At 40.9% G+C, this 93,042-nt stretch carries 100 protein-coding genes; 52 read left to right on the forward strand and 48 right to left on the reverse strand.

What is annotated here, in order from left to right:
- A partial coding sequence (locus tag ABMQ40_RS07940; RefSeq protein ID WP_370898315.1) for a hypothetical protein occupies positions 1 to 339 on the forward strand: 339 nt, incomplete at its 5' end.
- A gap of 132 nt (positions 340 to 471) precedes the next feature.
- On the opposite strand, the gene ABMQ40_RS07945 is transcribed toward ABMQ40_RS07940, so the two are convergent.
- From ABMQ40_RS07945 to ABMQ40_RS08015, 15 genes are all read right to left on the reverse strand, one after another.
- Positions 472 to 690 (reverse strand): hypothetical protein, encoded by a 219-nt coding sequence (locus ABMQ40_RS07945; protein WP_370898317.1) that lies wholly within the window; start codon positions 688 to 690, stop codon positions 472 to 474.
- A 146-nt stretch (positions 691 to 836) separates the two neighbouring features.
- On the reverse strand, positions 837 to 1,523 hold the full coding sequence (locus ABMQ40_RS07950; protein WP_370898319.1) for a porin family protein: 687 nt from the start codon (positions 1,521 to 1,523) through the stop codon (positions 837 to 839).
- 92 nt (positions 1,524 to 1,615) lie between these two features.
- Positions 1,616 to 2,089, reverse strand: coding sequence for a hypothetical protein (locus ABMQ40_RS07955; protein ID WP_370898321.1), 474 nt, complete (start codon positions 2,087 to 2,089; stop codon positions 1,616 to 1,618).
- Positions 2,086 to 2,631 carry a hypothetical protein gene (locus ABMQ40_RS07960; protein ID WP_370898323.1) on the reverse strand — a complete coding sequence of 182 codons (546 nt, stop codon included), beginning with the start codon at positions 2,629 to 2,631 and terminating at the stop codon, positions 2,086 to 2,088. The genes ABMQ40_RS07955 and ABMQ40_RS07960 overlap by 4 nt, the downstream gene beginning before the upstream one ends.
- 162 nt (positions 2,632 to 2,793) lie before the next feature.
- The gene (locus tag ABMQ40_RS07965; RefSeq protein ID WP_370898325.1) at positions 2,794 to 3,342 is read right to left on the reverse strand and encodes a hypothetical protein; all 549 of its coding nucleotides are present in this window, start codon (positions 3,340 to 3,342) and stop codon (positions 2,794 to 2,796) included.
- Positions 3,343 to 3,353: 11 nt separating this feature from the next.
- Positions 3,354 to 3,980 carry a hypothetical protein gene (locus ABMQ40_RS07970; protein ID WP_370898327.1) on the reverse strand — a complete coding sequence of 209 codons (627 nt, stop codon included), beginning with the start codon at positions 3,978 to 3,980 and terminating at the stop codon, positions 3,354 to 3,356.
- The gene (locus tag ABMQ40_RS07975; RefSeq protein ID WP_370898329.1) at positions 3,977 to 4,411 is read right to left on the reverse strand and encodes a SpvB/TcaC N-terminal domain-containing protein; all 435 of its coding nucleotides are present in this window, start codon (positions 4,409 to 4,411) and stop codon (positions 3,977 to 3,979) included. Before ABMQ40_RS07975 ends, ABMQ40_RS07970 begins: the two co-directional genes overlap by 4 nt.
- A gap of 9 nt (positions 4,412 to 4,420) precedes the next feature.
- Entirely contained in the window at positions 4,421 to 4,882 is a 462-nt protein-coding gene (locus tag ABMQ40_RS07980; protein WP_370898331.1) for a T9SS type A sorting domain-containing protein, read from the reverse strand.
- A gap of 707 nt (positions 4,883 to 5,589) precedes the next feature.
- Positions 5,590 to 6,768, reverse strand: a complete 1,179-nt coding sequence (locus ABMQ40_RS07985; protein WP_370898333.1) for a M28 family peptidase — start codon at positions 6,766 to 6,768, stop codon at positions 5,590 to 5,592.
- Positions 6,769 to 6,869: 101 nt separating this feature from the next.
- Entirely contained in the window at positions 6,870 to 7,214 is a 345-nt protein-coding gene (gene rplT, locus ABMQ40_RS07990) for a 50S ribosomal protein L20 (RefSeq protein ID WP_370898335.1), read from the reverse strand.
- 123 nt (positions 7,215 to 7,337) lie between these two features.
- The gene (gene rpmI, locus ABMQ40_RS07995; protein WP_090000921.1) at positions 7,338 to 7,535 is read right to left on the reverse strand and encodes a 50S ribosomal protein L35; all 198 of its coding nucleotides are present in this window, start codon (positions 7,533 to 7,535) and stop codon (positions 7,338 to 7,340) included.
- A gap of 163 nt (positions 7,536 to 7,698) precedes the next feature.
- Positions 7,699 to 8,520 carry an alpha/beta fold hydrolase gene (locus ABMQ40_RS08000; RefSeq protein ID WP_370898337.1) on the reverse strand — a complete coding sequence of 274 codons (822 nt, stop codon included), beginning with the start codon at positions 8,518 to 8,520 and terminating at the stop codon, positions 7,699 to 7,701.
- Between the two features lie 165 nt (positions 8,521 to 8,685).
- Positions 8,686 to 9,186, reverse strand: coding sequence for a translation initiation factor IF-3 (gene infC, locus ABMQ40_RS08005; RefSeq protein ID WP_370898339.1), 501 nt, complete (start codon positions 9,184 to 9,186; stop codon positions 8,686 to 8,688).
- A gap of 176 nt (positions 9,187 to 9,362) precedes the next feature.
- Positions 9,363 to 11,282 (reverse strand): threonine--tRNA ligase, encoded by a 1,920-nt coding sequence (gene thrS / locus ABMQ40_RS08010; protein ID WP_370898341.1) that lies wholly within the window; start codon positions 11,280 to 11,282, stop codon positions 9,363 to 9,365.
- A 214-nt stretch (positions 11,283 to 11,496) separates the two neighbouring features.
- The gene (locus tag ABMQ40_RS08015; RefSeq protein ID WP_370898343.1) at positions 11,497 to 13,041 is read right to left on the reverse strand and encodes a hypothetical protein; all 1,545 of its coding nucleotides are present in this window, start codon (positions 13,039 to 13,041) and stop codon (positions 11,497 to 11,499) included.
- 147 nt (positions 13,042 to 13,188) lie between these two features.
- Between ABMQ40_RS08015 and ABMQ40_RS08020 the strand changes: the two genes are divergently transcribed.
- The 4 genes from ABMQ40_RS08020 to leuB are packed head-to-tail and all read left to right on the forward strand — an operon-like array spanning position 13,189 to position 17,484.
- On the forward strand, positions 13,189 to 14,370 hold the full coding sequence (locus ABMQ40_RS08020) for a 2-isopropylmalate synthase (protein WP_370898345.1): 1,182 nt from the start codon (positions 13,189 to 13,191) through the stop codon (positions 14,368 to 14,370).
- Between the two features lies 1 nt (position 14,371).
- Entirely contained in the window at positions 14,372 to 15,760 is a 1,389-nt protein-coding gene (leuC, locus tag ABMQ40_RS08025) for a 3-isopropylmalate dehydratase large subunit (protein WP_370898347.1), read from the forward strand.
- A gap of 10 nt (positions 15,761 to 15,770) precedes the next feature.
- Complete coding sequence (gene leuD, locus ABMQ40_RS08030; RefSeq protein WP_370898349.1) at positions 15,771 to 16,370, forward strand: 3-isopropylmalate dehydratase small subunit; 600 nt, start codon at positions 15,771 to 15,773, stop codon at positions 16,368 to 16,370.
- Positions 16,360 to 17,484 (forward strand): 3-isopropylmalate dehydrogenase, encoded by a 1,125-nt coding sequence (gene leuB / locus ABMQ40_RS08035; protein ID WP_370898351.1) that lies wholly within the window; start codon positions 16,360 to 16,362, stop codon positions 17,482 to 17,484. The genes leuD and leuB overlap by 11 nt, the downstream gene beginning before the upstream one ends.
- 100 nt (positions 17,485 to 17,584) lie before the next feature.
- On the opposite strand, the gene ABMQ40_RS08040 is transcribed toward leuB, so the two are convergent.
- The 6 genes from ABMQ40_RS08040 to ABMQ40_RS08065 all read right to left on the reverse strand — a co-directional run bounded on the left by ABMQ40_RS08040 (position 17,585) and on the right by ABMQ40_RS08065 (position 23,895).
- On the reverse strand, positions 17,585 to 17,773 hold the full coding sequence (locus ABMQ40_RS08040) for a hypothetical protein (RefSeq protein WP_370898353.1): 189 nt from the start codon (positions 17,771 to 17,773) through the stop codon (positions 17,585 to 17,587).
- 12 nt (positions 17,774 to 17,785) lie between these two features.
- Complete coding sequence (locus ABMQ40_RS08045; RefSeq protein WP_370898355.1) at positions 17,786 to 18,391, reverse strand: DUF4230 domain-containing protein; 606 nt, start codon at positions 18,389 to 18,391, stop codon at positions 17,786 to 17,788.
- A gap of 2 nt (positions 18,392 to 18,393) precedes the next feature.
- Entirely contained in the window at positions 18,394 to 18,957 is a 564-nt protein-coding gene (locus tag ABMQ40_RS08050) for a TlpA family protein disulfide reductase (protein ID WP_370898357.1), read from the reverse strand.
- A 1-nt stretch (position 18,958) separates the two neighbouring features.
- Positions 18,959 to 19,426: a pyrophosphohydrolase domain-containing protein gene (locus tag ABMQ40_RS08055; protein ID WP_370898359.1), complete on the reverse strand. Its 468-nt coding sequence runs from the start codon at positions 19,424 to 19,426 to the stop codon at positions 18,959 to 18,961.
- A gap of 179 nt (positions 19,427 to 19,605) precedes the next feature.
- On the reverse strand, positions 19,606 to 22,533 hold the full coding sequence (locus ABMQ40_RS08060) for a reprolysin-like metallopeptidase (RefSeq protein ID WP_370898361.1): 2,928 nt from the start codon (positions 22,531 to 22,533) through the stop codon (positions 19,606 to 19,608).
- Between the two features lie 222 nt (positions 22,534 to 22,755).
- On the reverse strand, positions 22,756 to 23,895 hold the full coding sequence (locus tag ABMQ40_RS08065) for an acyl-CoA dehydrogenase family protein (protein WP_370898363.1): 1,140 nt from the start codon (positions 23,893 to 23,895) through the stop codon (positions 22,756 to 22,758).
- A 375-nt stretch (positions 23,896 to 24,270) separates the two neighbouring features.
- Between ABMQ40_RS08065 and ABMQ40_RS08070 the strand changes: the two genes are divergently transcribed.
- The 4 genes from ABMQ40_RS08070 to purF all read left to right on the forward strand — a co-directional run bounded on the left by ABMQ40_RS08070 (position 24,271) and on the right by purF (position 28,061).
- Positions 24,271 to 24,876, forward strand: coding sequence for a SatD family protein (locus ABMQ40_RS08070; RefSeq protein WP_370898365.1), 606 nt, complete (start codon positions 24,271 to 24,273; stop codon positions 24,874 to 24,876).
- A 1-nt stretch (position 24,877) separates the two neighbouring features.
- Positions 24,878 to 25,573: a DUF3307 domain-containing protein gene (locus ABMQ40_RS08075; RefSeq protein WP_370898367.1), complete on the forward strand. Its 696-nt coding sequence runs from the start codon at positions 24,878 to 24,880 to the stop codon at positions 25,571 to 25,573.
- A 25-nt stretch (positions 25,574 to 25,598) separates the two neighbouring features.
- Positions 25,599 to 26,318, forward strand: coding sequence for a phosphoribosylaminoimidazolesuccinocarboxamide synthase (gene purC, locus ABMQ40_RS08080; protein ID WP_370898369.1), 720 nt, complete (start codon positions 25,599 to 25,601; stop codon positions 26,316 to 26,318).
- Between the two features lie 243 nt (positions 26,319 to 26,561).
- The gene (gene purF / locus ABMQ40_RS08085) at positions 26,562 to 28,061 is read left to right on the forward strand and encodes an amidophosphoribosyltransferase (protein WP_370898371.1); all 1,500 of its coding nucleotides are present in this window, start codon (positions 26,562 to 26,564) and stop codon (positions 28,059 to 28,061) included.
- Between the two features lie 83 nt (positions 28,062 to 28,144).
- Here the strand turns inward: purF and ABMQ40_RS08090 are convergent, their stop codons facing one another.
- From ABMQ40_RS08090 to aroB, 4 genes are all read right to left on the reverse strand, one after another.
- On the reverse strand, positions 28,145 to 28,864 hold the full coding sequence (locus tag ABMQ40_RS08090; RefSeq protein ID WP_370898373.1) for a porin family protein: 720 nt from the start codon (positions 28,862 to 28,864) through the stop codon (positions 28,145 to 28,147).
- 255 nt (positions 28,865 to 29,119) lie between these two features.
- Positions 29,120 to 29,704 (reverse strand): porin family protein, encoded by a 585-nt coding sequence (locus ABMQ40_RS08095; RefSeq protein WP_370898375.1) that lies wholly within the window; start codon positions 29,702 to 29,704, stop codon positions 29,120 to 29,122.
- 164 nt (positions 29,705 to 29,868) lie between these two features.
- A complete protein-coding gene (locus ABMQ40_RS08100) occupies positions 29,869 to 30,519 on the reverse strand; it encodes a porin family protein (protein ID WP_370898377.1) in 651 nt (216 codons plus the stop codon).
- A gap of 215 nt (positions 30,520 to 30,734) precedes the next feature.
- Positions 30,735 to 31,781, reverse strand: a complete 1,047-nt coding sequence (aroB, locus tag ABMQ40_RS08105; RefSeq protein WP_370898379.1) for a 3-dehydroquinate synthase — start codon at positions 31,779 to 31,781, stop codon at positions 30,735 to 30,737.
- A gap of 100 nt (positions 31,782 to 31,881) precedes the next feature.
- Here aroB and ABMQ40_RS08110 point away from each other — a divergent pair, with 100 nt between their 5' ends.
- Complete coding sequence (locus ABMQ40_RS08110) at positions 31,882 to 32,928, forward strand: pseudouridine synthase (RefSeq protein WP_370898381.1); 1,047 nt, start codon at positions 31,882 to 31,884, stop codon at positions 32,926 to 32,928.
- A gap of 171 nt (positions 32,929 to 33,099) precedes the next feature.
- Here ABMQ40_RS08110 and pncA read toward each other — a convergent pair whose 3' ends face one another.
- The gene (gene pncA / locus ABMQ40_RS08115; protein ID WP_370898383.1) at positions 33,100 to 33,705 is read right to left on the reverse strand and encodes a bifunctional nicotinamidase/pyrazinamidase; all 606 of its coding nucleotides are present in this window, start codon (positions 33,703 to 33,705) and stop codon (positions 33,100 to 33,102) included.
- A gap of 191 nt (positions 33,706 to 33,896) precedes the next feature.
- On the opposite strand from pncA, the gene ABMQ40_RS08120 reads away from it, so the two are divergent.
- The 20 genes from ABMQ40_RS08120 to ABMQ40_RS08215 all read left to right on the forward strand — a co-directional run bounded on the left by ABMQ40_RS08120 (position 33,897) and on the right by ABMQ40_RS08215 (position 48,537).
- On the forward strand, positions 33,897 to 34,433 hold the full coding sequence (locus ABMQ40_RS08120) for a YfiT family bacillithiol transferase (protein WP_370898385.1): 537 nt from the start codon (positions 33,897 to 33,899) through the stop codon (positions 34,431 to 34,433).
- Entirely contained in the window at positions 34,430 to 34,888 is a 459-nt protein-coding gene (locus ABMQ40_RS08125; RefSeq protein ID WP_370898387.1) for a DUF1569 domain-containing protein, read from the forward strand. The genes ABMQ40_RS08120 and ABMQ40_RS08125 overlap by 4 nt, the downstream gene beginning before the upstream one ends.
- Complete coding sequence (gene ytxJ / locus ABMQ40_RS08130) at positions 34,885 to 35,262, forward strand: bacillithiol system redox-active protein YtxJ (protein WP_370898389.1); 378 nt, start codon at positions 34,885 to 34,887, stop codon at positions 35,260 to 35,262. The genes ABMQ40_RS08125 and ytxJ overlap by 4 nt, the downstream gene beginning before the upstream one ends.
- Positions 35,262 to 35,855 carry a Crp/Fnr family transcriptional regulator gene (locus tag ABMQ40_RS08135; RefSeq protein WP_370898391.1) on the forward strand — a complete coding sequence of 198 codons (594 nt, stop codon included), beginning with the start codon at positions 35,262 to 35,264 and terminating at the stop codon, positions 35,853 to 35,855. The genes ytxJ and ABMQ40_RS08135 overlap by 1 nt, the downstream gene beginning before the upstream one ends.
- Positions 35,856 to 36,056: 201 nt before the next feature.
- Positions 36,057 to 36,266, forward strand: coding sequence for a hypothetical protein (locus ABMQ40_RS08140; RefSeq protein ID WP_370898393.1), 210 nt, complete (start codon positions 36,057 to 36,059; stop codon positions 36,264 to 36,266).
- A gap of 309 nt (positions 36,267 to 36,575) precedes the next feature.
- Positions 36,576 to 37,172: a Crp/Fnr family transcriptional regulator gene (locus tag ABMQ40_RS08145; protein WP_370898395.1), complete on the forward strand. Its 597-nt coding sequence runs from the start codon at positions 36,576 to 36,578 to the stop codon at positions 37,170 to 37,172.
- A 40-nt stretch (positions 37,173 to 37,212) separates the two neighbouring features.
- Positions 37,213 to 37,827, forward strand: a complete 615-nt coding sequence (locus tag ABMQ40_RS08150; RefSeq protein WP_370898397.1) for a Crp/Fnr family transcriptional regulator — start codon at positions 37,213 to 37,215, stop codon at positions 37,825 to 37,827.
- A 203-nt stretch (positions 37,828 to 38,030) separates the two neighbouring features.
- Positions 38,031 to 38,765 (forward strand): KGG domain-containing protein, encoded by a 735-nt coding sequence (locus ABMQ40_RS08155; protein ID WP_370898399.1) that lies wholly within the window; start codon positions 38,031 to 38,033, stop codon positions 38,763 to 38,765.
- 72 nt (positions 38,766 to 38,837) lie between these two features.
- A complete protein-coding gene (locus ABMQ40_RS08160; RefSeq protein WP_370898401.1) occupies positions 38,838 to 39,428 on the forward strand; it encodes a YciE/YciF ferroxidase family protein in 591 nt (196 codons plus the stop codon).
- A 72-nt stretch (positions 39,429 to 39,500) separates the two neighbouring features.
- Entirely contained in the window at positions 39,501 to 39,803 is a 303-nt protein-coding gene (locus ABMQ40_RS08165) for a hypothetical protein (protein ID WP_370898402.1), read from the forward strand.
- Between the two features lie 13 nt (positions 39,804 to 39,816).
- On the forward strand, positions 39,817 to 40,212 hold the full coding sequence (locus ABMQ40_RS08170) for a hypothetical protein (protein ID WP_370898404.1): 396 nt from the start codon (positions 39,817 to 39,819) through the stop codon (positions 40,210 to 40,212).
- A gap of 42 nt (positions 40,213 to 40,254) precedes the next feature.
- Entirely contained in the window at positions 40,255 to 42,393 is a 2,139-nt protein-coding gene (locus tag ABMQ40_RS08175; protein ID WP_370898406.1) for a catalase, read from the forward strand.
- 49 nt (positions 42,394 to 42,442) lie between these two features.
- On the forward strand, positions 42,443 to 43,621 hold the full coding sequence (locus ABMQ40_RS08180; RefSeq protein WP_370898408.1) for a zinc-dependent alcohol dehydrogenase: 1,179 nt from the start codon (positions 42,443 to 42,445) through the stop codon (positions 43,619 to 43,621).
- Between the two features lie 36 nt (positions 43,622 to 43,657).
- A complete protein-coding gene (locus tag ABMQ40_RS08185; protein WP_370898410.1) occupies positions 43,658 to 44,158 on the forward strand; it encodes a CinA family protein in 501 nt (166 codons plus the stop codon).
- A 5-nt stretch (positions 44,159 to 44,163) separates the two neighbouring features.
- Positions 44,164 to 44,961, forward strand: coding sequence for an SDR family NAD(P)-dependent oxidoreductase (locus ABMQ40_RS08190; RefSeq protein ID WP_370898412.1), 798 nt, complete (start codon positions 44,164 to 44,166; stop codon positions 44,959 to 44,961).
- Positions 44,962 to 44,968: 7 nt separating this feature from the next.
- A complete protein-coding gene (locus ABMQ40_RS08195) occupies positions 44,969 to 45,721 on the forward strand; it encodes an SDR family oxidoreductase (RefSeq protein WP_370898414.1) in 753 nt (250 codons plus the stop codon).
- Between the two features lie 33 nt (positions 45,722 to 45,754).
- Complete coding sequence (locus ABMQ40_RS08200; RefSeq protein WP_370898416.1) at positions 45,755 to 45,916, forward strand: hypothetical protein; 162 nt, start codon at positions 45,755 to 45,757, stop codon at positions 45,914 to 45,916.
- A gap of 30 nt (positions 45,917 to 45,946) precedes the next feature.
- Positions 45,947 to 47,464 (forward strand): FAD-dependent oxidoreductase, encoded by a 1,518-nt coding sequence (locus tag ABMQ40_RS08205; RefSeq protein WP_370898418.1) that lies wholly within the window; start codon positions 45,947 to 45,949, stop codon positions 47,462 to 47,464.
- A gap of 24 nt (positions 47,465 to 47,488) precedes the next feature.
- On the forward strand, positions 47,489 to 48,142 hold the full coding sequence (locus ABMQ40_RS08210) for a DUF6766 family protein (protein WP_370898420.1): 654 nt from the start codon (positions 47,489 to 47,491) through the stop codon (positions 48,140 to 48,142).
- Between the two features lie 11 nt (positions 48,143 to 48,153).
- Positions 48,154 to 48,537: a hypothetical protein gene (locus tag ABMQ40_RS08215; protein ID WP_370898422.1), complete on the forward strand. Its 384-nt coding sequence runs from the start codon at positions 48,154 to 48,156 to the stop codon at positions 48,535 to 48,537.
- A 47-nt stretch (positions 48,538 to 48,584) separates the two neighbouring features.
- Here the strand turns inward: ABMQ40_RS08215 and ABMQ40_RS08220 are convergent, their stop codons facing one another.
- On the reverse strand, positions 48,585 to 49,094 hold the full coding sequence (locus ABMQ40_RS08220; RefSeq protein ID WP_370898505.1) for a pyridoxamine 5'-phosphate oxidase family protein: 510 nt from the start codon (positions 49,092 to 49,094) through the stop codon (positions 48,585 to 48,587).
- 122 nt (positions 49,095 to 49,216) lie between these two features.
- The gene (locus tag ABMQ40_RS08225) at positions 49,217 to 50,380 is read right to left on the reverse strand and encodes a helix-turn-helix domain-containing protein (RefSeq protein WP_370898423.1); all 1,164 of its coding nucleotides are present in this window, start codon (positions 50,378 to 50,380) and stop codon (positions 49,217 to 49,219) included.
- A 256-nt stretch (positions 50,381 to 50,636) separates the two neighbouring features.
- Between ABMQ40_RS08225 and ABMQ40_RS08230 the strand changes: the two genes are divergently transcribed.
- The gene (locus ABMQ40_RS08230; RefSeq protein WP_370898425.1) at positions 50,637 to 53,549 is read left to right on the forward strand and encodes a TonB-dependent receptor; all 2,913 of its coding nucleotides are present in this window, start codon (positions 50,637 to 50,639) and stop codon (positions 53,547 to 53,549) included.
- A 9-nt stretch (positions 53,550 to 53,558) separates the two neighbouring features.
- Entirely contained in the window at positions 53,559 to 54,383 is an 825-nt protein-coding gene (locus ABMQ40_RS08235) for a tyrosine-protein phosphatase (protein WP_370898427.1), read from the forward strand.
- 87 nt (positions 54,384 to 54,470) lie between these two features.
- On the opposite strand, the gene ABMQ40_RS08240 is transcribed toward ABMQ40_RS08235, so the two are convergent.
- The 13 genes from ABMQ40_RS08240 to ABMQ40_RS08300 all read right to left on the reverse strand — a co-directional run bounded on the left by ABMQ40_RS08240 (position 54,471) and on the right by ABMQ40_RS08300 (position 64,960).
- Positions 54,471 to 54,845, reverse strand: a complete 375-nt coding sequence (locus ABMQ40_RS08240) for a rhodanese-like domain-containing protein (protein ID WP_370898429.1) — start codon at positions 54,843 to 54,845, stop codon at positions 54,471 to 54,473.
- Positions 54,842 to 55,144: a DUF3817 domain-containing protein gene (locus ABMQ40_RS08245; RefSeq protein ID WP_370898431.1), complete on the reverse strand. Its 303-nt coding sequence runs from the start codon at positions 55,142 to 55,144 to the stop codon at positions 54,842 to 54,844. The genes ABMQ40_RS08240 and ABMQ40_RS08245 overlap by 4 nt, the downstream gene beginning before the upstream one ends.
- A 3-nt stretch (positions 55,145 to 55,147) precedes the next feature.
- Positions 55,148 to 55,606 carry a hypothetical protein gene (locus tag ABMQ40_RS08250; protein ID WP_370898433.1) on the reverse strand — a complete coding sequence of 153 codons (459 nt, stop codon included), beginning with the start codon at positions 55,604 to 55,606 and terminating at the stop codon, positions 55,148 to 55,150.
- Positions 55,607 to 55,677: 71 nt separating this feature from the next.
- On the reverse strand, positions 55,678 to 56,268 hold the full coding sequence (locus ABMQ40_RS08255; protein WP_370898435.1) for a TetR/AcrR family transcriptional regulator: 591 nt from the start codon (positions 56,266 to 56,268) through the stop codon (positions 55,678 to 55,680).
- 48 nt (positions 56,269 to 56,316) lie between these two features.
- Positions 56,317 to 56,961 carry a ligase-associated DNA damage response endonuclease PdeM gene (gene pdeM / locus ABMQ40_RS08260; protein WP_370898437.1) on the reverse strand — a complete coding sequence of 215 codons (645 nt, stop codon included), beginning with the start codon at positions 56,959 to 56,961 and terminating at the stop codon, positions 56,317 to 56,319.
- Positions 56,962 to 57,010: 49 nt separating this feature from the next.
- Positions 57,011 to 59,401 carry a ligase-associated DNA damage response DEXH box helicase gene (locus tag ABMQ40_RS08265; protein ID WP_370898507.1) on the reverse strand — a complete coding sequence of 797 codons (2,391 nt, stop codon included), beginning with the start codon at positions 59,399 to 59,401 and terminating at the stop codon, positions 57,011 to 57,013.
- Between the two features lie 49 nt (positions 59,402 to 59,450).
- Positions 59,451 to 61,031 carry an ATP-dependent DNA ligase gene (locus ABMQ40_RS08270; protein WP_370898439.1) on the reverse strand — a complete coding sequence of 527 codons (1,581 nt, stop codon included), beginning with the start codon at positions 61,029 to 61,031 and terminating at the stop codon, positions 59,451 to 59,453.
- Complete coding sequence (locus ABMQ40_RS08275; RefSeq protein WP_370898441.1) at positions 61,028 to 62,056, reverse strand: ligase-associated DNA damage response exonuclease; 1,029 nt, start codon at positions 62,054 to 62,056, stop codon at positions 61,028 to 61,030. The genes ABMQ40_RS08270 and ABMQ40_RS08275 overlap by 4 nt, the downstream gene beginning before the upstream one ends.
- Before the next feature lie 74 nt (positions 62,057 to 62,130).
- Positions 62,131 to 62,586, reverse strand: a complete 456-nt coding sequence (locus ABMQ40_RS08280) for a PPC domain-containing DNA-binding protein (protein ID WP_370898443.1) — start codon at positions 62,584 to 62,586, stop codon at positions 62,131 to 62,133.
- 32 nt (positions 62,587 to 62,618) lie between these two features.
- Positions 62,619 to 63,011 carry a DoxX family protein gene (locus tag ABMQ40_RS08285; RefSeq protein WP_370898445.1) on the reverse strand — a complete coding sequence of 131 codons (393 nt, stop codon included), beginning with the start codon at positions 63,009 to 63,011 and terminating at the stop codon, positions 62,619 to 62,621.
- Position 63,012: 1 nt separating this feature from the next.
- Positions 63,013 to 63,528: a cupin domain-containing protein gene (locus tag ABMQ40_RS08290; protein ID WP_370898447.1), complete on the reverse strand. Its 516-nt coding sequence runs from the start codon at positions 63,526 to 63,528 to the stop codon at positions 63,013 to 63,015.
- A gap of 48 nt (positions 63,529 to 63,576) precedes the next feature.
- Positions 63,577 to 64,422 (reverse strand): NAD(P)-dependent oxidoreductase, encoded by an 846-nt coding sequence (locus ABMQ40_RS08295; RefSeq protein ID WP_370898449.1) that lies wholly within the window; start codon positions 64,420 to 64,422, stop codon positions 63,577 to 63,579.
- Between the two features lie 106 nt (positions 64,423 to 64,528).
- A complete protein-coding gene (locus ABMQ40_RS08300) occupies positions 64,529 to 64,960 on the reverse strand; it encodes a PCC domain-containing protein (RefSeq protein ID WP_370898451.1) in 432 nt (143 codons plus the stop codon).
- Positions 64,961 to 65,817: 857 nt separating this feature from the next.
- Here ABMQ40_RS08300 and ABMQ40_RS08305 point away from each other — a divergent pair.
- A complete protein-coding gene (locus ABMQ40_RS08305; RefSeq protein WP_370898453.1) occupies positions 65,818 to 66,159 on the forward strand; it encodes a helix-turn-helix transcriptional regulator in 342 nt (113 codons plus the stop codon).
- 13 nt (positions 66,160 to 66,172) lie between these two features.
- On the opposite strand, the gene ABMQ40_RS08310 is transcribed toward ABMQ40_RS08305, so the two are convergent.
- On the reverse strand, positions 66,173 to 66,904 hold the full coding sequence (locus ABMQ40_RS08310; protein WP_370898455.1) for an MBL fold metallo-hydrolase: 732 nt from the start codon (positions 66,902 to 66,904) through the stop codon (positions 66,173 to 66,175).
- Positions 66,905 to 66,996: 92 nt separating this feature from the next.
- Between ABMQ40_RS08310 and ABMQ40_RS08315 the strand changes: the two genes are divergently transcribed.
- The 4 genes from ABMQ40_RS08315 to ABMQ40_RS08330 are packed head-to-tail and all read left to right on the forward strand — an operon-like array spanning position 66,997 to position 70,121.
- Entirely contained in the window at positions 66,997 to 68,265 is a 1,269-nt protein-coding gene (locus tag ABMQ40_RS08315) for an MFS transporter (RefSeq protein ID WP_370898457.1), read from the forward strand.
- A gap of 26 nt (positions 68,266 to 68,291) precedes the next feature.
- Positions 68,292 to 68,990 carry a DsbA family oxidoreductase gene (locus ABMQ40_RS08320; RefSeq protein ID WP_370898459.1) on the forward strand — a complete coding sequence of 233 codons (699 nt, stop codon included), beginning with the start codon at positions 68,292 to 68,294 and terminating at the stop codon, positions 68,988 to 68,990.
- Positions 68,991 to 69,001: 11 nt separating this feature from the next.
- Positions 69,002 to 69,583, forward strand: coding sequence for a 5'-methylthioadenosine/S-adenosylhomocysteine nucleosidase family protein (locus tag ABMQ40_RS08325; RefSeq protein ID WP_370898461.1), 582 nt, complete (start codon positions 69,002 to 69,004; stop codon positions 69,581 to 69,583).
- Positions 69,584 to 69,599: 16 nt separating this feature from the next.
- Entirely contained in the window at positions 69,600 to 70,121 is a 522-nt protein-coding gene (locus tag ABMQ40_RS08330) for a GNAT family N-acetyltransferase (protein WP_370898509.1), read from the forward strand.
- Between the two features lie 88 nt (positions 70,122 to 70,209).
- Here the strand turns inward: ABMQ40_RS08330 and ABMQ40_RS08335 are convergent, their stop codons facing one another.
- The 6 genes from ABMQ40_RS08335 to ABMQ40_RS08360 form a co-directional block, all read right to left on the reverse strand.
- Entirely contained in the window at positions 70,210 to 71,559 is a 1,350-nt protein-coding gene (locus ABMQ40_RS08335) for an MATE family efflux transporter (RefSeq protein ID WP_370898463.1), read from the reverse strand.
- On the reverse strand, positions 71,535 to 72,848 hold the full coding sequence (locus ABMQ40_RS08340) for a lysine N(6)-hydroxylase/L-ornithine N(5)-oxygenase family protein (protein WP_370898465.1): 1,314 nt from the start codon (positions 72,846 to 72,848) through the stop codon (positions 71,535 to 71,537). The genes ABMQ40_RS08335 and ABMQ40_RS08340 overlap by 25 nt, the downstream gene beginning before the upstream one ends.
- Positions 72,849 to 72,874: 26 nt before the next feature.
- A complete protein-coding gene (locus ABMQ40_RS08345; RefSeq protein WP_370898467.1) occupies positions 72,875 to 75,298 on the reverse strand; it encodes a GNAT family N-acetyltransferase in 2,424 nt (807 codons plus the stop codon).
- Positions 75,276 to 76,793, reverse strand: coding sequence for a pyridoxal phosphate-dependent decarboxylase family protein (locus tag ABMQ40_RS08350; protein WP_370898469.1), 1,518 nt, complete (start codon positions 76,791 to 76,793; stop codon positions 75,276 to 75,278). The genes ABMQ40_RS08345 and ABMQ40_RS08350 overlap by 23 nt, the downstream gene beginning before the upstream one ends.
- Before the next feature lie 115 nt (positions 76,794 to 76,908).
- Complete coding sequence (locus ABMQ40_RS08355; protein WP_370898471.1) at positions 76,909 to 79,140, reverse strand: TonB-dependent receptor; 2,232 nt, start codon at positions 79,138 to 79,140, stop codon at positions 76,909 to 76,911.
- Positions 79,141 to 79,418: 278 nt separating this feature from the next.
- On the reverse strand, positions 79,419 to 80,906 hold the full coding sequence (locus ABMQ40_RS08360) for an aminotransferase-like domain-containing protein (protein WP_370898473.1): 1,488 nt from the start codon (positions 80,904 to 80,906) through the stop codon (positions 79,419 to 79,421).
- A gap of 60 nt (positions 80,907 to 80,966) precedes the next feature.
- On the opposite strand from ABMQ40_RS08360, the gene ABMQ40_RS08365 reads away from it, so the two are divergent.
- The 15 genes from ABMQ40_RS08365 (at position 80,967) to ABMQ40_RS08435 (ending at position 92,871) form a co-directional block, all read left to right on the forward strand.
- A complete protein-coding gene (locus tag ABMQ40_RS08365) occupies positions 80,967 to 81,590 on the forward strand; it encodes a hypothetical protein (RefSeq protein ID WP_370898475.1) in 624 nt (207 codons plus the stop codon).
- The gene (locus ABMQ40_RS08370) at positions 81,583 to 82,692 is read left to right on the forward strand and encodes an aminotransferase class I/II-fold pyridoxal phosphate-dependent enzyme (RefSeq protein WP_370898477.1); all 1,110 of its coding nucleotides are present in this window, start codon (positions 81,583 to 81,585) and stop codon (positions 82,690 to 82,692) included. The genes ABMQ40_RS08365 and ABMQ40_RS08370 overlap by 8 nt, the downstream gene beginning before the upstream one ends.
- 22 nt (positions 82,693 to 82,714) lie before the next feature.
- Positions 82,715 to 83,332: a dethiobiotin synthase gene (gene bioD, locus ABMQ40_RS08375; protein WP_370898479.1), complete on the forward strand. Its 618-nt coding sequence runs from the start codon at positions 82,715 to 82,717 to the stop codon at positions 83,330 to 83,332.
- Complete coding sequence (bioB, locus tag ABMQ40_RS08380; protein ID WP_370898481.1) at positions 83,325 to 84,311, forward strand: biotin synthase BioB; 987 nt, start codon at positions 83,325 to 83,327, stop codon at positions 84,309 to 84,311. The genes bioD and bioB overlap by 8 nt, the downstream gene beginning before the upstream one ends.
- A gap of 93 nt (positions 84,312 to 84,404) precedes the next feature.
- On the forward strand, positions 84,405 to 85,712 hold the full coding sequence (gene bioA / locus ABMQ40_RS08385; RefSeq protein WP_370898483.1) for an adenosylmethionine--8-amino-7-oxononanoate transaminase: 1,308 nt from the start codon (positions 84,405 to 84,407) through the stop codon (positions 85,710 to 85,712).
- 48 nt (positions 85,713 to 85,760) lie between these two features.
- Positions 85,761 to 86,468, forward strand: a complete 708-nt coding sequence (locus ABMQ40_RS08390; protein WP_370898485.1) for a DUF421 domain-containing protein — start codon at positions 85,761 to 85,763, stop codon at positions 86,466 to 86,468.
- Positions 86,469 to 86,491: 23 nt separating this feature from the next.
- On the forward strand, positions 86,492 to 87,421 hold the full coding sequence (locus ABMQ40_RS08395; protein ID WP_370898487.1) for a helix-turn-helix domain-containing protein: 930 nt from the start codon (positions 86,492 to 86,494) through the stop codon (positions 87,419 to 87,421).
- 113 nt (positions 87,422 to 87,534) lie between these two features.
- Entirely contained in the window at positions 87,535 to 88,275 is a 741-nt protein-coding gene (locus ABMQ40_RS08400) for an SDR family oxidoreductase (protein ID WP_370898489.1), read from the forward strand.
- A 35-nt stretch (positions 88,276 to 88,310) separates the two neighbouring features.
- Positions 88,311 to 89,066 (forward strand): SDR family oxidoreductase, encoded by a 756-nt coding sequence (locus tag ABMQ40_RS08405; protein WP_370898491.1) that lies wholly within the window; start codon positions 88,311 to 88,313, stop codon positions 89,064 to 89,066.
- A gap of 24 nt (positions 89,067 to 89,090) precedes the next feature.
- Positions 89,091 to 89,813 (forward strand): SDR family oxidoreductase, encoded by a 723-nt coding sequence (locus ABMQ40_RS08410; protein ID WP_370898493.1) that lies wholly within the window; start codon positions 89,091 to 89,093, stop codon positions 89,811 to 89,813.
- A 97-nt stretch (positions 89,814 to 89,910) separates the two neighbouring features.
- Positions 89,911 to 90,750, forward strand: coding sequence for an SDR family oxidoreductase (locus ABMQ40_RS08415; RefSeq protein ID WP_370898495.1), 840 nt, complete (start codon positions 89,911 to 89,913; stop codon positions 90,748 to 90,750).
- An 89-nt stretch (positions 90,751 to 90,839) separates the two neighbouring features.
- Entirely contained in the window at positions 90,840 to 91,781 is a 942-nt protein-coding gene (locus ABMQ40_RS08420) for a serine hydrolase domain-containing protein (protein WP_370898497.1), read from the forward strand.
- 5 nt (positions 91,782 to 91,786) lie between these two features.
- Positions 91,787 to 91,954, forward strand: coding sequence for a hypothetical protein (locus ABMQ40_RS08425; RefSeq protein ID WP_370898499.1), 168 nt, complete (start codon positions 91,787 to 91,789; stop codon positions 91,952 to 91,954).
- Positions 91,951 to 92,319, forward strand: coding sequence for a hypothetical protein (locus ABMQ40_RS08430; RefSeq protein WP_370898501.1), 369 nt, complete (start codon positions 91,951 to 91,953; stop codon positions 92,317 to 92,319). The genes ABMQ40_RS08425 and ABMQ40_RS08430 overlap by 4 nt, the downstream gene beginning before the upstream one ends.
- 33 nt (positions 92,320 to 92,352) lie before the next feature.
- Entirely contained in the window at positions 92,353 to 92,871 is a 519-nt protein-coding gene (locus tag ABMQ40_RS08435) for a helix-turn-helix domain-containing protein (protein ID WP_370898503.1), read from the forward strand.
- Positions 92,872 to 93,042: the final 171 nt, after the last annotated feature.

Raw genomic sequence — 93,042 nt, forward strand, 5'->3', positions numbered from 1 at the left:
GAAAGGTATTTCTCAGGACAGAACCATGACTTTCTCTCGGCAGCGGTAGCCACCCAGGAAGGAGGACTCCTGCTGGCAGGAACTTCCTTTTCAGGAAAGGGACTGGATAAAAAGGTAGATGAAATTTCAGGAATTGCCGGATTAGGCTGGTCATTATCCATTCCTAACAGCATTTCAGTGGAAATGCATGGCAAAAATGACCTTACGGCTATAAAAGCAAAAAAAGCAAGTATAAAGGCCATTGCGGAGGCTATTCTTCCTAAATATATGGCACATAAAACCCAGAGTATAATTCCTGGAATTGAAAATATTACGGAACCTAAAAATCCTGTCACATAATCTTTTTCTTTTGAAATTTTTACTTTTTCAATTTCGTAAAATTTATTAGTTTTTTCATGGAAGCAATTGTCACAAAGTAATATTCCATTATCATTTGAATTATAATAGTTTATTCTTTGATCGTTCCCACAATTATGACATTTGTTTTGCTGCGGTATATTGAGTTTCTTGAAAAGGCCAACCAAAAGAATAAACAGTCTTAAGCCTGGTGTAAATAAAGGTTTCTGCAAACCGGAAGAAAATACTTGTATCTCCAATTTCAAAACTTTTAAATTTTAACCTCCTTTTATTGGTAGCCAGTTCTGCTTTGATCTGCAGCTTTTGTTCTTCTATAAGGTTGTCTGTGGTCACAGATACAAATTTGTACTGTGGGCTGCTTACTAAACTTGAGTCGGAAACATTAAAAAAATAGCCTTTGTAAAGTCCAAATACACCATTTCCTGTTTTATACCATCCAAGATCTTTTGCTATTTTTTTGCTTTTGGGAAAATCATCTTTTATTTGAATTTGTAGGCTACACCTATCTGCACTGCATTATTCCTAAACGAATCTCCTGAATTGTTTTTTAAAATATCGGTAATCCCAGCAGTAAACCTGCCTGTTACCCCAAAATTATGAGTAAAATAATACCCTGCTCCAACACCAATTCCAAAGTTAAATTTATTATAAAGATCCATTACAAGCTTGTTGGAGTATTCTTGAGTGCTAGTTGTTGTATTATTTCCGGAAGTTTGTGTATAGGTTCCATTACCTTTTGATTTGCCACCTAGTAATAATCCGAATTCAGGACCTGCTTCTACATAAAATTGGGGAAGAATATTATATTGTAACATTACAGGAAGAACGATATAATTTAATGTCATTTTATAATCATATTCCTGTTTAAAATTATAATTGTCTGAATAATATTTATATATATCTTTTGTTTTAGAGCCTCCCTGGCTGAAAAGAACTTCAGGCTGAACACTGAATTTTTCAGCTATTGGAATATTAACAAAACCTCCTGCATTAATCCCTATTTTGAACTTTTGATCATTTTCATATTCAACATTATTCTCTGTTAAAGTGGAAGCATTAAATCCAGCTTTAACTCCAAATGTAATGTGGGAAGGTGATTTAGCTTTTTCTTGTGCATTGCTTAAAAGACTTGCTGCAAATGCAAATCCTAAAATTAGTTTTTTCATAATTTCATTTATTAATTTGATAATTAAATTTCGTCTAGCCGTTTAGAAGGTTCGTTGCTGGACCACTAAAAGAGCTAGTAAGGATAACTAGATCATGATGCCAAAGAATTTTTAAAACTCTTCTCCACGAACCAAAAACCAAATATTTTTCGAATAAAATAACATTTTTTAACGTTAGAATAACCGGAGAGTAAGCTTTCTTCTTTGTTTTTACTTGGAGAACAAGAATTTTCAGTCAAAATTACAGCTCTATTTTTATTACTATTCAAATAAAACATTGCTAGTTTCATACTACAATTTGGATAATCTTTATCATCTCGCTTTTGATGGGTTATTTCTGATGTATTAATAAAATATCCAACTACATTATACTTTTCAATTTCATTATAGTATTCTAAATTTTTGAACTCTTCTTTCTTTAACGGAGCAACTGTTACATTAATAAGTGTATCCTTTTCCTGTTTCAGTATTTTGTCTACAATTTTTTCATTTACAGGAATAAATCTTTCATCTTTATGACAAGATATAGTAAATAGTAGCAATAATATTATAATAAAGCGCATCATTTTATACTAATTTTAAAAGCTGTATTTTGTAATAATTTCCATATTCTTTCATTTGCCATTTGATAGTTTATGGCACTAAAAACATCTGATGGAACTGAAGCAGAAATTCCAGACCATCCATTTATTTCTAAAAAACGGCTTCCAGATTCTTGTATATGATAATGTCCAACATTATCTAGCAACTCTGAATACTTTTTAGCAGCAGAGCTTTTTAATTGTAATGCTTTACCAGCAATATCACTCAATCCTGCATTATAAATTCTCACATGTCCCAATTCATGTTGCATTACAAATGCTAACTGCTCTCTGCTTGTAAAAGCTTTATTTGACAAATATATAGTGTGTTTTCTCTCTATGGAATAATTCCAAAAATTCCCTTTCTTAATGGTTTCTGATTCTGTAATACCGAGCGCTTTACCTCCTTGGGCATCTAATATACTACCATCCGGAAGCATTAAATCCAGCTTTAACTCCAAATGTGATGCGGGAAGGTGATTGATGTTTTTCCTGTGCATTGATAAAAAGGCTTGCTGTAAATGCAAACCCTAAAATTAGTTTTTTCATAGTTTAAGATATTAATTTTTACATCTTATGTCTGATATTATTAGAATTAAAATTTGATGATCAAACTATCATTAACCTCAAAATCATCTAACTATAATTTGTAATCATGATCAATTCCAAATATTGATTAACATATTATTTTAATTATGATTTATTTCAATAAACCCATTGTCAGGATATATAATTTTCTTGTATTTATTGCTGTCAAATCTATTGCTATCAAAAAAATAGATAGCATATTCTTCAGAATCAGATTCTTGACAATTTAATACGTATTCTATTACAAATTTTCCTTTAGGAGCCATATTGAATTCATATTGTTTCATATCCCGAGTTTTTGAAGAATCAACACTTATAACTTTTTTCTTATTATCTCCTGTAATATAATAAGCAGTAACTCTATCCGTAACAATATTTGGTATAAATTGCTTAATAACAATATCAGATTTTACAATATTTTGTTTTTCTTCTTTTTTTGCAAAAATTATATGTGGGATAGCAAAATGTAATGTATCACTCCTTAAATTAGAAATAGAAACCGTCAAAATGTTTTTGTTAAATTTCAAGTCAGTGACAATCCCTTCAGAAATGACTGTATTTTTAGGTATTTTAAAATCAATTATACAATCTTTTTGGCTTACTTTTTTCTCACAGGAAATTAAGTAAATAGCCATTAAAATATATCTCATAATTATCATATTTAAAAAGAAGGTGTAAAACCAATTTTTCTATTAAATACAGGAAGTAAAAACTTCTTAAGAAGATCAAATCCAACTGTATTATTACCAGAAATATTATTGTTGACAGCATTCATAATAGCATCACTATCAAACCCAATACCAGAGAAATTAAAATTATTTAATGATTTTAAATGATTTTCCAAATCCCATATAGCGGCATGTCCTAAATCATTTATTGGTGTCGAATAACCCCTATTGAACAATTTAATATTATCATATTTTTTAATAAAGAAGTTGCCAGCATTCATTATAAATGCGTGTCCTGTTTCATGCACCATTGTTGTAAAAAGTAATCCTTTTGAAGCAAATGCCGCCTTAGCATAATGAATATCAGAAACTCCTGAAAAGAATGCTGGTCTTGTTGTATATGCATATGCTTTTGACTTTCCAATTTGGAAAAACCCATCTGATGTTTGAGAATAATCCCCCGATCCTATTACGTCTCTACCAACTTTAAACCTTCGTATTTCTTCAGAGGTAAAGTTTTGGTTTCTCATTTGTTTAAGACTTTGATTGGAATACTCTACTTGTTCACCGCTTCCTGCTATATTTTCATTACCATCATAAAACTTTGCTTCAGGTTTCATGCCACTATATTTGACTTAATTCTTACATTAGAGTACTTTTCCGTTACATACTCAGCCCCATCTTTCCCGTATTCTCCAGAACTTAAGATGAGCCTCTGCCCATTAAATCTGTATTCATCAGAATAATCCAATTGGATCCCCTTAGCTTCTCCATATTTTTCAACTGTTTTTCCAACCCTTGAAATAGAGGTGATCCCGAAAATGCTCCAACCATATCCTGCTAATCCGTTACCTGTACCACTTATATATACTAAACTGAACTGTGGTGCTACAGATCTCACTCCTGGAGTTTGTGCAATAGGTAAGGTAAACTGGAGTTGACCAGCCCCATTAACTTCAATATTTCCTTTGGTATCATGGAAGTTTGGGGAAGTTTGTGAAAAAGCAAATACTGAATAGAAAAACAGGAGCAGTGATAGATTATTTTTCATATTTATGTTTTATCGTTTGGTTATGTTTTTACTGAATACTCTTCCATCATATAAAGTAAATTGCAGAACATATACTCCCCAGTCATAACCCGTCATATTGATTTTGAGTTGTTTATTCAAGCCTGGGATGTTCTGTGCCTGGAATTTCCAATGTATGGTACTATGCTGGTACAGTGATACAGATTTGATGAGCTTATCTGTTTTATCTGTCCAGTCAATTGTTAAAATATCACTTACCGGAACGGGGTATAGCCTTACCTGTTTCCAAAAAGCCGCTTCATCCACAACCAGTATGTTGGACTCATCTAAATGGGTAGATTTAGATTCTGAAGAATTCTTTATTTTTGAAAAGGAATCAGGACCTCGGTATATCTGGTTTCCTGCCGGATCATAATTAAAGTACACTTCAGTTTGGGAGAATCCCAAAAAACCTATCAATAAGGAGAATAAAGAAAGTAATTTTGTTTTCATCTTTATTTGTGTTACATATAATATTATATGATTTGCAAAAATAACATTTTTATTTCACTAATTGGAGATAATTGTTGTTTTTGCATCGAATTTTTTTGATCATTATTTAGTATTAAAGAAAAGATACTAATATGATCCTCTTTTTTGATGGTAACGAAAATGATGTTTTTGTAGTCGGAGGTATTGAAGGAGCGATGAATGAAACGCTAAGTATCAGTTAGAATTAGATAACGGAGTGAATATAGCGGGGCCGAACAGAGTGTATATATTCCAAGAGGCCCAAAATAATGAAATATGAAGAAAGCTAAAAGATATTATTATTACTTTATTACAAAATTTACCGTTTTATAGAATATACTTCTGAACAAATGGGAGGTAAGTTTTTGACTGATTTGAAAGCTGGTATTACTTTTGGCGCATTAGAGATATGGCTTATTGCATTCATATTTATGTATTATAAAAATATTTATTAACAGGTATATTCAATTAAGAAATGACAATTATGATGTACATGCTTTAGCTGGTTTTCTCACTTTAATAAAATATTTAATGTTTGTAAGAACTACAAGGAAGTCCGATTACTGGAGTGAATGTTCAATTAAATTATCAATATACCCCTATTGTAAAGCCTGTTTTCAAATACCAAAAGCCACTCAATGAGTGGCTTTGTTATGTTATAGCTACAAATCCTAAATTTCCGGATGTCTCTACTTTGCTATTAAAATTTTTCTCACCACTGTCTGGTCACCGGATTTTAAAATTCCGATATAAGCTCCCTTTTCCAGCGCTGAAACATTAATCTTGGTTTCATTACTTTTTTTCAGAAGAGAATGCCCCAGAATATCAGTGATCTCAAAACTGAAGTTCTTTATGTCATGTGGAAGATCAAGATTTACAATATCCTTTACCGGATTAGGATAGATCTTTACAGTTGACTCCAGGCTTTTCTGTGAGTTCATATCATTAACCCCCAGGGTAGTAGTGGTTGCCACAGCAAAATGTTGAAGCGCCCCAACAGCCGCTTTGCCAACATTATATACGTAAGCAGGATCTACATTCGCAAAAGTATCATGTATTGTATGCTCATTGTGGCTTCTTATAAATTCATAAAAACCGGTAATGACCTCGCCTTTTTCTTCAAACGGCATATAATCGGAAGCATACGCCGGGTCAACATCGGTCTGCAGGGGAGAGTATAATCCTGTGCAGGTAGCCAGCTCCTGCGTTACCACCTGAGAAGCAGCATTATTACTTAATGGAGATCCCTGGTCTTCGTCACAATAAATTGTCGTATTGTTATTGCCTAATTTTCCACCAACCTGGTCAATATTAAATACCAATTTTATATCCAGTTGTCGGACACCGTTTTGGTAAGCAACAGAATTCACATAGTGATAACTTCCGTACAGTCCCTGCTCCTCTCCGGAAAAGTGGATGAATTTGATGGAATATTCGGTAGGCACATCCTTTAAAATCCTGGCGGCTTCCAGAATAATGGAAGTACCACTTCCGTTATCACTCACACCAGGACCTACAATGCTATCGAAATGTCCACAGATGATGACATATTTATTGGGATAAACAGTTCCTGTTTTGGTAATGATCAGGTTTTTGGAGTTTGTGCTCCCAAAAGTAAAAGGATCTTCTTCAATCTGGCTGGCCGAATAACCGTAAGAGAGATATTTATTCTTAATCCAGTTTAACGTAGCCGTATTATTGGCCGAACCTGTGGTTTTTATACCCAGATTTTGAAACTCCAGTAAATAGTTGGTAATATTGGTTTGCGTAACCTGGTTAGCCCGATCCTGGTAGGCTTGGATGAAGGTCTGGGCATTCAGCGTACAGGCCGCAAAAGAAGAAAATAAAAAACAAATTATTCTTTTCATTTTTTGATATTTTTTTATTATTAAGTTTTGCAAATGTAATAATAAATAAATCCCAAGCAAAAAAACTTGGGATCATTATATTGATAACAAAAAATTCTACATTATTTTACTTGATCTACAACAGCTTTGAAAGCTTCAGGATGATTCATTGCTAAATCAGCTAAAACTTTTCTGTTAAGTTCTACGTTGTTCTTTTTAAGAGCCCCCATAAACTGAGAGTAAGACATTCCATGCTCTCTGGTTCCTGCATTGATACGGGAAATCCAAAGCGATCTGAAATTTCTCTTTTTCTCTTTTCTACCACGGTAAGCATATTGCATTGCTTTTTCTACCGCGTTTTTAGCTACAGTCCAAACGTTCTTTCTTCTTCCGAAATAACCTTTAGCCTGCTTAAAAATTTTCTTTCTGCGAGCTCTTGAAGCTACGGCATTTACTGATCTTGGCATAATTTAAATTGTTTTTTTGAAAAGGGCGGCAAACTGTTTCATTGCACTTGGCTGCACCGTTTCAGGGTTAAAAATTCTGAATTTGTTTTAATTCTTATAAACCGAAATATAGATTTATAAAAACTACTTAATGGCTAATTGACGTTTAACACTTTTCTCGTCCACAGAAGCAACATAAGAAGTTTGCGTAAGATTTCTCTTTTGCTTGGTTTCTTTCTTAGTCAAGATGTGGCTTTTGAAAGCATTTTTTCTTTTGATCTTACCTGAACCGGTAAGAGCAAAACGTTTCTTAGCACCTGATTTAGTTTTTAATTTTGGCATTGTCTTGCTTTTTTATTGTTTTTGTTATCAATATCTATATTTACATTCCTGAATCCCAGGAATAATAGTTTGCAAAATTAAGAAAAAAATTTGAAACGAAAAAGATTTATTAGAGGTATATAAAGCTCAGGCATCTATCCGTAGTTTTCTTTAAAATTTAATATTACGATCTGAAAAACTCAAGGAGGTCCTTATTGATGGTTTCAGCTTCCGTAGTAGGCATGCCGTGTGGAAAGCCGGGGTAAGAAATCAGCTTACCATTCTTGAGAAGGGTAGCGGCCACCTTTCCGGTAGTCTCAAAAGGAACGATCTGGTCATCCTCGCCATGCATGACCAATACGGGAACGGCCACACTTTTTAAATCTTCAGTAAAATCTGTTTCGGAAAAAGCTTTAATACAATCATAATGAGCTTTAATGGAGCCCATCATTCCCTGTCGCCACCAGTTTCTTTGAATTCCTTCAGAAATCTTTGCTCCCTCTCTGTTATAGCCATAAAAAGGAAAGGTAATATCAATGAAGAACTGTTGCCTGTGTCTGGCAGTATTGTTGCGGATGTCATCAAAAACTGATATCGGGACACCATGGGGATTATTTTCATTCTGTACCATGATTGGGGTTACAGCACTTATCAGGACAGCTTTCGCTACCCGGCCGTTACTATACCTTGCGACATATCGGATCACTTCTCCACCGCCAGTAGAATGTCCCACATGGATTACATCTTTCAGATCCAGTGCTTCAACAATTTCGGCTACATCAGAAGCATACCTGTCCATATCATGGCCTTCCGCTGTTTGTTCGGATCTTCCGTGCCCTCTTCTGTCATGGGCTATCACCCTGTATCCCTGCTCTAAAAAGAATATCATTTGCGCATCCCAGTCGTCGCTTGACAGTGGCCATCCGTGATGGAAGAAAACAGGTTGCCCTTTTCCCCAGTCCTTATAGTAAATTTCTGTCCCATCTTTTAATTTAAGTGTACTCATTGTTTTTAATTTTAGTTGTTAATTATTCTTATTGTCGAGACAAAGTTAGCCGGATGGATTTTCCTGTATCTTATCATAAGATATTTTCGCAACATTGGATAAAAAAAACCTCAAAATTACTTTGAGGTTTGTATGGGTAAATTAAATAAACTATTATCTATTTAATTATTTTGCTGCTTTTTTAGGGCTCATCATCATGATCATTCTTTTTCCTTCCAGTTTAGGCAATTGATCTACTTTTCCCACGTGCTCCAGATCCTGAGCAAGCTTTAGGAGAAGGATTTCGCCCTGATCTTTAAAAATAATTGAACGTCCTTTGAAAAATACGTAGGTTTTCAATTTTGAACCTTCTTCCAGGAATTTTTCGGCATGTTTTTTCTTAAACTCGTAATCATGTTCATCAGTCTGGGGTCCGAACCGGATCTCCTTTACTACCACTTTTACTTGTTTAGCCTTAAGTTCCTTTTGCTTTTTCTTTTGCTCGTACAGGAATTTTTTATAATCCAGTACCCTTGCAATATAAGGTTCAGCCTTATCGGAAATCACTACCAGATCCAATTCCTGATCTTCAGCAATCTGTCTTGCCTTGTCTATTGGATAAACTCCCGGCTCTACGTTATCGCCCACTAAACGAACTTCTTTTACACGAATCTTTTCGTTGATCAAATGAGCGTCTTCCTGACGTCTCTGTGGGCCCCTGTTGTTAATTCTTTGTGCTATTGTATTATAATTTTATTGGTTAACTACTAATTTATTAATTTTTCAAAATATAATCGGGATCAGAAATTCAGAAATATCATACATTTTTCAATATTTCTATCCAATACCCTGATTAATTCTGATTATATCTCAGCTTCTTTCCTGAAGTAAGAAACAAAGTCTTCCATATTCATTACTCCAAGATCTCCTTCGCCACGTCGTCGTACAGAAATCGTACCATCTTTTTCTTCATTTTCTCCTACCACGATCATGAATGGAATCTTCTTCAATTCGGCATCACGGATCTTTTTCCCGGTCTTCTCATTTCTGTCATCAATCTGACCGCTAATATCGTTATTTTCCAAAAATTGTGAAACTTTTTTTGCATAATCTACATACTTTTCACTGATCGGTAGAATAATATACTGGTCAGGGCTCAGCCATAACGGAAAATCTCCCGCTGTGTTTTCCAGTAAGATCGCTATGAAACGCTCCATGGACCCGAAAGGTGCCCTGTGGATCATTACCGGTCTGTGCTTTTCATTATCACTTCCGATATAATGAAGATCAAATCTTTCCGGTAAATTGTAATCTACCTGAATGGTTCCGAGCTGCCATTTTCTACCCAAAGCATCTTTCACCATGAAATCAAGTTTTGGACCATAAAAGGCTGCTTCTCCATATTCCACAATAGTTTTCAGACCCTTGTTTTTTGCCGCAGTAATGATGGCATTTTCAGCCTTTTCCCAGTTTTCGTCGGATCCGATATATTTATCCCTGTTTTCAGGATCTCTTAAAGAAACCTGAGTTACAAAATCTTCAAAGCCTAAAGACTTAAATACGTACAATACAAGATCGATAACGTTTTCAAACTCTTCCAAAAGCTGATCCGGAGTACAGAAAAGGTGGGCATCATCCTGAGTGAACCCACGCACCCTTGTCAGACCGTGAAGCTCTCCGCTTTGTTCGTACCGGTATACCGTTCCGAATTCCGCATATCTTTTCGGAAGGTCTCTGTAGCTCCATTGTGAGGTTTTATAAATTTCACAGTGGTGAGGGCAGTTCATGGGTTTCAGCATAAACTCTTCCCCTTCATTTGGCGTTTTGATAGGCTGAAAGCTGTCTGCGCCGTACTTATCCCAGTGCCCTGAGGTTACATATAATTCTTTGGCCCCGATATGAGGTGACATTACAAATTCATAGCCGCCTTTTTTCTGGGCTGCAGTGAGGAAGTTTTCCAGTTTCTTTCTCAGAGCGGTTCCCTTTGGCAGCCATAGCGGAAGCCCGGCGCCCACTTTCTCAGAAAAAGCAAAAATGCCTAATTCCTTACCTAATTTTCGGTGGTCTCTTCTTTTCGCCTCTTCAAGCTTTTCAAGATATTCCGTTAAATCTTTCTGCTTGGGAAAAGAAATACCATATACCCTGGTTAGTTGCGGGTTTTTCTCATTCCCTCTCCAGTAGGCACCAGCCGCGTTCAGAATCTTCACGGCCTTCACAATTCCGGTATTGGGAATATGACCTCCCCGGCACAGGTCGGTAAAATTATCATGGGTTACAAAAGTAATTTCACCATCGTTGAGATTAGAGATCAGCTCAACTTTATAGGGATTGTCTGCATATACCTTTAAAGCCTCATCTTTGGAAACAGGGTATAAGGAGAATGTGGAACCTTTCTTTGCATTCTCCAGAATTTTCTTCTCTATTTTCTCAAAGTCCTTTTCAGATAAGGTTTCGCCTCCGAAATCCACATCATAGTAAAACCCGTTTTCTATGGCAGGTCCTATGGTCAGCTTAGCGTTAGGATAAAATTCAAGGATCGCCTGCGCCAGAAGGTGGGCAGAAGAATGCCAGAAAGCTTTCTTTCCAAGATCATCATTCCAGGTCAATAGTTGTACCGTAGAATCCGTGGTTATAGGTGTGGTTGTCTCTACTTGTTTGCCGTTAACAACTGCGGAAATGGTATTTCTTGCCAATCCCTCGCTTATAGATTTAGCCACGTCCAGAGGAGTTACCCCTGAATCGAATTCTCTGACACTATTGTCTGGAAGTGTAATTTTTATCATTGTTTACTAAGAAATTTTTAAGATGCAAAAATACGGAATTTTTAGATAATATACTATAACAGCATATATTTAGACAAAGAATTAATATCAGCTTATAAAAAAGAATTTGCAAAGGCAGACTTATACAAAGCAGAATAAAAAAACTCCTATATACAGGGGCTCGTACTGTGATCTGCTCCATATTATTTTTGCAGTGGCTCCAAAATTATAAAGCTCAGCTTTTTCTTTTATACTTCACTTTCTCCTTGATGATTTCAATTACATCCACATTCCTTATCTTGGATTTTACCCAGCCATGGATATCGATGTATAGCAATGATCTTCTGTAATATACATTCGTTGAAAAGATTTCAAGCTTCCTGTCAAATTCTTCAAAAGCTTTTTTCTGTTTTTCTGAAACAAGATTATTTAAACTACCGAAAAACCGTATGCTCTCAAAATGAAACTCTTCCGGCTTTTTCATTTTGCGGGTAAACTTCAGGGTAGTCTTAATGAAATCATCATAATCTTCATCATTACCGGACTCATATTTGGCCATTAGAATCAGAATCCTGGTATGGAACAGAAGATCTTCCTGCACATTCCCTTTAGATTCAATTACTTTCAGGGCATAGTGGATAGATTCCATGTATTTTTTACTTCCGAAAAACATGGCTGCTATCTTCAGATAAAGAATCATAAAATGGTGTTCATCAATCTTATCACGGAACTTCTCCATTTTCAGCTCAATTCCGGGGATCAGCTTTGTCCCTGTAAAAAACTCACCTTTGATGAAATGGATATTCATCAAAGTATTATAGTGGGTAAGAAAAATCAGGGACTGTATGTTTTCATTCTGGCTGAAATTCGGGGAACTTACGGTGGCATGGAAGATATTGAAATGTTCTTCCAGGATGTCAATATTTCCGTAAAGAAATAGAATTTTAAGCAAATAAGTGTTTCCTTTGATATACCAGACCGGATGGCTGGTGATCATATCCGGGTTTTTATGAAACAAGCTTACCCACTGATATGCGTATTTCAGGGTATATTTATAGTCCTGAAGCAGTTGATTTTTCCAGACATGAGCTTTAAAGTACCAGAGTTTTTCCGTAAAGTTCAGCTTTTCAAGCTTTATATTTTTTATTTGAGCATTGAAGATATCCAGGATTCTTGCCCGGTCTTCATCATTTTTTACATAGCCGTGTGTCAGCATTTCACTATATAGTTTCAGTGACAGATTGGAAAGCTTCGTGGCATAATGATTTTGCTTGTTGATATCCCTGGATTGCCTGATCAGTTCGTCTGCACGGCCTTCAATACTACGGGTGATGAATTGGGATTCAATTACCTTTTCCAGATTTATGATCTCAGAAGCAATGCTTTTTTCATCAAGATCCAGGGCTGTCTGCTTTGCTTTGTGAAGGATTTTCAGGGCCTGCTTATGGAGCCCCTTCTGATACAGGATATTGGCAAAATCGAGTTGCTCGCGAAGCTGTATCCTGTAGTTCTGGTGGATTGGGTTCAGCCTGAGGCTTACCAAGATCTGCTTGTAAAGATGGGCTTTCAGATTGGAAAGCTGCTGTTTGGTGGATATTTTTTTACTGATAATAATACTTTCATCATACTCCTTCATTTTATCCATTGCAGAAAAAAGAAGAAGAAATTTGGCATCCGCATTGATTCCGAGACGATTTACATAAAGCTTGAATTGCCGTTTTTCGGAGGTTGTCAGTGACTTAATGAGTACAAATAAAAAATCTTTTTGCAATTCTGCCATTGTAAATTTTAAAGTTTTAAAATGTTGATTATCAATTAAATAATATTAATTCACTATCTTTTGAATATTGTATTCTTCAGAAGAAAGAAAATTTAAAAAACATTCCATCTATTAGCTTTGAATCAAAATTAAGTAAAAAACTTCATTATGAATTCCGAAAAAATTGAAATTTTTGATACCACGCTACGGGATGGAGAGCAGGTTCCGGGATGCAAGCTGAATACTGAGCAGAAACTGATCATTGCGGAAAAACTGGATGAGCTGGGAGTAGATGTTATTGAAGCTGGGTTTCCGGTATCAAGTCCCGGAGATTTTCATTCCGTATCAGAAATTTCCAGGCTCGTAAAAAACGCCAGGGTGTGCGGGCTTACAAGAGCCAATCAGAAAGATATTGAGGTAGCTGCCGAGGCGCTCAGATTTGCTAAAAGACCAAGGATTCATACGGGAATCGGAACTTCGGATTCACATATCAGATATAAGTTCAATTCCACCAGAGAAGAAATTATTGAGCGGGCTGTAAAAGCTGTGAAATACGCCAAAACTTTTGTGGAAGATGTGGAGTTCTACGCAGAAGATGCGGGAAGAACCGATAATGAATACCTTGCGAAAGTTTGTGAAGCAGCCATCAAAGCAGGTGCTACCGTCCTGAATATCCCTGACACCACAGGATATTGCCTTCCGGAGGAATATGGAGATAAGATAAGATTCTTAAAGGAGCATGTAAAAGGTATTGATAAGGTAGTTATATCATGTCATTGCCACAATGATCTGGGAATGGCTACGGCCAATTCTGTTGCAGGAGTCCTCAATGGGGCCCGCCAGATAGAATGTACTATTAACGGACTGGGAGAAAGAGCAGGGAATACGGCATTGGAAGAGGTTGTAATGATTTTCAGACAGCATACACACTTAAAATTATATACTGACATTAAATCCAGAATGCTCAACAGCATGAGCGTTCTGGTTTCAGATCTGATGGGAATGCCCGTTCAGCCAAACAAAGCAATTGTAGGAGCCAATGCTTTTGCCCACAGCTCAGGAATACATCAGGATGGAGTCATCAAAAACAGGGAAACATACGAAATCATCGATCCTGAGGATGTTGGCATCAATGCCTCTTCCATTGTGCTTACGGCAAGAAGCGGACGTTCTGCTTTGGCTTACAGGTTCAGGCATATCGGTTTTGATATCACAAAAGATGAGCTTGATCTCCTGTATCAGGAATTCTTAAAGGTTGCAGACAGCAAAAAAGAAGTGAATAATGACGATCTGAACGTAATCTTAGAGACTTTCAGCAGAAGATTGTATAAATTTTCAAATGGAGAATGAAATGAGTAAGAGTAAAAAAACGCTTTTTGATAAAGTATGGGATGCCCATGTTGTGGAAACCATCCCGAACGGACCACAAATCATATACATAGATAAGCACCTTATTCACGAGGTAACCAGCCCGCAGGCATTTGCGGAGCTGGAATCAAGGGGATTGCCGGTTTTCCGGCCGGAACAGACCGTAGCAACGGCAGACCATAATGTACCGACCCTGAACCAGGAACTTCCGATCCGTGATGAATTGTCAAGAACTCAGGTAGAACAGCTAACCGAAAATTGTAAAAAAAACAATATTGAACTTTTCGGATTGGGACATCCGTATCAGGGAATCGTTCACATCATTGCCCCTGAACTGGGGATTACACAACCCGGAATGAGCATAGTCTGCGGCGACAGCCACACATCCACCCATGGTGCTTTTGGTGCCATAGCCTTTGGTATCGGTACAAGCCAGGTGGCACAGGTTTTTGCCAGCCAATGCCTGCTGCTGGACAAGCCTAAATCCATGCGGATTACTGTAAACGGGAAATTAAATAAAGATGTTCAGCCTAAGGATATAATCCTTTATATCATCTCTAAAATAGGAACAGACGGTGGAACCGGATATTTCTGCGAATATGCCGGACAGGTTTTCGAAGAAATGTCCATGGAAGGAAGAATGACCGTTTGCAACATGAGCATAGAAATGGGAGCAAGGGGAGGCATGATCGCCCCGGATGATACTACTTTCAGATATGTAAAAGGGAGAACTTATGCTCCCGCTGAAGAAGAATGGAAAGAAAAGCTGGAATACTGGAAAACTTTAAAAACTGACGAAGGAGCTTCTTTTGACAAAGAATTTACCTTCGACGCTTCAGAAATTCATCCGATGGTCACCTATGGGACCCATCCGGGAATGGGAATATTTGTAAACCAGACTATTCCGTCTCCGCAAAATGAGTCGGAGGAAAAAGCACTGCGGTATATGGGACTTGTTCCGGGACAGTCGCTTTCCGATATCAGGATCAACTATGTGTTTATAGGAAGCTGCACCAATGCCAGGATTGAAGATTTCCGGTCTGCAGCACAATATATCAAAGGCAAAAACAAATCTGAACATGTTCAGGCTCTGATTGTTCCCGGCTCTCAACAGGTTGTGAAGCAGATCTATGAAGAAGGACTGGATAAAATTTTCAATGAAGCCGGATTTGAGATCAGACAGCCGGGATGCTCCGCATGTCTTGCAATGAATGATGATAAAATCCCTGAAGGTGAATATTGTGTATCTACTTCAAACAGAAATTTTGAAGGCAGACAGGGGCAGGGGGCTAGGACCATCCTTGCCAGTCCGTTGACGGCGGCAAAAGTAGCCATAGAAGGAAGGATTTCAGTTTTCGGAAATTTAAATTAAAGATTTAGACATGCAAAAATTAGTGATAATAGAGTCCCGTGCAGTTCCTTTGCCGGCAGAAAATATAGATACAGATCAGATTATACCTGCAAGATTTTTAAAAAAGATCGATAAAAAAGGATTTGGAGACCATCTTTTCCGCGATTGGAGATTTGATGCACATACCGGTAAGCCTAATGCTGATTTTGTTCTGAATAATCCCCAATACACCGGAGAAATTCTGGTTGCAGGTAACAATTTCGGCTGTGGAAGCAGCCGTGAGCATGCTGCCTGGGCCTTGGCTGATTATGGCTTTAAAGTGATCATTTCAAGCTATTTTGCAGATATTTTCAGAGGAAATGCTTTAAACAACGGACTTCTTCCGGTAAAAGTTTCTGAAAGCTTTCTAAAAGATATCATTTCTGGCATCACAAAAGATCCGGAGATCAAAATCCGGGTCGATGTAGAAAAGCAGACAGTAACCTGTAAAGATAAAACAGAAACCTTTGAACTGGATTCCTACAAAAAAATATGCCTTTTAAACGGCTATGACGATATTGATTTTCTAATCAGCAAGAAACAGTTGATAAAAGAATTTGAACTAAAAGCACAAAAAGTACATGAACAGTAAAATTTATTCGATCGCAGTCTTGCCTGGTGACGGGATAGGCCCTGAAGTGACGGGTGAAAGCCTTAAAGCTCTGGATGCCATTTCTGAAACATTCCAATACAAGTTTCAGTTTAAATTTGGATTGATAGGAGCCGGAGCCATTCATAAAACAGGGAGCCCGTTACCGGATGAAACTCTGGAAATATGCAGGCAATCCGATGCCGTACTTTTCGGAGCCATCGGTGATCCGTCTTTTGATAACAATCCGGATGCCAAAGTAAGACCTGAACAGGGGCTTTTAAAACTGCGTAAAGAGCTTGGGCTATTTGCCAATATCAGGCCCTTAAAAACATATCCTTCCCTGATTGAAAAAAGCCCTTTAAAAAAAGACATCATTGAAGGAACCGATATCCAGATTTTCCGGGAGCTGGTAAGCGGGATCTATTTTGGCGAAAAATTTACAGAAGAAAACGGAAGCTATGCTTATGATGTCTGCAAATATAGCAGGCAGGATATTGTGCCCATTGCGCACCTGGCTTTTCAGGAAGCCCAGAAACGCAGGAAAAAACTGACGCTCATAGACAAAGCCAACGTATTGGATACCTCGAGACTTTGGCGGAAAATATGCGGGGAAATTGCAGAGGAGTATCCTGACGTACAATTGGACTATATGTTTGTAGACAATGCCGCCATGCAGCTGATCCTGAACCCTAAGCAATTCGATGTCATCCTTACGGAAAATATGTTCGGGGATATTATTTCCGATGAAGCCAGTGTAATAGGCGGTTCTATCGGATTGTTGCCTTCAGCATCCATCGGCACGGATAACGCTTTGTTTGAGCCCATCCATGGCTCTTATCCCCAGGCCAGGGGTAAAGGAATCGCCAATCCCGTTGCCTCACTTCTGAGTACGGCGATGATGCTTGATTACTTAAATCTCGGAGGGGCAGCCGATAAACTGAAGCAGTCTGTGGCACATGCTATTGAAAACAATTACGTCACTGTTGATCTGAACTCCCGGCAATATTATTCCACCAGCGAGGTAGGAAGCTTTATTGCCGATTATATCAGATTTTCTGAAAAATCTTACTACAATTTTGAAAACGTCAGGATTGGAAAGTCCACAATTCTTTAAAGGAACGGGTTTCCGTTTCCGCCTGAAATGAAAGTTTGATCCTTTTTGTATATTTTAAAGCCCGGTTATCAATCAGATGCCGGGCTTTTATCTTTGAGTCCTATTCCCTCGTATTGTCTGTTTTTCCTGACTTGTTGTTTTTGGAAGATTTCTGTACATCCTCCTTATCAATTGCAGGTGGGTTGGTCTTTTGAGATGAAGCAGGAATATTCTGGAAATCCTGATTCTGTTTCTTCGTTTCTGCGGTATTGGCAGATTCTGTCTTCTTGTTTTTCTCTTTTGAGTTCATAAGCTTTGAATTTTAAAGTCCTAAAATGCCCAGTTGACCCGTACGGTCCTCTATGGTATAATTCAAAGCCTTTGCCAAAACAAAAATATTATTGAGGTTTTCCATCAGCTGTTTCCGTCCTTCATTTCTCAGCTGGTTCTGATCCACGGATTTAATAGCTGTTTCCTTAGCTTTCTGAGTGACCTTTTTAATATCTTTCTCAGAGATCCTGTTAAAGAAAGAATCGTCCAGGGACTGAATTTCCACACTTGGGGTGATCCTTATATCCGCATTAGGTAACTCAGTGATGATCAGCTTTTTGTTTGCCGAGTCTACCTCTATTTTCATTTTATTGAGATCATATGAGACCTGCGCATTGGTTTTGGTATAGGTAATGATATTATTGCTTGTAACCTCATTCCCAAAAAGCTCATAGCTCATTTTGGTTTTCTGCATGCTGGAAATATCCTGTTCCAATACCACCATTTTATTCATTTTGGAGATCTGATTGGTCAGAATATAATAATCCGATTTTTCAGTTCTTCCACCCGGATTAAGGCAGGACTTTAAGCCCAGAAACAGGAGCAGCATCACGAGCGCTCCGGCAATGAATGATATAATGACCCTGTAATTCTTCAATGCTATTTAAATATTTCTTTGATTATAGACTGATTGTCTTTTTTAAGAATCTCAACCAGATCCCTTTCAATATAGCCGCTGGTAGGCATTTCTATGATTCTTCCTAACTCTTTCCCGTATTTTTCAACAATAATGGTGGGTACTTTCTGAACATTGTACCGTACTTCATCCCCGGTAGGAGATTCTTTTTTACGGTTTACGGCAATGATGGTTAATTTATTGTCAGGATATTTTACCTCCTCCAGAATTTTCATCAGTCTCGGAAAATCCCTGTGGCTGTCTTCACACCATGTTCCCATAAAGACCGTGATATTGTAGGAATTTATCTTTTCCTTTTTAAGCTCGCTGACAGCGTTCTGGTCAAGAGCATATTCATCATGTTCCTTTACATACCAATCCGCATAAGGTGCCTTCAGAAACTGCTCTTTCAGCTGGTTTCCCAAAAGCATTTTTCCGTCTTGCCGGGTTTCAACCTCGCGGTTCACCACTACTTTCTGAGCGCTGAACTGTTGTACAGCCAGAATCATAGCGGAAAAAACAGTAATATTTGCGATAAATCTCTTCATTTTAATTTTCAATAATTGTTTTCAGATCGGCAGGAGAATAATATTTATTCTTCAGGACCTTATGATCTGCCTGCCTGTAAACATTATATTTTTCTCCGGATTTTTCATAAAAAGACTCCACATTCTTTTCCTTGTAAAACTCAACGGTTTCTTTCGCCTGTTCTTCATTATCGCAGGCTTTTGACATATTGGACCGCTGAACTTCGTTGAATAGTTCTACAAATTTATTGCCAAGTCCGAATTCCAGCACAGCACCACTTAAAACGTATTGCAGGTCACAAAGCGCGTCTGCAATTTCCACAATATCCTTATCTTCAATCGCTTTTTTCAGTTCATTTAATTCCTCCTGCAGCAATTCTATCCTGAGATTGCATCTTTCCTGTGAAGGGATTTGCGGAGTATCCAAAATAGGAGCTTTAAAAGTAGTATGGAATTCTGCTACTTGGTTCAGACTATCAATTTTATCCATGAATATTTAATTTCAGCAAATATAATAATTGAGAAACAAATTTGGTATAAATGTACTGATGATTTAAGAACCGGATACGGAAATCAAAAGTTAAGCCGTGAAATATCCGCTAGCTGTGGGCATTAAACAAAAAGACCGCCCGTTTCCGGGCAGTCTTTCACGGCTTAATTTAAGGTTAATTAATTCTTGATGAATCTTTTCGTGATTTCTCCTATCTGGATCATATAGGCACCTTTGATAAGGCTGCTTACATTTACGGAACCTCTTTCAAGCTTTCCGGATCTGATCAGTTTTCCACCCATATCGAAAATTTTGTATTCTTCCGATGCTGTATTGGAAATATTTAAAATATCCTTCACAGGGTTTGGATAAAGCCTGATATCAGTGAATATATTACCGGCATCTGTCGCTCCTTTTCCGGAAGATACCACGTTAAGTGTATAATCTTCTACCTGACCATAAGTATAAGATCCACAGGATGAAGTAGGGACGGAGCTGTATTTCATCATCACTCTCATTCTTGTTGTTCCCAGGGATGCGGTGGACGGAATCGTAATGGTTCCCGTAGCAGGAGATGTTGTAGAACCTGCCTTAGACCAGGCCAGCTCTCCGCTGTCTGTGAAATCCCCGTCTTGATTATAGTCAATGTAAACCGCATACGCCTCACTGTAAACGGTGGAAGTCCAGGTTGGTGTTACAGAAATAGTATAAGCATTGCCTCTGGTAACATTGGTGGAGATGGACGTGAAGTTTTCATAGCCCGCGGTTCCGGTCGATGAATTATTGATCGTACCGAATTTTACGTTGCCGATTCTTTCATCAGCGGTGTTGGTTGCGGATGCAGAACAATAGGAAACAGTACTGCCGGCAAGAGTGGTAACGCTTACCGTGTTGCTTGAAACGGAAGCATTTCCGGCTGCATCTTTTGCTCTAACGGTGAAACTGTAAGTGGTGGAAGGGGTCAGTCCCGTTACAGTATAGGAAGTGGAAGCCGTTGACCCGATCAATGATCCGCCCTGATATACGTCATATCCTGTCACAGCTACATTGTCAGTTGCTCCGGACCACGACAGGTTGGTAGTGGTGGAGGTTGTTCCTGAAGCCGTAAGGGCAGGAGCGGTAGGTGCTACAGTATCGGTAGTTCCCGAGCCTGCATTTACGGTAATATTGGCATTGTTTACATCAAAGAAAATGTGATTTGATCCTTTTACCATGATTCTTCCCGTGGTAGTTGAGGAATTAGGAATGGTTATGGCCTGTGATCCATCGTTCGGAGTTCCTGCCAGCAGAGTCGTCCAGGTGTTTCCGTTATCTGTGGACCAGAGAATATCCACATTAGCGGCATTCACACCGTTGGCCGTAGTTCCGGCCACGTTCCAGGTCACTGTCTGGGAGCTTCCTCCCGCATATGTGGTGGCGGAATTCTGTGAAGTAATATTGAAAGGGCCTGCCGTGCCATTTACCGTTACTACCATATCATCTGAGTTATTACCTGAACCTCCGGCCCTGTTATCACGTACAGTGAACCTGAAATTCAGGGTTCTTGCCACCGAAGGTAAAGCTTCCACTGTAATCTCTGATCCTGCAGTGGTAGTTGCCCCTGCCAGGACCGAAGCCATTCTCGGGAAATACCTTACCGGTGAGGTTGTTGGTACCCAGGATCTGAAAGTAGGGCCGGACGTCTTCGTTGCACTGGCTGCCGAGCTTGCTCCTGTCTGGGAAGAAGAGGCGTTGTCCATCTGCTCCCAGATATAGGTCAATGAATCACCGTTGGCATCAGTTCCTGTACCCGTAAGCATGAATGGGGTTCCTTTAGGAATTGTATAATCAGAGCCGGCATTGGCTGTTGGGATAGAATTTCCCGTATTGGTATTTACTGAGCATGTTTTCGCCTTGATATTATTGGTGATCTGCTGTATGCTGATCGCATGGAAGAAAGCGTCTGAATGCGGCTGGATATCCTGGCTGGTGATTCCGGCGTAACCCATAATGGTAGATCCGGAGCCTGGCTCCATATTCGCTCCTGTTCCTTCGTTGCTCATGGAAAAGGTATGATTTCCTCCAAACTGATGCCCCATTTCATGGGCAACATAATCGATATCAAAATTATCGCCCGAAGGAATCGCATCGGCCGGTGAAGTATAGCCGCTTCCTTTTGAACCGTTGACGCAGATACAGCCGATACATCCAGCATTGCCACCCCCCCCTGAAGCTCCGAACAAATGGCCGATATCATAATTTGCCTCACCAATCACAGATGTTAAAGTGCTCTGCAGCTGGGAATTCCAGTTATTCATCGCTGATGCCGGAGAATAAGGATCAGAAGAGGCGCTCGTATAGATTACAGCGTCATTATTAGCGATCAGGACCATTCTTGCAGCAAAATCTTTTTCAAAAACCCCGTTGACGCGGGTCATGGTATTATTCATGGCAGCCAGCGCATTGGCTTTGGTTCCCCCGAAATAGGCAGTATATTCCCCCGTACAGGAAAGAGCAAGCCTGAATGTTCTTAACCTGGCATCATCGGCATTAGGCCGGGCAGTGATATCGGTATTGGAAAGACCTTTCTGAGCTTCGTCTACAACCGTACATTCAAACTTATTGAGATTATCCCTTTTATCGGATTTTTTATAAACTACATAAGTAGACAGGTCTTTGGTGTAGGGTTCGATGAAAAGCGCGGATTTATCCCCGTAAATTTCCATGGAAGAAAGTCCGAGCGGAGAAATACTGAAATAAACGGTAGAATTAGGATCATTGAGACCTTCGCCAACATATGATTTAATGTCCGGATATCTGGCAGCCAGTTCCGGCGCGAAGTTGGAACTTTCACTTACCTTAAAGCTTTCCATTTTTCCATCAGCATTGGGGAAAGAAATAATGACCTCTGATTTTTCTCCCGCAAGCAGCCTTTTAGGTGCCTTGGCAAGGATGCTCTTTAAGCCGTTGATGTCCAGACTGTAAATGTTAGGATTTCGGATGGCTGTCTTGTTTTCGAAGATCCCCGAATAGGATTTTCCTGTCCCTTTAGACCAAAGGTGGTCGGTTTGTGCGAAGGAGATGCCTGAAAGGAGAAGCACCCCGATCATAGATAATTGTTTTTTCATAAAATATTTATTTGATTATGGAATATCAAATCTAATAAAAAAAATATCATGAAAAACAAAAATTTTTAAGAAATTTTTTAACTATTCATCTAAAATATTATGCGATACATTAAATATTCTTTAAAATGCATTATCTCAGAAAAAGAAAATAGCACACGAAATTGACGTGTGCTATAGTAGTATATTTTAACTTCCGATTTAGATCAGAGATTATATTTATGCTTACTTGGTAATATCTCTCCCGATCACCAGTCTCTGGATTTCTGAAGTTCCTTCTCCGATTGTACAAAGCTTGGAATCCCTGTAATATTTTTCGGCAGGGAAATCTTTGGTATATCCGTATCCCCCGAAAATTTGAACAGCATTGTTAGCGATCCTTACGCAGGCTTCGGAAGCATAAAGCTTTGCCATGGCACCTTCCCTGGTCATTTTCTGCTTGGCATTCTTCAAAGTTGCGGCTCTGTGGATAAGAAGCTCTGCGGCATCTATTTCAGTAGCCATATCAGCAAGCATGAAGTTCACTGCCTGAAAATCGGCAATAGGTTTTCCGAACTGATGTCTTTCCTTAGCGTATTTTAAGGCTGCTTTATAAGCACCTCGTGCTATTCCCAAACTTAAAGCGGCGATGGAAATCCTGCCTCCGTCCAGAATTTTCATGGCTTGTTTAAAACCTTCTCCAACCTCTCCCAAACGATGCGAATCCGGTACCCGAACGTTATCAAAGATCAGCTCTGCGGTTTCGGAAGCCCTCATTCCCAGTTTATTCTCCTTTTTACCTGAACTGAATCCCGGCATTCCTTTTTCCAAAACAAAAGCTGTAGAGTTGTTTTTAGCTCCTTTTTCCCCGGTTCTCGTCATTACAACGGCGATATCTCCGGAAATAGCATGCGTGATAAAGTTTTTGGCTCCGTTGATCACCCATTCATCACCGTCTTTTACTGCCGTGGTAGACATTCCTCCGGAATCTGAACCCGTGTTGTGCTCCGTAAGTCCCCAGGCTCCGATCACTTTTCCTGTAGCCAGTTGTGGAAGCCATTTGTTTTTCTGCTCCTCATTTCCGAACTCATAAATATGATTAGTACAAAGTGAATTGTGTGCTGCTACAGAAAGCCCGATAGAAGGATCTACCTGAGAAATCTCATCCAAAATAGCAACATATTCGTGATAGCCAAGACCAGAACCACCATATTGTTCAGGAACTACAATTCCCATAAAGCCCATTTCCCCAAGCTGATGAAACAAATCCTTTGGAAAAGTCTGGCTTTCATCCCACTCCATAATATGAGGTCTGATATTTTTCTCGGCAAAATCCCTTGCCGTTTCCGCTATCATTTTAATGTTGTTAATAGTCTCTGTATTCATATAAGTTATAGTTAAGGCTCAAAGATACTTAAATTGATTAAAAGCTAAAAAAAATTATCACCACTATGGCGCTATATTTATAATTTATTATTTTTCAGCATATTAAATTTCGATATTTAGTATTTCTCTAGTAAAAAATTTATGTTCCGGGGAGATGCCGACTAACTATTTTAACCGTTTGTTTGATAAAAATTTAATTTCACATTTTTTATTCCTGTCATCTCCATTTCCGGTTGTTAAATCTGATCCTTGCCAGGGCTGTGAAATTGCGTGCTAAGAGCTTCATTGATATAAGCATATTCACTAATAATCAATATCTATAAGTGTTTCCGCTTATATTTTTTATTTATAAGTATTTATGCTTATATTTGCAGAATGATAGCGGTCATTACCGGAGATATTATAAATTCACAACATGCAGATACAGAAGTTTGGATCACCAAACTAAAGAATCTCCTGGAAAATTGGGGAAGTTCACCGCTTGCATGGGAAATCTACAGAGGGGATGAATTTCAGTTTAAATGCAATATTGATGACGTTTTCTGGCGTTTTCTAGCTATAAAATCACTTATAAAAAGTCAGGAAAATTTAGATGTGAGAATTGCCATCGGCATTGGTGAAGAAAATTTCTCATCTGAAAAGATCACAGAGTCCAACGGAACCGCCTATGTAAATTCCGGAAGATTGTTGAATGATTTGAAGAATGACGGGCATACTGTTGCGATCAAAACATCCAGTGATATCGTAGACAGAGATCTTAATATCCTTCTGAAATGGTCATCCAAGGATTTTGATAACTGGACGGTGGCTACCGCGGAAATTATTCATGAAATGATCATGAATAAGGATATCACCCAGGAGGACCTGGCTAAAAGGTTTGCCATTTCACAATCGTCGGTAAGCCAGAGACTGAAACGGGCAAACTATGACCTTATTGTAGAAACCAACCAGTATTTCAGGAGGAAAATTGCAGAGCTGTAACATGATTTTCATAAAACTCATATTGGCCCACTTACTCGGAGACTTTGTTCTTCAGCCAAATTCATGGGTTGCAGATAAGGAGAATCGCATATTTAGGAGTAAATATCTGTATCTGCATATTCTGATCCACACGGCTTTGAGCCTGATCTTCCTTTGGGATCTGAAACTCTGGTGGGTAGCCGTTTCAGTAGGTATTTCCCACTTTATCATTGATGCGGCAAAGCTTAGCTTTCAAAATGTAAAGACCAAAAGAAACTGGTTTTTTATTGACCAGTTGCTTCACATCCTGGTCATTGCGGGTATCTCGCTTTATTTTCAGGAGTTTGATTTCGGTTTCCTGTATGATCAGGAATTTCTGAAAATTGTGACGGCTGCGTTATTTCTTACAGCCCCTGCTTCCATCTTCATTAAGATATTGCTGTCTTCATGGACCCCGGTTCCTGAGACACAAAACAATATACAAACCGAATCCCTGACAAGTGCAGGAAAGTATATAGGAATTTTGGAACGCCTGCTGGTATTTACATTTATCTGGGTAGACCATTGGGAAGGAGTGGGCTTTATGGTGGCCGCAAAATCTGTTTTCAGGTTCAGCGACCTTGCGCAGGCCAAACAGAGAAAACTTACGGAATATGTGCTTATAGGAACCCTCCTGAGTTTCGGAATGGCTGTTTTAACAGGTATTTTAATTAAATAATATAAATCTAATAAGAATTTAGAAAATGGAAAAAAAAGAAATGTTGTATGAAGGTAAGGCAAAACAGGTATTTGCTACCGATAATCCCGATGAAGTAATCGTACGTTTCAAAGACGACGCTACAGCATTTAACGCTCAAAAAAGAGGCCAGGTGGACCTGAAAGGGGAAATGAACAATGCCATCACCACTCTTATTTTTGAGTACCTGAATGAAAAAGGGATTAAGACTCATTTCATTAAGCAACTGAACGAAAGGGAACAATTGGTGAAAAAAGTTTCCATCATTCCTCTGGAAATGGTAGTAAGAAACTATTCTGCAGGAAGCATGGCCCAAAGGCTTGGAGTGGAAGAGGGAATCAAATCACCGGTGACCATATTTGATATCTGCTACAAGAAAGATGAATTGGGAGACCCGCTTATCAATGATCATCATGCTGTTTTCTTAGGTCTGGCCACTTACGAAGAACTTGATCAGATGTATGAGCTTACCTCAGACATCAATGATATCCTGATAGATCTGTTTGATAAAATCAACATCATTCTGGTAGACTTCAAAATCGAGTTAGGCAAAACCTCTACCGGGGAAATTATCCTGGCAGATGAAATTTCTCCGGATACCTGCAGGCTTTGGGATAAAGATACAATGAAAAAATTAGACAAGGACCGTTTCCGAAGAGACCTTGGAGAAGTAACGGAAGCCTATGTTGAAATTTATAACAGATTGAAAAATTTACTTGGTAAATAAGACATTAGAAGTTAGGTATCAGTAGCCAGCATGAATCCGGAACGAGAGTTTAAAAGAATCTGCAAGACCTCCGGTACAAAGACAGCTCAACGTCCTTAATCAGGAATCGGTTATTCTATATCTTCTAATATCGGTTTGCTGAAAAGCAGGAAGAACAATAATAAGGATAAATTGAAGTTAACTTATATTAAATTTCAGCATCTAATATCTAGTATCTAACTTCTAAATTTAGAAAAAATAGAAATGAAAAGTTTAGACCTTCATAAAAGTGAATATTTAAAACAGTTTAAAAACCAGCCTTACGGAAGAAACCTTTTCAGGACCCAGGAAGAGGAAAGACTGGATGCGCCGAATGAAGAATGTGGTATTTTCGGGCTGTATTCGGATAATGATCTGGATACGTTTTCTCTTTCACAATTCGGGCTTTTTGCATTACAGCACAGAGGCCAGGAAGCCTGTGGTATTTCCGTTTTGAAGAACGGCAGGATCAGTAACCTGAAAGACGAAGGATTGGTTTTAGATGTTTATAAAGATATCCAGGATCCGGAAACTTTTATGGGAAATTCTGCGATCGGGCATACCCGGTACACTACGGCAGGAGATAAAAAGAAATATAATTTCCAGCCTTTTTTCGCTAAAAACGAATATGATCAGATTATACTTTCCATTGCGCATAACGGGAATCTTACCAATGCCAGAGAATTGAAAGCTGAACTGGAAGCTGAAGGCGTGGTTTTCAGAGCCACTTCCGATTCTGAGGTTATTTTAAGACTGATCCAGAAGAATCTTGACCTGGGCCTTCGGGGAGCCATCAAAGTTACCATGGAAAAAATTCAGGGAGCTTATTCCGTAATAGGGATGACGAGAAATAAATTCTTTGCATTCAGGGATTTCAATGGTATCCGTCCTTTGGTTTTAGGTGTCATTGATGAAAAAACCTATGTGGTTGCTTCTGAATCTGTGGCCTTAGATGCCGTAGGAGCACAATATGTACGGGATATTTTGCCCGGTGAGATTATCTATACCAATGAAAATGAGCCGGGGAAACTTCATTCCTACATGGTGAACGAGGAGAAGGGAAGACAGAGGATCTGTTCTTTTGAGTATATCTATTTCGCAAGACCCGACTCTTATCTTGAAAACATCAACGTATACGAAATAAGGGAGAAATCAGGAGAAAAGATCTGGGAGCAGGCTCCTGTGGAAGCTGACCTGGTCATCGGAGTTCCGGATTCGGGAGTTCCGGCTGCCATAGGTTTCTCAAAAGCCTCAGGAATACCATTCCGCCCGGTACTGATCAAGAACCGATATATCGGAAGAAGCTTTATCGTACCAACCCAGGAAATGAGAGAAAGGGTAGTAAACCTTAAGCTGAATCCTATCATTTCTGAAATTAAAGATAAAAGGGTGGTAATCATTGATGATTCCATCGTCCGTGGAACCACCTCAAAAAGGCTGGTGAAAATCCTGAAAGATGCGGGAGTAAAAGAGATCCATTTCAGAAGTGTTTCGCCGCCCATTATCGCACCCTGCTATCTGGGGATCGATACACCATCCAAGGATGACCTGATCTCTGCCAATATGACCACGGAAGAGCTCAGAAATTATTTAGGTGTTGACTCTCTGGAATTTTTGAGCACCGAGAATTTAAAAGAAATCCTGGGATCTTCCAACCATTGTTTCGGATGCTTCACAGAACAATATCCGGTAGAAAAAGGAGAAGAAGTAGAGCTGTTTAATTAACAGCTACAAAATAAAGATCATCAAAAAAAGGCCAGCTTATCAATAATAAGTCTGGCCTCTTTATAAAGTTAAAATTGGTTATATTAGAATTTATAATTCAAACCTAGCTGGAAGACCCTGTTATTTAACGGGTTTGTTCCTTCAGGCTTATGATTACGCATATCCGTTAAGCCGTTAACGTATCTTGCACTGATCCCGAAATGAGAAGTGAAATCATAGCCAAGTCCTAAGGCTAAGCCCAGATTGAATTTGTTGATATCATCCTTATCCATATCTTCAGAATAAGAATTTGTTTGGGTTGTGGTACTATTTCCTTCTGTAGTGGTAACAGTACTTTCACCTTTGACTTTACCATTCAGGAAATAGCTGAACTCAGGACCTGCTTCAATATAAAAGTTTTGTACAGGTCTCATCTGAACCATCAGCGGTACCGAGATGTAATTTAAGGTATTCTTAAACTCTTCCCTCGTTTCTATACTTCCGTTCTCGGTGGTTACTTCCGAAGATGAAATAACGTTTCTTGCCCCCATCTGGTTATACAAGACTTCCGGCTGAATGCTGAATTTCTGAGACAGCGGAATATTTACAAAAGCCCCTGCATGAAATCCTAACTTCTGATTATTAAGACTAAGCTCCTGCTCACTGAAGGAAGCGGAGTTCCCACCTGCCTTTATACCAAATCTTACCGGTTCTTTTTCCTTTTTTAACAGAGTTGTGGTCTCTATTATTGTTTCCGTTTTTGTTTCTTGGGCAAATGCTAAAGTGCCGGCGGCAAGTGTTAGTCCTAGAAATAACTTCTTCATAATTTTTATTTTTTTTATTGTATTGTTATTATTCCTGATATTTCAATCAGACTTGAATTATTTTGCAAATTCCTTGCCAAAACGTTTAAGCTATGGGTTTTAGAGGATAAAAATATTATAGCCAGAATTTAGAATGATCTGCAAATGAATACCTTTATAAAGGATCCTACAGTGGTTAATATTCTAATGGCCGGACAAAACAGAAATAAAAAAGACCACCCTTTCAGGCGGCCTTTTATCAAATTCAAAAATTATTTATTTAAACTTATATGCTAAACCGATCTGGAAAACATTGTTTTTTCCTTCCGGCTGAATGCCATTTGTTTCTTTGGCAATATCCACCACACCTGCAACGTATCTTGCAGTAAGACCAATATTAGGTGTGAAATAGTAACCTGCACCTAGACCGATACCAAAATCAAACCCTTTGATATAATCATCGGCATCAACTGATACAGACTGGTATTTGAATTTGGATCCCACTAAGAAACTGAACTGTGGTCCTGCCTCCAGGTATAGGTTAGGAAGGGCATTGTATTGGAACATTACAGGAACCGAAATATAGCTTAAATTCACTTTAAGATCTTCCATTCCATCCGCTTTTGCTCCTAAACCGTTATATAAGATCTCCGGCTGAACACTGAACTCGGAAGCAACCGGGATATTGGCGAAGGCCCCGCCGTAAAATGAAGCTTTGGCCTTAAACCCATCATCGGAAATAGAAGCGATATTGAGACCTGCTTTTACTCCGAAATTTACAGGAGATGAAGATTGTCTTTTTTCCTGAGCAAATGCCAAAGAACTTACAGCGATTGCTGTTCCCAAGAGTAATTTTTTCATAGTTATTGATTTTTTATTAACATCTTTATTTTCTGTTAACCTTTATGCAAATCTCTTGCCAAAAAATATTAATTTAGAAAATTATTAATAAAAAAAGGTTGGGTTTATTGTATAAAACCCAACCTTTCTATTGAAATTAAAATTTGTTACTGAATGTTTGCTGATTAAAATTTGAAAGCCAAACCTACCTGGAAAACATTGTTTTTTACGGAATCGCCACTGTTTTCCTTATAGATGTCAGTCAAGCCGGCTGTATACCTTGCTGTGATTCCTAAATTAGGCAAGAAATAATATCCCGCACCAATACCGATACCGAAATTAAACGTATTGAAATCATCCTTGTCCAGCTCTGTAATTTCAGATCCGTTAGCATTTCCGTTGGTAGAGCTCTTGAATTTATCCTTAGCGCTTACCAGGAAGCCAAATTCCGGACCTGCTTCCAGATATAAATTAGGAAGGGCGTTGTACTGGAACATTACAGGTACGGCAATGTAACCCAGATTTCTCGAATATTCGGCTTTATAAGTATTACCTAATACTGTAGTTTCCCTTGTTACTTTGGAACCAAGATCATTATAAATAACTTCTGGTTGAACGCTGAATGAGCTGGCTACCGGAATATTGGCAAACACACCGGCGTTAAAACCTATTCTGGATTTTGAATCATCTAAATCTGCACCATCCGTAAGAGAGGAAACGTTCATACCCGCCTTAACCCCAAATGTTACCGGCTTTACCGGCGTACTTGTTGACGTAGTCTGGGAAAATGCCAATGATCCTGCAGTGACTGCTAATCCTAAAATTAACTTTTTCATAATTTAATTTTTAATATTCTACTATTTCTAATTTTAAATTTTACTACTGTCAATCGAATTGACCCAGAGTATCTTTCAAATTGCTTGCCAAAAATATTTTTCATGATAAAAGTCAATAAAAAAAACCATCTGGAAAATAGACGGTTTTTATTTTAATTTACTGATTATCAAATGAATTGCAACTACACCTATTAATATTTAGCTGTCTGCCATAACTATATATTGTCCAGTTTTTTATAGAACCGTAGAGATTCTGCAATATTTTTTTTACTGCATTGATGATCAAATGTACATGAGCCAATGCCTGAAAGCAGGGAGAAATTGATCTTATGATCAGTATTCTTTTTGTCATTCAGGAGCAGGGCGAAAATATCATCATCCTTAAATTCGCTGATATCGAGGTACGGGTAATATTTCCGGATATTGTCTATGATCATAGTGGAATCATCTTCGGATAATAAACCTTCCTGATAGGATAGGTAAGCCTCACAGATCATTCCGGCGGCTACGGCTTCTCCATGAAGAATGGGATTCCCTTGTTCCAGGCATAAACTTTCGATGGCATGACCGATGGTATGGCCGAAATTCAGGGTTTTCCTGATATTTTTTTCATGAAAATCTTTTTCTACCACCTCCTGCTTGATATCCATGGAAGTCTGGATATGGGGGATTACCGCTTCCATATCAAGCTTCTGGATTCTGGTAAGGTTTTCCCAATGGATCTTGTCTGCTATCAGGCCATGTTTCAGCATCTCTGCAAAACCACTTCGCAATTCTTTAAAAGGCAGCGTTTCCAGGAATTTGGGATATACAAAAATCTGTTCCGGAAAGGTGAAGGTCCCTACCATATTTTTGTAATGCATCAGGTCAATTCCTGTTTTACCTCCTATAGAGGCATCACACATCGCTAAAAGGGTGGTAGGGATATTGATAAACCGGATCCCTCTTTTATAGGTGGAAGCCACAAAACCGCCCATATCTGTGATAACGCCACCTCCGAGATTGATGACAAGCGCTTTCCTGTCTGCCTGCATTTCCGTCAGGATTTCCCAAAGCTGGTTGGCGGTCTGGATATTTTTCATTTCTTCACCGGCTTCAATTTCCAGGATTTCAAATTTCAAATCGGTCTCCATATTTCCTAACAGTGCGGGAAGGCAATATTCATGCGTGTTCTCGTCTGTCAGAATGAATATCTTGCTGAAAGATTTCATGTGAAGAAAGTCATTGAGCTGAGAAAAAGTATCGTCTAATAGTGTTATCATGTTCAGGATTCTATAAATTAACAGTGATCTATTGTTGCAAAGTTATGATTCTAAATTTTTAACTCGTAACTAAATTACTATCTTTGCAGAAATATTTAGAATGAGCAGAGATAATAATAATTCAGAAAAACCTAAAAGACCAAGAATTTCAGCAAGAAAAAATTCTGATAATTCTCATGCTTCTAAATCTGGAAATTCTTCAGGATCAAAGTTTTCAAAGAAATCTTTCCCAAAAGCCGGTGAGAGAAGCCTTGAACGTAAAGGAACAGGTGGCAAACCGAAAAGAGGAGAAAAAGATTTTGATACAAGGGATAAGTATGAAAGAGGTAACCTGAAATATGGTAAAAAACCTTTTGGAAAAAATGACAGGGATGAAGACAGGGCAAAATCTTTTGTTCAGAAAAGAAAACTTAATAAAATAGACAAGGATCTCCATAAGGACACTATCCGTCTTAATAAGTATATTGCCAATTCGGGGATTTGCAGCAGGAGAGAAGCGGATGAACTGATCAGCCAGGGGCTGGTGGAAGTGAACGGAAAGGTGATCACTGAAATGGGCTATCAGGTTCAGAAAACCGACAGGGTAGTTTTCGACGGCCAGAGCATTACTCCTGAAAAGCCTGTTTATGTACTTTTGAACAAACCAAAAGGATACATATCTACCACAAAGGATGAAAAGGCAAGGAAAACAGTTATGGATCTGGTAGCTAATGCTTCTCCTTACAGACTGTTCCCTGTGGGAAGATTAGACCGCTCCACCACCGGAGTTATCCTGCTGACCAATGACGGGCATCTCACCAAAAAGCTTACCCATCCTTCTTTTGATATTAAGAAAATCTATCATGTGACCCTGGACAGAAAACTCTCCGGAGAGGATATGCAGGCCATTGCTGACGGGATACGGCTGGAGGAAGGCGTGGCTGTTGTAGACCAGATATCATATATCGAAGGAAAGCCCAAAAATGAAGTGGGAATAGAGATACATATCGGATGGAACCGTGTGATCAGAAGGATCTTCCAAAGATTGGGCTATGAGGTTGAAGCCCTGGACAGGGTAATGTTTGCCGGACTTACTAAGAAAAATATCAAGCGGGGACACTGGAGAATTTTAACAGAACTGGAAGTGAATAACTTAAAGATGCTTTAATCCGGTTTAACATTTAAATTATGAGTTATAGGTTTCAGTTTAATTTTAATCCCATGTAATTCTCTATCATACTTATAGCTCATAATTTTTGTGACAATCATACCAAAAAGACGTAGATGAACTCTACGTCCTTTTTATTTCAGGATCTTTATATATTATGGTCTGCCCGGATCAGCCTAAAACCGTCACTCCTTTCTGAAGCATCTCATAGATCGCATCTCTTCCGTTGTCCGGCTTTACATTTACGGCTTTTGTCCCATTGAAATGCAGACAGGTGATATATCCGTTCGCAACAGCATCCAGACAGGTAAACTTCACACAATAGTCAAGCGCTAATCCGACAATTTCCAATAACTGGATATCATGGTACTTCAAGAAATCATCCAATCCGGTTTTCATAAAGTGATTGTTATCCTGAAAGCCGCTATAGCTGTCTATTTCAGGATTTTTACCTTTCTGGACAATATGGGTCACTTTATCCCTGTTCAGGTCCTGATGAAATTCTGCACCGAAAGTTCCCTGTACGCAATGATCCGGCCACATGAACTGTGGAACCCCGTTAAGAATAATGCTTTCACCTACCTTTTTTCCATTATTGCTGGCAAAGCTCTTATGATTGGCAGGATGCCAGTCCTGGGTAAGGACGATCTGGTCATATTCATTCTCTTCCATCAGCAAGTTGATATAGGGAATAATTTCATTGGCTCCCGGAACCGCCAAAGCACCTCCTTCACAAAAATCATTCTGCACATCTACGATTATTAACGCTTTTTTCATGTTTTGATTTCTCGAATTTTTGATAAATTTACAAAAACAATATTCAAAAATTTATCCAAAACAGGATTATCGGACAAATCGGCATGCTATGAAGGTCAGGATGGTTTTTCATCAGGTGACACAGCACAGGTGATATGCTATGAAGGGATACAGGGCCTGCAATACCGAATATATTAATTAATACAACAGCAATGAGTAATATGGAAGAAAAGAAATTTCCCATCGGACAGTTTAAAAAGCCGGAACATATTTCAGATGTGGATTTGGAACAGTATATAAGAGTAATAAAGAATTTTCCGGGAAGGCTGAAAAATCTGATTGAAAACTTTACTGATGAGCAATTGGATACCCAGTACAGGGAAGGGGGCTGGACTGTAAGGCAGCTTATCAATCATATCGCAGACAGCCATATCAACAGTTTTATCCGCTTTAAGCTGGCCTTAACGGAGGAAAATCCCACTATAAAGCCTTATGACGAAGCAAGATGGGCCGAGCTGCAGGACAGCATCAACATTTCCGTAAAGCCTGCCATGAGGATGATCAAAGGAACTCACCAGAGATGGTATACATTGCTTAAAACCCTTACCAATAAGCAGTTTGAACGGACATTCCACCATCCCGAACAAAATGAGAATTACGATCTGAGAAATTACCTGGCCTTTTATGTATGGCATTGTGATCATCATTTCGCCCATATTGAAAATCTGAAGCAGGAAAAAGGTTGGTGAGAAAAAGTCTTCATAGCCGGATCTGTTTTGAAGAGATGACAGAACGGATTTCCATATTGACAGAAAATTCCCCGGCGAAGTGGGGAAAAATGAATGTTTGCCAGATGTTGAGGCATTGTGATCTCGTTCTCCAGATCGCGTTGAAAAAAGTAGTTCTTCCGGAAACTAATATGATTTTTAGTATCATAGGAATACTCACAAAAAAAGAAATGTGGGTTTTTAATAACGGAATTCCACGAAACATGCCTACTTTTCAAAAACTAATCGTTAATTTTGAATGTGATTTTGATGAATCCAAAAAAAATCTTCTGAAAACAATGGGGGATTACCTCGCTGCTTTTGAAACGGGAAACCTGCCTGAAAAACACGTTCTTTTCGGGCATATGAGGCCGGAAGACTGGGGATTTTTAGAGTATAAACATCTTAATCATCACCTTAAACAATTTAATGTATGAGTTTTTTTGATAAAATATTTGGTGGTAAAGAAGAAATTGCAGAACAGAAATCTTTCTGGAAAAAAATAGAGTCGGAAGAAGATCTGGCAAAAGCCATTGAAAGCTCTTACCATAATAAAATTGCAATATTTAAACACTCAACCAGCTGCTTTATCAGTAAAACAGTATTGAAGAATTTTGAAAAAGAAATAGAAGCTACAGACCTGAAAGCTGATCTTTATTACTTAGATCTGCTTGCATACAGATCTGTCTCAAATAAAATAGCAGAAGATTTCGGAATAAGGCACGAAAGTCCTCAGCTGATAGTCATAGAAAATGGCAAAGCCATAAACCACGCATCGCATCAAAATATATCTACAAGCCAGATAATATAATGAAGAATATCAATAATTATTTAGCACAGGTTTTAAATGTTCCTCTTGAAAAAGTGAACATGTGCAGCTTACACTATGAAGTAAAGAAAATACCTAAAAACCAGTTTCTTTTGCAATATGGTGAAATATGCAGATACATATTCTTTGTTGAAAAAGGACTCTTGAAGATGTATTCCATTGATAAAAACGGTAAAGAACATATCATCCAGTTCGCTCCCGAAAGCTGGCTTATTTCTGACAGAAGCAGCCTTTATTTCAATGAAAAGTCCATTTATTATATAGAAGCTGTTGAAGACTCCGAAGTTTTATTTCTGCATCCTGATTTTTTCAATAAATTAATGGAACAGTTCCCCAACAGCATTGAAAGAAGTGATATTCTACTGCAAAAACATATCAGAAGCCTCCAGAACAGGATCAATTCTTTGTTGGGAGAGACCGCTGAAGAAAGATATATGAAGTTTATCAAAATGTATCCGGACCTGCTATTAAGGGTTCCTCAATGGATGATTGCTTCTTATCTGGGGATAACCCCTGAAAGCTTGAGCAGAGTGAGAAAGGAGCTGGCCAGAAAAAACTTTGTTCCGGACAGATAATATACTCTCTGGCAAATTGACCCGTTCAGGTGGTATAATCCCTTCGTGTTTCATCCGTTATATCACACTCTGCTATGATATTGACAAGTCCCGAATAATGCTATAATAAAGGGCTGTTATAAATCAAAGTATTATGATTTAAGTCATAAATATTTAACATAATATTAGTTTAGTTTTGTATTACACCACAAAATTAGTATTATGAAAGAGATTGTATTAACCCTAGTTTTAGGATTAACCGCCTTTGGCTGTAAGAAAGAACCCCAGGTACAGATAAATTCAACGGCAGATACTACAGCTGCTATAGATAATATACGTGCCGGGACAATTCCCGTAACACCTGATACTGCAGATACAGCATCTAAAACCAACAGTATTTCCAAAAAAGATTCAGTTAAGATTACTGAATAAATCGTTTCAATCTACTGGCCGATCGTGGCCTTATGAGAAAATCTCATTTGACGCAACACATGTTATTGCCTGTTTTTAACTGGCCTTTATTCTATTATTAAAAAATAATTACTTTTTCACATTAAAAAAGAAATAAAATAGAGTATATCGTTAATAATTGATAAATATTTTAACTTTATTTAACGTTTTTAAATATTTATAAACATTGATAAGGTTTAATATTTGCATTCTATCTACGGTACTCCCCAATGAATTTTTACTAATAGATGATTGATTAGAAAGATTAACAACACATTAAAAACAACAATTATGGTTATTAAGGAAGAAATTTTGCGTTCAATGGGAGCTAGTATAAAACATTACGGTTCTTCGGAATTTATTTTCAGCGAAGGAGACCAGCCTAACTATTATTATCAGATTATAAAAGGGGAGGTTAAGCTGAACAACTATTATGAAGACGGAAAAGAATTCATTCAGAATATTCTGTCAGACGGGCAAAGCTGTGGAGAATCCATTCTTTTTATAGACAAGCCTTATCCTATGAATGCAGAAACACTTACGGAATGCAGTGTTTTAAGACTCCACAAATCCGCATTCTTCGAATTATTAGAAAAATCACCCCGGCTGTGCATGGAAATCAGCAGTTTCCTTTCTCAGCGGCTGTACTACAAATTTATTATGATGCAGAATATCTCTTCTCAGAATCCTACCACAAGGCTTAAGGCGTTGATGGATTATCTTAAGAGTTTTCAGAGTGACAGCAAGCCTTATTCTTTTATGGTTCCGTTCACAAGGCAGCAGATGGCCAGCCTTACAGGTCTCTGTGTAGAGACTGCGATAAGAACGATCAAGGTAATGGAAAAAGATAAAATCGTAAAGATCCGGGACCGAAAAATCCTATATTAAGCAATACCGAATTTGCGGTTTTATTCCAAAAACACCTATGATGAGAACAATCAGTTGCATGAACATCAGCGAAGAGCTTTTATACTCTTCCGGAGCAGAGACTAAGGTATATAAAACCGGAGAATTGATTTTCAAGGAAGGAGATCAGGCCCTTTATTTTCACCAGATCGTAAGCGGTAAAGTAAAGCTCAATATTTATAATGAGGAAGGGAAGGAGTTTATTCATAACATTCTGGGAGAGAAACAAAGTTTTGGAGATTCTTTAATGTTCCTGGACAAAATGTATCTGATGAATGCCGTAGCTCTGGTACCTACCGAAGTTATAAGGCTGAGTAAAAAAAGCTTTCTGGACTTGTTGAAAAGAATCCCCGATCTTTCGATAGAAATGAATACATGCCTTTCCCAACGGCTTTATTATAAAGCTGTTATGATACAAAATATGGCATCCAATAATCCGGTTTTAAGATTAACCGGATTATTGGATTATCTTAAAAGCTTTCATGACTGTGATAGTGCGCATTCTTTTTCCGTAGAATTAACCAGGCAGCAGATTGCCAACCTGGTAGGTCTCCGGGTGGAAACCGTTATCAGAGCTTTAAAAAAAATGGAACGAAACGGAAAAATCAAACTCGAAAACAGAAAAATTCTTTATTAATTCAGGCAGATATGACTCAGGTCATAAAAAAGTGAATTAATCAATGGTAACTTTGAGATATAATAATTCATGTTCCTTTCGCCTCTAAATGAGGAAGTAAAACAGGCTTAATTAAGCTTATCATTCAAATCCAAATCATTGCCGTCTAATACTAGTCACGGAGGGCAATACATCACTTAATATTAATCACAAAAAATTTAGTTATGAGCACCAGAAATTCAAGAAATCGTAGTTCAAGAGGAAACAGTTCATCCGGAAACCTTGAAGAAGTATACCAATTAGGTTATGACCATGGTTATAACGATGCATCGAGAGATGAAGATTATGATGATGATTTCTCAGAATATGAAGATTATTTTGATGACGACTATGAAAATAGTTATGATGACGATGATTACGAGGATTATGATGATTATGAAGACGACGATGATGACTACGAGGACGATGAAGATTATGATGAAGACTATGACGATGAAGAGGACGACAGAGGCCGTGGAGGAAGAGGAAGAGGAAACCAGGCAAGAGACAGCCAGGGAAGATTTACCTCAAACAGGGGTAGAGGCGGTTCCCGTGGTGGCTCAGGTTCCGGATCCGGTTCCAGGTCAGGCGGCAGAGGCAGGTCATCATCAGGAAATGGGACATCAAGAAGAGGTTTTGCTTCAATGAGTAAAGCAGAACGTACAAGAATTGCCCGTATGGGAGGCCAGGCTTCTCATGGTGGCGGCAGAAGATCTTCAGGTTCAGGAAGAGGATCAAATTCAGGAGGCAGCAGCGGTTCAGGTCGAGGCTCTAATTCAGGAAACGGAACATCAAGAAGAGGTTTTGCTTCAATGAGTAAAGCAGAACGTACAAGAATCGCCCGTATGGGAGGCCAGGCTTCCCATGGTGGCGGCAGATCTTCCGGCAGATCCGGTTTTGGAGGCAGACGTAATTCATAATTCTTTTTCCATGATTACCTCTTTATTAAACGTAAAGGGGTAATCTTTCATAACCAAAACACCAATCATATTATGGCAACTAAAACAACAGAAAATACTACTGCAACAGCGGCTACAGAAAAAAAAACCACTGTAGGAAATGCTAAAGTAAAGGACAATGAAATGAAAAATGCTCCGCTACATAAATTTTTCGTGAGCTCTCTTAAAGATATTTATTATGCTGAAAATGCAATCATTGAAGCTTTGGAAAAAATGCAGGCGGCAGCAACCACCGAAGAGCTTCAGGATGCTTTCGAGGATCATCAGCTTCAGACCAAAAAGCATGTAAGCAGGCTGGAAAAGGTCTTTAGTCTTATCGATGAAAAACCCGAACAAAAAGAATGTGAAGCAATAAAAGGGATCATAAAAGAGGGAGAAGAAATTATTAAATCCACTGAAGAGGGCACCATGACAAGAGATGCCGCTTTGATCATTGCTGCACAAAAAGTGGAACATTACGAAATAGCCACCTATGGAGGCCTTGCCCAGCTCGCCATTACCATGGGACATGATAAAGTGGCGGATCTGCTGGAAAAAACACTTCAGGAAGAGGAAGATACAGATTATAACCTCACTGAAATTGCAGAAACATTCATCAATTTTGATGCAGAGCAAGAAGATTAGTTTTTTTATATAAGCCATGTAGGATCAGCTTATTGTTCTATGTGGCTTATTTTAACCACGAATACTCAATATATGAATTGTCAGAAAATAGTAAAAACACTGAAATCTGATCACTTTACCAAAGTCGTCAACAAAGGTGACTGGTTTGAAGAAGGAGCTACCATTTACGCAAAAGAAATAAAGGACAATATCTTTTTGCTTTTCGTTATTCTAAAGGGCATTGATATAGAAAACATACAGGCGCTGATTGCCCATTTCGATTGCTTCAACAGCATCGGACTAAAAGAGCCGGAACAGATCATGTTCTATCTGTCCATAAAAGACAAAGAGGATCTCCATTATTTTGAAAAATATTTAAAAGTGACTGATAACTAATAACCTTTAACATATGATATTTGAAAATGATACTTTAAGATACTCCGGTTTATATGACAAAAACAATGTAATTGAAAATGAATCCTTATTTCCTGGTGTTATTAATTCTTACGGTGTTACAGCATTTCTCATCAAATCTTTGGAAAAGATTAAAAACAATGCGAAATGTGAGGTCCTGAAAAAAGTAATAGACACCTGCATTCAGGAATATATACTGCATATCAGTGAGTATCATTATGAAAGTTCCGGTCACATGAATGCTGAAATAAAGATTAACAATTCATCTTTTACCCTGTATGCTAAAACCGCTTACTATAAAGTCTTAAAAGAAGAAGAGTATCTTAATAAGTTACTAAGCAGACTGGAAGCCGATACCCATGAATCAGTCACCCTGGATATTGCCGAATAGCTTCAATTTATTTTATACCACCTAACCACAAAATGAACAGATATGAAAGACAGAAAACAGAGTAAAAAGGTAGACCAGCTGGAATCATTCAGCACTTCCAACGAAAATGAGAAACTGACTACCAATCAGGGATTAAAGATCAACAATAACCAGGATTCCCTGAAGGCCGGAGACAGAGGCCCTACTTTATTGGAAGATTTCATTTTCAGGGAAAAAATTACGCATTTTGACCATGAAAGGATTCCCGAAAGAGTTGTTCATGCCCGTGGCTCAGGTGCACATGGTGTTTTTAAGCTTACAAAAAGTCTGGAAAAATATACCAAAGCCCGGTTTTTGACTGAAGTGGGAAAGGAAACCCCGATCTTCATACGGTTTTCAACAGTAGCGGGAAACAGGGGCAGCACAGATCTCGCAAGAGATGTAAGGGGCTTTGCCGTAAAATTCTATACCGATGAGGGTAATTATGACCTGGTAGCCAACAATATGCCGGTATTCTTTATTCAGGATGCCATTAAATTTCCGGATCTCGTTCATGCGTTAAAGCCTGAACCTCACAATGAGATCCCGCAGGCAGCTTCCGCTCATGACACATTCTGGGATTTCATTTCACTGATGCCGGAAAGTATGCACATGATCATGTGGCTGATGAGCGACAGAGCCATCCCGAGAAGCTACAGGATGATGGAAGGCTTCGGTGTCCATTCATTCAGATTCATTAATGAGGAGGGAAAGGCACACTTCGTAAAATTCCACTTTAAACCCAGACTGGGAGTACATTCCGTAGCATGGGATGAGGCCCAGAAGATTTCGGGTGTTGATCCGGATTTTCATAAAAGAGACCTGTGGGAAGCCATTGAAACCGGAAATTTCCCTGAATGGGACTTCGGGGTACAATTAGTTCCGGAAGAAGATGAAGATAAATTTGACTTTGATCTTCTTGATCCCACCAAGATTATCCCTGAAGAAATAGTTCCTGTAGAACTTGTAGGAACCATCACACTGAATAAAAACCCGGAAAATTTCTTCGCAGAAACCGAGCAGATCGCTTTCCATCCGGGACATCTTGTTCCGGGAATCGACTTCAGCAATGATCCCCTGTTGCAGGGAAGATTATTTTCCTACACAGATACCCAGCTGATCCGGCTTGGTTCTCCGAACTTCCACGAAATTCCCATCAACAGATCCGTTAATACGGTTCACAATAACCAGCGTGACGGCTACATGAGACAACAGATCGCAAAAGGGAAAGTGAGCTATGAACCCAATTCTATCGGTGGCGGATGCCCGTTCCAGGCTATGATGTCCGAAGGCGGCTTTACCTCACATCAGGAAAAAGTTTCCGGCACGAAGGTAAGACAACGTAGCAAAAGCTTTGTGGATCATTATTCCCAGGCGAAATTATTTTACAACAGCCAGTCGGCTCCTGAAAAGATCCATCTTCAGAATGCCCTCATCTTTGAATTGTCAAAAGTGACCATTCCCGAGATCCGCGAAAGGCTGGTAAGCCAGCTGGCATTTATTGATAACTTCCTGGCATGGAGAGTAGCCGAAAAGCTGGGAGTAAACGTTAAAGACCTGAATTTTCCTAACCAGAGCATCCCTGCGGATGGCAATGCCCTAGAACTTCAGAGTGAGGAAAGAGATCCTGAAACCATGATCTCAGAAGCCCTGAGTATGAAAAACACGATTAAAAATACTATTAAAAGCCGCAAGATAGGCTTTATCATGGCTAATGGAGCCGATGGCAAGGCGATCAATGATCTAAAGACAAAACTGGAGGCAGAAGGAGCCAAAGTAGAAATTATCGGGCCAAGTGTGGCACCTGTTACTACCAATGACGGAACAACGCTGGTCCCTCTTCATTCGCTTACCAGTACTGCCAGTGTCTGTTTTGACGCTTTATTCATCTGTGCCGGCGCTGATTCTACGAAAGAGCTTCTGATCCCTGAGAACAAGCATCTTGTTTTGCATTTCATCAATGAGGCTTACAAGCATTGTAAGGCTATTTACTTCGGGGCAGAAACGGAGCCTTTTTATATGAACAGTAATGTAGGCACCAAGCAACATGAAGATCCGGCTATTATTACCTGGGAAGATCGCAATCCTGATGATAAATTCATCACCGCGGTCGCCCAGCACAGAGTCTGGGATCTTGAACTGGAAAGAAATTCTCAAACCTAGAGTAAAAACAATCACCACCTTCACACCACACACTTAAAAAATATTACTTATGAAAGCAGCAGTTTTTCACGCTCCGGGAAGTATCACTTGTGATACAGTAGAAGATCCGCAGATTCAAGATCCCAATGATATCATCCTGAAAGTTACCTCTACAGCCATTTGTGGTAGCGATCTGCACATATATTCCGGAGGGATTCCACAACCCCGCCCCATGGTAATGGGACATGAATTTATGGGAATCGTGGAAGAAACCGGCAAAAATATAACGAACCTTAAGGTAGGCGACAGAGTGGTTGTTCCTTTTCCTATCGCCTGCGGCAGCTGTTTCTTCTGCCAGCATGACCTTCCTACAGCCTGTGAACATAGTAATCCTGATCATTATGGCCCGGAAGGCGGCATTTTCACGGAAAAAGGAGGCGCCCTGTTCGGCTATACAGATCTCTACGGTGGATACAATGGCGGGCAGGCGCAATATGTAAGGGTACCTTACGCCCATTTCGGTCCCAGAAAGGTGTCTGAAAATCTTACTGACGAGCAGGTTCTGTTCCTTACAGATATTTTTCCTACAGGCTATACCGGCGTAATGTGGGGAGATCTGAAGGGAGATGAGACCGTTGTCATTTTCGGGGCGGGGCCGGTTGGCTTTATGTCTGCCAAAAGTGCTGTTTTATTCAACCCTAAAAAAATTATAGTGGTGGATACATTACAGTACAGGCTTGACCGTATCAGACAACTCATAGGATGTGAGACCATACTGTGGGAAGATGCGGAAAGCACCGTGGAACAGATAAGAGATATGACGGACGGAAGAGGAGCGGATCTCTGCATAGATGCCGTAGGCTTTGAGCCTGAAAGAAACCTCCTGGACAGAGCCAAGGCTGTTCTGAATTTTGAAAAAGGCTCTGTGAAAGTGCTGGAAGCCTGCATGAGCGCTGTCAGACGCGGCGGGATCGTATCTGTTCTGGGAGTATATCCCGTAAACTATGACAACTTTAAACTGGGACAGATCTTTGATAAAGGTATCACCATAAAGGCAGGACAATGTAATGTACAGGCGCTTATAGATCCGCTGATGGATCATGTAGAATCCGGCAGGGTTATACTTGATGATGTCATTACTCACCGTCTTTCCCTTGAAGATGTGGCCACAGGCTATAAGATTTTTGACAGGAAAGAAGACGGATGTGTAAAGGTAGTCCTTGACCCTTGGAAACTTTCAGAGTTTTAATCATTCTAAACCTATCACTTAAAATATAATAATGCTATGGAATTTCAAAAAAACCTTCTGGAATACATTAGCCAATCATTAATGACAACAGACGAAACCATCTCAGTGGCAGAAAGCGTTACGTCCGGCTGTCTGCAATTGGCTTTTTCACAGATGCCGAATGCGTCTTTGTTTTATAAAGGAGGCATGACAGCGTATACCTTACCTGAAAAAGTAAAGTTGCTGCATGTGGATAAAGCAGAGGCAGAAGAATGCGATTGCGTTTCAGAAAACATTGCGGAAACAATGGCCTTGAATGTTGCAAAGCTGTTTGAATCTGACTGGTCTATTTCCACCACAGGTTATTGCACGCCGATAAGAAATTCCGCATTTAAAATTTTTGCCTATTTCTCTTTCGCGTATAAAGGTGAAATTATCCTTACCAAAAAACTGGAACTGCATCCTAAAACCCAGGCTTTAAATGCCCAGCTGTATTACACGGAGTTTATTCTGGGATGCTTTAAAAGTGAAATCAATAAACTATTAATCTTAAAATAATTATTATGGGACGCAAGAACCAATATGCTTTAGTTACCGGCGCTACCAGCGGAATAGGCTATGAGCTCGCAAAACTGCTGGCCAAGAACGGCTATGACCTTGTAATGGTGGCCCGGAACCATGAGGAATTAAATAGCAAAGCTGAAGAATTTAAAACCTTCGGTGTCAATGTAATCACCATTTCCAAAAACCTGTTCATCCAGGATGAAGTCTATTCGCTTTATTCAGAACTTAAATTGAACGGGATCAGCCCTGAAATACTGGTAAACGATGCAGGGCAGGGTGTCTATGGAAAATTCCAGGATACTGATATCCACAGAGAAGTAGATATTGTTAATTTAAATATTGTTTCTGTCATTATTTTAACCAAACTGTTTCTAAAAGACCGTTTACCACAGGGATCAGGAAAAATATTAAACCTGGCTTCTATAGCCAGCAAGGCTCCGGGTCCCTGGCATTCGGTTTATCATGGAACAAAAGCTTTTATCCTCTCATGGTCTGAAGCTATCCGTGAAGAGCTGAAAGATACCGGAATTACTGTAACCGCCCTTCTACCGGGCCCTACAGATACCGATTTCTTCAATAAAGCGGATATGAATGAAAGCAAAATTGTGGAGGATAAAGACAGTCTGGCCTCACCGGAGGAAGTGGCGTTAGACGGATACAATGCTTTAATGAACGGTGATGACAAGGTAATTTCAGGATTGAAGAACAAAATGACCGTAGCCATGGCTAACATGGCAACAGACAGTATGGCAGCCCACAGAATGGCTGAAATGCAAAAACCGGTAACCGAAAAATAGTTTTAATATGGGGAATTTAAAGTTAGAAAATAAATCAGTTCTTATAACAGGTGCAGACAGCGGAATAGGTAAAGCAGTAGCTTTACTTTTTGCGCGGGAAGGAGCCGATATCGCTATTATTTATTATGAAGACCAAGAAGATGCGAGACAGGTAAAAAAGGAGATCGAAAGCCTGGGCAGGAAATGCTCCATATTTCAGGGAGATATCAATGACTACGAATTCTGTGAGGAAACAGCAAAAAAAGTGGTCTCCGAATTTGGCGGGATTGATATCCTGATCAATAATGCAGGCACACAATTCCCATCAGACGATATCCAAACCCTGGAGGAGCAGAACGTAAGGAAAACTTTTGACTCCAATATTGTAGGAATGATCTTATTGACAAAAGTAGTCTTTCCATATCTGAAAGAAGGAAGCTGCATCGTTAATACCACTTCGGCTGTAGCCTATCAGGGACATCCCGAGCTGCTGGATTATTCCGCCACAAAAGGAGCCATCGTATCATTTACACGCTCTCTGGCATTACAGGCCAAATCCAAGAACATCCGTGTCAATGCCGTAGCGCCGGGTCCGGTAGCAACTCCGCTTACCAAAGAAACTTTCGGAGATGAGGAGGAAGACCCGAACAAGCCGCCTTTTGAAAGGAATGCTACTCCGGAAGAAGTGGCAACCAGTTTTCTGTTTTTAGCGTCAGAAGATGCTGTGCAGATTACAGGCCAGGTTCTTCATCCCAACGGAGGCTTAATTGTCAACGGATAACCTGATTTCAGACACATTTTAAAATTAAATATCATGAAAAGAACAACATTGATTTTAGGGATTTTAGGATTTATGGCTTTTGCCTCATGCGCCGAATGCGAAATAGAGGAAGATGATCAGCCTTCAAAAACGGAAAAATATGCTGATACAGCCTCCGGCAGGCCGGCAAATGATACCTTAAGGGTCGATAAATAATGATTTCAGAATAATTAAAAAATAAAAGTCATGTACAGAGACGGGGTAAGAAAAAGTATATGGCAGGAAGAAATTAAAAAGTTCCCCATGGAAAATAACCTCCAGCAGCTATTCGATGTGGCAATAGTTGGTGGAGGGATTACAGGGGTTTCCACTGCCTTAAAACTACAGGAATCAGGAAAAAAATGTATTATCCTTGAAGCTTCCAATATAGGCTTCGGAACTACCGGCGGAACCACCGCACATTTAAATGATTTTTTTGACACCACTTTTTCACAGGCCATCAGTGATTTCGGTCTCGATCAGGCGAAATTGTTCGCCGGTGTCGGAAAAGAAGCTATAGCCATCATAGAAGATCATATCCGGAGGCACCATATCGATTGTGATTTTGTAAGGAAAACCGCCTATCTTTTTGCATTGGATGAAAAGCAGGAAAAACAGCTGGAAGATATTGTGGAAGGCGCATCAAAAGTGGGACACCCGATGCCTTATACGGAACAGGTCCCGTTTCCGATCCCTTTCAGGCGGGCAGTCATAATCCCGGATCAGGGCCAATTTCATCCCATAAAATACATCAAAGCCTTATGTGAAGCCTTTTTACTGGCAGGAGGATTGATACAGGAAGACTGTTTTTGTGAAAGCCATGAAGAACAGGATGATGTAGTAATCCTGGAAACTTCAAAAGGAAGTATAAAGGCAAGAAATGTAGTCTATGCTACCCATATTCCCCCGGGAATCAACATTCTTCACCTGACCAATGCCCCTTACCGGAGCTATGCCATAGCCTTCAGCCTGAAAAACAATCAATATCCGCCCGAGCTGGGATACGACCTTTCCGAGCCTTACCATTATTACCGCTTCCAGGAGATCAATGGTGAGACCCTGTTGATTGCAGGTGGAGAGGATCATAAGACAGGCCATGAACAGGATACAGGGGAATGCTTTTCGAGACTGGAGAATTATGTACGTGAATATTTTGACGTGGAGACGGCTTATTACAGCTGGTCCAGCCAGTATTATGAATCTGTTGACGGATTCCCGTACATCGGGAAGTTGCCGGGCAGCAACGGCCGGATCTATACTGCCACGGGTTTCAGGGGGAACGGAATGATCTTCGGAACCATCAGTTCGCAGATCCTGCATGACCTGATCGTAACCGGAAGCAGCAAGTATGAGCAGCTATTCAGTCCCTCAAGGATAAAGCCTCTTGCAGGATTTACGGATTTTGTGAAAGAAAATGCAGCAGTGGCTTTTGATTTGGTAAAAGACAAAATCTTTATGAAAAAAATAAACTCTCTGGCTGAAGTAGGAGAGGGAGAGGCCAAAGTGATCAAATATGAAGGAGAATCCTATGCCTTATACAAAGAGTCCGGCGGCAGACTGCACCTGGTGAGAAGTACCTGTCCGCATGCTTCCTGTGAAGTACGCTGGAACAGTGCGGAAATCTCATGGGACTGTCCTTGCCATGGCTCACGGTTCAATGTCAACGGAAAGGTCCTTACAGGCCCTACTGTAAAAGGTTTACAGAGGCTGGAACCGGATGAATAGTATTAACCTTTAAATTTATCCAAGATGAAGCACAGTTTTTTTTATCGTAACGGGCTAAGTATTATCTTGCTTATTTTAATGATCTCCTGCCTTCTGGGACAGTTTTTCACAGGCTGGACAACAGAAAATAAAGAACTGGCCGAGCAGGGAGAAGCCACATTAAGCCTTGGAGAGTACATCTATAGCGGTCATTTTATCCAGGCCACTTTTGAAAACTGGGAAAGTGAATTTCTGCAGATGATGCTCTATGTACTGCTCACCGTATCGTTAAGGCAGAAAGGTTCCAGCGAATCAAAGTCCCTGGAAGGAGAAGAGGAGGTGGATAAAGAGCCTCAGCCCCATCCAAAAGCTCCATGGCCGGTAAAAAAAGGAGGAATATGGCTTACCCTTTACAAGCATTCACTATCCATAGCCTTTGCAATACTTTTTATCCTGAGTTTTGTCCTGCATTTTTACGGAAGCCTTAAAGACTATAATACGGAACAGATTTCAAAAAATAAGCCTACGGCGACTGCTATGGAATACCTCTCAGAATCACGATTCTGGTTTGAGTCTTTCCAGAACTGGCAAAGCGAGTTTCTGGCTGTTGCCTCTATCGTTATCCTGTCAATCTGGCTCAGGGAAAAAGGCTCCCCTGAATCTAAGCCGGTGGATATGGCCCATGATGAAAACCCCTAATGAATGTAAGCATGCAGAGATTTCACCTGATCCCGTTGTTACAAGCCGTTTATTTCCTCATTACAGCAGTGTGGCCCCTTGTCCACATAAAAAGCTTTCTATATGTTACCGGGCCCAAAACGGATATCTGGCTTGTACAGACGGTTGCAGTACTGCTTTTACCCTATAGCCTGCTGTTTTTTTATCTGGCTTTTGCTAAAAAGATACTGAATATTCATGCTTTGGTGGGAGGCATCAGCGCATTGGGGCTGGGGGTGATAGAGCTTTATTATTACCTTCAGGGAACCCTGAAATGGGTTTATTTCGTAGATGCCATTATTGAGATCTGCTTTTTCATCTACTGGTTATGCTATATAATTTATCACCAGCAACAAAAAGGTAAAGCCTATAATTAAAAAAAGCAGTGAAATTTTTCACTGCTTTCTGCTACTGCTAAATTCATTTAAATCGTTGCATTACCTTCCACTCCATCAGAGTTTTTATTCTTAATACCGGTAATAGCCGAAGCTACAAAGCTTATCAGGCTCACCAGTTTACCTGCTTTGGTATCCCAATAGTAGGATTCTTTGGGTTCTACACGGATGATTGTTACGTTTGGATCTTTCTTGCCGTCAAACCATGCTTTAGCCATAGGTGACCATTTTTCCTCAATTGTAGCCCTATCCTTATAAACAGATGCTTCCCCGTATACCGACAGATATTGGGAATCCTCATTGTTCATGAAAAACAGCTGAACCCTTCTGTCTTCCCTTATTTCAAAGTTTTTATTACTAGTTTCACCGCTGATAAACCATAGATTGCCATGATCATCCGTTTCCTGCAGAGTCATTGGCCGGGAATTAACGGGAACTTTTTCCAGTTCTGTACAAAACATGCAGATTTTTGCCTTTTCCGATAATTCCTTGATTTTTTTGACAGCCTCGAGATGCTTAAGATTTTCTGTAGAAATAATATAATATTTTAAGTGATGGTTTTGAAAAGGAAATTAATTCAATATATTAATTTACAGTTAAATATCTTCAAAAATCCGACCAATAAATAATTATGCACAGAAAATTTCAGCAGGCATTCATATCATGCACTTCCCCGGTAAAGATTTTCAAACGGAGACGCTTCATTTCCGTTAACAAGGCTTTTATAATATTCTGAGGGAGTTTTACCGATGATCTCTTTAAAATACCGGTTGAAGGAAGATTTGGATCTGAATCCGGCTTCATAGGCAAAAGAAAGGAAATTGACCGGTTCATTCTTTTCAATTGCTTTCTCTACCAGGTGTTTGAAATATTCTACCCGGTATTCATTGATATAGCGATAAAAAGGCTTATGTCTGTAGCCGTTCAGCATTTCACTGATCTGGTATTTGTTGATCTCTGTTTTAAGGGCCAGCTGATCCAGATTCAGATCACAATCCCTGAAAAGCTGCTGCTTTTTTACGGATTCATCCATTTTTTGCCATAGCTCCCTGAATCTTATTTCGTAATCAATGGTATTTACGGTTTGCTTTTCTTCGATATACTGATGACTGCCGATACTTATTTTAAGATTGTTGCCGGGTATCCCGGGAAGATTCATGGTTTCCGTTTTGAGACTTTTCCTTATGATCAAAAGACAGATGACAAGCAAAAGAAAATATGAGATACACCTTATGACGATATTGATGGTTCCTATGTATTCAGGGCATAAATAAAATAAGACTTTAGAGATGACTACCATCAGCTCCATAAAAAGAATGCAGGCAGAGATCCTTATGATTACGTCATATTCAATTTTATCAGGGACTTTGGACCTGTTAATGATCAGAATGCTTTTCAAGGGATAATATAAATTGATCATGAAGATCAGGCTGAGACTGAAATTATTATAGAGATCCAACAGCCGCTGATCGGTCCGGTTAAGGATCATAAAGACGCATGAAATGGTAAAATAAGCGATCATCAGGACGAAAAGGGGGATGAAGATATACCATTTCCCGGCCACTGAAAAGTTCTTCTTGGTTCTGCTAAGCGTATATAAATAGATCAGCGGGCCATAACAGACCGAAATAAACGTATTCATCTGAAACCTGATACTTTCATCCGGAATAAAACGGAAAATGATGAACTTGATCACCAAATGCACGGCTATGGCGGAAAGCAGAAAAATAAACAGATAATGGGAAGGGGATCTTTTCTCTTTCACCTGTAAAAGCCAAAGCGCTACGAGTGCCTGAAAAGCCCCGATGATAACTATATATTGCATTCTTCCTTAGGTTTATACAAAGTAAATACAAAAACATGATCCGATCTGCCGGTAGATTATTATTTATCTATTAAAAATTTCATTGGCCGATTAATATTGGATTAATAAATAAATAACACACTGTTAATACTTTTTAATCAATTGATTATCAATATTATAAAAGTATCATTCCAACGAGTGGCACGTAGGAGAGTATGATTTTTTTCCGGGGACGAAATGAAAGGATTGTCTGCCCAACTTTGCCAAAAAAAATCCTATGACCAATTCTATCGGTTTTTTAAAACAAAAGTCGGGAATCATACAGATATCTGCTTTTTTCTTAATGGCTTCCTTCGGAACCATTCAGGCACAGACCATTAAAGGGACTGTCATTGGCAAAACCAACGGAGCGCTTCCCGGGGCGAATATTTCAATTGTAGACGCTGAAGCCAGAACAGTTTCATCCTTAGAAGGAGATTTCAACCTGCTTTCCCCAAGGCTGGGAGAAGTAAACCTTAAGGTTGAATACATCGGATATGAAACAAAGATTTTTCCTGTTACCATAAAAGAAGGAACCAATGACATCGGCTATATTACCATAGTGCCGGAAGATAAAACAAAAAAAGATAAGATAAGCAATATTGAAGAGATCGTTGTAACCAGGCCCAATGCTTTAACCCAGGCCAAAGCTTATGAGATCAAGAAAAACAATAACGCTATTATGGAAGTTATAGCTGCCGATGCCATCGGTAAGCTTCCGGACAGGAATGCGGCAGAAGCTGTGCAAAGGGTTCAGGGAGTTGCCGTAGCAAGATACCATGGTGAGGCGGATCAGGCTACCGTAAGGGGAACCCCTTTTGCTTGGACGTCCACATTGTTTAATGGGAACCGTCTCCCGAGTGCCAACGTTTTAGGGAACAGATCCTTTGTTCTGGATGTTGTTCCTTCAGAGCTGATCCAGTTTGTTCAGGTTTCCAAGGCCGTAACTCCGGATATGGACGGAGACGCCATTGGCGGCAGCATCAATTTCATTACCCGGACAGCTCCGGCAAAGAAAACGCTGAGTGTAAGCGGGGCGGGAGGCTATAATACTTTTTCTCAAAATGCTACCTACAATGGCTCCATTGTATATGGAGACCGCTTTTTCGGGAACAGGCTGGGTGTGATTCTTTCCGGAGCCATCTGGGACAGGCAATGGGGCGCCGATTCATTTGATGTTACCTACAATACGGCAGCGGCCAATGATACCCAGAAAAAATCCATCAGCTCGGTCATGTTAAAAAGATATATGGGAACCAGAAGAACCATAGGCCTGAACGGCGGCCTGGAGTATAAGCTGAATGCCAGTAATAAGGTCTATTTCCGCGGCATGTTCAATAAATTTGATGATATCCGTCCGGTTTATGAATCTTATGTGGATTATGCCAGCAACAGGTATCAATATAACTTCAGATATTCTCATTACCAGACAGAATTGTACGGAATGGAGCTCGGCGGAGAACACAGCATTGGTTCAAAACTCAACATAGATTGGATGCTAAGCGATTATCAGGCTAAATATTTTCTGGATACCCCACCCACCAATGATGTCAAAGGGCTTCCTATCGCCACATTCAGACAAAAAATCACAAGCGGGTTCAATAATCTTTCCAGTGACGGAAAGCGGTACTGGAGCTTTGATTCTCCCAACGGAACAGGAGGTGAGTATGAAGATTATGGCTTTGAGGTGAAAGACCCGAATGAAGTAATGAGCGCAGACAAACTGCTCCTTTCACAGTTGGTTATCGCTAAACTGGATAATAATGAAAGGGATAAGATTGCACGGGTAAATCTGAAATACGATTTAAGCCCCCGTATCGTCCTGAAGGCAGGAGCCAAATACCGGGATAAGGACCGTACCAGCACCTACGGATACAATGCGGTCTTCCTTCCCGGTGCTGCCGTAGGTATCCCAAATTCTCCCGCTCTGCTAAGCCTTTCCCAACTGGCAACCACTGATCCGCCCAAAGGGATTGATTTCCTCAACGGGCTGAATGGAAATTACAATTCCTATATCATGAATCCTCCGACGAAAGACCAGCTTTTCCAAATGTATTCCCCTGCATTTTTACAGCAATACGGATTTATGGATTTCTCCAATGCAGCCAGTAATGCAACCAGTGTCTATACCGGGGAAGAATCTGCTTTTGCTGTCTATGCCATGGCGGAGATCAAAGCAACCGATAAGTTTAAGATTGTGGGAGGATTCAGAAATGAAACAACACGACTGACTCTGAACGGGGCGAAAGCCACGACTACGGCAGCCAATACAACCACCATCAGCCCTTCTGTGGTGGAAAGCAATTACAATGCTTTCCTTCCGATGCTTCATTTACGGTATAATTTCTCACCGAAGTCAAACTTAAGACTGGCTTATACCAGGTCTTTCATCAGGCCTAATTTTGGGGATATGTCTCCGGGATCAAGTATTGACAATACCACCAGCCCTTTTACCATTACGAGAGGGAATCCGGATCTGAAACCCACCTTCAGCCATAACCTTGATCTGATGGGAGAATATTATTTCAACAATATCGGTATTCTTTCCGGCGGAGTATTCTATAAGAAAATCTCAGACATTGTATTTTCGGATACTTCCATAATGAATATTGATGGAACAGACTACAGGGTTACCCAGTCTAAAAATCTCCAGGATTCCAACCTGATCGGCTTTGAAGCGGGAATCAATAAGCGCCTTGATTTCCTGCCCGGATTCTGGAGTGGTTTTGGGATCGAGTTTAACTATACCTATATCGATTCCAGGGTAGAAGTTCCAAGAGCCGGAGCAGACGGAACGCAGTATTTTGATAAGACCATGCTTCCGAATCAGTCTAAAAACCTTTTCAATGCCATCCTGTATTATGAAAATGAAAAGGTAATGGTACGTCTGGCAGGGAATTACAGGGGGAAATCGGTTGAAACCATTAATCAGAATCTTGGGCCTGAATATTACATCTGGTCGGATAAAAACTTTACCATTGATTTTTCTGCAAGCTATGATATCAGCAAGAAGGTTAAACTATTCATTGAGCTGAATAATCTGAGCAATGAGAATCTGAGGCTCTATATGGGCGATAATAAAAAGCGTATCACTTCAAATGAATGGTACGGAAGCAGGGGACAATTGGGAATACGTTGGCAATTATTTTAATATAGAAATATGAAAAAACTAGTATTAGCAGCTGTTATAATAGCCTTTGGGGCTACGGCAGATGCACAGATCACAGACAGCCTCCGCAGGGTGGTGAAAATGGAAGGAGCCTACAACTTCAGGGATGCGGGAGGCTATAAAACAGAAGACGGGAAAGAAGTGGTCCTGGGAAAAGTTTACAGGAGCGATGCCATTGATAAACTTTCGGATAAAGACTTAAAAACGTTCAGGGATAAAAGGATCGCTACCGTTATCGATTTCAGAGGAACTGAAGAGGCCCGGAAAGCTCCGGACAGGCTTCCTCAGAACACCGGTTACCTGCTTTGTCCTGCCGGAAGCAATGATCTTCCTACGGCCCAGGATCTGGCCAAAATGCTGAAAAATAAAAACTTTTTATTCGACATGTACGGTGAAGGCGGGCTGCCTTATTTCGGGGAAAGATACAGGGCTTTATTTGTAAAGCTATTGACTCTGCAGCCTGATGAAGCTGTTTTGTACCATTGCACGGGCGGAAGAGACAGGACAGGTATGGCTTCAGCATTATTCCTGAAAATACTGGGGGTGCCGCAGGATATTATTGAAAAAGACTATGTGGCCTCCAATTATTATCTGGCTAAAAATCCTACGATGAAACAGATGTTCGCGGGGCTTTCAGGACTGTCAGGCATGAATGAAGGTGAGATCAGGCAACAGATGGAACTGAGGCCGGAGCTGATCAGGAATTTCTTTAATGCCATCAACAAAAAATATGGCAGCATTGAAAACTTTTTCCAGGTGGAAATGGGGATAGGGCCAAGGGAAATAACGATACTGAAGCAGAAATACACAAAATAACCGATACCGCAGAAAATCTGCAAAGTCTGGAGCTATAAATATTCAGTTAGATTTAGATAGAATAAGCCGTGACAATCATGTCACGGTTTATTTGCTTTCGGCTGACTTCAGATTAAGGCTACTCTGAAGGTCGCTCCAGGCACCCCCGTTATAAACATGCCTGAATCCTTTTTCCTTTAAGATCGCTTCTACCTTCACACTCCGTAGCCCGTGCGAGCAAACCGTGATATAGGTAGCATCCGGGTCAAGCTCTGTATACCTTTCCCTGATGGTTCCCAGAGAAATGTTCTTGGAGCCGGCTATATGCCCTGTTTCGTATTCCTTTTCGGTTCTTACATCCAGAATGACTGCTCCGTTTTTGATCAGCTTGTCCAGGCCGTGATCCAGGGTCTGGTATCGGTATATACGGTAAGCGATATATACGGCGAGCACGATCCCGCAAAAAATCAATAAGTTCTTCATAGCTTGCTTAAGATTTTTCTGTCAATATAAAAAGTTCCGAACGGAATAAAGCAGGCCAGGATCACCTTCCATGTGGTCTCCTTAAATTTCCATTGCTGCTCAACTCCCACGCTCAGGGTATTAAAAAGAAACAACAGGAATAAAGTTCCGTGAACAGGTCCTATCATACTTACAAGACCGGGATTTCCCGCCCAGTATTTTATAGGAACTGCAATAAATACCAATATCAGCAGCGAAATCCCCTCCAGGATGGCAAGAATACGCAGACGGCCAGTTTTAGTTTTCAATAAGTGTGTCATGATTTATCTGAAATAAGGTCTGGTAACAAAAGGAGAGAATGGCCATGGGATAGCCACAAAGATGATGATGAAGGCAATGGCAAACCAGACAAGCATGGTTTTAAACTTTTCCCTGTCTGCAGATCTTCTTTTAGCCATTGCCGAACCCACCGTTAAGATGATTACAGATGTCAGCATCAGGAAGATATGGACCATCCCGAAAAATAAATGATCCAAAGACTCTTTTGCCTCACCGAAATTTTTCCAGAAATACCTGATGAGAGGGCTTTTGATGTACAGGATTATCCCTAGGACCAGCTGGATATGAGCAATAGTAGCGGTCCAATGCCTTACGGAATCGTCATTTCCGGAAAACTTTTTACCTGTAAAATAGCCCCTGCAGGCAGTAAAAAGCGCATATATTAGGCTCAGCAAGACCAGCCACCTGAATGTGGAATGCAAAAAAGTAAGTGTCTGATACATGAATCAACTTTTAAGTGTTGAGGCAAAGATATAACAAAAACATACTAATTAGTATTTTTTTAAATAAAAAATTATTTCAGCGTATCAAAATAAGATCTAAGTCCTTTTAAATAAACCAGATAAACTTCTTTAGAATTTTCCAGCTTACCTAAATTTCTTATGCCCCAATAGCCGGACATCACAAAAACAGCGACCTCCCTGGCGTTTACATTTTCTTTTATCGTTCCATTTTTTTTACCTTCTTCAATGGTTTTTATCATCTTATCTTCCCATTGCAAGGAAAGCTGATTCAGGGATTTTGTAAACTCAATATTCCACGGTGCCATTTCCTGAGTGAAATTGGATGCCGGGCAACCATATTCCACTTTAAGGAACTCATTTTCCATCAGGATACTGTACATCAGGTTGTAGATGTTATCTAACGGATTACCATCGCTTTGCAAAGGATCAATAAACGTCATTTTGAAGTTAGGTCTCATCAGCTCATTGATGATGGCCAGTCCCATTTCATCCTTGGTTTTAAAGTGGTAATAGAACGCTCCTTTAGTAACCTGAGTAGTGGCAATGATCTCATCAACACTTGTCGTCTGGTATCCGTTCATATAGATCAGTTCAAAGGCTTTCTGAAGGATGTTCAGGCGTGTGGCTTCCGATTTTTTCATTGGATCATGCTTTTTGCAAAGGAACAACAAATTTTATTTTATTCAAACCTAAATCTCATGGATCTCAGAATCCGTAAACACGAAATACCTGCCGGGCCGGGGGATATTTTTTGTATCCAGTCCGGTAAATTCACTGAAAGCAGGAAGCAATAGCTGATCATCACTAAGAACAAAGCAGGGAAGCCTGATGCTTTTCACGGGTGAGTTCAATGAGATTCCCGGATGAATATGCCCTGTGATCTGAAACTTGGAACGGGACCTATCAAAATCATGTACAAAAATAAATTCATCCGTCTCTAAAAAGGTAGCCTTGAAATCCAGGCATAATTTACGTTCCAGAGCCTCTGAGATCCTGTCATGATTACCTTCAACAAGATAAAACTTCAAATCCGGGTATCCGTTCCTCCAATGACAGAACACATCCACATCCGAATTGTCACCTGCATGAAGCAAATCTCCAACTACAATGAATTTCTCGGGTTGGAAATACTCGATCAGGACGGATAAGCGTTCAAGATCACTTTTCATAATATGATTGGCGAGGGCAATCCCGTTCTTCCGGAAATGGGCCGTTTTCCCGATATGAAGGTCAGAAAGGATCAGCGCTTTTTCCTTCTCCCAGAATGCTGCCCGCTGGTTGGTAAGGACGATGACCTCGTCTTGAACAGATAAGTTTTTAGTAGCAATATTCACGCTGGTAATATATGAATTATTAGTTATAAATCATCAATTGAGAGCACTCTTAGTGGCCACGCTGTAAAAGGCGCCTGATCCTTGCATCCAGACCTTCGCTGGAGAGGCTTTGCCGTAAGCTGTCAATTTTTATCGGGAAGCTTAGTGGTGTAAAAACATGGGAATGCTTTAAAATAATCCTGGACCTTTCAATCCGTCTGAAAGCCTCCACCAGCCTTTGCTCCTGCAACTGTACATTGAAAACCTCCGTATAAGCCTGTTTCACGAGAAAATGGTTCGGATCATGATCCTCCAGCACCTTAAAGATTAATCCTGCGGAGCTTTGAAGAGATTTATTGGAACGTTGCTGTCCTGCGTAATTCTGGATTACCATTCCCGAAATCACCGCTATATCCCGGAATTTCCTGCGGGCCATTTCTGCTGAGTTGATGCTTGAAATGACATCCACCATCAGGTTTTCCCTGGTTAGAATATGGTGCAGGTTTTCTTCGTTCAGAGGAATTTCCTTATCGCTGAACAGCTCAAAGCCATAATCATTCATCGCCATTGAAAAGGAAATGGGCGCCAGTTTTGAAATCCTGTAGGCTATGAGTGCGGCCATTACCTCATGAACCAGGCGGCCTTCAAAAGGATACATGAACAGGTGATAGCCTTCACGGTTTCTGATCAGCTCCACCAGGAACTCATCATCTTTGGGAATATGAGACCTTTGTTCCTGACTAACCAACAGGGGATGCAGGAATTTCAGCTCCTTTTCAGAAGCTTTCGGATTAAGAGCTCCCGAGAGTTTTTCCCTGAGGAAAATGCTCAAATTGGAGCTCAGAGGCAGCCTTCCTCCAAGATAGCTGGGGACCAAAGCTTTTCCTTTGGCTAAACGCACGTATACCGTCATATCCTTGATCATTGCCACTTCAAGAGTCCTGCCGGCTAAGATAAATTTTTCGTCCTTTTTAAGCCTGGAAATAAAATATTCCTCAATCATCCCGACATAGCCACCCGAAATAAACTTTACCTTCAGCATCGCGTCACTTACAATAACTCCCATGTTCATCCGGTGAAGCATGGCGATCTTACGGGAAGTTACTTTATGCAGGCCATCCTCCATAACCGATATTTTATGGAATTCTTCATAGCTTTTTAATACATTTCCGCCAATGGTAAGAAAGTCCAGGATGCTTTTCCACTCTTCGTCAGTCATCTCACGGAAAGCAAAGACTTTTTTAATACGCTCATAAACTTCATCGGGATAAAATCCGTCACCTACAGCCAGGGTCATCAGAAACTGAACGAGCACATCAAAACACAAGACTTCCGGCTCACGGGGCTCCACAACCTTTTGTTTCACCGCTTCTTTCAATGCGGCAACCTCAATCAGCTCCAGGGAATGGGTGGGTACACAATAGATTTTAGAGGTTTCAAAAGGGGAGTGCCCACTGCGGCCGGCACGCTGAAGAAACCTTGCCACACCTTTTGCCGATCCGATCTGTATTACAGTATCAACAGGCTTGAAATCTATTCCTAAGTCCAGGGAAGATGTAGAGACCACGGCCTTCAGCTTGCCATTGCTTAGATTCTCTTCAATCCATATCCGTAAATGGGCATCTATGGAGCTGTGGTGAATAGCCAGCTGACCAGCAAAATCAGGATGTGCATCCAGCAGCAGCTGGTACCACATTTCACTTTGGCTACGGGTATTGGTAAATACAATTGTTGATCTTGAGTCAAGAATGATCGGAACGATCTTATCTGCCATTTTGGCTCCCAGATGTCCTGCCCAGGGCAAAACTTCAATCTCATCCGGGAATACGGGAAGAATATCTATTTTTTTATGTTCCTTGGCCGTTATTTTCGTTTTTTTCATATCATAGGGGATCAGGACCTCCATAGCCTCATCCAGATTGCCGATGGTAGCTGTAATTCCCCATATCTTAAGTTGTTCCCCGTATTTCCTTAACTGTGAAATTCCCAGCTCTGTCATCACTCCCCGTTTTGATCCTAACAGTTCATGCCATTCATCTACCACAACGCAATGCAAATGATGAAAAAGCCGGGCATGGTTTTTCTGCCCCAGCAGCAAATGCAGGCTTTCAGGGGTAACCACAAGTATTTCAGGCATATTTCTGACCTGCTGCTGTCTTACCTTCGGATCTGTATCTCCGTTTCGTACACCTACTACCCAGTCCAGACCGATCTCATCAATAGCTTCCTGCATGGCTTTGGCAATATCCTTGGAAAGTGAGCGTAGCGGAGTGATCCAGATCATTTTCAACCCTTTTTTATACCGCCCGGGATGATTCATAAAATCTGCAATGAGAGCCAGAAAAACGGAAAATGTTTTCCCGAAGCCTGTAGGGGCAATGACCATCCCGCTGTAGCCATTACCGAATTTTCTCCAGGTTTCCACCTGGAACTTAAAAGGGTAGATGCCTTTATCATCCATCCACTGCCGGATCACCCTGAATCCTTCGGTATCTTCAAAAGCAGCCAAGCTATTGTATCAGTTTTTTGATGTTCTCCAATGTATCTATTTCGTCTGCCGTTTTATCTTTCCTCCATCTCAGTATCCGTGGGAATCTCAGGGCTACACCGCTTTTATGGCGATTGCTGTAACCTATTCCCTCAAAAGCGATCTCAAAGACCAATTCCGGCTTTACCGTACGTACCGGACCGAACTTTTCAATGGCGTTTTTCGTAACAAAACGGCTTACCTCCATGATTTCCTTGTCCGTCAATCCCGAATAAGCCTTGGCAATGGTCACCAGGGCATCTCCGTTTTTCACGGCAAATGTATAATCGGTATAGTAAGCGCTCCGTCTGCCGCTTCCTTTTTGGGCATAGATCAGAACGGCATCAATGGTGAACGGATTGATCTTCCATTTCCACCAGTCGCCCTTTTTACGGCCGGAATGATAGGGGGAATCTTTCTGTTTCAGCATTAATCCTTCACTATTGATCTCCCGGGACCTTTCCCGTATCTCATCCAGATCTTCCCATTTTTCAAATTCAACGATTCTGGAAATCTTAATATTTTCAGGTTCCTGATCAATCAGTAATTCTTCAAGCATAGCCCGTCTTGCAGCAATAGGCTTTTCGCGCAGGTCATTATCTTCCAGCTCGATCAGATCATAGGCAAAAACCTGAATGGGAATATCTGCAATCATTTTTTTTGTCAGGTTTTTACGGTTCAGCCTCTTCTGTAATTCATTAAAGTTCAAAACCTTATTTTCCCTCACTGCAAGTATTTCTCCATCGATTACAAAGTTTCCTTTCATGGCTTTTACCGTCTCTGCAATTTCCGGGAATTGTGTTGTGATAAGCTCTTCACCTCTTGACCAGATGAATACTTCATCATTTCTCCGTATGATCTGCCCCCGGATACCGTCCCACTTATATTCGATCAGCCAGTCATCGGGCCTGCCAAGCTCCGGGAGCTCTTTTTCCAGCGGATAGGCCAGGCAAAACGGATAAGGCTTTGAGTTATCAGGATTGATCTTTTCTGCGAAGATCAACTCCTTAAAAGAGATATCGTCAGGTTGCCATTTTCCCATTAAACTGTGCATCAGCGTACTTGACTCCTGTCCGGAAAATCTGGTAAGCGCATTGATCAGTGTCTTATCTGAGACCCCTATCCTAAAGCTTCCTCCCAACAGTTTATTAAAGATCAGTCTTTCCGTATAATCGAGTCCGTTCCAGGATCTTAAAACAAATTCTTTTTTTTCAGCTTCGCCTTTATCCTTCAGGCTGATAATGTCATTCATCCATTGAGAAAGTGACCGGTCTATTCTCTCGGCAGGGGGCGGCAGGATCAAGGACAGGGTTTCGCCCAGGTCTCCTACGGAAGAATAACATTCCTGAAACAGCCAGAACGGAAGACCGGTAACTTCCAGTACCCAATCTTTAAGGAAGTTGGTATTGACATTCCTTTTCGGTCTTTTCCCGGTAAATAGTGCAATGAACCATACTTTATCCTCATCAGGCGCACGTTCCAGGTAATCCATGATAGCGTCAATTTTAGCATTGGTTTTATTGGTGCTTTCCAGGGCATTGATAAGGTCTGCAAAATGTTTCATGGCTCAGGATTTTCATTTTCAATGATTTCTTTTTCCGCTTCTTCTTCATCCTCACCGAACAGTGTTTCTATGACATCCGCTCTGATGCCTGTCTCATTCAGATATTTTGAGAACACTTCTGTCTGACCATGGGTAACATGCACGATTTCTGCTTCGGTGGCTTTCACCGCCTGTAGCAGTCCGTTCCAGTCGGCATGATCGCTCATCGCAAAACCTGCATCAGCGCTCCGCCATCTTCTGGCTCCCCGCACCTGCATCCAGCCTGAGCAAATGGCTGTTGCCGCATCCGGTATCTTTTTAATGACATTGCTGTCTAATAAGGCCGGAGGTACCACAACAATTTCGTTTTGCAGATGTTTTATATTGTCCCGGAAATCCGGTATTTCATACTCGGGAAGCCCGATTCCTACAGATTCGAATGCTTCGTTCAGCTTTCCGATGGAGTAGTGAACATATATTTTACCCAGCCCTTCCACGGCTTTCATGATCCGTTGGGCTTTACCTAACGAATATCCGATAAAAACTGAAGTTTTATTATTTTCCTTGTTCCTCAGCACCCAGCTTTTAAGCTTTTTATTGAGATCCTCAACACTAAGCCAGTTGTAAACAGGGAGTCCAAACGTGCTTTCAGTGACAAATTCATTACATCTTACCAGCTCGAAAGGAGTGCTAAGGCCATCATCCTGAATTTTATAATCCCCTGAGATCACGCTTACATACCCTTTGTATTCCAACCTTATTTGTGCTGAGCCGATGATATGCCCAGCAGGATGAAGCGAGACCTTTACGCCATTGATATTAACCGTTTCACCATATTCTACCGCCTGACATTCTATATCTGCTCCAATCCTCTGGTGAAGAATAGGTTTTGTGAAATGATGGCAAAGGTATTTCTTCATTCCCCAACGGGCATGATCAGCATGTCCGTGGGTAATGACAGCCAGGTCGACAGGTCTCCACGGATCAATATAGAATTTGCCTTGCGGGCAATAAATGCCTTTCTGTGTAAATGTGATCAGCTTCAATAGTATGACGGGTTTATGATTTTACCATTCAAAAACCTAACCAATAATAATTTACCAGACAAAATCTTTCAATCTTATTTTTCAAAATCATAAAAATTGATGCCGGTTTCCTCATCTTTGGTTTTTACCACTCTGGTATTTAACGGGTAAAAAATAAATTCCCCGGCTCCTCTGATTTTTGCGTCCAGCAGATGGCCCGCCAAAGCCGTATAATCTTCCCTTCCTAAAGTGATGTGCATGTGCAGCATCGGTTTGCCTTCCACTTCAGAGACATTTCCCGAAATATTGGTGATCTCCATCTGTTCTTTAAACGTTTTGTCCGCATAGCTTTTTGATGAAGGAATGAAGAAGCGAAGGGTAGCCTCATTGACGGCACCGATCCCTGTTATTTCACCTGCCCGGATCTGTTGACTCTGAACAAAATCCGTTAGAGTTTCTACAACGCTGCTACGGTCTTTTACACTCACTATGTATGCATTGTCAACTTTTCTGGCGGTCCAGTTATTTCCTTTAAAATTGTGTGTATCCATGACATATATGATTAAAAATAAGCTGAAACGTTCTATAAATTTCCGGTTTTCATCTTATATTTTTCATAAAACCAGAATACTCCGAACAGGTATAAAGAATGCAATAATTGTGCTTCAATGGCCGCCCAGTTTTCTATGGAGCAGCTGCCCAGAATTAAGATGCCCGTCAGCGTTAAAGCAGCATATAAAGTTGCTTTTATTCTGATTCCGGCCAATAATAAGATCCCGATAGCAGCTTCTGCAAATGGCAAAAGATAACTGAACGGGATGATTAAGAATACCGGAATCATCGACTTTTCCATTGTGGATACCATCCATTCACTGAAAGCGGCCAGTTTCGGCAGGCGTACCAATCCGTGACTAGCCAAAGAAATGGCAACAGGAAAGCGTAAAAAGAAAAATGCTGTTTTGAAATCTTTCATCATTTTACTTCCATATTTTAATTAAACCTCCGGTTTTACCCAGTAGCGGGTCGCTTGAAGGGATTTGAACTTCAGCGATATTTGTCAGGGAGAGATCGTGCTTCATTTCATTTTCTTTTATCAGATCCGGCTCGGCTCCGTTAGGATAAGCTCCTACCACTGTAAAATCATCAGAAGCCGAAAGACATTTATGGGCCACTCCGGCAGGGATTACCATAATGTCACCGGCGGCAACTGACAGCTTTTTCCCTTGTGGTCCTCCTAAATGCAGCTCTGCCGAACCCTGAAACACACCCAAAACCTCGTGGGTATTGCTGTGGTAATGATGAAAAGGGTAGATGCCCCAACGCCAGGAGTTATACCAGCTGTTTTCCCTGAATTTACTTTCAAGCCAATCTGCCCCTTTGTCTCCACGTCCGGTAAAGGCATCACGGTATACCAAAAGCGGATATCTGCTGTTCGGGATGATCCCGTCATCGCCAAAAAAATATTCCTCAGGAATAATATCTACATCTGACATATCTTATATTGTTTTAAAAGAAGTTATTTTGTAATGACAGGGCACATCTTATGCCCGGCTTTTGAGATAATTGATAATAGCGATCACATCATCTTTTCCGAAGCCTGCATCATGAGCAGACTGGTAAGTTTTTGCCAGCACCTCTGATAAGGGATAATCCGCTCCGGCTTTTTTAGCCAGGAGAACATCCTTCAACATCAGATCCAAAGCAAATGCCGGTTCATAATTGTGATTGATCAGCAAAGGCGTTTTTATCTTTGTTGCACCGCTCCCGCTTGCACTTTCATTAATGATCTCCAGCATATCTTCCCGACCTATTCCCAGCCGTTCAGAAAACAGGACTGTTTCTGCCAATCCCTGATATATAGCTGAAAGAAAGTAGTTTACAGACAATTTAGCGGCAATACCTTTTCCATTTTCCCCCAAGTGTTTGATCAGCCTGCCCAGTTTTTGCAAATAGGGAGCAGCCCTCTGAACATCCTTCTTTTCACCGCCCAGCATAATAATGAGCGTTCCTTCAGTGGCAGGTTTTGTACTGCCCGCTACGGGAGCATCAATAAAAGCAGCTTCCTTTACTGTTATGGCAGCGGCTGTTTTAGAGGTTGCTTCAGGGGAAATAGTGCTCATGTCTATAAACAGTTTTCCTGTGATATCCGAGGATAAGATTTCTTCATAAACCGCTTCTACAGCTTCATCGTTGGTCAGCATAGTGAAGATAATATCACTGTTTTCTGTAAGTTCGGTTATGCTATTGCAAATTTTCGATTTTTCTCTGAAATCTTCAGCCTTTTCTGCGGTTCTATTGTAAACGGACAAAGGGAATCCTGCTTTCTCTAAATTTTTTGCCATGGGGTGGCCCATATTTCCAAGGCCGATAAACCCTATTTTCTCCATGTTATTGTATATTTTAAAAGTAACTTCAAGTTAACAAATAAAAATAATGCAGCCAAAACCACAGAGGAAAATCATGGCATCAGATAATAATATAGAACTGTCTGAATTAATTGACACTTAAGTCTTCATTGGCAAACCGGATTATTTCGGTGCCGGGAGCATGCAGGAATATCTCCGTTTCTTCAAGGGTTTTGGCATCCAGAATCTGTCCTGCCAGCAAGGTATGCTCGTTTTTGAGAGTAGCGTTTAGGAATAACATGCGGCTACCCTGGGTTTCTGAAATATATCCGGAGATCTCGGAAGCTTCCATTAAGCCTTCAAATCTCCCTTCAATCCTTTTCTTGGTCACCGGATCCACAAAATCCAGGATGACCTCCGTCAGGATACCAATTCCGGAGATGATTGCTGATCTGATGTTTTGGCCAAGCATAAAATCCGTTAATGCATCCACAATACTTGCCTGACTTTTTATTGATAAGATGTATGTGCTTTCGATTTTTCTTGCGGTCCATAGATTTCCGTTTACTTGCCTATTCATGATCGACTTTTTAATAGATTTTAGTTCTGCACTATATGCAGTTCACAGTTTTATATTCGTAGTGCTTACAAAAGCAGACTATTGCCTTGTAATAATATCCATGAACAGGGGGCAATTCCATGGAAATTTTAAAATAAGGCTCAACACGGTTCTTCTATAATAATTAAAAAATTATTAAATAACATATTTAATATATTTTTTCCAAAAAACAATAATAAATATCAAATAATTATTAGGGGTTTCATATCATTAATAAAAAACGGATGACCGGATATCGCTAAAGATCAATCCTTTTAACCTATTGCACTCCATTAAAGGAGGACAATTTCCGGGGAAATTCTTCAATATATACAACATATGTAAAGCATAATAATCCCTAAATATATTTATCGCTATTGATTTTCTTTTAAACAATATAAGAAAAACTTTGAATTATTGATCGTGATCATAAAAAATAATTATCAAATCTGTTACCTTTGTATAGTCAAAGTTCAAGGTACAGACAGAACTCTTAAAAATACGAAAAAATAGAACTGATGCGCTGTTTAAGGTTTCACGTGGTATGTATGTGGTATTTCAATTTAAGAAAGTTCTAATCATTTTTTCTTTCTTTGTTCTACTAAAATTAACATCACTTTTTTTGTGATTTTACTCAATTTTAAGTAAAAAATAAATAAAATAACACCAATTATAAGATAATTTGATTTTGAATAATGATAAAACTTTAAGTTAATAATAAAAAATTCAAAATACCTGATTCCAGAGAATCCGGTATGTATAGTGAGAAAAGCGGATTATCTGTAGTGGATCTGCCAATGATTCAAAGTACAGAATTTAGTAGAGATGAGAAAAAGATTATGAAAAACAAAAAAAACGAAATCAATTTAGAAGATTTAAACGAAAAAATTTTAGTTCAGAATGAGATTCTTGCTTTAGCAAAAACCAATTCTCCTCGCTTGTTGAATAAATTCAGATTGTTTTACCCTGATTTTTTCAACAAATTATCTGCTATACAGCCTAACCTTAAAAATTCAGAGCTTACCTTTTGTGTATATCTGAAGCTGAATCTTACGACCAAGGAGATTGCTACTTATACATTTGTGACTCCAAAAGCCATACAGAACAGGAAAAACAGGCTTAGAAAAAAGCTGAGCATTCCTTCTAACGTAGATATTTATAAATGGTTTAATGATCTATAGGCTGACGGCCAGATCAAAACTCCAGAACATCCTTTTCGAGGTCATGATATAGCAGTACTTTCCAATGGTTTTCTGCAGCTTCCTTTTGCCATTTCTGCCTTAGCTCCATTGCCTTTCTTCCGTCGTAGTCATTTTTGTAGGCCACATGGTATTTAAGGTAAGATTCCTGCGGAAGGTCATCGGCACCGTAAAAAACGGTTTCAGTATTTTCTCTGATCCAGAAAACCTGCATGAAGGGTGTATGGCCACCCGCCACCTCAAATGTAATCTCATCTGTGATCATGCCTTTGTCATCTTTCATCCAGACAATATCCGGCAGCCGGATCAGTTTTTCAAGAATATCGAAATCAAAAGAAGGATTGCCTTTATTCTGCATGGCAAAATCAAGTTCCCGTTCCTGCATATATATTTTAGCATTGGGAAAAGCAGGCTCAATCCCGTTATCGGTAAATACCATACTTCCTGCAATATGATCTTTATGCAGATGGGAAAGCAGGACTTTGGTAATCTGACCGGGATGGATGTTTTCTTTTTTCAGGATTTCAGAAATAATGGTTTTCCCATTCTCATTTTTCCATCCTGCTCCGGCATCCAGAAGAATGTAATCTTTTGCTGTTATAATCAGAAAAGGCTGGACAGATATTTTAATGCCTGTTGTGATATTAAAGTTTTCCTGAGTTAAAAGCGTAAAGTCCTTCGTTTTGCTCACAGAAAAGTCGCCTTCTTTCAATGGAATGATTTTCATGGTACAAATTTCCTTATTATTTCAATATCCGTAAAACATTTTTCTCAATCCTGTCCATCGGGAAAACCAATAACAACAGTATAGAGCTTTAGATGAAAATAAGTATCTTTGAGGCTGAGAACCGGAGCTTCTTCTGTGTCTCGATCCAACATTCTAAAGTTCTAAACTATATGCACGCTAATCCGAATGGAATTTCCCGTACCGTAATCTGGCTGATGGCCATTATTTCGGGACTTGTAGTAGCAAATAATTATTATAATCAGCCCCTGTTGGGCCTTATTTCAGACAGTCTGGGCATCACAGAAAGTGAAGCGGGTAAGATTTCAGTGCTTACCCAGATAGGCTATGCCCTGGGATTATTGCTAATCGTACCGCTGGGGGATAAACTTTATCGTAAAAAGCTGATCCTTACAGACCTGTTCCTTGTTTTTGCCTCTTTAGTATGGATGGCTTTTGCAGATCGGTTATGGATGCTTTACCTTGCGAGTTTACTGATCGGGGCCACCTCTGTAATCCCGCAGCTGTTTGTCCCTATTGCAGCTGAGCTTTCTGCAGACAAAGAAAAATCCGCCAATATCGGTCTGGTGATGTCCGGTCTGTTATTGGGTATTCTTCTTTCCCGTTTTGTGGGCGGGATCGTGGGGGAGCTATGGGGATGGAGGGCTATGTTCGGCATTGCTTCGGGAATCATGGTTCTGGTATGGATCGCCGTATACAGAATGCTTCCCGAGCTGCATCCGAACTTTAAAGGCTCTTACAGAGAATTAATGAGGTCCGTAGTACACCTGGCCAGGACACAACCCATTTTGCAGCTGGCTTCTTTCCGTGGGGCCATGGCTTTCGGATCCATGTGCGCCTTATTTACCACTTTGGTCTTTCATATGGAAAAGCCACCGTTTAATGCGGGCTCTTCCGTTGCAGGAAGTTTCGGATTGGCCGGGGCAGTGGGAGCCCTGGCAGCAGCCAAAGTAGGAAAGCTCCAGAAATACCTGGATTTAAACCGGATCATCCTGTATTCATTGCTGATCCTGATCGGGAGCTGGGGATTTACTTACTTCGGGGGAGAAACCTATTGGGGATTGATTGCAGGAGTTATTCTTGTGGACCTGGGAGTACAGTCTAGCCACATTATGAACCAGACCAATTATTTCCTGATCAGATCCAATGCGGTCAACAGACTGAATACAGTGTATATGGTATCTTATTTTATCGGAGGATCGCTGGGAACATTCCTTGCCTCAATCGCGTGGCAACAGGCACAGTGGAGTGGTGTCTGCCTAGTGGGCTTTATCTTCGGCCTGCTGGCGATCATAGCTCATATATTATTCAGTAAAAGAGTAAATGCCGTCTCTAAAATTTAGGCTAAATTTGAATTAAAATATATAAAATGAAAATAGAAATCTGGTCGGATGTGATGTGTCCGTTTTGTTATATAGGGAAAAATAATTTTGAACGGGCATTGGAAAAGCTGCCTTTTAAGGATGAAGTAGAGGTAGAATGGAAGAGCTTCCAGCTCGATCCTGGACTGGATCCTTCTAAAACCCGGAATACCCTGGAGTACTTCAAGGAAAAAAAAGGATTTCCCGAAGCTCAGGCCGGCCAAATGATAGACAGGGTAGTACAGATGGGAAAAGAGGCAGGAATTGATTTTAATTTCAAAACGGCCCTGATCACCAATACTTTTTCCCCGCATAAACTGATTCACCTGTCAAAAAAATATGGTAAGGCTTCAGAAATGGAAGAGGCTCTGTTCAAGGCGCACTTCATAGAAGGTAAAAACGTGGCAGATACGGATGTATTGGTTTCACTCGCCGGTATATTGGGAATTGATAAAGAGGAAGCAAAACAGGCCCTTGATTCTGATCAGTTCGATGACGAAGTAAAACAGGATATCATTGAGGCAAAGGATAATGGCATTACAGGAGTTCCCTTTTTTGTCCTGAACGGGAAATATGCTGTTTCAGGTGCTCAGCCTGTTGAACTCTTTGAAAATGCCCTTCAGCAAACCTATAACGAAACCGTTTCTCCTTTTAAGAATCTTTCAGACCAGGAAAACACCTGTGATTCGGACGGATGTAGTATTTAATAATCTGAATAATGATAAAGATCAATCACGAACTTCATTTTCCTGCTGAGGAAGCCCTTTTTGTTTTTGCTTTGGACTCTGAGGCCGGAAAAGAATTTAATGACAAGAATAAACTTATTACCGGGATAGGAAAAGTAAATGCCGCTATTGAACTCACCAAAGAGATCCGGAACAGGAGACCCAAACTGATCGTAAACCTGGGATCAGCCGGAAGCAAGAAATTTCACAAAGGCGAGGTGGTCTGCTGTACCAGATTTATCCAGAGAGATATGGACGTGAGGGGACTTGGATTTAAGCTGTATGAAACCCCGCTGTCTGGTATTCCGCCGGTTTTGGAATATGGGCTGAAAATGGCTAGCCTGAATGAAGGGATCTGTGGAAGCGGTGACAGTTTTGAAATGAACCATGCGGAAACGGATTATAACGTTGTAGATATGGAAGCTTACCCGCTGGCATTGATCGCCAAAAAAGAAAAAATCCCATTCCTCTGTTTAAAATATATTTCAGATGACGCGGGCAGTGAGGCTGCTGATGATTGGACGGAGCAGGTACACCTGGCATCGGTGGCATTCAAAAAAATATTATTCGGATAACGTTTGTTTACATATGATGACATCAATACTAATCCACAAAGCATCTTTAGAAGACCTTGAAACAATACAGAAGATCGGCAAGGAAACGTTTCTCGAAACGTTTTCAGAGGCTAATTCTGAAGAGGAGATGCAAAGATATCTTGAAGAAAGCTTTGCTACAGACAGGATAAGATCAGAACTGAACCATCCGGATTCAGCGTTTTTCATTGCTTGGGAAGAAGGAGATCCTATCGGTTACCTGAAAGTAAATACGGGAGGAGCACAGACAGAGCTACAGGATGAAGAAGCCCTGGAAATAGAGAGAATATATGTGAAAAGCAGCCATCACGGTAAAAAAGTCGGACAGCTTCTGTATGATAAGGCAATAGAAATAGCAAAACAGAAAAAGAAGAAATACATCTGGCTGGGAGTGTGGGAACAAAACCACCGGGCACTGGGATTTTACAAGAAGAATGGCTTCGTAGAGTTCGGCAAACACATTTTCAGGCTGGGAAATGATGAACAGACAGATCTGATGATGAAAAAGGTTTTAAGCTAAATACAGGCAGATCGGTTTGTCCTTAGGGATAATCTGCCTGAATCCTTTGAACCTCTAGTCCAGCGGGCTTATTCCATCAGCTTATGAATCATTGATCCAAGGATAATGCGGATGCTTTCATCCTATTGTTCCTCAATAAAAACAAGGTCACCAGACCTACCGTTATTTCAATTAGCGCGCTTCCCCAATAAATGCTTTTTACCCCGAAATATCCCGGTAAAATAAGCATCAGGGGAACGTATAAAATGATCTGCCTCAGAAATACCAGAAAGCTTGCTTTTTTACTGTCATTTACGGCAGGATAATAGGAGAGGGCAAGAACCGTGACCGGCAAGAACGGCAGCACAGAGAAAAACAATCTGAAATCTGAAATCTGTTGGCTGCTTACCGGATGCCCGGGAAGCATTAAGCGGATCAGCTGTCCGGGAAAAAAGAGGGCCATAAGAAAGAAAGGGGACAGCAGGGTAATTCCTGCCAGGATATATGCCTTTAAAAATTCCCATGCTCTTGTATATCTGCCCGCACCAAAATTGATTCCCACCACCGGCTGAAGACCCCTCATCAGTCCGAACAGAGGAGTTAGTAGAAATAAAAAGAAACGGTTGAGAACCGTAAAAAATGAAATATCACTTTCTGTCCCATACCTGGCAATTGCATTAAAGACAATCATACTTTGTATGACGCCCATAACCGACAGAACCATTTCCGGAAAGCCCAGCTTCAATATTCTTTTTACGGTGGATACATCAAATGACACGCATCTCCAATTGGTTTTAAATGAACTTTTTCCTCTGGCATAATAAAGAATCCCGAGCAGGGAATAGACCATCATTCCGCAGTTCGTAGCCCAGGCTGCCCCTGAAACCCCCATTCCGAAACCTGAAATTAAAACCGGCTTTAATATAATATCGATCACCAGCCCTACAGCAATCATGGCGGCAGCTGTTTTCATTTTGCCTTCTGCCCTGATCAGCATATTCAGAGCCAGGCCGTATATCCAGAAGACCGTCCCCAATAAGGTTACCCGGAAATATTCAACGGCAATGGCCTGCAGATCACCCTGTGCACCCATCATAGCCATGAGCTCACGGGCAAAAATATAAGCAGGAAGCATACACAGCAATGAGAAAAAGATACAAAGAAAATTGAAGCTTCCGAACAGATGATAAAGCTTTTCCTGCCTGCCTTCACCGATCCAGATGCTTATGGCGGCTCCTGCCCCTGTTCCGGCAAGCCTGCCGAATCCCAGAACGATCTGTGACAGGGGATAAGCCATTCCCACAGCCGCTAATGCCCGGGTATTGATGAGATAGCCTACAAAAACAGCATCCAGAAAATTATTGACCCCATACAGAACAATTGCCGCTACGGCAGGCCATGAGGTTTCCCACATGACCTTTTTCGGGTCACCGTTCAGGATGAATGCTTTGCGGTCCATACTCCTGAGGTGTTAAACTGCTGAAAAGCAATACGCTTTTCTACCTTATACACTTCTTTTCCGGCAACAGCATTAATGATTATGGCATTCCGGTAAGCTCCCATGCCCAGATCCGGTGTTACAAAACCATGTGTATGCAGCTCTGCATTCTGAACAAAAACAGTTTCAGCATGATCTATGGTGTAATTCCGGCTTACATCAAATAAGCCCTCTTCTGTCCTCCTAATCACATTTTCAATCCCTTTCAGAAAGGCCGGTTCCTTGTATTTGTATCCGGTTGCCAGAATGACATAGTCTGAGACATGGGTAAATGTGACTTTATCCTGGATGTGCGTGAAATGCAGAAGATACGCATTGTCCCGAAGCTCAACAGCATCCAGCTGGCTGCTTGGTCTCAAGGCTACATTCAGTTCTGCATTCCCCACACTCATTTCGTAAAGCGAATCAAAGATATCATTGATCAGGTCAAAATTAATCCCTTTATACAGCGGAGGCTGCCTGGCCAATAATGTTTTGCGCTGTTGGGAAGACAGCTGGTAAAAATGATCCACATATTCCGGAGACGTAAGTTCCAGTGTCAGCTTTGAATACTCCATCGGAAAAAAACGGTCAGGCCTTGTAAACCAGCTCATATGCATGCCGTTTTGGGTCTCAGGGAGCAGGTCCTGAAATATTTCTGCTGCGCTTTGTCCGGAACCTATGATCGAAACTGAATTTGATCGGATAATTTCCTCCTTATGGTTCAGATATTCCGAAGTATGGACCACGTTTGGTAAATTTTTTCCTTCCATGAATGGCGGAAGAGCCGGCCGGGTACCTGTTCCCAACACCAGGTTTTTCGCATAAAAAGTTTTAACATCCTTATTTTTCAGATCCAGGACCTCCACCATATAAAGCCGTTCAGCCGCATTAAAGCTTATATTTTCAACCTTGTTGCCAAAACGGCAGTTTGGCAGCTGATCTGCTACCCACTGGCAGTAAAGGTTATATTCTTTTCTTAAAATAAAGAAATTCTCCCTGATATAGAATTTATAAAGACGATCGGTCTCCTTCAGGAAATTCAGGAAGCTGAATTTGCTCTTCGGATCAGCCATCGTCACCAGATCGGCCATGAAAGGAACCTGTAAAGTGGCGTTATCCAGCATTAAACCCGGATGCCAGTCGAAACCTTCTGCCTGATCAAGGAAAAGGGAAGTCACCTGATCCACCGGCTCCAGAAGAGCAGCTAAACCAAGATTGAAGGGGCCGATCCCGACCCCGATGATATCATATGTCTGTTTATTTTCCAATGTATTTGTTTTATACGGTTATGATTTTAAATATTTTTTGCTTCCAGCCTGCTATCAGGGCATTTCTCCCAATATCCCTCACGTGTACAGAAGGTAAGGTAAGCCGTTTTGTGGGGCATTTCGATTACTCCTTCACGGGTATAGCCAAGCCGGGTAATGATCCTGTCCGTAGGAATAGCATCTACTGAAGCTTCACCAATGCATTTCCCGACTTCCGGGAACGAGAAAATATAATCCAGGGCAACCTGAAATGACTGGAAGGAGAATTTTTTATCTTTTTGGGTTTCGGCAACAAAAAAATGGGTCCCATAGTCTGTAGGCAATGCGTCATAGTAAGCCCCTACAACATCTCTCATAGGCCAGTAAGGCTCAAAGCTGAACTGGGGTACATCATTTACATATCCGATAAAGCTGTGCTGTTCGTCACCAGGGAGAATCGTCCTGAACCAAAGCTCCAAATCCCTTTTAGGGCCATCCATTTTCCAGAAAGGTTTGGCATGCTCCATATTGAACCATTCATGCACCATTTCAAAATCACGATCAATATCAAAAGGCCTGATGCTGATATTAATGTTTTCTTCTTCAAAATATCTTGAATAAACAATATCCCGGGTTTCCGGCTTAATAAGCTTATCCGTAAAAAAATACTTGTTGAGAGGGTTTGGAGTGTCCAGGAAAACAGCAGGATATTCCATAGATTCATCCGCCTCATTGATATTTTGCAGGCTTGTGATCAGATTTCCTTTTGTGTACCAGCTTCTTTTATTGGTTATATAGCTTACCAGACCTGTTTCGTCTTCGTTTTCATGTTCCTTGAATGCTTTGTAAACGAGATTGATCAGCTTTCTTTCACTGGCCAGTTGCTGGCATCCTAAAGCGTTAACAACGCCGAGAATATTATTGGTTACCAGATAATAGGTATATTTGGGCGCTAAAGATTCCTCATCAATAACCGACTGGCTTTCATCCGCAATTCCCGGGATCACCTGTGAGACCAGCTTTTTCCTTCCTTCCCTGAAAAAGAATCCCTGATTATCCCTGAAATAGATCTTGGCCGGAAATCCTTTTTCATCAAGCTCAATCATAACGTTCTGCTGATGAAATTCGCAGGCCAGCCCATAAATATTCAAAATTTTCACAATGGGCCTTACGCAGATGTGAAGGTATTGTTTAAACCAGTCCAGAGCCACATGTTCCAGGGGTAGCCCAAGATTGCCGGCAGCATCGGCAATGATGTTCCGAAGCCTTGAAGGTTGTCCTAAAATACCGTCCTGGCAGAGTGCAGCCAAAAGCGTGACGTTTTTATGTTTATTTTCCCCTCTGAAGGGATTCCTCCTGATGCTGATATTGAACCCGTTAATCATTTTACCGTTATACCTTACAGCTATAAATGCAGGATCTACCATGAAATCTATTTCAGGGAAATCATGACGCAGATTTTTACCCCAGTCGGTTTTCAGCAGCCGGCTGATGTCATAGCCCCGGTGGAGTTCAGGATACAGGTTAATCCTTTCCGAGTTGGTGATTTTCACATGCAGGGAAAACTTATACATCCATTTGCTGGCTTCATGATAAACTGTTCTTACCGAAGAAGTAGGGGTGAAGTACTCTCCGTAATGACCTAAGGGAAAGAGCAGCCCCTGTTCCTGCATAGCCTGTACATTGGTCTGGTTTAAAAGATATTCGGCTTCCCATGGATGCATCGGAACCATCCTGTATTCCGGAAATTCATCCCATAATTTTTTATGCTCAGGATCCAAAAGCGGATAGATGATTCCCCGCAATTCTTCGGAGACAGGTGTCCCGTCAGCATTTTTCTCAATAATATTCTCAGGATGGATCAGAAAGTAAAACAGCTGGAATCTCCCTGAGGTTTCGGGAGAATATTTCACTAGATCCCCGGAGCTGAACCCTTGTTTAGATTTTGGGACCGGATGTAGGATATGCCCTAAAATAAGGGATTGCTCAGCTTCTATGAAAGACATTTCCAGGTGATTAACCTGCCGGTTACTTTCTGCCAGGTCATTCAGATAAAAAATTAGATTTTCAATACTGTTATTCAGCCTTTCCATAACCGTTGAAGCTTCGATGCCCGGATAAAGCGTCTTTGCATATTCTGCGATAAGGGCCATAAATCCGTAGATATCCAGCCCGGAAACTTCATCGGTTTCCAAAGTTCTTCGTAAAACGGGAAAACCAAAAAGATGTCTTCCGGTATCCGAAAAGTAATTGACAGGAATATACACATCACATCCTATAGATGAAAAATCTATTCTGATATGCAGACCTGTCGGGGTCATCCGGAGGTGTTTTGCTATGGCTGCGTCATATTTCGGGATTCCGAGATAACGGCTCCAGTTGGTAAATTCCCGCATATAGCAGTTGATGAGCGCCGTATAATTGATTTCCTCAGCGTATTGCCGGACATCAGTTGACTTCAATGTATTCATTTCCGTATTGTTTTATGGTGTTTAAAATAGACCGGATATCTTCGATCGTGGTTAAAGGGTTGAGGATCGTAAACTTCAGGTAAAACTGTCCGTTCACTTTTGTTCCTGCCACTAAAGCATTTCCGTTTTTATACAGTTGTGACTTGATGTAAATATTGATCCTGTTCAGATCAAAGGTTCTGAAAGGATCCGCAGAATAGCGGAATACCAGTGCGGAAATATCTGAGCGGTTCAAAAGCTCAAAATGAGGATCGTTTTCCAGAAGATCGGCCGCTTCACGGGCCGTATGAATAATTCTTTCAATATAGCTTCCAAGCCCCTTTTTCCCGATCATCCGCAATGTAAACCACAGTTTCAGGGCATCAAACCTTCGGGTGGTCTGGATGGATTTATTTACCTGGTTCGGTATTTCATCTTCCTCATGGTCTTTCGGGTTCAGGTAATCAGCATAATGGGTGATCAGTCTGAAATAAGCTTTATCTTTAACCATAAAACCGCTACTGCTTACGGGCTGAAAGAAAGACTTATGATAATCTACTGTTACCGAATCGGCATATTCGATTCCTTTGATTACATGTCGGTATTTTTCAGTCAGGAGCAGGCCACACCCGTAAGCCGCGTCTACATGCAGCCACAGGCCATACTGCGAGGCAATTCCCGCCAGGCTTGCCAACGGGTCTATATTTCCGAAATCTGTAGTTCCCGCTGTCGCAACAATGGCAATCGGGATATTTCCGCTTTCAATTTCTTTTCTGATGGCATCTTCCAGCAAGACACTGTTCATTCTGAAAGACCGGTCTGTTCTTACCTTTACAATGGCCTGCTCACCCAGTCCTAATATTGAAGCGCTTTTCTGAATGCTGAAATGGGCGGCATCCGATACGAAAATCCTGAACCTGCAGGCATTTCCCGGTAATCCGTCTTTCTTGATATTATGGTGGAAATGTTTCAGTGCATAATGATCCCTTGCCAGCAGCATTCCCATCAGGTTGCTTTGGGAGCCCCCGCTCGTAAAGATCCCGTCTGAAGATCTACCAAATCCTATTTCCCGGCAGGTCCATTCAATAAGCTTCTGTTCCATCAGGGTTCCTCCGGCACTCTGATCCCAGGTATCCAGGGAAGAATTGATAGAGCTTATCAGCATTTCTGCCGCAATTGCAGGTATTACCACCGGACAGTTGAGATGGGCTACATATTTCGGGTGATGAAAGGCAATGGCATGTTTTGTATAAAGTGTTCTTACTTCTCCAAATACTTCGTCATAGCTCCGGGGCGGATCATTAAGATCAATATGTTCAAACTGTTTTCTCAGCTCTTTCGGAGATATCCCGCTGAAAGGCTGGCGGACATCCTCTAGAAAGGCAACAACATTTTTTTCTGCCTGGCGTACTGCATCCTGGTATTCTTGGATATTGATATCGCAGAACAGGTTTTCCAGATCTGGAAAAAGGACCTCTTTTTCAGAAACCGGTTTTCCGGTAATGGCTGTGTTCATAAAATATTGGATTGATGTTTTTTAATTATATGTGTTATCCGGAAGCATTTCGGAACCGTACCGGTCCGTTACCGTTCTTTCCGGAACTTGCTCAAACCATTAATCATGCCGGCGGCTAATAATTAATCGTATATCCTAGAGAAAATGTGGTTCCCCGCCCCTGATAGGCAAACGCTTTCCGGGGGGCTCCGTAGAAAAATTCGGAACGCTGCCCCCATATTGTAGTATACTGCCTGTTAAAAATATTCTGAACCCCGAAGTTGATCACTCCTTTATTCAGTTTTACATTACCGATAAAGTCAAAGAGGGTATAGCCGTCGATTCTCATATCAGCCAGGTCCGTATACTTCATAGAGCTCTCCATTTGCAGCCTCAGTGAAAACCGTTTGGCATTCCATCCGGTAAAAACCAGAAACTTTGACGGATTTGTCGTATAAACAGACTGGTTTTCCCAACCTTTATCTGTTGTTTTAGTTTCAGATCCCATTAATAGAATATTTCCGCCAAATTCCGGGCCCTGCGCCAGCTTATAGCCCAGAGCACCTTCAAAACCATAGTTCCTCAGTTTCTGATCTAACAGGGAAATAGTGAAGGCCACATTGTCGATTTTCAGGGTTTTGTTGGAAAGGGCATAGAAAAATGCTCCCTGTGCATAGAAGCCGGGTGCCGAACCTTTGCCATGTCTGAATCCAATTTCCAGCTGATCTGTTTTGATACCGCTTAACGGTTGCTCTGCAATGTTTATGCTGTTCAATAAATTCCAGTGATTGTTCACCAGTTCATATTTTCCAAAGCCATAGGATTTTGCTGCGTCAGGAACCGCAAACCCTTGTGAAAAGCTTAGCCAGGTCTGCCAGGAAGAAGTTATTTTGTATAGTAAACTTCCGTTGAGCAGAGTTACATCATAATTGTTCTTTCCTCCTTTTACCGGATCAGCAGAGCTTCCATATCCGAAATGCATATATACCTGCTCTTTAAAGCCTACGAAATCATCCAGTTTTACATTGATGGACTGCTGCCTGATTCCCCCTGAAAGAACAAGCTGCTTAGTAATATTCCAGTCTGCCTGAATAAAGCCTGACAGGGTAAAAATCCTGGTATCCGGATATCTTCCTACCAGTGCATCCGTTTTATTCACCAGCCCTCCGGACTCGCTGCTGATCTGTGGATTGAATATGGCCTGGTCTCCCGTAAACTTTTCAATATCCGAATCCATTCCGTAAGTGAAGCTGAAAGAGTTCCATTTTTTGTTCAGAACAACCTTTGCCCCGTAAACATCCGTGTTGCCTCTTGCTGAAGAAAGAAATACCGGAAGGGTAATTCCTGCCGGAGGTTTCGGTACTTCTGCAAATGAGGCTCCGAAGTCCACTTCCTCCCTTCGCCCGAAAGCCTGAACAATGGCATCCTGACCTCCAAAAACATTTCTCAGGTTATATTGAAGGTTAGCCATGAAGCGTTCCGTGCGCGGAACCACATCTGCATCAGCACCATCCGAAACATTGATCAGAGCATCGTTTTGGGTTGTAAAACCTTCAAAGTTCCTTCCGAAAGACAGCCATCGTTTATTCCTTACCCTGGAATTGTAATATTGTAAATCCAGGCTCAGGTCCTGATCTGAACCCAGTCTGGCGTAGATTCCGCCTAAAAGATCGATCGATCTGTTGTACTGGAGATCGGATTGCTTCACATCCGTAATGATCTGGTCTCCATTGGCATCGAAAGCACCTTCATTTTGGGTAAATGCAGCACCCAATCTGAATTTTACAGTTTTGCTTCCGCCTTCAACGGATTGGGCAACTCTTTTATCAAGATCATTTTTATGGAAGCCGGTTTTAAGGCCTGCCGTAGTTTCAAAAGCTAGTTTTTCAGAGACAGGCCTTTTGGTAATGATATTGATGATTCCACCGGTAGAATCTCCTCCATAGATAGAGGATGCCCCTGAAAGCACCTCAATTCTTTCGATATTGAAGGGGTCAATTGAATCCAGCTGCCTGCTGGCAGCTCTTGTGCTGTTCAAGGAAATCCCGTTGATCATGACAAGGACGTTTCTCCCTCTCATATTCTGGGCATAATTTGTTCTTCCCTGGTTTCCGAAATCAAGGCCCGGAATCATATTTCCCAATACTTCCTTTAATCCCGCGCCACCTCTGATCTGCTGCTGAAGCTCCTGTCGCCCGATCACCCATACGGTTCCGGGAATATCACTGATCTGCTTTGGAGAACGGGAAGATACCAGGATCACTTCGCTGATGTCCTTTGTGTTCAGGCTGTCCTGCATCGTTTGACCTGACGCAGATACATACAGGGCTGGCAGCATAATGACGGAAAGTAAGTACTGTTTATTCATTTATTTAGAATAATTAAAAATAGAGAACAAATATAAATTATTCTCATGAAAATTTTCACCCTGATTTTTATCATGTAATTCAAACAAAAGTGAATTTAAATTTAAAATCGCGGCTATTCAAAGTAAATAATTCTAATATAAACAGCTTTTACAAGCCATTTTTAACTATTCAACAACAAAAAACGAAAGAAAATTATTTTAAAATTTTATAAATAAGTAACGGAAAAGTGAATTTTTATGATCCGGATACGCGCTAAATGAAAACATATCTTACTTCATCATTCCTCAAAAATGGACCTTACAGATTGTGAAAGGATTTTAACACAATTTTCCATTTCATCAGCATTCAGGTTTCCGAAACCCAGCCGCATTGCGGTGAGATTCATGTTCTGGTAAAGGAGAGTTTTGGGAATGAACAGATTATTTTGTGCACAAACCCGGCCGAGCTGCATAAGGTTCACCGGGGTTTTCCATTCTATCCAGAGCGCAAGACCTCCGGACGGTCTCTGAAAATGAATATGATCACCGAGGTGTTCTTCCAGCAGATGTGTAAAATAGTCTCTTCTTTCCCGGTATACTTTCAGGGATTTTTTGAGATACCTGTGAATTTCCCCTTCTGCAATCATTTCCCCTAAAACCTGTTCCATCAGGATATCACCCTGCCTGTCTATAATTCCCAGATATTTCCTCATTTCAGCCATTACATTTTCCGGTGCTACAATAAACCCCGTACGGAACCCCGGAGCAAGGGATTTCCCAAATGACCCGATGTAAATTACCATTCCGTTTGTATCTGCACTGGCTAAAGGAAGGATAGGGCTTTTATCATAATGGAAGTCATAGTCATAATCATCTTCAAGAATAATAAATCCGTATTCATTGGCAAGATTCAGCAACTCAAGCCTTCTTTGTGCGCTTAGGGTTACCGTAGTAGGATAATGGTGATGCGGAGTAAGGTACAGCATTCTTACCTTGTGTTTTTTGCAGACTTCCCGCACACCTTTCACACTGATGCCTTCTCCGTCTACAGGAATGGATATGATCTTTACGCCAGCCTGCTGGAAAATCATATTCACAGAAAAATAACTGAGATCTCCTACCAGAACGATATCGCCCTCGGACAAGAGGATCTCGGAAGCAATATAAATGCTCATTTCCGTACTCCGGGTGATGAGAAGATTGTTCTTGGAAATGGGCAATCCTCTTGATAAATTCAGATACTGGGATAGGTGCTTTTTAAAAAATTCACTTCCGTCATAATTGTACTGGCCTATTTTATGAGCCTTGCGCTTCAGTATCGAGCTGTAAATTCTGGAATGCTGGTCGATCTGGGTCAAACGGATATCCGGTACACCATCATTGAAAAGATATTCGCAGTCTGAACGTTCAAAAGGATCATCCAGGATATTTGAAGTTTTAAATGAAAAGCCCGTTTGTTTAGGATAGCGTTCGAGACCGGCTTTTTCAAAATATTTCAGCCGTGTCGGCAGATCTTCCTTCTTCCCGATAATAAAAGTCCCTTTGTTGGGCACACTTTCCACCCAGCCCTGGGCCAGCAATTCATCATAGACAGCAACGGCCGTATTTCTGTGGATATCCAGAAGGCTGCTTAAGGCCCTTGTTCCGGGAAGCTTGGTCCCAACAGAAAGAAAACCTCGCTGAATAGCATTGATCAGCTGATTGGTGATCTGCATATAAACAGAAACATCTGATTTCCTGTCAATTTTTATAAAGCCTGCATAAGGAATATCAACCGGACTATCCATAATATTAAAACTGGCACCATTAAACCATCCGGCAATATACTACTTTTGAAATAAAAAATCATGACGCTTTACCACCTCTTGGAAAAAATTGTCCATAACAATGAAATGCATGCCCGATGGCTGAATACGCTTTCATTCATGGAAAATGCCGGAGCACGGAAGATCTCCGCCTGCGAACATCCGGAAAAAGTAGATATCATACAGCTGAAGCATGCTGCGGAAGAGCACCGCCATGCTTTTTACCTGAAAAAACAAATTGCCAAGCTGGGTCCTGAGCTATGTACAGCTTACAGAAATCATGAGCTACTTGCGCCGGTTGCGACCCGCCAATACCTTCATTCACTGGATATCCGTTCCTGCAGGTATCTGAAAGAGAATTTCAATCTCGATAAAGAAGGCTTAAAATATGCGGCTTACCTGTTTGTAACCTATGCTATTGAAGTAAGGGCGGATGAGCTGTATCCGGTTTATCAGGATATCCTTACCAAGACAGCGTCCCGGATTATGGTAAAATCAATCATTCTGGAAGAAGAAGGTCACCTGGAGGAGATGGTCAGCCAGCTGAAAAGCTTTTCGGAGAACTGGGAATCCCATGCGGAAAATATTGTAAAAATAGAGAAGAGCCTGCATGACGAATGGATGGACTCCATTGATCAGGAAATTTCACGGTTCAGCTATGTTTAAACGTTTACAGGAAAATCTGAATAAGAGGGAAGAAGCCGGCATATTGAGGCTCCTGAAGCTTCGGCCAGACGGAGCTGACTTTTACTCTAATGATTATCTGGGTTTTGCCGGCAATAAGGAGCTTCAGAGTCTGTTGCTGAAACAGGTTTCTGAAAGACCATACCTGTTATCAGGTAGCACCGGCTCAAGGCTGATCAGCGGAAACAGCATTGTAGTCACTGAAACAGAAAAGTTCATCGCCCATGAGCATGGATATCCCTCCGCTTTGCTTTTCTCATCCGGTTACAATGCCAACCTGGCATTGTTTTCCACGCTACCCGGCCGGCACAGTACCGTAATTGTTGATGAGCACATCCACCGTTCCGTGCACGATGCCTGCCAAATGTCCTACGCTAAAAAATTAAAGTTCAGGCATAATGATCCCGAAGACCTGGAGCAGATTTTAAGGAGGCAGACCGGGGAATGCTTTATTGCCATTGAAAGCCTCTACTCAATGGATGGCGATCTTGCCCCAATTGAAGAAATTGCTGCCCTCGCAGAAAAATACGACGCTGTCTTAGTGGTAGATGAGGCTCATGCTTTTGGAGTCTTCGGATACGGATTGGTGGAAAAGTACCACCTGAAGGATAAAATTTCCGTTGTCCTGATCACTTACGGAAAAGCTTTGGGGGCACATGGGGCCGCTATTCTGTGCGATGAATCAACGAGATCTTACCTGATCAATTTCGCGTCTCCACTGATCTATACAACATCCTCACAAGATTTTCAATGGGTGAGCATAAAAACCGGATATGAGTTTTTAAAAGCGAATGAACAGCTGCCGATACAATTGCAGGAGAACATCAGAATTTTCAGACAGCAAGCCATGAAAACCCCTTCATCAGAGCACAGTCCTGTTCAGGCTATCATCATTCCGGAGCATGAGCGGCTGAAAGCTTTGCAGCAAACCTTGTTGCAAGAAGGCTTTCTGACCTATCCTGTCTATAGCCCGGCCGTTAGGCCCGGGACAGAGCGCCTCAGAATATGCCTGCACAGTTTCAATACGGAAAAAGAGATCATGGAACTTGCCGGTATCATAAAAAGCTTCATAAATAAAAGTTGAACTTAAATAGATAACATAAGAAATGAAACTATTCATAACCGGAATCGGTACGGATGTAGGTAAAACCGTCTGTTCTGCAGTTCTGGTAAAGTATTTTAACGCAGATTACTGGAAGCCGGTACAGTCTGGAGACCTTGATTATACGGACAGCATGAAGATCATGGGCTGGGTGGGGAATGACGTGGTTTGTCATCCGGAAGCCTACCGCTTACAGCTCGCCGCTTCACCTCATCAGTCGGCGGCGGCAGAAGGTACACGGATCAATCTGGAAAGTTTCAGGCTGCCTGAAACATCCAATCCCCTCATTGTGGAAGGAGCCGGCGGATTGATGGTTCCTCTTTCCGATCATGAATTGATCATTGATCTTATCGTCAGATTAAATATTCCCGTTGCGCTGGTCGTCAGAAATTATCTGGGCTGCATCAACCACAGCCTGCTGTCTTTACTGGCACTTAGACAAAGAAACCTTAACCTTGAATACCTTATTCTCAATGGGAGCTTTCCCAGAGATACGGAACGGGTAATCATCAACTTCCTGATGCCGGAAACCAAAATCATCAGAATACCGGAGGTGGAGTTCCCCACACCGGAAAATATAAAGATCATTACAAAACAACTTAAAATTTATGACAATGGATAAAAAAACAAAAATGAGGAATGACTGGACAAAAACGGAAATAGAAGAAATCTACCACCTGCCTTTACTGGAACTGATCTATAAGGCTGCAAGCGTTCACCGGGAATGGCATGATCCCAGGGAAGTGCAGATATCCACTTTGCTATCCATAAAAACCGGAGGCTGTCCGGAGGACTGTTCCTATTGCGGGCAGGCTGCACGATATCACACCAATATTAAAGTTCAGGCCTTATTGCCTACGGAAACGGTCATCGAACATGCCAGAAAGGCGAAAGAATCAGGCTCCTCCCGTTTTTGTATGGCCGCAGCGTGGCGTGAAGTACGTAATAACCGAGATTTCGACCGGGTTATTGATATGGTGAAAGGAGTGAGTGAACTTGGTATGGAGGTTTGCTGTACCCTTGGAATGTTGACGGAAGAACAGGCGATTCGGCTTCAGGAGGCCGGGCTATATGCCTATAATCATAACCTGGATACTTCAGAACAGTATTATGATGAGATTATTTCCACCCGGACATTTGACAACAGGATCAATACGATCAATAACGTAAGAAAAGCCGGGATCACCGTTTGCTCTGGCGGTATTATCGGTCTTGGCGAAACACATCAGGACAGGATTTCAATGCTCCTGACGCTGGCTACGATGCCTAAACATCCGGAATCCGTTCCGATCAATGCTTTGGCCAGAGTAGCAGGAACTCCCCTTGAAAACAATCCTAAGGTAGACACCTGGGAAATGGTGCGGATGATTGCTACGGCAAGAATCATCATGCCTTCATCAATGATCCGATTAAGTGCCGGAAGGATTGAAATGACGGAATTTGAGCAGGCCTGGTGCTTTATGGCAGGTGCCAATTCCATCTTCACGGGAGAAAGAGAAACCCTGCTGGTAACCCCTAATCCCGGCGTTTCAGAAGATATGCTCATGCTGAACACTTTAGGACTAAAACCGATGGAAAAGATGGAAAAAGTGCAAAGCTAGGCATTTCAGCTCAGGTCGGGATTTTTCCTGACCTATTGCTCCTATATCTGATTATCACTATTCAAACCGGTTTTATAAAAATTTACTAACAATATGCAAAATTTAAAAGAAAGGGACAGAACCGTCAACTGGCACCCCTATACACAAATGAAAACTGCAGATGAGGCTATTCCCATCATAAAAGGAGAGGGGATTTATCTTTACGATGACGAAGGAAAAAGATACATCGATGCAGTGTCATCATGGTGGGTTACCTTACATGGTCATGCCAATTCTTATATTGCCCAGCGTGTTTTTGAGCAGCTGAATACCCTTGAACAGGTTATTTTTGCAGGCTTCACCCATGAGCCGGCCATACGGCTTTCTGAAAATTTACTGAAACTGCTGCCGGAAAACCAGAAGAAAGTCTTTTATTCCGATAACGGGTCTACGGCTGTGGAAGTGGCTTTGAAAATGAGTATCCAATACGCTTATAATCTGGGAAAGGAGAAAACAAAAATCTTAGCTTTCAAAAACGCCTATCACGGGGATACTTTCGGCGCAATGTCCGTAAGTGGAAGAAGTGCCTGGACCCGGCCTTTCGGGGAGATGCTGTTTGAAGTTATTTTTATAGATACTCCTGACCGGGAAAACCTTGAAGACCTGAAATCGCAGATCAGGGGCATAGCTGAAGAAACGGTTTGCTTCATTTATGAACCTTTGGTTCAGGGGGCTGCGGGTATGCTGATGCATGCTTCGGAAGATCTGTCAGAGCTCATGAAGTTTTGCAGGGAACAGGGCATACTGCTGATCCAGGATGAAGTTTTTACAGGCTTTGGGAGAACAGGAAAACTTTTCGCCGCAGATCACCTTTCCGAAAAGCCTGACATCATGTGTTTTTCAAAAGGATTAACGGGAGGAACCATGCCTATGGGGATCACCACCTGCTCGAATGAGCTGTACCATGCTTTTTATTCTGATGACCCGTACAAGACCTTATTTCACGGTCATTCATTCACGGCCAATCCGCTAGCGTGCACTGCCGCCCTGGCAAGCATGGAACTTTTACTGAATGAGGAAACCCAATTGAATATAAGCATGATAAAGGAACAGCACTATCAGTTCGCTGAAATCCTTAGCCGGCACTCAGGGGTAGAAAATGTCCGCCAGACCGGAACCATTTTGGCCTGGGATCTAAAAACCCGAAAAGGAACTTCCTACTTTAATGAAACCGGGAAAAAAATTTATGGTGAGTTCCTCTCAAGGGGGATCATTATGAGGCCATTGGGAAATGTTATGTATCTGGTTCCTCCTTACTGCATTACCTCCGGGGAGCTGAATTTTATCTACAGAAATATCTTGTCGGTACTGGACCGGCTGGATGCTCATCATGGCAGACCTGAATCTGCCGGACAGCTCTAAGCCTTTTATTGGCTTGTTTTTTGGATTCCTGTAGTTAAAATTTCCCTTATGATATCAGTGTTTTTATTGCAGCTAGACTGGAAAGAATTATTAATGGGGCATGAAGAATGGTCGTTTCTTCTGGAGATCATATTGCGGACCGTCATTATGTTTTTAACGATCATCATCGGGCTGAGGGTACTGGGAAAAAGGGGAGTCAAGCAGCTTTCCATATTTGAACTGGTGGTCATCATCGGGCTTGGCTCAGCTGCCGGGGATCCCATGTTCAATAAAGATGTGGGTATTGTTTCCTCTATCATTGTCTTTCTTGTCATTATCCTCTTATATAGCATGATAACTTATTTTATCGGAAGGAATAAGAATTTTGAAAAGCTGGTAGAGGGAAGGTCTATCTGCTTAATCGAAAACGGTGAGTTTTCCATAGAAAACTTCAAAAAGGAAAACCTGGGAAGTGACGAGTTTTTTGCAGAATTGAGGCTGAAAGGTATTTCCCAGCTTGGTCAGGTGGAAAAGGCCATAGAAGAGATTTCAGGAGAGATCAGTGTATTCTTCTTTGAAAATGAAAAGGTAAGATACGGGCTTCCCATTATGCCTGACTCCCTGGATGATCCGCTACGGCATATTCCTCAGGAAGGGTATTATTCATGCGTATTTTGCGGACATACCGAAATAAAACCGGCCGGGGAGGCAGGAAAGTGCCCAAAATGCAAGAAAGAGGAATGGGTACAGGCCAGCAATAAAAAAAGAGTGACATAAGTAGAAATAATGTATTTTTACTTATGGAAAATTTAAACTTTGAATCCAATTCTCTATTTGAATTATACCAGCATCTCAACCTTCCGGTCAACTTAATCAATACGGCCGAAGGCTTTTCAGTTTTTAACCTTAAAGATGTCGGTTTCCAGCTTCCGTATCAGTCCACCTCATACCGTCCTAACTTTTTTTCCTTCCTGTTTGTAAAGGACGGAGCCGGAAAATATACCATTGATGAGCATACCTTTGAAGTGAAGGAACATTCGGTCTATTTCACCAATCCCAGCAATTACAGAACTTTCAGCTGGGAAAGGATCGGGGAGATCTATCTGATTACCTTCGATGAAACGTTTCTGAAAAAATATGTGAGCAAAGAAATATTTCAGGATTTCCCGTTCCTTTTGACGGAAACCGTAAGGCCTAAGATCGTAACGGATGAATTTTACGAATCCGTGGAAAAGGTTTATCTTCAGATCCATTCCGAATATGTAGGAACTTCAGCTTATAAATACAAGATTATCGGTCATCTGCTCGCTGTTCTTTTTTATAGGATCAAACAATATTTCTGGCAGGATTATAATCCTATTTATGAGGGCAACAGGAGCTCGCAGATCGTCAAGTCCTTTAAACAGCTTTTGGAAAAACATTACCGTGATTTGCTTTCCGGCAAAACGGATACTGCTTACAGGGTGCAGGATTATGCCGATGCGCAAAACCTTCACCCCAATTATTTTAACAATGTCATCAAATCCAAAACAGGAAAATCCGTAACCACATGGATCTCGGAAAAAACCATTTCCGAAGCTAAGGCTTTATTGCAGAATTCTTCGGTTTCCATTAAAGAGATCACGTACAGACTGGGATTTTCCGAAACGGCTCACTTCAGCAATTACTTTAAAAAGCACACCCGTACAACGCCGGCCCAATACAGAAAAGAGATCACCGAAAACCGGTAACCGGATATTCTTTCAGCTACATTTAAAATTTGCAACTAATCCTTTAGTATTTGCAACAAAACCGGCCTGCTCCCGCGCTACCTTTGTCATGTAATCTTAAAACAATTAAAATCATGAACAATTTATCTGAAAAAGTAGTCCTTGTAACAGGCGCATCCAAAGGAATAGGAGCTGAAGTAGCCAAAAAGCTTGCAGAAGCCAATGCCAAAGTAATTGTAAACTATGCAGGCAGTAAAGAAGACGCTGACCAGGTTGTGGCAGCCATTAAGGAAAAAGGCGGAGACGCTGTTGCCATTCAGGCAGATGTAAGCAAGCCTGAAGATGTAAAATCACTTTTCGATCAGGCCATTGCCCGGTATGATAAAATTGATGTTCTGGTAAATAATGCCGGGATCATGATCACCAAAACTATCCAGGAAACCACCGATGATGAATTTGACCGTCACTTCAATATCAATGTAAAAGGCGTTTTCAATACGCTCCGTGAGGCAGCCACCCGGCTTGCGGATAACGGAAGTATCATCAACTTTTCAACTTCGGTAAACAGGCTGATGCTTCCGGGCTATGCAACTTATGTGGCTACAAAATCTGCCGTAGAACAGCTTACCAGGGTTTTCTCCAGAGAGATCGGGCACAGGGGGATCAATGTAAATTCCATTTCGCCCGGCCCTACAGCCACAGCATTATTCTTACAAGGAAAATCCCAGGAAACCATAGACAGGCTTGCCAACCTGAATCCGTTCGGAAGAATTGCAGAGACAGATGATATTGCCAATGTAGTGGTATTCCTTGCCAGCGACGAGGCCAAATGGATCAATGCTCAGAATGTAGGAGTAAACGGGGGAATGGCATAATAGCTCATAATTATAATTCATAACTCAATTACAAAATGAAAACAAGCTTATATGGTAAAACAGCCCTGATCACGGGCTCAGCCAGAGGTTTAGGAAAAGCCATAGCGGAACGTTATGCAGCTTTGGGGGCCAATATCGTCATCAATTATTCCAGAGATAAAGCTTCTGCGGATGAAGTGGTCTCCAACATCAAGGCCATGAATGTGGGTGTCATTGCTGTTCAGGCGGATGTAAGCAAAGTTGCAGAGATAGAAAAGCTGTTCAGTGAGGCTAAAAATGCCTTCGGGAAAATAGACATCGTTGTAGCCAACGCGGGTATCGAAATGGTGGAGACTCCTGTTACGGATTTTACCGAGGAACAGTTTGACCGCCTTTTCAGCATCAATACCAAGGGCGCGTATTTCACAATGCAGCAGGCTGCAAAAAATGTAGAGGACAACGGAAGAATTATTTACATCGCTTCCAGCACAACGGCATTTCCCGTTCCGGGAATGGCCGTGTACGGAGGCAGCAAAACCACGCCAAGGTACATGGTTGATGTGCTGTCAAAAGAGATCGGGCATCGCGGGGTAACGGTAAATGCCATTATTCCTTTTGCCGTGGACCATTCGGGGATCTTTGCGGAGGAAAACAGCTATCCGGAACTAAGGAAATCGCTTATAGACAGTTGCCCCATGGGCAGATTGGCAGAGGTGGAGGATGTAGCCAATATTGCCGAGTTTTTTGCAAGTGATTTGTCTTCATTCGTAAACGGGCAACATTTGTTGGTGAACGGCGGAGCAACACAATAATTCAAATCATTTTTCAATCACAATATGGAAGCACTAAAGAATAAAAGAGTAGTGATACTGGGTGCAAGCTCAGGATTAGGGTTGGCAACAGCAAAGGCTGCTGCCGGAGAAGGAGCAGATCTTATCATGGTCTCAGGCAATCAGCAGCGTATTGATGAAGCCTTGAAAAGTTTTCCGGCAGGCACGGAAGGATATGCCATTGATCTGAGTAAGGAAGAGAATATCAGAGATTTCTTCGGGAGAATCGGTAAATTTGATCACCTGGTATATACTGCCGGAGAGAATTTGAATCTGACCTATCTCTCGGAAACAGATTTGCAGAAAGCAAGGGACTTTTTCATTCTCCGTTATTGGGGAGCTCTGGCAGCCATAAAATATGGAAGTCCAAACATCAATGAAGGCGGTTCCATTGGCCTTACCAGCGGAATTGCAAGCCAGCGGCCGGGCCCGGGCTGGGCATTGGCATCAAGCATCTGCGGCGCGATGGACGGCCTGTGCAGAGCCATGGCAGTAGAGCTGGCCCCGGTAAGAGTAAATGCAGTGGCTCCCGGTGTCATCAGAACCAATTTATGGAACAGCATGACGGAGCAGCAAAGAGACGATTTCTACAAAAATGTTGGAGACTCCTTACTGGTAAAAAGAGTGGGGGAAGCGGAAGATATCGCCCGGACATTTGTTTTTCTAATGAAACAAAGCTTCGCTACAGGACAGATCATTACTGTAGACGGTGGTGCCGTCCTGGTTTAGACTATTCAAAAACCCGTTTTGGCTTAGTTTTCACTCATTTCGGTTTATTCAGGATTTTGTTTGCTGCAGAACTTTGCATTCATCAAATCAAAGAAAAATGAATAAAACTGTTTTAATTACCGGAACTTCATCCGGAATCGGAAAAACTACAGCCATCTATTTTGCCAATAACGGCTGGAACGTCGTTGCAACGATGCGTACTCCGGAAAAAGAAACTGAACTGCATCAATACCCTAATATCTTTGTCACACAGCTGGAGGTAACAGAGCCTTCCTCCATTCAGCAGGCTGTTGAAAAAAGTATTGAAAGGTTCGGAAAGATCGATGTGGTTATTAACAATGCAGGCTATGGCCAACAGGGACTTTTTGAAGCCACTTCTCCTGAGAAGATCAAGGCCCAGTTTGAGGTCAATGTATTCGGAGTCATGAATGTTGTCCGGGGCATTCTGCCTCATTTCCGTAGCAACCGATCGGGAACGATAGTAAATATTTCCTCAGGTGCCGGCAGGGTAACCACGCCAATGCTATCCGTTTACTGCGCTTCAAAATTTGCTGTGGAAGGGTTTACAGAATCCCTGGCCTTTGAACTGGATTCGCAGAATATCAGAGTGAAGATAGTAGAACCGGGGTTCATTAAAACACCATTTTATGAAAGGGCTCATAAGGAATTTGCTTTTGATCCCGGGCTTGAAGACTATAAGGAGTTTTCTGAAGAGATGAATGCGTTCTTTACCTCTTTTGGAAGTGCAGACAATCTTTTCTCTTCAGCCGATGTCGCCCGCATCATTTATACAGCAGCTACGGATGAGACCACCCGGCTGCGCTATGTTGCAGGACCTGACATCGAACCGTTGCTTGGGATCAGAAACAGCAAGCCGGATCAGGAATATGTGGATTTTACCAGAAATCTGTTTATGCCGAACGGATTTAAAAAATAGTCCGAAGAAAACCTGTAATTGCAATTAATTACAGGTTTCTTGACATCAGCAGGCTTTTAATTTAATATTTTTGTGTTTAACATTCTCATATGCGCGTATTATTTTCATTGGCTATATCTTTAGTTTTCAGTTTAAATATCCCGGCCCAGGATTTAGAGGCTGTATTCCGGAGAGTAGTGGATTCGGCTTATCAGGCCAATCCCGGAACTATCGGGTTGCTCGTTCACATAGAAGCTCCCGGTAAAAATATTTCATGGAGCTATGCGGTGGGCAGCAACGGTAAAAACAATTCCCAAAGACTCAATCCCGACCAGCCGCTTTTAATAGCCAGCAATACAAAACCCTATATTTCTGCAACTATCCTGAAGCTCATAGAACAGAACAAACTGAAAATAGATACCCCGGTTAAAACTTTATTGAGCGAAAAAACCGTTACATTGCTTTCCGGAGCGGGATATGATCTGAATAAGATCAATCTAAGTCACTTACTGTCCCATACTTCAGGAATCAACGATTACGTCACGGAAGATTATTTTAAATTTATCGATACCCATAAAAAGTACAGCTGGACAAGGGATGAGCAGATCACTCTGGCTTCAAAGCAAAAAAAACTGGGTGAACCCGGAAGTGTTTTCAGATATGCCGATATCAACTATGTCCTGCTTTCTGAAATCATTGAATTACAAACAAAGAAACCTTTCTACAAAGCAGTACGTTCTCTCCTGAACTATAAGAAACAGGGACTGAAAAACACCTGGTTTATCCAGCTTGAAAAACCTGGCCATCACACCCTTCCTATGGTAAACCAATACTGGGGTCATCGCCATTGGGAGATCAAGGAACTGAACCCATCCTGGGATTTATACGGTGGCGGCGGAATGGCCTCCAACGTTCATGAAATGGCCCGGTTTTTCCAAATGCTTTTTAACGGAAAGATCATTAAAGATCCGGAGATATTGAACTTATGTACACTGATGTTCCCCCGGATCTGGATACCAACTACTGTCTGGGTATCAGAAAGATCAGAATAGGGAACATGACGGTCTATAATCATGGAGGCGGTCTTGGCACCGATGTGATCTACCTGCCCGGGCTTAATGCAAGTATTTCCATAGCGGCCGTGGATGCAGATAAAAGACCTGTTGCCGTAGAGATAAGCCATCTTCTTGCTTTAAAATTACAATCGTTAAAATATTCCGAATGATCGATCCGTCCGTAAAGAAAAATAATCTGAAGTATTTTGATTCCATTTCCGGGCTTACAAATGCTTTCGGAGTTTCAAAGCCTCTGCATCCACTGATCACAGTCTTCAATCACGACGAGATCTCACCGGATTCTGAAGTGAAGAACCTGGTCACCAGTTTCTTCATGATCTCTTACAAAAGCAATTTAAAAGGAAAGCTGAGATATGGGCAAAGCCACTATGATTTTGATGATGGAGGACTTATCTTTGTAGCTCCTAACCAGGGTTTATCGGTTGTTGATGACAGTGGCGAGTGCCTCGGGATGAGTTTGTTTTTCCATCCTGATCTTCTTCTTTCCTATCCTCTGGGAAAAACTATCAGCTAATACGGCTTTTTTTCATACAATATTACCGAAGCTTTGCACATATCTGAAAAGGAGAAGCAAAAGATCATCAGCGTTTTTGAAGACATCCGGCTGGAACTTGATTCTTTAATTGATGACATCAGCCAGGATCTCGTTATTTCCTATATTGAAGTACTGCTGAACTATTGCAACCGCTATTATAAAAGGCAATTCATCACCCGGAAACCCGCCAGCCATACGGTCCTGGAAAAGTTTGAAAACTATTTGTCTGAATATTTTGATAATGAACTTTCCTTAAACCGGGGCCTTCCGGATGTGAAATATTTTTCTGACAAACTTCACCTTTCTTCAAGTTATTTAAGTGACATGCTCAGGAACCTGACCGGCCTGAACACCCAACAGCATATCCATGCAAAACTGATTGATAAGGCCAAGGCAAAACTGGCCTCTACAGACCTTAGTATTGCTGAGATAGCCTATACTCTGGGCTTTGAGCATCCACAGTCTTTCAATAAACTTTTTAAGGCTAAAACCCGGATGTCCCCGTTGCAGTTCCGGCAATCTTTGAGCTGAAACACCGTTATTTTTAAATATAAATTCAGAATTTATTACACTATATAGGGAATTATACAGTGATTATTCCCATTAAAATTTGCATATTTGTCTTGTTAACAATTAAAAAAAACATCTTATGACAAAAAAAGAATTGACCGGCAAGGTAGTACTGATCGCCGGAGGAGGGAA

Source organism: Chryseobacterium gossypii, assembly GCF_041361455.1.
Classification (GTDB): Bacteria; Bacteroidota; Bacteroidia; order Flavobacteriales; family Weeksellaceae; genus Chryseobacterium; species Chryseobacterium gossypii.

Excerpts from the sequence above, each read along its gene's own strand:
- ABMQ40_RS07950 (WP_370898319.1), bottom strand. The coding sequence starts at position 1,523 with ATGAAAAAACTAATTTTAGGATTTGCATTTGCAGCAAGTCTTTTAAGC.
- ABMQ40_RS07955 (WP_370898321.1), bottom strand. The coding sequence starts at position 2,089 with ATGATGCGCTTTATTATAATATTATTGCTACTATTTACTATATCTTGT.
- ABMQ40_RS07965 (WP_370898325.1), bottom strand. The coding sequence starts at position 3,342 with ATGAGATATATTTTAATGGCTATTTACTTAATTTCCTGTGAGAAAAAA.
- ABMQ40_RS07970 (WP_370898327.1), bottom strand. The coding sequence starts at position 3,980 with ATGAAACCTGAAGCAAAGTTTTATGATGGTAATGAAAATATAGCAGGA.
- ABMQ40_RS07975 (WP_370898329.1), bottom strand. The coding sequence starts at position 4,411 with ATGAAAAATAATCTATCACTGCTCCTGTTTTTCTATTCAGTATTTGCT.
- ABMQ40_RS07980 (WP_370898331.1), bottom strand. The coding sequence starts at position 4,882 with ATGAAAACAAAATTACTTTCTTTATTCTCCTTATTGATAGGTTTTTTG.
- ABMQ40_RS07985 (WP_370898333.1), bottom strand. The coding sequence starts at position 6,768 with ATGAAAAGAATAATTTGTTTTTTATTTTCTTCTTTTGCGGCCTGTACG.
- rplT (WP_370898335.1), bottom strand. The coding sequence starts at position 7,214 with ATGCCAAGATCAGTAAATGCCGTAGCTTCAAGAGCTCGCAGAAAGAAA.
- rpmI (WP_090000921.1), bottom strand. The coding sequence starts at position 7,535 with ATGCCAAAATTAAAAACTAAATCAGGTGCTAAGAAACGTTTTGCTCTT.
- ABMQ40_RS08000 (WP_370898337.1), bottom strand. The coding sequence starts at position 8,520 with ATGAGTACACTTAAATTAAAAGATGGGACAGAAATTTACTATAAGGAC.
- thrS (WP_370898341.1), bottom strand. The coding sequence starts at position 11,282 with ATGATAAAAATTACACTTCCAGACAATAGTGTCAGAGAATTCGATTCA.
- ABMQ40_RS08015 (WP_370898343.1), bottom strand. The coding sequence starts at position 13,041 with ATGGCAGAATTGCAAAAAGATTTTTTATTTGTACTCATTAAGTCACTG.
- ABMQ40_RS08020 (WP_370898345.1), top strand. The coding sequence starts at position 13,189 with ATGAATTCCGAAAAAATTGAAATTTTTGATACCACGCTACGGGATGGA.
- leuC (WP_370898347.1), top strand. The coding sequence starts at position 14,372 with ATGAGTAAGAGTAAAAAAACGCTTTTTGATAAAGTATGGGATGCCCAT.
- leuD (WP_370898349.1), top strand. The coding sequence starts at position 15,771 with ATGCAAAAATTAGTGATAATAGAGTCCCGTGCAGTTCCTTTGCCGGCA.
- leuB (WP_370898351.1), top strand. The coding sequence starts at position 16,360 with ATGAACAGTAAAATTTATTCGATCGCAGTCTTGCCTGGTGACGGGATA.
- ABMQ40_RS08040 (WP_370898353.1), bottom strand. The coding sequence starts at position 17,773 with ATGAACTCAAAAGAGAAAAACAAGAAGACAGAATCTGCCAATACCGCA.
- ABMQ40_RS08050 (WP_370898357.1), bottom strand. The coding sequence starts at position 18,957 with ATGAAGAGATTTATCGCAAATATTACTGTTTTTTCCGCTATGATTCTG.
- ABMQ40_RS08055 (WP_370898359.1), bottom strand. The coding sequence starts at position 19,426 with ATGGATAAAATTGATAGTCTGAACCAAGTAGCAGAATTCCATACTACT.
- ABMQ40_RS08060 (WP_370898361.1), bottom strand. The coding sequence starts at position 22,533 with ATGAAAAAACAATTATCTATGATCGGGGTGCTTCTCCTTTCAGGCATC.
- ABMQ40_RS08065 (WP_370898363.1), bottom strand. The coding sequence starts at position 23,895 with ATGAATACAGAGACTATTAACAACATTAAAATGATAGCGGAAACGGCA.
- ABMQ40_RS08070 (WP_370898365.1), top strand. The coding sequence starts at position 24,271 with ATGATAGCGGTCATTACCGGAGATATTATAAATTCACAACATGCAGAT.
- ABMQ40_RS08075 (WP_370898367.1), top strand. The coding sequence starts at position 24,878 with ATGATTTTCATAAAACTCATATTGGCCCACTTACTCGGAGACTTTGTT.
- purC (WP_370898369.1), top strand. The coding sequence starts at position 25,599 with ATGGAAAAAAAAGAAATGTTGTATGAAGGTAAGGCAAAACAGGTATTT.
- purF (WP_370898371.1), top strand. The coding sequence starts at position 26,562 with ATGAAAAGTTTAGACCTTCATAAAAGTGAATATTTAAAACAGTTTAAA.
- ABMQ40_RS08090 (WP_370898373.1), bottom strand. The coding sequence starts at position 28,864 with ATGAAGAAGTTATTTCTAGGACTAACACTTGCCGCCGGCACTTTAGCA.
- ABMQ40_RS08095 (WP_370898375.1), bottom strand. The coding sequence starts at position 29,704 with ATGAAAAAATTACTCTTGGGAACAGCAATCGCTGTAAGTTCTTTGGCA.
- ABMQ40_RS08100 (WP_370898377.1), bottom strand. The coding sequence starts at position 30,519 with ATGAAAAAGTTAATTTTAGGATTAGCAGTCACTGCAGGATCATTGGCA.
- aroB (WP_370898379.1), bottom strand. The coding sequence starts at position 31,781 with ATGATAACACTATTAGACGATACTTTTTCTCAGCTCAATGACTTTCTT.
- ABMQ40_RS08110 (WP_370898381.1), top strand. The coding sequence starts at position 31,882 with ATGAGCAGAGATAATAATAATTCAGAAAAACCTAAAAGACCAAGAATT.
- pncA (WP_370898383.1), bottom strand. The coding sequence starts at position 33,705 with ATGAAAAAAGCGTTAATAATCGTAGATGTGCAGAATGATTTTTGTGAA.
- ABMQ40_RS08120 (WP_370898385.1), top strand. The coding sequence starts at position 33,897 with ATGAGTAATATGGAAGAAAAGAAATTTCCCATCGGACAGTTTAAAAAG.
- ytxJ (WP_370898389.1), top strand. The coding sequence starts at position 34,885 with ATGAGTTTTTTTGATAAAATATTTGGTGGTAAAGAAGAAATTGCAGAA.
- ABMQ40_RS08135 (WP_370898391.1), top strand. The coding sequence starts at position 35,262 with ATGAAGAATATCAATAATTATTTAGCACAGGTTTTAAATGTTCCTCTT.
- ABMQ40_RS08140 (WP_370898393.1), top strand. The coding sequence starts at position 36,057 with ATGAAAGAGATTGTATTAACCCTAGTTTTAGGATTAACCGCCTTTGGC.
- ABMQ40_RS08145 (WP_370898395.1), top strand. The coding sequence starts at position 36,576 with ATGGTTATTAAGGAAGAAATTTTGCGTTCAATGGGAGCTAGTATAAAA.
- ABMQ40_RS08150 (WP_370898397.1), top strand. The coding sequence starts at position 37,213 with ATGAGAACAATCAGTTGCATGAACATCAGCGAAGAGCTTTTATACTCT.
- ABMQ40_RS08155 (WP_370898399.1), top strand. The coding sequence starts at position 38,031 with ATGAGCACCAGAAATTCAAGAAATCGTAGTTCAAGAGGAAACAGTTCA.
- ABMQ40_RS08160 (WP_370898401.1), top strand. The coding sequence starts at position 38,838 with ATGGCAACTAAAACAACAGAAAATACTACTGCAACAGCGGCTACAGAA.
- ABMQ40_RS08165 (WP_370898402.1), top strand. The coding sequence starts at position 39,501 with ATGAATTGTCAGAAAATAGTAAAAACACTGAAATCTGATCACTTTACC.
- ABMQ40_RS08170 (WP_370898404.1), top strand. The coding sequence starts at position 39,817 with ATGATATTTGAAAATGATACTTTAAGATACTCCGGTTTATATGACAAA.
- ABMQ40_RS08175 (WP_370898406.1), top strand. The coding sequence starts at position 40,255 with ATGAAAGACAGAAAACAGAGTAAAAAGGTAGACCAGCTGGAATCATTC.
- ABMQ40_RS08180 (WP_370898408.1), top strand. The coding sequence starts at position 42,443 with ATGAAAGCAGCAGTTTTTCACGCTCCGGGAAGTATCACTTGTGATACA.
- ABMQ40_RS08185 (WP_370898410.1), top strand. The coding sequence starts at position 43,658 with ATGGAATTTCAAAAAAACCTTCTGGAATACATTAGCCAATCATTAATG.
- ABMQ40_RS08190 (WP_370898412.1), top strand. The coding sequence starts at position 44,164 with ATGGGACGCAAGAACCAATATGCTTTAGTTACCGGCGCTACCAGCGGA.
- ABMQ40_RS08195 (WP_370898414.1), top strand. The coding sequence starts at position 44,969 with ATGGGGAATTTAAAGTTAGAAAATAAATCAGTTCTTATAACAGGTGCA.
- ABMQ40_RS08200 (WP_370898416.1), top strand. The coding sequence starts at position 45,755 with ATGAAAAGAACAACATTGATTTTAGGGATTTTAGGATTTATGGCTTTT.
- ABMQ40_RS08205 (WP_370898418.1), top strand. The coding sequence starts at position 45,947 with ATGTACAGAGACGGGGTAAGAAAAAGTATATGGCAGGAAGAAATTAAA.
- ABMQ40_RS08210 (WP_370898420.1), top strand. The coding sequence starts at position 47,489 with ATGAAGCACAGTTTTTTTTATCGTAACGGGCTAAGTATTATCTTGCTT.
- ABMQ40_RS08215 (WP_370898422.1), top strand. The coding sequence starts at position 48,154 with ATGCAGAGATTTCACCTGATCCCGTTGTTACAAGCCGTTTATTTCCTC.
- ABMQ40_RS08225 (WP_370898423.1), bottom strand. The coding sequence starts at position 50,380 with ATGCAATATATAGTTATCATCGGGGCTTTTCAGGCACTCGTAGCGCTT.
- ABMQ40_RS08230 (WP_370898425.1), top strand. The coding sequence starts at position 50,637 with ATGACCAATTCTATCGGTTTTTTAAAACAAAAGTCGGGAATCATACAG.
- ABMQ40_RS08235 (WP_370898427.1), top strand. The coding sequence starts at position 53,559 with ATGAAAAAACTAGTATTAGCAGCTGTTATAATAGCCTTTGGGGCTACG.
- ABMQ40_RS08240 (WP_370898429.1), bottom strand. The coding sequence starts at position 54,845 with ATGAAGAACTTATTGATTTTTTGCGGGATCGTGCTCGCCGTATATATC.
- ABMQ40_RS08245 (WP_370898431.1), bottom strand. The coding sequence starts at position 55,144 with ATGACACACTTATTGAAAACTAAAACTGGCCGTCTGCGTATTCTTGCC.
- ABMQ40_RS08250 (WP_370898433.1), bottom strand. The coding sequence starts at position 55,606 with ATGTATCAGACACTTACTTTTTTGCATTCCACATTCAGGTGGCTGGTC.
- ABMQ40_RS08255 (WP_370898435.1), bottom strand. The coding sequence starts at position 56,268 with ATGAAAAAATCGGAAGCCACACGCCTGAACATCCTTCAGAAAGCCTTT.
- ABMQ40_RS08265 (WP_370898507.1), bottom strand. The coding sequence starts at position 59,401 with ATGGATGATAAAGGCATCTACCCTTTTAAGTTCCAGGTGGAAACCTGG.
- ABMQ40_RS08270 (WP_370898439.1), bottom strand. The coding sequence starts at position 61,031 with ATGAAACATTTTGCAGACCTTATCAATGCCCTGGAAAGCACCAATAAA.
- ABMQ40_RS08280 (WP_370898443.1), bottom strand. The coding sequence starts at position 62,586 with ATGGATACACACAATTTTAAAGGAAATAACTGGACCGCCAGAAAAGTT.
- ABMQ40_RS08285 (WP_370898445.1), bottom strand. The coding sequence starts at position 63,011 with ATGATGAAAGATTTCAAAACAGCATTTTTCTTTTTACGCTTTCCTGTT.
- ABMQ40_RS08290 (WP_370898447.1), bottom strand. The coding sequence starts at position 63,528 with ATGTCAGATGTAGATATTATTCCTGAGGAATATTTTTTTGGCGATGAC.
- ABMQ40_RS08295 (WP_370898449.1), bottom strand. The coding sequence starts at position 64,422 with ATGGAGAAAATAGGGTTTATCGGCCTTGGAAATATGGGCCACCCCATG.
- ABMQ40_RS08300 (WP_370898451.1), bottom strand. The coding sequence starts at position 64,960 with ATGAATAGGCAAGTAAACGGAAATCTATGGACCGCAAGAAAAATCGAA.
- ABMQ40_RS08305 (WP_370898453.1), top strand. The coding sequence starts at position 65,818 with ATGAAAAACAAAAAAAACGAAATCAATTTAGAAGATTTAAACGAAAAA.
- ABMQ40_RS08310 (WP_370898455.1), bottom strand. The coding sequence starts at position 66,904 with ATGAAAATCATTCCATTGAAAGAAGGCGACTTTTCTGTGAGCAAAACG.
- ABMQ40_RS08315 (WP_370898457.1), top strand. The coding sequence starts at position 66,997 with ATGAAAATAAGTATCTTTGAGGCTGAGAACCGGAGCTTCTTCTGTGTC.
- ABMQ40_RS08320 (WP_370898459.1), top strand. The coding sequence starts at position 68,292 with ATGAAAATAGAAATCTGGTCGGATGTGATGTGTCCGTTTTGTTATATA.
- ABMQ40_RS08325 (WP_370898461.1), top strand. The coding sequence starts at position 69,002 with ATGATAAAGATCAATCACGAACTTCATTTTCCTGCTGAGGAAGCCCTT.
- ABMQ40_RS08330 (WP_370898509.1), top strand. The coding sequence starts at position 69,600 with ATGACATCAATACTAATCCACAAAGCATCTTTAGAAGACCTTGAAACA.
- ABMQ40_RS08335 (WP_370898463.1), bottom strand. The coding sequence starts at position 71,559 with ATGGACCGCAAAGCATTCATCCTGAACGGTGACCCGAAAAAGGTCATG.
- ABMQ40_RS08345 (WP_370898467.1), bottom strand. The coding sequence starts at position 75,298 with ATGAATACATTGAAGTCAACTGATGTCCGGCAATACGCTGAGGAAATC.
- ABMQ40_RS08350 (WP_370898469.1), bottom strand. The coding sequence starts at position 76,793 with ATGAACACAGCCATTACCGGAAAACCGGTTTCTGAAAAAGAGGTCCTT.
- ABMQ40_RS08355 (WP_370898471.1), bottom strand. The coding sequence starts at position 79,140 with ATGAATAAACAGTACTTACTTTCCGTCATTATGCTGCCAGCCCTGTAT.
- ABMQ40_RS08360 (WP_370898473.1), bottom strand. The coding sequence starts at position 80,906 with ATGGATAGTCCGGTTGATATTCCTTATGCAGGCTTTATAAAAATTGAC.
- ABMQ40_RS08365 (WP_370898475.1), top strand. The coding sequence starts at position 80,967 with ATGACGCTTTACCACCTCTTGGAAAAAATTGTCCATAACAATGAAATG.
- ABMQ40_RS08370 (WP_370898477.1), top strand. The coding sequence starts at position 81,583 with ATGTTTAAACGTTTACAGGAAAATCTGAATAAGAGGGAAGAAGCCGGC.
- bioD (WP_370898479.1), top strand. The coding sequence starts at position 82,715 with ATGAAACTATTCATAACCGGAATCGGTACGGATGTAGGTAAAACCGTC.
- bioB (WP_370898481.1), top strand. The coding sequence starts at position 83,325 with ATGGATAAAAAAACAAAAATGAGGAATGACTGGACAAAAACGGAAATA.
- bioA (WP_370898483.1), top strand. The coding sequence starts at position 84,405 with ATGCAAAATTTAAAAGAAAGGGACAGAACCGTCAACTGGCACCCCTAT.
- ABMQ40_RS08390 (WP_370898485.1), top strand. The coding sequence starts at position 85,761 with ATGATATCAGTGTTTTTATTGCAGCTAGACTGGAAAGAATTATTAATG.
- ABMQ40_RS08395 (WP_370898487.1), top strand. The coding sequence starts at position 86,492 with ATGGAAAATTTAAACTTTGAATCCAATTCTCTATTTGAATTATACCAG.
- ABMQ40_RS08400 (WP_370898489.1), top strand. The coding sequence starts at position 87,535 with ATGAACAATTTATCTGAAAAAGTAGTCCTTGTAACAGGCGCATCCAAA.
- ABMQ40_RS08405 (WP_370898491.1), top strand. The coding sequence starts at position 88,311 with ATGAAAACAAGCTTATATGGTAAAACAGCCCTGATCACGGGCTCAGCC.
- ABMQ40_RS08410 (WP_370898493.1), top strand. The coding sequence starts at position 89,091 with ATGGAAGCACTAAAGAATAAAAGAGTAGTGATACTGGGTGCAAGCTCA.
- ABMQ40_RS08415 (WP_370898495.1), top strand. The coding sequence starts at position 89,911 with ATGAATAAAACTGTTTTAATTACCGGAACTTCATCCGGAATCGGAAAA.
- ABMQ40_RS08420 (WP_370898497.1), top strand. The coding sequence starts at position 90,840 with ATGCGCGTATTATTTTCATTGGCTATATCTTTAGTTTTCAGTTTAAAT.
- ABMQ40_RS08425 (WP_370898499.1), top strand. The coding sequence starts at position 91,787 with ATGACGGTCTATAATCATGGAGGCGGTCTTGGCACCGATGTGATCTAC.
- ABMQ40_RS08430 (WP_370898501.1), top strand. The coding sequence starts at position 91,951 with ATGATCGATCCGTCCGTAAAGAAAAATAATCTGAAGTATTTTGATTCC.